Source organism: Sphingobium sp. GW821-FHT02B05, assembly GCF_059421905.1.
The window spans coordinates 1-111,883 of sequence record NZ_JBWKVW010000004.1; the positions used below are offsets into that span (position 1 = coordinate 1).

Annotated in this window: 115 protein-coding genes, 2 tRNA genes and 1 riboswitch (1 of these 118 cut by a window edge); of the genes, 49 read left to right on the plus strand and 68 right to left on the minus strand. The window is 64.0% G+C overall.

Features of this window, described 5'->3' with window-relative positions; genetic code table 11:
* The 4 genes from AC07UX_RS14115 to AC07UX_RS14130 form a co-directional block, all read right to left on the minus strand.
* Positions 1-581: BapA/Bap/LapF family prefix-like domain-containing protein (locus AC07UX_RS14115; protein WP_495192652.1), on the minus strand; the 581-nt coding region annotated here is incomplete at its 3' end.
* Positions 582-862: 281 nt separating this feature from the next.
* A complete protein-coding gene (locus tag AC07UX_RS14120) occupies positions 863-1,138 on the minus strand; it encodes an HU family DNA-binding protein (RefSeq protein WP_495192653.1) in 276 nt (91 codons plus the stop codon).
* Positions 1,139-1,527: 389 nt separating this feature from the next.
* Positions 1,528-2,211: a hypothetical protein gene (locus AC07UX_RS14125; RefSeq protein WP_495192859.1), complete on the minus strand. Its 684-nt coding sequence runs from the start codon at positions 2,209-2,211 to the stop codon at positions 1,528-1,530.
* Between the two features lie 179 nt (positions 2,212-2,390).
* Entirely contained in the window at positions 2,391-2,777 is a 387-nt protein-coding gene (locus AC07UX_RS14130; RefSeq protein WP_495192654.1) for a PH domain-containing protein, read from the minus strand.
* 144 nt (positions 2,778-2,921) lie between these two features.
* Between AC07UX_RS14130 and AC07UX_RS14135 the strand changes: the two genes are divergently transcribed.
* Positions 2,922-3,530 (plus strand): nuclease, encoded by a 609-nt coding sequence (locus AC07UX_RS14135; RefSeq protein ID WP_495192655.1) that lies wholly within the window; start codon positions 2,922-2,924, stop codon positions 3,528-3,530.
* A 34-nt stretch (positions 3,531-3,564) separates the two neighbouring features.
* Here AC07UX_RS14135 and AC07UX_RS14140 read toward each other — a convergent pair whose 3' ends face one another.
* Together AC07UX_RS14140 and lepA are read right to left on the minus strand one after the other, a co-directional pair.
* The gene (locus tag AC07UX_RS14140) at positions 3,565-3,921 is read right to left on the minus strand and encodes a hypothetical protein (RefSeq protein WP_495192656.1); all 357 of its coding nucleotides are present in this window, start codon (positions 3,919-3,921) and stop codon (positions 3,565-3,567) included.
* A gap of 128 nt (positions 3,922-4,049) precedes the next feature.
* Positions 4,050-5,858, minus strand: a complete 1,809-nt coding sequence (gene lepA / locus AC07UX_RS14145; protein WP_495192657.1) for a translation elongation factor 4 — start codon at positions 5,856-5,858, stop codon at positions 4,050-4,052.
* A gap of 176 nt (positions 5,859-6,034) precedes the next feature.
* On the opposite strand from lepA, the gene AC07UX_RS14150 reads away from it, so the two are divergent.
* Positions 6,035-6,805 carry a CsgG/HfaB family protein gene (locus AC07UX_RS14150; protein ID WP_495192658.1) on the plus strand — a complete coding sequence of 257 codons (771 nt, stop codon included), beginning with the start codon at positions 6,035-6,037 and terminating at the stop codon, positions 6,803-6,805.
* Between the two features lie 58 nt (positions 6,806-6,863).
* Here the strand turns inward: AC07UX_RS14150 and AC07UX_RS14155 are convergent, their stop codons facing one another.
* The 28 genes from AC07UX_RS14155 to rpsL form a co-directional block, all read right to left on the minus strand.
* Positions 6,864-7,898, minus strand: a complete 1,035-nt coding sequence (locus AC07UX_RS14155; protein WP_495192659.1) for an acyltransferase family protein — start codon at positions 7,896-7,898, stop codon at positions 6,864-6,866.
* Between the two features lie 247 nt (positions 7,899-8,145).
* Positions 8,146-8,802 carry an adenylate kinase gene (locus AC07UX_RS14160; RefSeq protein WP_495192660.1) on the minus strand — a complete coding sequence of 219 codons (657 nt, stop codon included), beginning with the start codon at positions 8,800-8,802 and terminating at the stop codon, positions 8,146-8,148.
* Between the two features lie 53 nt (positions 8,803-8,855).
* Positions 8,856-10,220, minus strand: coding sequence for a preprotein translocase subunit SecY (gene secY, locus AC07UX_RS14165; protein WP_056691660.1), 1,365 nt, complete (start codon positions 10,218-10,220; stop codon positions 8,856-8,858).
* 192 nt (positions 10,221-10,412) lie between these two features.
* Positions 10,413-10,946: a 50S ribosomal protein L15 gene (gene rplO / locus AC07UX_RS14170; protein WP_495192661.1), complete on the minus strand. Its 534-nt coding sequence runs from the start codon at positions 10,944-10,946 to the stop codon at positions 10,413-10,415.
* Between the two features lie 383 nt (positions 10,947-11,329).
* Positions 11,330-11,509, minus strand: coding sequence for a 50S ribosomal protein L30 (rpmD, locus tag AC07UX_RS14175; protein ID WP_056691667.1), 180 nt, complete (start codon positions 11,507-11,509; stop codon positions 11,330-11,332).
* Positions 11,510-11,514: 5 nt separating this feature from the next.
* The gene (gene rpsE / locus AC07UX_RS14180; protein WP_093020405.1) at positions 11,515-12,237 is read right to left on the minus strand and encodes a 30S ribosomal protein S5; all 723 of its coding nucleotides are present in this window, start codon (positions 12,235-12,237) and stop codon (positions 11,515-11,517) included.
* Between the two features lie 2 nt (positions 12,238-12,239).
* Complete coding sequence (rplR, locus tag AC07UX_RS14185) at positions 12,240-12,605, minus strand: 50S ribosomal protein L18 (protein WP_120250984.1); 366 nt, start codon at positions 12,603-12,605, stop codon at positions 12,240-12,242.
* 1 nt (position 12,606) lies between these two features.
* Complete coding sequence (gene rplF / locus AC07UX_RS14190; protein ID WP_495192662.1) at positions 12,607-13,140, minus strand: 50S ribosomal protein L6; 534 nt, start codon at positions 13,138-13,140, stop codon at positions 12,607-12,609.
* Positions 13,140-13,535 carry a 30S ribosomal protein S8 gene (rpsH, locus tag AC07UX_RS14195; RefSeq protein ID WP_120250986.1) on the minus strand — a complete coding sequence of 132 codons (396 nt, stop codon included), beginning with the start codon at positions 13,533-13,535 and terminating at the stop codon, positions 13,140-13,142. Before rpsH ends, rplF begins: the two co-directional genes overlap by 1 nt.
* Positions 13,536-13,547: 12 nt before the next feature.
* Positions 13,548-13,853 carry a 30S ribosomal protein S14 gene (gene rpsN / locus AC07UX_RS14200; protein WP_007707881.1) on the minus strand — a complete coding sequence of 102 codons (306 nt, stop codon included), beginning with the start codon at positions 13,851-13,853 and terminating at the stop codon, positions 13,548-13,550.
* A 52-nt stretch (positions 13,854-13,905) separates the two neighbouring features.
* Positions 13,906-14,478: a 50S ribosomal protein L5 gene (gene rplE, locus AC07UX_RS14205; RefSeq protein WP_495192663.1), complete on the minus strand. Its 573-nt coding sequence runs from the start codon at positions 14,476-14,478 to the stop codon at positions 13,906-13,908.
* On the minus strand, positions 14,478-14,789 hold the full coding sequence (rplX, locus tag AC07UX_RS14210; protein WP_120250988.1) for a 50S ribosomal protein L24: 312 nt from the start codon (positions 14,787-14,789) through the stop codon (positions 14,478-14,480). Before rplX ends, rplE begins: the two co-directional genes overlap by 1 nt.
* Positions 14,789-15,157 (minus strand): 50S ribosomal protein L14, encoded by a 369-nt coding sequence (gene rplN, locus AC07UX_RS14215; protein WP_056691686.1) that lies wholly within the window; start codon positions 15,155-15,157, stop codon positions 14,789-14,791. Before rplN ends, rplX begins: the two co-directional genes overlap by 1 nt.
* A 166-nt stretch (positions 15,158-15,323) precedes the next feature.
* The gene (rpsQ, locus tag AC07UX_RS14220; protein WP_495192664.1) at positions 15,324-15,587 is read right to left on the minus strand and encodes a 30S ribosomal protein S17; all 264 of its coding nucleotides are present in this window, start codon (positions 15,585-15,587) and stop codon (positions 15,324-15,326) included.
* 12 nt (positions 15,588-15,599) lie between these two features.
* Positions 15,600-15,803: a 50S ribosomal protein L29 gene (gene rpmC, locus AC07UX_RS14225; protein WP_056691689.1), complete on the minus strand. Its 204-nt coding sequence runs from the start codon at positions 15,801-15,803 to the stop codon at positions 15,600-15,602.
* A 2-nt stretch (positions 15,804-15,805) separates the two neighbouring features.
* Entirely contained in the window at positions 15,806-16,237 is a 432-nt protein-coding gene (gene rplP, locus AC07UX_RS14230) for a 50S ribosomal protein L16 (RefSeq protein WP_179043900.1), read from the minus strand.
* Positions 16,238-16,258: 21 nt separating this feature from the next.
* Positions 16,259-16,954 carry a 30S ribosomal protein S3 gene (gene rpsC / locus AC07UX_RS14235; RefSeq protein ID WP_495192665.1) on the minus strand — a complete coding sequence of 232 codons (696 nt, stop codon included), beginning with the start codon at positions 16,952-16,954 and terminating at the stop codon, positions 16,259-16,261.
* A 4-nt stretch (positions 16,955-16,958) separates the two neighbouring features.
* Positions 16,959-17,345 (minus strand): 50S ribosomal protein L22, encoded by a 387-nt coding sequence (gene rplV / locus AC07UX_RS14240; protein ID WP_495192666.1) that lies wholly within the window; start codon positions 17,343-17,345, stop codon positions 16,959-16,961.
* A complete protein-coding gene (rpsS, locus tag AC07UX_RS14245) occupies positions 17,345-17,620 on the minus strand; it encodes a 30S ribosomal protein S19 (RefSeq protein WP_056691701.1) in 276 nt (91 codons plus the stop codon). Before rpsS ends, rplV begins: the two co-directional genes overlap by 1 nt.
* Before the next feature lie 5 nt (positions 17,621-17,625).
* Positions 17,626-18,462 (minus strand): 50S ribosomal protein L2, encoded by an 837-nt coding sequence (gene rplB / locus AC07UX_RS14250; RefSeq protein WP_120250991.1) that lies wholly within the window; start codon positions 18,460-18,462, stop codon positions 17,626-17,628.
* A 1-nt stretch (position 18,463) separates the two neighbouring features.
* Positions 18,464-18,781 carry a 50S ribosomal protein L23 gene (locus AC07UX_RS14255; RefSeq protein ID WP_120250992.1) on the minus strand — a complete coding sequence of 106 codons (318 nt, stop codon included), beginning with the start codon at positions 18,779-18,781 and terminating at the stop codon, positions 18,464-18,466.
* Positions 18,774-19,397 (minus strand): 50S ribosomal protein L4, encoded by a 624-nt coding sequence (rplD, locus tag AC07UX_RS14260; RefSeq protein ID WP_495192667.1) that lies wholly within the window; start codon positions 19,395-19,397, stop codon positions 18,774-18,776. Before rplD ends, AC07UX_RS14255 begins: the two co-directional genes overlap by 8 nt.
* A gap of 2 nt (positions 19,398-19,399) precedes the next feature.
* Positions 19,400-20,149, minus strand: a complete 750-nt coding sequence (gene rplC, locus AC07UX_RS14265) for a 50S ribosomal protein L3 (protein WP_495192860.1) — start codon at positions 20,147-20,149, stop codon at positions 19,400-19,402.
* Between the two features lie 273 nt (positions 20,150-20,422).
* A complete protein-coding gene (gene rpsJ, locus AC07UX_RS14270) occupies positions 20,423-20,731 on the minus strand; it encodes a 30S ribosomal protein S10 (protein ID WP_007686587.1) in 309 nt (102 codons plus the stop codon).
* Between the two features lie 208 nt (positions 20,732-20,939).
* Complete coding sequence (tuf, locus tag AC07UX_RS14275; protein ID WP_120250995.1) at positions 20,940-22,130, minus strand: elongation factor Tu; 1,191 nt, start codon at positions 22,128-22,130, stop codon at positions 20,940-20,942.
* 136 nt (positions 22,131-22,266) lie between these two features.
* A complete protein-coding gene (gene fusA / locus AC07UX_RS14280; RefSeq protein WP_495192668.1) occupies positions 22,267-24,360 on the minus strand; it encodes an elongation factor G in 2,094 nt (697 codons plus the stop codon).
* 159 nt (positions 24,361-24,519) lie between these two features.
* Positions 24,520-24,990: a 30S ribosomal protein S7 gene (gene rpsG / locus AC07UX_RS14285; RefSeq protein ID WP_184269396.1), complete on the minus strand. Its 471-nt coding sequence runs from the start codon at positions 24,988-24,990 to the stop codon at positions 24,520-24,522.
* Between the two features lie 13 nt (positions 24,991-25,003).
* Positions 25,004-25,375, minus strand: coding sequence for a 30S ribosomal protein S12 (gene rpsL / locus AC07UX_RS14290; RefSeq protein ID WP_311269162.1), 372 nt, complete (start codon positions 25,373-25,375; stop codon positions 25,004-25,006).
* Positions 25,376-25,885: 510 nt separating this feature from the next.
* Here rpsL and AC07UX_RS14295 point away from each other — a divergent pair.
* Together AC07UX_RS14295 and AC07UX_RS14300 are read left to right on the plus strand one after the other, a co-directional pair.
* Complete coding sequence (locus AC07UX_RS14295) at positions 25,886-27,082, plus strand: peptidoglycan DD-metalloendopeptidase family protein (protein ID WP_495192669.1); 1,197 nt, start codon at positions 25,886-25,888, stop codon at positions 27,080-27,082.
* Positions 27,063-27,440 (plus strand): bactofilin family protein, encoded by a 378-nt coding sequence (locus tag AC07UX_RS14300; protein WP_495192670.1) that lies wholly within the window; start codon positions 27,063-27,065, stop codon positions 27,438-27,440. Before AC07UX_RS14295 ends, AC07UX_RS14300 begins: the two co-directional genes overlap by 20 nt.
* Positions 27,441-27,572: 132 nt before the next feature.
* Here the strand turns inward: AC07UX_RS14300 and AC07UX_RS14305 are convergent, their stop codons facing one another.
* The 3 genes from AC07UX_RS14305 to AC07UX_RS14315 are packed head-to-tail and all read right to left on the minus strand — an operon-like array spanning position 27,573 to position 30,904.
* Complete coding sequence (locus AC07UX_RS14305; protein ID WP_495192671.1) at positions 27,573-29,081, minus strand: YifB family Mg chelatase-like AAA ATPase; 1,509 nt, start codon at positions 29,079-29,081, stop codon at positions 27,573-27,575.
* A gap of 18 nt (positions 29,082-29,099) precedes the next feature.
* A complete protein-coding gene (locus AC07UX_RS14310) occupies positions 29,100-29,786 on the minus strand; it encodes an RlmE family RNA methyltransferase (RefSeq protein WP_495192672.1) in 687 nt (228 codons plus the stop codon).
* Positions 29,783-30,904 (minus strand): Ppx/GppA phosphatase family protein, encoded by a 1,122-nt coding sequence (locus AC07UX_RS14315; RefSeq protein WP_495192673.1) that lies wholly within the window; start codon positions 30,902-30,904, stop codon positions 29,783-29,785. Before AC07UX_RS14315 ends, AC07UX_RS14310 begins: the two co-directional genes overlap by 4 nt.
* 331 nt (positions 30,905-31,235) lie before the next feature.
* On the opposite strand from AC07UX_RS14315, the gene AC07UX_RS14320 reads away from it, so the two are divergent.
* Positions 31,236-34,733 carry an autotransporter domain-containing protein gene (locus AC07UX_RS14320; RefSeq protein WP_495192674.1) on the plus strand — a complete coding sequence of 1,166 codons (3,498 nt, stop codon included), beginning with the start codon at positions 31,236-31,238 and terminating at the stop codon, positions 34,731-34,733.
* Positions 34,734-34,894: 161 nt separating this feature from the next.
* Here the strand turns inward: AC07UX_RS14320 and AC07UX_RS14325 are convergent, their stop codons facing one another.
* From AC07UX_RS14325 to yajC, 5 genes are all read right to left on the minus strand, one after another.
* Entirely contained in the window at positions 34,895-36,319 is a 1,425-nt protein-coding gene (locus AC07UX_RS14325; protein WP_495192675.1) for a M20/M25/M40 family metallo-hydrolase, read from the minus strand.
* Between the two features lie 88 nt (positions 36,320-36,407).
* Positions 36,408-36,752, minus strand: a complete 345-nt coding sequence (locus AC07UX_RS14330; RefSeq protein WP_495192861.1) for an Mth938-like domain-containing protein — start codon at positions 36,750-36,752, stop codon at positions 36,408-36,410.
* Between the two features lie 47 nt (positions 36,753-36,799).
* Positions 36,800-37,789 (minus strand): protein translocase subunit SecF, encoded by a 990-nt coding sequence (gene secF, locus AC07UX_RS14335; RefSeq protein ID WP_495192676.1) that lies wholly within the window; start codon positions 37,787-37,789, stop codon positions 36,800-36,802.
* A 21-nt stretch (positions 37,790-37,810) separates the two neighbouring features.
* On the minus strand, positions 37,811-39,409 hold the full coding sequence (gene secD, locus AC07UX_RS14340; RefSeq protein WP_495192677.1) for a protein translocase subunit SecD: 1,599 nt from the start codon (positions 39,407-39,409) through the stop codon (positions 37,811-37,813).
* Between the two features lie 8 nt (positions 39,410-39,417).
* Positions 39,418-39,753 (minus strand): preprotein translocase subunit YajC, encoded by a 336-nt coding sequence (yajC, locus tag AC07UX_RS14345; protein ID WP_184269376.1) that lies wholly within the window; start codon positions 39,751-39,753, stop codon positions 39,418-39,420.
* A gap of 184 nt (positions 39,754-39,937) precedes the next feature.
* Between yajC and AC07UX_RS14350 the strand changes: the two genes are divergently transcribed.
* From AC07UX_RS14350 to AC07UX_RS14360, 3 genes are all read left to right on the plus strand, one after another.
* Positions 39,938-40,014: transfer RNA gene (locus AC07UX_RS14350), tRNA-Pro, on the plus strand.
* A gap of 188 nt (positions 40,015-40,202) precedes the next feature.
* Positions 40,203-40,742: a glycoside hydrolase family 108 protein gene (locus AC07UX_RS14355; RefSeq protein ID WP_495192678.1), complete on the plus strand. Its 540-nt coding sequence runs from the start codon at positions 40,203-40,205 to the stop codon at positions 40,740-40,742.
* Between the two features lie 14 nt (positions 40,743-40,756).
* Positions 40,757-41,026, plus strand: coding sequence for a 3TM-type holin (locus tag AC07UX_RS14360; RefSeq protein ID WP_495192679.1), 270 nt, complete (start codon positions 40,757-40,759; stop codon positions 41,024-41,026).
* Positions 41,027-41,033: 7 nt separating this feature from the next.
* On the opposite strand, the gene AC07UX_RS14365 is transcribed toward AC07UX_RS14360, so the two are convergent.
* The gene (locus AC07UX_RS14365) at positions 41,034-41,912 is read right to left on the minus strand and encodes a LysR family transcriptional regulator (RefSeq protein WP_495192680.1); all 879 of its coding nucleotides are present in this window, start codon (positions 41,910-41,912) and stop codon (positions 41,034-41,036) included.
* A gap of 111 nt (positions 41,913-42,023) precedes the next feature.
* On the opposite strand from AC07UX_RS14365, the gene scpC reads away from it, so the two are divergent.
* A complete protein-coding gene (scpC, locus tag AC07UX_RS14370) occupies positions 42,024-43,553 on the plus strand; it encodes a succinyl-CoA:acetate CoA-transferase ScpC (protein WP_495192681.1) in 1,530 nt (509 codons plus the stop codon).
* A gap of 488 nt (positions 43,554-44,041) precedes the next feature.
* Here scpC and AC07UX_RS14375 read toward each other — a convergent pair whose 3' ends face one another.
* Positions 44,042-44,608: a hypothetical protein gene (locus tag AC07UX_RS14375; protein WP_495192682.1), complete on the minus strand. Its 567-nt coding sequence runs from the start codon at positions 44,606-44,608 to the stop codon at positions 44,042-44,044.
* A gap of 279 nt (positions 44,609-44,887) precedes the next feature.
* Between AC07UX_RS14375 and rpsM the strand changes: the two genes are divergently transcribed.
* The 8 genes from rpsM to guaA all read left to right on the plus strand — a co-directional run bounded on the left by rpsM (position 44,888) and on the right by guaA (position 53,399).
* Complete coding sequence (rpsM, locus tag AC07UX_RS14380) at positions 44,888-45,256, plus strand: 30S ribosomal protein S13 (RefSeq protein WP_120251014.1); 369 nt, start codon at positions 44,888-44,890, stop codon at positions 45,254-45,256.
* Between the two features lie 102 nt (positions 45,257-45,358).
* Positions 45,359-45,748: a 30S ribosomal protein S11 gene (gene rpsK, locus AC07UX_RS14385; RefSeq protein WP_004208752.1), complete on the plus strand. Its 390-nt coding sequence runs from the start codon at positions 45,359-45,361 to the stop codon at positions 45,746-45,748.
* A 120-nt stretch (positions 45,749-45,868) separates the two neighbouring features.
* Complete coding sequence (locus AC07UX_RS14390; RefSeq protein ID WP_495192683.1) at positions 45,869-46,930, plus strand: DNA-directed RNA polymerase subunit alpha; 1,062 nt, start codon at positions 45,869-45,871, stop codon at positions 46,928-46,930.
* A gap of 174 nt (positions 46,931-47,104) precedes the next feature.
* Complete coding sequence (gene rplQ / locus AC07UX_RS14395; RefSeq protein WP_495192684.1) at positions 47,105-47,524, plus strand: 50S ribosomal protein L17; 420 nt, start codon at positions 47,105-47,107, stop codon at positions 47,522-47,524.
* A 103-nt stretch (positions 47,525-47,627) separates the two neighbouring features.
* Positions 47,628-49,793, plus strand: a complete 2,166-nt coding sequence (locus tag AC07UX_RS14400; protein ID WP_495192685.1) for a prolyl oligopeptidase family serine peptidase — start codon at positions 47,628-47,630, stop codon at positions 49,791-49,793.
* Positions 49,794-49,858: 65 nt separating this feature from the next.
* Complete coding sequence (locus tag AC07UX_RS14405; protein WP_495192686.1) at positions 49,859-50,497, plus strand: hypothetical protein; 639 nt, start codon at positions 49,859-49,861, stop codon at positions 50,495-50,497.
* A 48-nt stretch (positions 50,498-50,545) separates the two neighbouring features.
* Positions 50,546-51,769, plus strand: coding sequence for a TCR/Tet family MFS transporter (locus AC07UX_RS14410; RefSeq protein WP_495192687.1), 1,224 nt, complete (start codon positions 50,546-50,548; stop codon positions 51,767-51,769).
* A 70-nt stretch (positions 51,770-51,839) separates the two neighbouring features.
* Entirely contained in the window at positions 51,840-53,399 is a 1,560-nt protein-coding gene (gene guaA / locus AC07UX_RS14415; protein ID WP_495192688.1) for a glutamine-hydrolyzing GMP synthase, read from the plus strand.
* Between the two features lie 227 nt (positions 53,400-53,626).
* Here guaA and AC07UX_RS14420 read toward each other — a convergent pair whose 3' ends face one another.
* Complete coding sequence (locus AC07UX_RS14420; protein ID WP_495192689.1) at positions 53,627-53,902, minus strand: HU family DNA-binding protein; 276 nt, start codon at positions 53,900-53,902, stop codon at positions 53,627-53,629.
* Between the two features lie 327 nt (positions 53,903-54,229).
* Between AC07UX_RS14420 and AC07UX_RS14425 the strand changes: the two genes are divergently transcribed.
* Positions 54,230-55,405: an aminotransferase gene (locus AC07UX_RS14425; RefSeq protein WP_495192690.1), complete on the plus strand. Its 1,176-nt coding sequence runs from the start codon at positions 54,230-54,232 to the stop codon at positions 55,403-55,405.
* Here AC07UX_RS14425 and AC07UX_RS14430 read toward each other — a convergent pair.
* The 3 genes from AC07UX_RS14430 to AC07UX_RS14440 all read right to left on the minus strand — a co-directional run bounded on the left by AC07UX_RS14430 (position 55,360) and on the right by AC07UX_RS14440 (position 57,635).
* On the minus strand, positions 55,360-55,872 hold the full coding sequence (locus AC07UX_RS14430; protein ID WP_495192691.1) for a hypothetical protein: 513 nt from the start codon (positions 55,870-55,872) through the stop codon (positions 55,360-55,362). The two genes, AC07UX_RS14425 and AC07UX_RS14430, sit on opposite strands and share 46 nt — an antisense overlap.
* Positions 55,873-55,945: 73 nt before the next feature.
* Complete coding sequence (locus AC07UX_RS14435) at positions 55,946-56,722, minus strand: SDR family NAD(P)-dependent oxidoreductase (RefSeq protein WP_495192692.1); 777 nt, start codon at positions 56,720-56,722, stop codon at positions 55,946-55,948.
* An 82-nt stretch (positions 56,723-56,804) separates the two neighbouring features.
* Positions 56,805-57,635: an alpha/beta fold hydrolase gene (locus tag AC07UX_RS14440; RefSeq protein WP_495192693.1), complete on the minus strand. Its 831-nt coding sequence runs from the start codon at positions 57,633-57,635 to the stop codon at positions 56,805-56,807.
* Positions 57,636-57,766: 131 nt separating this feature from the next.
* Here AC07UX_RS14440 and AC07UX_RS14445 point away from each other — a divergent pair, with 131 nt between their 5' ends.
* The 8 genes from AC07UX_RS14445 to AC07UX_RS14480 all read left to right on the plus strand — a co-directional run bounded on the left by AC07UX_RS14445 (position 57,767) and on the right by AC07UX_RS14480 (position 65,274).
* Positions 57,767-58,750, plus strand: a complete 984-nt coding sequence (locus AC07UX_RS14445; RefSeq protein WP_495192694.1) for a GlxA family transcriptional regulator — start codon at positions 57,767-57,769, stop codon at positions 58,748-58,750.
* 122 nt (positions 58,751-58,872) lie between these two features.
* Complete coding sequence (locus tag AC07UX_RS14450; protein ID WP_495192695.1) at positions 58,873-60,399, plus strand: DNA recombination protein RmuC; 1,527 nt, start codon at positions 58,873-58,875, stop codon at positions 60,397-60,399.
* Positions 60,400-60,482: 83 nt separating this feature from the next.
* A complete protein-coding gene (locus tag AC07UX_RS14455; protein ID WP_495192696.1) occupies positions 60,483-60,656 on the plus strand; it encodes a hypothetical protein in 174 nt (57 codons plus the stop codon).
* A gap of 215 nt (positions 60,657-60,871) precedes the next feature.
* The gene (locus AC07UX_RS14460) at positions 60,872-61,501 is read left to right on the plus strand and encodes a nicotinate-nucleotide adenylyltransferase (RefSeq protein ID WP_495192697.1); all 630 of its coding nucleotides are present in this window, start codon (positions 60,872-60,874) and stop codon (positions 61,499-61,501) included.
* 12 nt (positions 61,502-61,513) lie between these two features.
* Positions 61,514-61,915, plus strand: coding sequence for a ribosome silencing factor (gene rsfS, locus AC07UX_RS14465; RefSeq protein ID WP_495192698.1), 402 nt, complete (start codon positions 61,514-61,516; stop codon positions 61,913-61,915).
* Between the two features lie 111 nt (positions 61,916-62,026).
* Positions 62,027-62,449 carry a 23S rRNA (pseudouridine(1915)-N(3))-methyltransferase RlmH gene (locus AC07UX_RS14470; RefSeq protein WP_495192699.1) on the plus strand — a complete coding sequence of 141 codons (423 nt, stop codon included), beginning with the start codon at positions 62,027-62,029 and terminating at the stop codon, positions 62,447-62,449.
* Positions 62,450-62,584: 135 nt separating this feature from the next.
* Positions 62,585-63,820, plus strand: a complete 1,236-nt coding sequence (locus tag AC07UX_RS14475; RefSeq protein WP_495192700.1) for a murein hydrolase activator EnvC family protein — start codon at positions 62,585-62,587, stop codon at positions 63,818-63,820.
* Between the two features lie 104 nt (positions 63,821-63,924).
* Positions 63,925-65,274, plus strand: a complete 1,350-nt coding sequence (locus AC07UX_RS14480) for a S41 family peptidase (RefSeq protein WP_495192701.1) — start codon at positions 63,925-63,927, stop codon at positions 65,272-65,274.
* A gap of 129 nt (positions 65,275-65,403) precedes the next feature.
* On the opposite strand, the gene AC07UX_RS14485 is transcribed toward AC07UX_RS14480, so the two are convergent.
* Complete coding sequence (locus AC07UX_RS14485) at positions 65,404-65,595, minus strand: hypothetical protein (protein ID WP_495192702.1); 192 nt, start codon at positions 65,593-65,595, stop codon at positions 65,404-65,406.
* A 259-nt stretch (positions 65,596-65,854) separates the two neighbouring features.
* Here AC07UX_RS14485 and AC07UX_RS14490 point away from each other — a divergent pair, with 259 nt between their 5' ends.
* The 4 genes from AC07UX_RS14490 to AC07UX_RS14505 all read left to right on the plus strand — a co-directional run bounded on the left by AC07UX_RS14490 (position 65,855) and on the right by AC07UX_RS14505 (position 67,959).
* Positions 65,855-66,349, plus strand: coding sequence for a disulfide bond formation protein B (locus AC07UX_RS14490; protein WP_495192703.1), 495 nt, complete (start codon positions 65,855-65,857; stop codon positions 66,347-66,349).
* Positions 66,346-66,900: a demethoxyubiquinone hydroxylase family protein gene (locus tag AC07UX_RS14495; protein WP_495192704.1), complete on the plus strand. Its 555-nt coding sequence runs from the start codon at positions 66,346-66,348 to the stop codon at positions 66,898-66,900. Before AC07UX_RS14490 ends, AC07UX_RS14495 begins: the two co-directional genes overlap by 4 nt.
* A gap of 31 nt (positions 66,901-66,931) precedes the next feature.
* On the plus strand, positions 66,932-67,465 hold the full coding sequence (locus tag AC07UX_RS14500) for a hypothetical protein (protein ID WP_495192705.1): 534 nt from the start codon (positions 66,932-66,934) through the stop codon (positions 67,463-67,465).
* Positions 67,466-67,557: 92 nt separating this feature from the next.
* Complete coding sequence (locus AC07UX_RS14505) at positions 67,558-67,959, plus strand: hypothetical protein (protein WP_495192706.1); 402 nt, start codon at positions 67,558-67,560, stop codon at positions 67,957-67,959.
* Positions 67,960-67,986: 27 nt separating this feature from the next.
* Here the strand turns inward: AC07UX_RS14505 and AC07UX_RS14510 are convergent, their stop codons facing one another.
* Positions 67,987-69,585 carry an amidase gene (locus AC07UX_RS14510; protein WP_495192707.1) on the minus strand — a complete coding sequence of 533 codons (1,599 nt, stop codon included), beginning with the start codon at positions 69,583-69,585 and terminating at the stop codon, positions 67,987-67,989.
* Complete coding sequence (locus AC07UX_RS14515) at positions 69,582-69,995, minus strand: DUF1801 domain-containing protein (RefSeq protein ID WP_495192708.1); 414 nt, start codon at positions 69,993-69,995, stop codon at positions 69,582-69,584. Before AC07UX_RS14515 ends, AC07UX_RS14510 begins: the two co-directional genes overlap by 4 nt.
* Positions 69,996-70,028: 33 nt before the next feature.
* A riboswitch (yybP-ykoY riboswitch) is annotated at positions 70,029-70,167 on the plus strand.
* Between the two features lie 71 nt (positions 70,168-70,238).
* On the opposite strand from AC07UX_RS14515, the gene AC07UX_RS14520 reads away from it, so the two are divergent.
* From AC07UX_RS14520 to gltB, 6 genes are all read left to right on the plus strand, one after another.
* Positions 70,239-70,817, plus strand: coding sequence for a TMEM165/GDT1 family protein (locus AC07UX_RS14520; protein WP_495192862.1), 579 nt, complete (start codon positions 70,239-70,241; stop codon positions 70,815-70,817).
* 80 nt (positions 70,818-70,897) lie between these two features.
* Positions 70,898-71,824 carry a complex I NDUFA9 subunit family protein gene (locus tag AC07UX_RS14525; protein WP_495192709.1) on the plus strand — a complete coding sequence of 309 codons (927 nt, stop codon included), beginning with the start codon at positions 70,898-70,900 and terminating at the stop codon, positions 71,822-71,824.
* 102 nt (positions 71,825-71,926) lie between these two features.
* A complete protein-coding gene (locus AC07UX_RS14530) occupies positions 71,927-72,736 on the plus strand; it encodes an undecaprenyl-diphosphate phosphatase (protein WP_495192710.1) in 810 nt (269 codons plus the stop codon).
* Positions 72,737-72,900: 164 nt separating this feature from the next.
* Positions 72,901-74,352, plus strand: coding sequence for an NAD(P)-dependent oxidoreductase (locus tag AC07UX_RS14535; RefSeq protein ID WP_495192711.1), 1,452 nt, complete (start codon positions 72,901-72,903; stop codon positions 74,350-74,352).
* Positions 74,352-75,062, plus strand: coding sequence for a DUF2059 domain-containing protein (locus AC07UX_RS14540; RefSeq protein WP_495192863.1), 711 nt, complete (start codon positions 74,352-74,354; stop codon positions 75,060-75,062). Before AC07UX_RS14535 ends, AC07UX_RS14540 begins: the two co-directional genes overlap by 1 nt.
* A gap of 85 nt (positions 75,063-75,147) precedes the next feature.
* Entirely contained in the window at positions 75,148-79,686 is a 4,539-nt protein-coding gene (gltB, locus tag AC07UX_RS14545) for a glutamate synthase large subunit (protein ID WP_495192712.1), read from the plus strand.
* Here the strand turns inward: gltB and AC07UX_RS14550 are convergent, their stop codons facing one another.
* Positions 79,687-80,175 (minus strand): hypothetical protein, encoded by a 489-nt coding sequence (locus AC07UX_RS14550; protein ID WP_495192713.1) that lies wholly within the window; start codon positions 80,173-80,175, stop codon positions 79,687-79,689. It lies immediately after the preceding gene.
* Positions 80,176-80,335: 160 nt separating this feature from the next.
* Here AC07UX_RS14550 and AC07UX_RS14555 point away from each other — a divergent pair.
* From AC07UX_RS14555 to AC07UX_RS14575, 5 genes are all read left to right on the plus strand, one after another.
* Positions 80,336-80,422: transfer RNA gene (locus tag AC07UX_RS14555), tRNA-Leu, on the plus strand.
* A gap of 91 nt (positions 80,423-80,513) precedes the next feature.
* A complete protein-coding gene (locus tag AC07UX_RS14560; RefSeq protein ID WP_495192714.1) occupies positions 80,514-83,873 on the plus strand; it encodes a transglutaminase family protein in 3,360 nt (1,119 codons plus the stop codon).
* The gene (locus AC07UX_RS14565) at positions 83,873-86,323 is read left to right on the plus strand and encodes a circularly permuted type 2 ATP-grasp protein (protein ID WP_495192715.1); all 2,451 of its coding nucleotides are present in this window, start codon (positions 83,873-83,875) and stop codon (positions 86,321-86,323) included. The genes AC07UX_RS14560 and AC07UX_RS14565 overlap by 1 nt, the downstream gene beginning before the upstream one ends.
* Complete coding sequence (locus tag AC07UX_RS14570; RefSeq protein ID WP_495192716.1) at positions 86,320-87,216, plus strand: transglutaminase family protein; 897 nt, start codon at positions 86,320-86,322, stop codon at positions 87,214-87,216. The genes AC07UX_RS14565 and AC07UX_RS14570 overlap by 4 nt, the downstream gene beginning before the upstream one ends.
* Complete coding sequence (locus AC07UX_RS14575; protein ID WP_495192717.1) at positions 87,213-87,395, plus strand: hypothetical protein; 183 nt, start codon at positions 87,213-87,215, stop codon at positions 87,393-87,395. Before AC07UX_RS14570 ends, AC07UX_RS14575 begins: the two co-directional genes overlap by 4 nt.
* Here the strand turns inward: AC07UX_RS14575 and AC07UX_RS14580 are convergent.
* Both AC07UX_RS14580 and AC07UX_RS14585 read right to left on the minus strand, forming a co-directional pair.
* Positions 87,392-88,759, minus strand: a complete 1,368-nt coding sequence (locus AC07UX_RS14580) for a cytochrome P450 (protein WP_495192718.1) — start codon at positions 88,757-88,759, stop codon at positions 87,392-87,394. The two genes, AC07UX_RS14575 and AC07UX_RS14580, sit on opposite strands and share 4 nt — an antisense overlap.
* Complete coding sequence (locus tag AC07UX_RS14585) at positions 88,756-89,889, minus strand: hypothetical protein (RefSeq protein ID WP_495192719.1); 1,134 nt, start codon at positions 89,887-89,889, stop codon at positions 88,756-88,758. The genes AC07UX_RS14580 and AC07UX_RS14585 overlap by 4 nt, the downstream gene beginning before the upstream one ends.
* Before the next feature lie 21 nt (positions 89,890-89,910).
* On the opposite strand from AC07UX_RS14585, the gene AC07UX_RS14590 reads away from it, so the two are divergent.
* Both AC07UX_RS14590 and kdsA read left to right on the plus strand, forming a co-directional pair.
* A complete protein-coding gene (locus tag AC07UX_RS14590; protein ID WP_150425904.1) occupies positions 89,911-90,204 on the plus strand; it encodes a hypothetical protein in 294 nt (97 codons plus the stop codon).
* An 8-nt stretch (positions 90,205-90,212) separates the two neighbouring features.
* Positions 90,213-91,052: a 3-deoxy-8-phosphooctulonate synthase gene (gene kdsA, locus AC07UX_RS14595; protein WP_495192720.1), complete on the plus strand. Its 840-nt coding sequence runs from the start codon at positions 90,213-90,215 to the stop codon at positions 91,050-91,052.
* 217 nt (positions 91,053-91,269) lie between these two features.
* Here kdsA and AC07UX_RS14600 read toward each other — a convergent pair whose 3' ends face one another.
* The 4 genes from AC07UX_RS14600 to AC07UX_RS14615 form a co-directional block, all read right to left on the minus strand.
* Entirely contained in the window at positions 91,270-92,535 is a 1,266-nt protein-coding gene (locus AC07UX_RS14600) for a glutamate-5-semialdehyde dehydrogenase (protein WP_495192721.1), read from the minus strand.
* 228 nt (positions 92,536-92,763) lie between these two features.
* Positions 92,764-93,864, minus strand: coding sequence for a helix-turn-helix transcriptional regulator (locus AC07UX_RS14605; RefSeq protein ID WP_495192722.1), 1,101 nt, complete (start codon positions 93,862-93,864; stop codon positions 92,764-92,766).
* A gap of 113 nt (positions 93,865-93,977) precedes the next feature.
* Positions 93,978-94,625 carry a class I SAM-dependent methyltransferase gene (locus tag AC07UX_RS14610; RefSeq protein WP_495192723.1) on the minus strand — a complete coding sequence of 216 codons (648 nt, stop codon included), beginning with the start codon at positions 94,623-94,625 and terminating at the stop codon, positions 93,978-93,980.
* Positions 94,626-94,760: 135 nt separating this feature from the next.
* Complete coding sequence (locus AC07UX_RS14615) at positions 94,761-97,055, minus strand: CDC48 family AAA ATPase (RefSeq protein WP_495192724.1); 2,295 nt, start codon at positions 97,053-97,055, stop codon at positions 94,761-94,763.
* Positions 97,056-97,407: 352 nt separating this feature from the next.
* Here AC07UX_RS14615 and AC07UX_RS14620 point away from each other — a divergent pair, with 352 nt between their 5' ends.
* Both AC07UX_RS14620 and AC07UX_RS14625 read left to right on the plus strand, forming a co-directional pair.
* On the plus strand, positions 97,408-98,289 hold the full coding sequence (locus AC07UX_RS14620) for a LysR substrate-binding domain-containing protein (protein WP_495192725.1): 882 nt from the start codon (positions 97,408-97,410) through the stop codon (positions 98,287-98,289).
* A gap of 216 nt (positions 98,290-98,505) precedes the next feature.
* Entirely contained in the window at positions 98,506-99,666 is a 1,161-nt protein-coding gene (locus AC07UX_RS14625; RefSeq protein ID WP_495192726.1) for a GGDEF domain-containing protein, read from the plus strand.
* A gap of 5 nt (positions 99,667-99,671) precedes the next feature.
* Here AC07UX_RS14625 and AC07UX_RS14630 read toward each other — a convergent pair whose 3' ends face one another.
* Positions 99,672-100,343: a glutathione S-transferase family protein gene (locus tag AC07UX_RS14630; protein ID WP_495192727.1), complete on the minus strand. Its 672-nt coding sequence runs from the start codon at positions 100,341-100,343 to the stop codon at positions 99,672-99,674.
* Between the two features lie 184 nt (positions 100,344-100,527).
* On the opposite strand from AC07UX_RS14630, the gene acs reads away from it, so the two are divergent.
* Together acs and AC07UX_RS14640 are read left to right on the plus strand one after the other, a co-directional pair.
* The gene (acs, locus tag AC07UX_RS14635; RefSeq protein WP_495192728.1) at positions 100,528-102,471 is read left to right on the plus strand and encodes an acetate--CoA ligase; all 1,944 of its coding nucleotides are present in this window, start codon (positions 100,528-100,530) and stop codon (positions 102,469-102,471) included.
* 110 nt (positions 102,472-102,581) lie between these two features.
* A complete protein-coding gene (locus AC07UX_RS14640) occupies positions 102,582-103,094 on the plus strand; it encodes a cytochrome b (protein WP_495192729.1) in 513 nt (170 codons plus the stop codon).
* 32 nt (positions 103,095-103,126) lie between these two features.
* Here the strand turns inward: AC07UX_RS14640 and AC07UX_RS14645 are convergent, their stop codons facing one another.
* Complete coding sequence (locus AC07UX_RS14645) at positions 103,127-104,335, minus strand: UbiH/UbiF/VisC/COQ6 family ubiquinone biosynthesis hydroxylase (RefSeq protein WP_495192730.1); 1,209 nt, start codon at positions 104,333-104,335, stop codon at positions 103,127-103,129.
* Positions 104,336-104,481: 146 nt separating this feature from the next.
* Positions 104,482-105,573 (minus strand): branched-chain amino acid aminotransferase, encoded by a 1,092-nt coding sequence (locus tag AC07UX_RS14650; protein WP_495192731.1) that lies wholly within the window; start codon positions 105,571-105,573, stop codon positions 104,482-104,484.
* A 160-nt stretch (positions 105,574-105,733) separates the two neighbouring features.
* Between AC07UX_RS14650 and AC07UX_RS14655 the strand changes: the two genes are divergently transcribed.
* Both AC07UX_RS14655 and AC07UX_RS14660 read left to right on the plus strand, forming a co-directional pair.
* Positions 105,734-106,753 (plus strand): threonine aldolase family protein, encoded by a 1,020-nt coding sequence (locus AC07UX_RS14655; protein ID WP_495192732.1) that lies wholly within the window; start codon positions 105,734-105,736, stop codon positions 106,751-106,753.
* A complete protein-coding gene (locus AC07UX_RS14660) occupies positions 106,746-107,657 on the plus strand; it encodes a DMT family transporter (RefSeq protein WP_495192733.1) in 912 nt (303 codons plus the stop codon). Before AC07UX_RS14655 ends, AC07UX_RS14660 begins: the two co-directional genes overlap by 8 nt.
* On the opposite strand, the gene AC07UX_RS14665 is transcribed toward AC07UX_RS14660, so the two are convergent.
* From AC07UX_RS14665 to sufC, 7 genes are all read right to left on the minus strand, one after another.
* Positions 107,654-107,806 (minus strand): hypothetical protein, encoded by a 153-nt coding sequence (locus tag AC07UX_RS14665; protein WP_495192734.1) that lies wholly within the window; start codon positions 107,804-107,806, stop codon positions 107,654-107,656. The genes AC07UX_RS14660 and AC07UX_RS14665 overlap by 4 nt on opposite strands.
* 78 nt (positions 107,807-107,884) lie before the next feature.
* Entirely contained in the window at positions 107,885-108,679 is a 795-nt protein-coding gene (locus AC07UX_RS14670) for a Rossmann-fold NAD(P)-binding domain-containing protein (RefSeq protein ID WP_495192864.1), read from the minus strand.
* A gap of 28 nt (positions 108,680-108,707) precedes the next feature.
* Positions 108,708-109,085 (minus strand): HesB/IscA family protein, encoded by a 378-nt coding sequence (locus AC07UX_RS14675; protein WP_495192735.1) that lies wholly within the window; start codon positions 109,083-109,085, stop codon positions 108,708-108,710.
* A complete protein-coding gene (locus AC07UX_RS14680) occupies positions 109,085-109,549 on the minus strand; it encodes an SUF system Fe-S cluster assembly protein (RefSeq protein WP_495192736.1) in 465 nt (154 codons plus the stop codon). Before AC07UX_RS14680 ends, AC07UX_RS14675 begins: the two co-directional genes overlap by 1 nt.
* Complete coding sequence (locus AC07UX_RS14685; protein WP_495192737.1) at positions 109,546-110,751, minus strand: aminotransferase class V-fold PLP-dependent enzyme; 1,206 nt, start codon at positions 110,749-110,751, stop codon at positions 109,546-109,548. Before AC07UX_RS14685 ends, AC07UX_RS14680 begins: the two co-directional genes overlap by 4 nt.
* Positions 110,748-111,500 carry a SufD family Fe-S cluster assembly protein gene (locus AC07UX_RS14690; RefSeq protein WP_495192738.1) on the minus strand — a complete coding sequence of 251 codons (753 nt, stop codon included), beginning with the start codon at positions 111,498-111,500 and terminating at the stop codon, positions 110,748-110,750. The genes AC07UX_RS14685 and AC07UX_RS14690 overlap by 4 nt, the downstream gene beginning before the upstream one ends.
* On the minus strand, positions 111,497-111,883 hold the 3' portion of the coding sequence (gene sufC / locus AC07UX_RS14695) for a Fe-S cluster assembly ATPase SufC (protein WP_495192739.1). It continues 375 nt past the right edge of the window; 387 of the gene's 762 nt are visible here — the last part of the coding sequence; its start codon lies beyond the right edge, outside the window — the gene reads right to left on this strand; its stop codon occupies positions 111,497-111,499. The genes AC07UX_RS14690 and sufC overlap by 4 nt, the downstream gene beginning before the upstream one ends.

The window sequence follows — 111,883 nt, forward strand, 5'->3', positions numbered from 1 at the left end:
TCAGCATCAGCATCAGCATCAGCATCAGCATCAGCATCAGCATCAGCATCAGCATCAGCATCGGCGTCCGCATCGGCATCGGCATCGGCATCCGCATCCGCATCCGCATCCGCATCCGCATCCGCATCAGCATCCGTTTCCTCGATCGAAGAGGTGTCGTCGCTGCTGCCGATCACAGAGGCGCCGGCGATGCCTACGCCGCCGATGACGGCGGGCAGGACCAGCGACGACCCTGCTGCACCTGCACCGCCGGCAGCGCCGACCAGTTCGTCCAGATCATTGAGAAGGGAAAAACGCGGGAAGCGGCTGCCCGAACGGGCCAGCCACTGGTTGCCGTCCGTATCACGCAACACCAAATCGCTATTGCCGGCATCGAAAGGCTCGTAGAAATTCGCGACCTTGATGACGTTCCCATCGGTCAAACGGATGAGCAGGTCGTTGCCATTCTGCTCCAGAGCAGACACGGCCTCTCGGTTCAATTGCAGTCGAACGACGCTGGGATCATTCAAAATGATCGCATCAGTGGGTGCCTGTACGGTTTCTCCCGTAACTTTGTCGATAACTTCGGCCGCCATCGTCATTCCCTTTCCCTCATACGCGCGCTGCAAGCGCACGCAGGACAAGCCATCAAGCGTCAGGGACGCAGGACGGCTTTACACAGAGGATCAAACGGCACCGGCACCGGTGACGCTGCAAGGATTCCGATTTCGGATGTTATTTCCATCAGGCCGAGCCGTGGAGCCGGATCCGCAATTCCTGTCGCCGCGGCACCATAGGCCAACCATCGACCGGCGCAGAAACGGACATGGCCCCGTCCCCCATTTTACGGGGGCGGGGCCATGCGATCTTCGACGAAGCGAGATCAGCCGTTCAGGCGATCCTTGATGCCCTTGGCCGGAGCAAAGGTCAGCTTGCGCGAAGCGGCAATTTCGATGGTTGCACCGGTCGAGGGGTTGCGGCCCTGGCGAGCCGGGCTGTCCTTGACCTTGAATTTGCCGAAGCCGCTGAGCGACACTTCGTCGCCTTTGGCAGCCGCGTCGGCGATGGCGCCGATCACGCCATCGACCAGCTTGCGTGCTTCGGCCTTGCTCAGATCGTTCGACGCCGCGATTGCATCGGCAAGATCATTATTGTTCATAAAACCATCTGCTCCTAATTATGGGCGGCTTCAGGTAACGCCCTCACAGCCTTACGTCCATGCCGGACACGCTAAGATTGCGCGATTCCAGCGGTTATTACGGTGCGACCCCATAATATCTGTTCCGCACGAACGCCGCCGAAGCGGGATTCGTAATCTTGTGGATGAAGGAAAAACATAGACGATGGATAATCGCAAGGCACATCCGCCCGCGATCGGTCATGGCGCTGAAAATCTCACCCGCGCCGTTTTCCCCTGAAATGCAAAGCCCTTTGCCCTTCACACCGACCAAGTCAGTCGGCCGCCATGTGGGGGCGAAAACTGAGAATGTGGCAGATGGCGGGGCTGATCGACGCGCCGGAATTTCGCCGCCGCTCCCGGCCAGCGCCTCAAAGCTCCAATCCGATCAGCGTCCCGCTGCCGATCTTGTCGACATAGCGCTTGCCGTCGATTTCCAGCCAGTCGGGCGTCACTTCCAGCCGGCGACCATTGATGGTGGTGCGCAGATGTTCCACCGCGATCCGGTTGCGGGCGACGATGCGCAACACCGCCAGGCCATCGCCCCGTGCCGCCATCATGCTGTAGCGGTCACCGCGCAGCAGGAAATGCCAGCTGCCATCGGTCGGCTTCCATTCATTGCCGTCGATGATCTGGGTCGCGACTCCATCGGGCGACCCCAGCCGCACGCTGATGCGGGTCGCCCCGTTCATCCGGCGCGGCGGCGCGAAGATCAGGATCGGTTCGCCCTCCAGGGTGATCGGGATCGGCGTATCGCGCAACAGCCGCGATCCGCCCACGATCAACTGCGGCAGTTCCGCCGAAAAGGGCAACCGGTCCCGCGCGAAATGGCGCTGGCGCACCACCGGATTGGCATGGAAGCTCTGCACCTGCGTGGCGGTCAGCCGCCCTTCCTCCACCAGCCCATGGCAGGTAGGGCACAGCAGCGTCGCACCCGGTCCATCCGGCAACCCCAGATAGCGATAGATGGTCACGCCGCAGCGAACACAGGCAAAGCCGCAAGCCTGCCTTATTTCAGCGCGCTGTTCTGCCGTCAGATCCGGCAAAGACGGCATCACTCGCAAGCCAACCATGGACGACCCCTTTTACCGCCGTTCACCCAGATGTGAACGGACGTTCCTGACATGGCGTCCTCTTGCGAATATGGGGCTCTGCGGCCCTCCCTTATTAACCCTATCGTTTAAATTAATCGGCCCAAGTCAAGGGCCTGAACGAATTTACCCATCTTTTTCCACTATCGTTGCGGCAACAGATCGACATTGCGCGCGGCAGCAATCGCGCGGATGCGGTCGGGCCGCGGCATATTCTTGATCGCGATCTCGGCGATGTCGCCCGCGCTGAACAGTTCGATATGGCCCACGCCGAAGAGGCGCTGACCCAAAGTTTGCGTGATGCGTACCGACCTTATGCTGGTCAGCGCGATCTCGGTCCGCTGCTTGGCCAGCAGCCCGCGCTCCAGCAGCACCTCTCGCTCGCTCAGCGCCAGCCGCTCGCCTTTGTGCAGCACCCACCAGATGGCAATCGCGATGATTCCCACGACAGACACCAGCAGTAGCAGGAACAGAAAAGGATGCGCCCGGAACATCGCGGGATGCTCGTCATATAGCCAGATGTCGCTCACGCCGTCTCCCTCGCTACAGCCGCTCGACTTGGACCATGGCCCGCCACATCCGTCAAGCGGCACGCACATTGATGCGCGCGCCGGCTGGTTAACGGAAATTTTCCATAACCAATGTTAAACGACATACTCCAATTGGGACGAAACATGGCACGCAACCTCTATGATGTCGGCGATCGCACCCCGGATGAAGGGGATGGCTGGCTGATCGAGAAACAGGAAAAGCGTGCGAAGTTGGTGCCCGTCGGCATGGTGGCCGCCGCAATTGCCATCGCGGTGGTCGGCATCACCGTGATGATGCAGGCCATGCCCATGTCCGGCGGACCGACCGGCACGGCCTATGCTTCAGGCATGATAGCGGACGAATTCACGCTGTGCGACGACGCCAAAGGACAAGCCTGCGTCCTGGCCGCCGATGCCTATGCCTGGCGTGGAAAGCGGTATCATCTGGCTGACATCCAGGTACCAAGCGCCATCGCGGCCCAATGCCCCCAGGAAGCCGCCCGTGCGCGCAAGGGCCGGATGGCACTGATGGCGATGATGAATGGCGGCGCGTTCGAGGCGGTTCAGGATTCCGCAGACAGCGACCCCACTGCGCGCATCCTGATGCGGGATGGCGTGTCCATCGGTCAGCTCATGATCCTCAAGGACCATGCGAAGCCCTGGTCGCGCGATCCGGTCCGCTGGTGCGCGAACCGGATATTCAACCTGTCCGCACAGAGAGCCGCACCGGCCCGATCCGTTTCTACCAGCTAAATGACATCCGGCCGTAACGATAGCGGCCGCCGCCCTAGCTATCCGATTTCGCCCGGACCGCGTTCAGCACGTCGGATGCCAGTTGCGCATAGTCTGCGCAGGCGCGCTGCATCGCCACCTCCGCGCCATCGCCCCGTAATTGCCCGAAACATTGGCGGTTCTGTGCCGCGCGCATTTGCCGCAGCCGGGACCGGCTTTCGATCGCCAATCCCAGTTGCGGGCCGGTACGCCGCCACGCCTCTGCCGCGCTGAAGACACGGCGACCGGGATGAATGCCAGGATCGCGACCGGCGGCAACGCCCAGTCGGTCGATACGAGCGGCTTCCACGATCAGGTCGGTCAGAAACAGGTCCAGTTCGCGCAAACCGTTGCCGATCAGCTTTGCCGGCATGGCATCGCGCCGTCGCCCGGCCGCCCGCTGACATTGCCCCAGCGACATGCCATTTGCCAGAAAGGCAGCGGCGCGCTGAAGATGAGCGACCTGGCCCGCCAGACTGGCGCAGCGGTCGCCCTCCCCAATCAGCTTTCGTCGCCCATGCGCAGCGCAGCGATGAAGGCCTCCTGCGGAATCTGGACGCTGCCATATTCGCGCATGCGCTTCTTGCCTTCCTTCTGCTTGTCGAGCAGCTTCTTCTTGCGGCTGATGTCGCCGCCATAGCATTTGGCGGTCACGTCCTTGCGCATCGCCGCGATCGTCTCGCGCGCGATCACCTTGCCACCGATCGCCGCCTGGATCGGGATCTTGAACAAATGGCGGGGGATCAGATCCTTCAGCCGCTCGCACATGCCGCGCCCGCGCGATTCCGCGGTGCCGCGATGGACGATCATGCTGAGCGCATCGACCGGCTCTGAATTGACCATGATGCTCATCTTGACCAGGTCACCCTCGCGATAACCGATCTGGTGATAGTCGAAGCTGGCATAGCCGCGGCTGATGCTCTTCAAGCGATCGTAGAAGTCGAACACCACTTCGTTGAGCGGCAGTTCATAGGTCACCTGCGCGCGGCCGCCGACATAGGTCAGGTTCTTCTGGATGCCGCGCCGGTCCTGACACAGCTTCAGGATCGAACCCAGATATTCGTCGGGGCAATAGATGATCGCCTCGATCCACGGCTCCTCGATCTCGTCGATCTTCGTAGGGTCGGGCATGTCGGCCGGATTGTGCAACTCGATCTCACCCGCGCCGTAGGTGAGCTGGATCTTATACACCACCGACGGCGCGGTGGTGATGAGATCCAGATCATATTCGCGCGTCAGCCGCTCCTGAATGATCTCCAGATGCAGCAGGCCAAGGAAGCCGCAACGGAAGCCAAAGCCCAGCGCTGCGCTGCTTTCCATCTCGAAGGAGAAGCTGGCGTCGTTCAGGCGCAGCTTGCTGATGGAGTCGCGCAGCTTGTCGAAATCGTTCGCATCGACCGGGAACAGGCCGCAGAACACCACCGGCTGGACTTCCTTGAAACCCGGCAGCGGCTTGGTCGCGCCGTTCTTGACCGTGGTGATGGTATCGCCGACGCGGGTCTGGGCGATTTCCTTGATCTGCGCGGTAATGAAGCCGATTTCGCCGGCGGCCAGTTCGGGCAGCGCCTCGATCTTGGGACGCATGCAGCCGACGCGGTCGATCAGATGTTCGGTGCCGCCGATCATGAACTTGACCGCCTGCCCTTTCTTGATGACGCCGTTGATGACGCGCACCAGGATGACGACGCCCAGATAGGGATCGTACCAGCTGTCGACCAGCATCGCCTCCAACGGGGCATCACGGTCGCCCTTGGGCGGCGGGATCTTGGTGACGATGGCTTCCAGGATATCGTCGATGCCGATGCCCGACTTGGCGCTGGCCAGCACCGCTTCCGACGCATCGAGGCCGATCACATCCTCGATTTCCTTGCGCACCTTTTCCGGTTCGGCAGCGGGCAGGTCGATCTTGTTGAGGACAGGCACGATCTCATGATCATGCTCGATCGACTGATAGACGTTGGCCAGCGTCTGCGCTTCCACGCCCTGCGCGGCGTCCACGACCAGCAGCGCGCCTTCGCACGCCGCCAGGCTGCGCGATACTTCATAGGCGAAATCGACATGGCCCGGCGTGTCCATGAGGTTCAGTTCATAGGTCTCGCCATTTTTGGCGGTATAATCCAGGCGCACCGTCTGCGCCTTGATCGTGATGCCGCGCTCCTTTTCGATGTCCATATTGTCAAGGACTTGCGCGCTCATCTCACGGTCGGTCAGGCCACCGGTACGCTGGATCAGGCGATCCGCCAGCGTGGATTTGCCATGGTCGATATGCGCGATAATCGAAAAATTACGGATGTGGGACAGATCGGTCATCGGCGCCCGATAGCAGCGATTTCACGCGCTGTCAGCAGGATCGCGCACAGGTACGATTCCATGACAAAGCCCGTCATTTGCATGCCGCTCTGCTTGGAAGCGATTGACCCCTGTGATAAGCATTCGCAGGAACGGGGCAACATTTTCAAACTTAAGCAACAAACGGGGTGCTCGAAATGCGTGGAATGAAGACGTTGACCGCGGCGGCTGTGTGCCTGGCCATGGTTGCACCGCAGGCTATCGCCGCCGACAAGGGCTCCTCCGGGCGTCAGGCCCAGACCAGGAAGCAGATGGAAATTCCCCGCTGCACCAAGCGCCTGGGCACCGTCGCGATCGTGGAGCCGGATAATCAGTGGTGGCGCGAACTGAATTTGGGCAGCCCCGAAGCCATCATCAAGCTGTTCGTGCAGCAGTCCGGCTGTTTCGGCATCGTCAATCGCGGCCGGTCGATGGCCAGCCGCAACATGGAACGTGCCATGGCGGATTCGGGCGAGTTGCAGGCCGGGTCCAACCTGGGCAAGGGTCAGGTGAAGGCGGCGGACTATTTCATTCAGCCCGACATCGTCACCACCAACAAGAATAGCGGCGGCAACGCCCTTGGCGGGCTGGTTGGCGGCTTCCTGGGTGGGCGCACGCTGGGCGCGCTGGCCGGCGGCATCTCGATCAAGAAGAGCGAGGCCAATGTCATGCTCTCCGTTGTCAACGCCCGCACGACCGAGGAAGAGGTGATGGCAGAAGGCTATTTCCGCAAGTCGGACCTCAGCTTCGGCGGTGGCGGCGGCCTCGGCTGGATGGGCGGCCTCGCGGCGGTCGGCGGTGGCGGCTATCAGAATACCGATATCGGCCAGGTGATCGTGCTGGCCTATCTGGACGCCTATACGAAGATGGTCACGCAGATGGGCGGCCTGCCTGAAAATGCGGCCGCTGCGGCACCGGTCGCCCAATAAAGCGATCCTGATCGGACGAGAAAGGGCGCGGCCGGTGACGGCGGCGCCCTTTCTTGTGTCAGTTCTGGCTAGCCGCCTCCGACCTTAATGGCCGCGCTTCGCGCCGGCGCCTCCACCAAGCGATGATGGCTTCGCCGGCAGGACGCTCCACCATGCGATTGATCGCGGTACCCAGCGTCAGCGCCACCAGGAAGGCAGCGACGAAGCCGATCCAGGGGCTATAGCCTGCCTTGGCGAATTCCAGCATCACGACGAAACCGACATGCTGGTGGATCAGGTAGAAACTGTAGCTGATCCCGCCCAGCCAGACGAGCGGCCGCAGGCTGAGGAAACGCAGATGGCCATGGATCAGCGCCACGAATGTCGCCACGAGTACGCAGCCGACGATGGTGACGTCCCAGGTCTCGATCGTTGCGATCGATAACAGCGCCAGCACCGCATAGGGCATTTGCTGCCGCAGCGTCCTCTGCCCCGACCAGACCCGATAGGCCAGCATGCCGATCACGAAGAAAGGCGTGTAGCGCAACACCAGCAGCATCACGATCCGTTCGGGCATGTCCGGCCAGAACCAGTAGAGCCAGCGCGCCGCCAACCACAGGACCAATATCGGTTCCAGCCGCCTGATGCCGGCGAACTTCCAAATGGCGACCATGCAGAAATAAAAGGCGATCTCCACGGTCAGAGTCCAATAGGCGCCGTCCACCTCCGGGATGAAAGCGAAGCCCTGAAGCATCGTGAAATTGGCCAATATATCGACCGGCCCGATCAATAGCTGCGTCGCATGGGCCACATATTCGATCGACAGCGTCAGCAGCATCGCCACCAGATAGGCGGGATAAAGGCGCGCGAACCGATTGACGACAAAGTCCGCGACTGTGCGGATGCGATCCAGCGTGAAGAAGATCGCGAAGCCCGAAATGGCGAAGAAGAGCAGGACGCGATAATTGCCGCCGGGGAAGCTGAAGGGCACATGGCTGGCCTGCGGGAACAGTTCGTGGAAGCGCGTGGAATAATGAAAGATCAGGACGCACAGCGCGCCGATGCCCCGCAGCGCGTCCAATTCCGTCAAGCGGCCACGGGGTGATCCAACCATGGCTCGTCATAGCAATAACGGAGCAACGAATCCGTTAAGATCGTGGTTAACGCCGCATCCAAGCCTGCTTTTCTTTTGCTGCTTTCTTTCCCGATGCGCACCAGCCTAGCTTGGGGCGGCGGCCGGCTGGACAGCCTGGCATGCCATATCGGCCGTAATAACGCATGGGCCGGCGCAGCCATCGCCGCGCCAGCCCATGTCAAAGTCCGATCATCGCCTGCCATGCCCGATGCGGGACGGGGGCCGGTCAGGCCGCGTGGCCATCCAATATGGCCGCGATCGCGACGGTCACGTCGTTCATGTCCGCCATGCCGTCCACGCGCGCCACGATGTTGCGCGCTTCGTAGATCGGCAGGATCGGCGCGGTCTTGGCACGATATTCGGCCATGCGGGTGCGCACCGTTTCCTCATTGTCGTCGGGCCGACGCTTGAACTCATGCCCGTGACATTTGTCGCACTCGCCTTCGACCTTGGGGGTCTTGAACGTGTCATGATAGCCCGCGCCGCAGGTGGCGCAGGTGAAGCGGCCGGTGATGCGCTCGACCAGCGCATCTTCATTCACTTCCAGTTCGATCACATGGTCGAGCGTGCGGTTACGGTCGCCCAATATGGTGTCGAGCGAATGGGCCTGCGCCTCCGTCCGAGGATAGCCATCGAAGATGACGCCCGTCTCCGCCGGCAGCGCATCGAGCGCTTCGCCGATGATGCCCGATACCACTTCGTCGGGCACCAGCGCGCCCGATTCCATCAGCGCCTTGGCCTGAAGCCCTACAGGCGTCCCTGCCTTCACAGCCGCGCGCAGCATGTCCCCTGTCGACAGCTGCACCATGCCGCGTTCGTCGACCAGACGGGTCGCCTGGGTGCCCTTGCCGGCCCCCGGAGGGCCAAGCAGAATGATATTCATTGCGCGCATACTCCCCTGTTCGTTGCGCTGGAATCAGAGTTTCGAAACGCCCCTCAGCGCAGTCGACCCTTGAGCTTCGCCTTCTTGATCAGATCGCCATATTGATGGGCGAGCAGATGGCTCTGAATCTGGGTCACGGTATCGACCGTAACATTGACGACGATCAACAGGCTAGTCCCACCAAGGTAGAAGGGAATGCCCGCCCGCGCGATGGCGAATTCCGGCACCAGGCAGATGAAGGCCAGATAGGCCGCGCCGATGACGGTGATTCGCGTCAACACATAGTCCAGATAATTTTCGGTGTTCTTGCCCGGACGGATACCGGGGATGAAGCCGCCGTTGCGCTTCAGATTGTCGGCCGTCTCTTCCGGATTGAACACCACGGCGGTGTAGAAGAAGCAGAAGAAGACGATGCCCAGACCATAAAGGCCCATATAGACCGGGCTGCCATGCGACAGATACTGGTTGAGCGTCAGGACGAAATCGCCCCACTTGCTTTCACCCGCAACCGTCTGACCGGCGAACTGCGAGATGGTCAGCGGCATCAGCAACAGCGAGCTGGCGAAAATCGGCGGAATGACGCCGGCCGTATTCACCTTGAGCGGCAGGTGGCTGCGGTCAGCCTGCATCAGGCCCTGGCGCGTCTGGCGCTTGGGATATTGGATCAGGACGCGGCGCTGGGCACGCTCCATGAAGCAGATCAGGAGGACGAGGCCGACGGCCATCACCATGACCAGGAAGATCAGCAGGCCCGATATCGAGCCTTCGCTGCCCGACTTGAACAGGTTGCTGAGCGTCACCGGCAGCTGGGCGACGATGCCCGCCATGATGATGAGCGACACGCCGTTGCCGATCCCGCGCGACGTGATCTGTTCGCCCAGCCACATGAGGAACATGGTGCCACCGATCAACGAGACGACGGCGGTCAGGCGGAACAGCAGGCCAGGCTCGATCACCGCCTGCATGCCCTGCTGGGCGCCAAAGCCCTCAAGACCCACGGCGATGAAATAGCCCTGCACCGCGGTCAGGCCGACGGTGCCGTAGCGCGTCCACTGATTCATCTTCTTGCGGCCGCTTTCGCCCTCCTTCTTGATCGCTGCAAGCTGCGGCGACAGGCTGGAGGCAAGCTGCACCACGATCGACGCGGTGATATAGGGCATGACGCCCAGCGCGATCAGGCTCATGCGCGACAGCGACCCACCCGAAAAGGTGTTGAAGATGTCGAGGATGCCGCCATTGGTCTGGCTATACAGCTGCGACAGGGCGGTCGGATCGACGCCGGGCAGCGGCACGAAGCTGAGGAAGCGGAACACGATCAAGGCGCCCAGCGTAAACCACAGGCGCTTCTTGAGGTCGGTCGCCTGGCTGAACTTCGCGAGGCTGAGATTGGATGCGAGCTGGTCGGCTCTCGATGCCATGGTGGCTGCCCTTCAAATCACTCTTGCCCGGATAAAGCCGGGCCGGAATCGGAAATCCCCTTAACGGGGACATGGGGCGCTGTCGAACCGGGAATTACCGTGGATGCGGTAAACAGCGTCCCCCGATGCACAAGACCCCGCCGACCCATATCGGGCAGCGGGGTCATGCTTGCAAGACTGTCAGACCTTAAATCAGGCCTTTGCAGCGGCCTTCTTGGCGGCCAGGGTCGTGCCCTTCTTCGCCTTTGCCTTCTCGGCAGCCGGAACGACTTCGATCACGTCGACCTTGCCACCGGCCTTTGCGACGGCTTCGACGGCGCTCTTCGACGCACCGGCGACCAGGAAGCTGACCTTGGCGGTCAGTTCACCCTTGGCGAGCAGACGGACGCCGTCCTTGCCACCGCGGGTCAGGTTGGCGGCGTTCAGAGCGGCCTGGTCGATGGTCGCGTTGGCGTCCAGCTTGCCCTCGTCGATCGCCTTCTGCACGGCGCCCAGGTTCACGATCGCATAGTCGCTGGCGAAGATGTTGTTGAAGCCGCGCTTCGGGATGCGCATGTGGAGCGGCATCTGGCCACCCTCGAAGCCGTTGATGCTGACGCCCGAACGCGCCTTGGCACCCTTCTGACCGCGACCGGCGGTCTTGCCCTTGCCCGAGCCGATGCCGCGTCCTACGCGCATACGGCCCTTGCGGGCGCCGGCATTGTCGTTGATTTCGTTGAGCTTCATGATGTGCACTCGCTTTCGCTTGGTTCGCGCTGAATGGAAGCGGCGCCCATAGCGGGATGCGCGGGGCTTGTCACCCCCTAAAGCGGCGGATCGACCCGGCAAGCGAAGGCACGGCGCTACCCGGCCCTGTTGGCGCCGGTTCGCTTAACTTCGCACATTTCCCGTACATTTCGACATTTCATATCCAATGTAGGAAATTATGTTTCAATGACTTGGGCTGCGCCGGCTATTCCTCGGCTTCGTTAGAGACAAACGAATACATGCGTGCAGCCTATCAGGAAGGCACGGTGTAGGACAGCGCGCCCTCCCCCAGCCCCAAATGCAGAAAGGGCCGATTCGCCTGCGCGAATCGGCCCTTTGCTGTTTTCGGCATGTCGGAAGGCTTAGCCTTCGACGACAGCGACCATGTGGGGCAGCTTCTTGATGGCACCGCGGACTTCCGCCGTGTCTTCAAGTTCCACCACGCGGTTCATCTTGCCAAGGCCCAGGCCGATCAGAATCTTCTTCTGGTCGGCGGGGCGACGGATCGGAGAACCGATCTGCTTGATCTTGATCTTCGCCATGTCAGTTACTCCGCAATCGCTTCGGCATCAGCCTGCGCGACGTCGGCCGAGGCGCCACCGCGACGCAGAAGGTCGGCGACCTTCTTGCCACGGCGCTGCGCCACCGACTTCGGGCTGGTCTGTTCGACCAGAGCCGCGAAGGTCGCACGGATCATGTTATAGGGGTTCGACGTGCCGTTCGACTTGGTCACGACGTCAGCGACGCCGAGGCTTTCGAACACGGCGCGCATCGGACCACCGGCGATGATACCCGTACCGGCCGGGGCCGAACGGACAGTCACCTTGCCGGCACCGAAGTGGCCGAGGCCGTCATGGTGCAGGGTGCGGCCTTCCTTCAGCGGAACGCGAACCATCGCCTTCTTGGCAGCGGCCGTCGCCTTGCTGATGGCTTCAGGCACTTCACGCGCCTTGCCATGGCCGAAGCCCGCACGGCCCTTGCCGTCGCCCACGACGACCAGAGCCGCGAAACCGAAGCGCTTACCGCCCTTGACGGTCTTCGAGACGCGGTTGATGTGAACCAGCTTCTCGATCAGCTCTTCGCCCTGCTCCTCGTCACGGTTGCCACCGCGACGATCATCGCGACGGCCACGGCCGCCACGCTCGCCACGGTTGCGATCGCCGCCGCCACGGTTGCCACGGCCACGGCCGGGGCCACGACCTTCGGTCGGTGCAGTCGCTTCGGCGCCCTCGACGGGTGCGACGACTTCGTTGGTGTTTTCGTCAGCCATGATCAGAACTCCAGCCCGGCTTCACGGGCCGCATCGGCCAGCGCCTTGACGCGGCCATGGAACAGGAAGCCACCACGGTCGAACACGACCTGGGTGACGCCAGCGGCGGTCGCCGCTGCGGCGACGCGCTTGCCGACATCGGCAGCCGCTTCGGCCGAGGCGCCGGTCTTGCCCAGAGCCTTGGAACCGACATCCTTGTCCAGGGTCGAAGCGGCGGCGACGGTCTTGCCGGCGACGTCGTCGATGACCTGGGCGTAGATGTGCTGGCCCGAACGGTGGACGCTCAGACGCGGGCGGGTGCCCGAAACGGCCTTGAGCGCGGTGCGAACGCGGCGACGACGCCGCGCGAAGAGGGAAAGCTTTGCCATCTTACTTCTTCTTCCCTTCCTTGCGGAAGATGAACTCGCCGGCGTACTTGATACCCTTGCCCTTATAGGGTTCGGGCTTGCGCCAGCGACGGATCTCGGCAGCGACCTGACCGACCTGCTGCTTGTCGATACCGCTGATCTCGACCGTGGTGTTATCCGGGGTCTTGATCTCGATACCTTCCGGGATCGCGAAATCGACATCGTGCGAATAGCCGAGCTTCAGGTTCAGAACCTTGCCCTTCGAATCCGCGCGATAACCGACGCCGGTGATCAGCAGCTTCTTGGTGTAACCTTCGGTCACGCCCGTCACCAGATTGGCGACCAGGGTGCGCTGCATGCCCCAGAAAGCGCGCGCGCGCTTGCTGTCATTGGCAGGCTTCACCGCGATCACACCATCTTCGATGCTGTAGGTGACTTCATCAGCCAGCGGCAGCGACAGGGTACCCTTGGGGCCCTTCACCGACAGCTGACCGTCGGCGATGGACGCGGTCACGCCCGAAGGCACGGTGACCGGCTTTTTGCCAGTGCGGCTCATCAGAACACCTCCGCCAGCACTTCGCCACCGACATTCTGCTCACGCGCTTCGGCGTCGGACAGAACGCCACGAGGCGTCGAGACAATGGTGATGCCCAGGCCGTTGCGGATTACCGGCAGTTCCTTGGAACCCGAATAAACACGGCGGCCAGGCTTGGACACGCGGGCGACATGCTTGATCGCCGGCTGACCTTCGAAATATTTCAGCTCGATGCGCAGGCCAGGGTGGTTACCCAGGGCTTCTTCGGAATAGCCACGGATGTAGCCTTCACGCTGGAGCACGTCGAGCACGCGGGCGCGCAGCTTGGAAGCGGGGGACACAACGCTGTCCTTCTTCGCCTGCTGCCCGTTGCGGATGCGGGTGAGCATATCACCCAGGGGATCGGTCAATGCCATCTCAAATGATCCTTACCAGCTCGACTTGGTGACGCCGGGGATCAGGCCCTTGTTGGCCAGATCACGCAGCTGCACGCGGCAGAGGCGGAATTTGCGGTAATAAGCGCGGGGACGCCCCGTCAGTTCGCAGCGGTTCCGAACGCGGGTCGGATTGCCGTTGCGGGGGATCTCCGCCATCTTCAGACGCGCGATCAGACGATCGCTGTCATCGGCCGCGGTATCATTCGCGATCGCCTTGAGCTTTGCATAACGGCCGGCATATTTCTTAACCAGCTTCTTGCGGCGCTCGTTCTTGTTGATCGAACTCAGTTTCGCCATGACTTAAGTTCTCTTCCTTAGCTTAAGCGTTGGGAGAGAAGCGGGGCCTGGATTAGGCCGCCTGCTTCTCTTCAATCGGGAAGGGGAAGCCGAAGAGGCGCAGCAGTTCGCGCGCTTCATCGTCCGTCTTCGCGGAGGTGGTCACGATGATGTCCATGCCGCGCACCTTGTCGACGCGGTCATAGCTGATCTCCGGGAAGATGATCTGCTCCTTGATACCGAAGGCATAGTTGCCACGGCCATCGAAGCTCTTCGGGTTGAGACCACGGAAATCGCGCACGCGGGGCAGAGCGATATTGATCAGACGATCAAGAAACTCATACATGCGTTCACGACGCAGCGTGACCTTCGCACCGATAGGCATGCCTTCACGCAGCTTGAACTGCGCGATCGACTTCTTCGCCTTGGTGATGACGGGCTTCTGACCAGCGATCAGCTCCATCTCTTCGGCGGCCGAGGTGACCTTCTTCTTGTCCTGGGTCGCTTCGCCCACGCCCATGTTGAGCGTGATCTTTTCGATCCGGGGGATTTCCATGACGTTCTTGTAACCGAACTTCTCGGTCATCGCCTTGACGATTTCGGCGTCATACTGCGCCTTCGAGCGCGGCGTAAACTTCTCGGCCATTACAGCACCTCACCGGACTTGACGGCGACGCGGACCTTCTTGCCGTCGCGATCCTCGAAACGGACGCGGGTCGGCTTGCCATCCGTATCGGCGACAGCGACGTTCGAAATGTGGAGCGGCGCAGGCTTGCGCTCGATGCCACCCTGCGGGTTCGCCTGGTCGGGCTTGCGATGCTTGGCATGCACATTGATGCCTTCCACCAGGACCTTGTCGTCCTTGGGCATCACGGCCAGAACAGCGCCGGTGCGGCCCTTGTCCTTGCCGGCCAGGATGACGACCTTGTCGCCCTTCTTGATCTTAGCAGCGCTCATTACAGCACCTCTGGAGCAAGGCTGATGATCTTCATGTGCTTCTTGGCGCGCAGTTCGCGAACGACGGGGCCAAAGATACGGGTGCCGATCGGCTCCTCGTTCTTGTTGATGAGCACAGCGGCGTTGCCATCGAAACGGATGACCGAACCGTCTGCACGGCGGATATCCTTGGCGGTACGCACGATGACGGCACGATGCACGTCACCCTTCTTCACCTTACCACGAGGCGCAGCTTCCTTGATCGAGACGACGATGATGTCGCCTACGCCAGCGAAGCGACGCTTCGAGCCGCCCAGCACCTTGATGCACTGGACGCGCTTGGCGCCGCTGTTGTCAGCGACGTCAAGATTGGATTGCATCTGGATCATAGATCCGGTTCCTTCTTATTTGGCCTACCGGGGCAATTCCCGGCGGTTCCGAATTCATCTGCCTAAAGCCCGGTGACTCTACGCGAAGCGCGGGCCTGTAACCCTTTCCAAAGGAAAAGGCCAGCCCCGCGCCGCATTTTTCACCAAAGGCTCAGCGAGCCTGCCCTTAAGCGGCCGTTTCCGGCGACTTGTGGGTATCCACGCGCTCGATGACCTTCCAGGTCTTGAGCTTGGAAATCGGAGCGGTCTCTTCGATTCGGACCGTTTCGCCTTCCTTGTAGATATTGCCCTCATCATGGGCATGGTACTTCTTGGAACGGCGGATGATCTTGCCGTAGAGCGCATGCTTTACCTTGCGCTCCACGCGAACGACCACCGTCTTGTCGGTCTTGTCGGAAACCACAGTTCCCGTCAGCACGCGCTTGGGCATCGTGTGGTTCCTTTACTTGGCAGCGGAGCTGTTACGCTCCGTCTGCAGGGTCTTGATCTGCGCGATCGACCGACGGACTTCCTTGACGCGGCTGGGCTTTTCCAGCTGGTTGGTCGCCGCCTGGAAGCGCAGATTGAACTGCTCACGCTTCAGGTTGTTGAGTTCGGTCGACAGTTCGTCGTCCGTCTTGGTCTTGAGGTCTGCGACGTTGGCCACGATTAACCCTCCAGGTGCGAGGTGTCGCCGAGGCGGGCAACGACCTTCGTCTTGATGGGCAGCTTCATCGCGGCGCGCGAGAAGGCCTCTGCTGCGAGCGGACCGGGCACGCCGTCCAGTTCGAACAGGATGCGGCCCGGCTTGACGCGAGCAGCCCAATATTCGACCGAACCCTTGCCCTTACCCTGACGGACTTCGGCAGGCTTCTTGGAAACCGGCACGTCGGGGAACACGCGGATCCACAACCGGCCCTGACGGCGGATGTGGCGGGTGATCGCGCGGCGAGCCGCCTCGATCTGGCGGGCGGTGACGCGCTCAGGTTCCAGGGCCTTAAGACCATAGGAGCCGAAATTCAAAGCCGAGCCACCCTTGGCATCGCCCTTGATCCGACCCTTGAAGGTCTTGCGGAACTTCATTTTCTTCGGTTGCAGCATGACGCTATTACCTTCTTATCTTCAGCGCGCCGGGCGCACGCCGGAGGTCTGAGCCTCCAGCATCAGCCGGTCGGTGGCCATCGGATCGTGACCAAGGATTTCGCCCTTGAAGATCCAGACCTTGATGCCGCACACGCCATAGGCGGTGTGTGCCGTGGCTTCGGCATAATCGACGTTCGCACGCAGCGTGTGCAGCGGAACGCGGCCTTCGCGATACCATTCGACGCGCGCGATCTCTGCGCCGCCCAGACGGCCGCCGCAGGTGATCTTGATGCCTTCGGCGCCCAGACGCAGGGCCGACTGCACCGCACGCTTCATCGCACGGCGGAACGCCACGCGGCGTTCCAGCTGGTCGGCGATGCCCTGTGCGACGAGCTTGCTGTCGACTTCCGGCTTACGGATTTCGACGATGTTCAGCGACACGTCGGACGAGGTCAGCGCGCCCAGCTTCTTGCGAAGCTTTTCGATGTCCGCACCCTTCTTGCCGATGATGACGCCCGGACGGGCGGCATAGATCGACACGCGGCACAGCTTGGCCGGACGCTCGATCACGACCTTGGAGATCGCGGCCTGCGGCAGGTTCTTGAAGATGAACTGGCGGATCTTGAGATCTTCCAGCAGCAGCCGACCATAGTCGGCGCCTTCAGCGAACCAGCGGCTGTCCCAGGTACGGTTGATCTGGAGACGCAGACCGATCGGATTGCTCTTGTGACCCATGTGCTTACGCCTCCGCTTCTTCGCCAGCTTCACGCACGACGATGCGCACGCGGCTGTAGGGCTTGAGGATCCGGGTCGACTTGCCGCGGCCGCGAGCGTGGAAGCGCTTCAGCGTGAACGCCTTGCCGACCGATGCTTCCGCGACGACCAGCGAGTCGACGTCGAGATTATGGTTGTTTTCCGCGTTGGCGATGGCCGAAGCCAGCACCTTGCGCACGTCCACAGCCATCGCCTTCTTCGAGAAGGCCAGGATGTTCAGCGCGTCTTCGACCTTGTGGCCGCGGATCAGCGTGGCAACCAGGTTCAGCTTCTGGGCCGAACCACGGATCTGCGTGCCGACGGCCAGAGCCTCATTGTCGGCGACGCGACGGGGAGCTTTAGGCTTGCTCATTAGCGCTTGCCCTTCTTGTCGGCGGCGTGGCCGGGGAAGAAGCGGGTCGGGGCGAATTCGCCCAGCTTGTGACCCACCATATCCTCGTTCACGGAAACCGGAACATGCTTGCGGCCGTTATAGACGCTGAACGTCAGGCCGACGAACTGCGGCAGGATGGTGGAACGACGCGACCAGGTCTTGATCGGCGCACGGCCACCCGCGTCCTGCGCGGCTTCCGCCTTCTTCAGAAGGCTGAGGTCCACGAACGGACCTTTCCAGACGGAACGAGCCATCTCGCTTACCTCTTCTTCTTCGCGTGGCGGCTACGGATGATGAACTTGTCCGTCGCCTTGTTGTGGCGGGTGCGAGCACCCTTGGTCGGCTTGCCCCACGGGGTAACCGGATGACGGCCGCCCGAAGTGCGGCCTTCACCACCACCATGCGGGTGATCGACCGGGTTCTTGGCGACACCGCGCGTCAGCGGACGGATGCCGTTCCAACGGTTGCGGCCTGCCTTGGCAAGATTGGTGTTGCCATTGTCGGGGTTCGACACGGCGCCGATGGTGCCCATGCAGTCCGAACGGATATAGCGCTGTTCGCCCGAGGACAAACGCACCATCACCATGCCGCGATCACGACCGACCAGCTGGGCATAGGTGCCCGCCGAACGGCAGAGCTGCGCGCCCTTGCCCGGCTTCATCTCGATGTTGTGGATGATCGTGCCGACCGGCATCTGACCCAGTTCCATCGCGTTGCCCGGCTTCACGTCGGTCTTCTTGCCGGCGATGACCTTGTCACCGGGGGCAAGACGCTGCGGCGCGATGATGTAGGACTGCGTACCGTCGGGATAGTTCACCAGCGCGATGAAGGCGGTGCGGTTGGGGTCATATTCCAGACGCTCGACCGTACCTTCGACATCCCACAAGCGACGCTTGAAGTCGATGATGCGATAGCGCTGCTTATGACCGCCACCGATACCACGCGAGGTCACATGACCCTTGTTGTTACGGCCGCCGGTCTTGCGCTTGCCTTCGGTCAGCGCCTTGACGGGCTTACCCTTATGCAGGCTCGACTTGTCGACCAGGATCAGGCCGCGGCGGGCCGGGCTGGTCGGGTTGTAATGCTTAAGAGCCATCTTAGCGGACTCCCTCGGTGATATCGATCGACTGGCCTTCGGCCAGGCGGACGATCGCCTTCTTCACGTCCGAGCGCGTGTAGGGCTTGCCCTTCCAGCGCTTCGTCTTGCCCTTGGTCACCAGCGTGTTCACGCTCTTGACTTCGACGCCCCAGATCGCCTCGACGGCAGCCTTGATCTCCGGCTTCGACGCATCGCCAGCGACCTTGAAGACCACGGCGTTGTTCTCGGAGAGAAGGGTCGACTTCTCGGTGATGTGCGGTGCGACAACGACGTCATAGTGACGGTTGGCGACGGCCGCGGCTTCTTTTTTAGCCATTGAAACGGGCCTCCAGCTTTTCGACCGCGGCGCGGGTGAGCACCAGCGAGTCGGCCTTCAGGATGTCATAGACATTGGCGCCAACGGCAGGGAGCAGGTCCACGCCGATGATGTTGGCCGAAGCCTTCGCGAAGCTGACGTTGACGGCGTCGCCGTCGATGAACAGCACCTTGGTTAGGTTCAGCTTGGCAAGGTTGGCGACCAGCGCCTTGGTCTTGCCTTCTGCAACGTCCAGGCTGTCGATGATCGTCAGCGTTCCTGCCTTGACCTTCGAAGACAGCGCCATCTTCAGACCCAGCGCGCGAACCTTCTTGTTCAGCGAGGGGTTGAAGTCGCGAACGCGGGCACCGTGAGCCTTACCACCGCCGATGAAGACGGGCGCGCGGCGATCGCCGTGACGAGCGGTACCGCCGCCCTTCTGGCGACCGAACTTCTTGCCGGTACGGGCGACGTCGGAACGCTCGCGGGTACCGCGGGCAGTGCCACGACGCTTTTCGAGCTGCCAGGTGACGACGCGGTGCAGAATGTCGGCGCGCGGTTCCAGACCGAACACGTCGTCATTCAGCTCCAGTTCGCCGGCGGCCTGTGCGTCGAGGGTCTGTACATTGACCTTCATGATTAGCCCTCCTGGCCTTCGGTCGCTTCGGGCGCGGCTGCTTCAGCAGGCGTTTCCGCAGCGGTGTTGCTGTTGGCGGCCGCCTTCAGGCTGGCCGGGTACGGCGCGTCGGCCGGGCGCTTCACCTTGACGGCGTCGCTCACGGTCAGCCAGGTGCCCTTGGCGCCCGGAACCGAACCCTTGACGAACAGCAGACCACGCTCGACGTCCGTGCGGACGATTTCGAGATTCTGCTGCGTGCGTTCGCGGTCACCCATGTGGCCGGCCATCTTCTTGTTCTTGAAGACGCGGCCCGGATCCTGACGGTTACCAGTCGAACCATGGGCACGGTGGCTGATCGACACGCCGTGCGTGGCGCGCATACCGCCGAAGCCCCAACGCTTCATGGCACCGGCAAAACCCTTACCCTGGGTGTGCCCTGCAACGTCGACCAGCTGGCCGGCGATGAAATGGTCAGCGGCGATTTCGACGCCGACATCGAGGAGCGCATCCTCGGCGACGCGGAATTCGACCAGGCGAGCCTTCGGCTCGACTTCGGCCTTGGCGAAATGGCCACGCTGCGGCTTGGCGACATTCTTCACCTTGGCAACGCCGGCACCGAGCTGGACGGCCACATAGCCATCGCTGTCGACATCCTTGCGTGCCACGACCTGGTTGCCCTCAAGGGCCAGAACCGTAACTGGAATGTGACGTCCGTCCTCCTGGAACAGACGGGTCATCCCGACTTTCTTAGCGATCACGCCTGTGCGCATCACTTGTTACTCCCATAGAGGCCCGCCTTAGCAGCGGGCGTATCCAACGAAAAAACCGCTCAGCATCTCTGCTTCGCGGCCCAACCCAAATTATAGATCACCCCGTCCGGGTTGGATGCCACCCCCTCTCGGGAACGGCGACGGAGGACCAGAACCACGAGCCTGTCCGGTTTACCGGAGAGGCCGTGCGGTATCCCTGTGTCGTGTGAGCTTCCGGTTTCCCGGAATACCCGATACCCTGCCCTCCAAAGGAAGGCAGGGACTTGCCGGCGCTTAGGCCAGCTTGATTTCGACGTTCACGCCGGCAGCCAGGTCCAGCTTCATCAGCGCGTCGACCGTCTGCGGCGTCGGCTGCACAATGTCAAGCATACGCTTGTAGGTGCGGACCTCGAACTGCTCGCGCGACTTCTTGTCGATGTGCGGACCACGGTTGACCGTGAACTTTTCGATGCGCGTCGGAAGGGGAATCGGACCGCGAATAAGGGCGCCGGTGCGGCGGGCGGTGTCGGCGATATCGCCGGTCGCCTGATCGAGCACGCGATGATCGAACGCCTTGAGGCGAATGCGGATGTTGCTGTCCATAGTTCCTGTACCGATGCGAAAGAGCCAAAAACGTAGAGCATTTTCAAAAATCAGCCGGAGCAGCCGATGATTTGTGGAAATGCGCCAACAAAAAATATCCGCCCCGTAAACTGCCCTTCTAGCTCTTGCGAGCCGGAGAAAGGCGATCCGGGGCGGTTAAAATCCTCAGCGGCGCGAATCAGGCGATTCGCGCCGCTGCGGTCCTATATTACTTCGAGATCGTGCCGACAACCCCTGCGCCGACGGTACGACCGCCTTCACGGATGGCGAAGCGCAGACCCGGATCCATGGCGATCGGGGCGATCAGCTTGATGCCGAGCTTCACGTTGTCGCCAGGCATGACCATTTCGGTGCCCTCGGGCAGGATCACTTCGCCGGTCACGTCGGTGGTGCGGAAGTAGAACTGCGGACGATAGTTCGCGAAGAACGGGGTGTGACGACCGCCTTCTTCCTTCGACAGCACGTACACTTCGGCGTCGAATTCGGTGTGCGGCGTGATGGTGCCGGGCTTGGCCAGAACCTGACCGCGCTCAACTTCTTCACGCTTCGTGCCACGAACCAGGGCGCCGATATTGTCGCCCGCACGACCTTCGTCGAGCAGCTTGCGGAACATTTCCACGCCGGTGACGGTGGTCTTGCTGGTGTCCTTGAGGCCGACGATTTCGACTTCTTCACCAACCTTGATGATGCCGGTTTCGACGCGGCCGGTCACAACCGTACCACGACCCGAAATCGAGAACACGTCTTCGATCGGCATCAGGAAGGGCTTGTCGACCGGACGCTCAGGCTGCGGGATGAAGCTGTCGACAGCGGCCATCAGCTTCAGAACGGCGTCATGGCCGATTTCAGGGGTCTTGTCCTGAAGGGCAGCAACAGCCGAACCCGGAATGACGGGGATGTTGTCGCCGTCGAAATCGTAGCTGCTGAGCAGTTCACGGATTTCCAGCTCGACCAGTTCGAGGATTTCGGCGTCGTCGACCAGGTCGACCTTGTTCATGAACACGACGAGCTGCGGCACGCCAACCTGACGGGCGAGCAGGATGTGCTCACGGGTCTGGGGCATCGGGCCGTCGGTGGCCGAAACAACCAGGATCGCGCCGTCCATCTGGGCGGCACCGGTGATCATGTTCTTCACATAGTCAGCGTGGCCCGGGCAATCGACGTGCGCATAGTGGCGAGCTTCGGTTTCATATTCGACGTGGGCGGTCGAAATGGTGATGCCGCGCTCGCGCTCTTCAGGCGCCTTGTCGATGTTGTCGTACGACGTGAAGGTCGCGCCGCCGGTTTCGGCCAGCACCTTGGTGATCGCTGCGGTCAGCGAGGTCTTGCCATGGTCGACGTGACCGATGGTGCCGATGTTGCAGTGCGGCTTATTCCGCTCAAACTTAGCCTTAGCCATTTTATCCTACCTTCTAATCAAAATCAGCTTGGGTCTGACCGCTCGGCCGCGCCTCGCGAAGGCGCGTCCATAGCAGCAAATTTACAGATTACCAGCCCCTAACCGAGCCGATTGCGCGGCTCGGCCAGGGAAATCATCAGGCCATCTTCGCCTTGACTTCGTCCGCAACATTCTGCGGCACTTCGTCATAGTGCGAGAAGGTCATCGAGTAGTTCGCGCGCCCCTGGGTAAAGGAACGCAGCGAGTTCACATAGCCGAACATGTTCGCCAGCGGCACCATGGCCTCGACGATCTGCGCGTTGCCGCGCGTGTCGGTACCCTGAATCTGGCCACGACGGCTGTTCATGTCACCGATGACGTCGCCCAGATATTCTTCCGGGGTGACGACCTCGACCTTCATGACCGGCTCGAGCAGGGTGATGCCCGACTTCTGCGCCGCTTCGCGCATCGCTGCGCGACCGGTGATTTCGAACGCCAACGCCGACGAGTCGACGTCATGATAGGCGCCGTCATAGAGGTTGATTTCGAAGTCGATGATCGGGAAGCCGATCAGCGAGCCGGTTGCCGCGGTTTCGCGCATGCCCTTTTCGATCGCGGGGATATATTCCTTGGGAATGTTACCGCCCTTGATCTCATCCTTGAAGATGATGCCCGCGCCGCGTTCGCCCGGCGTCAGCTTCACCTTGATGCGGCCGAACTGGCCGGTGCCGCCCGACTGCTTCTTGTGGGTGTAGTCGACGTCGACGGCCTTCTTGAGATATTCGCGATAGGCCACCTGCGGCGCACCGACATTCGCCTCGACCTTGAACTCGCGCTTCATGCGGTCGACCAGGATTTCGAGGTGAAGCTCGCCCATGCCCTTGATGATGGTCTGGCCCGATTCGTGATCGGTCGAGACGCGGAAGGACGGATCCTCGGCGGCCAGGCGGTTGAGCGCGACGCCCATCTTTTCCTGGTCGGCCTTGGTCTTGGGTTCGACCGACAGTTCGATGACCGGCTCGGGGAATTCCATCCGCTCCAGGATGATCGGCTGGCGCTCGGCGCACAGCGTATCACCGGTGGTGGTTTCCTTCATGCCGGCCAGCGCGACGATATCGCCGGCATAAGCCGCGTCGATGTCTTCACGGCTGTTCGCATGCATGAGGAGCATGCGGCCGATCTTTTCCTTCTTGTCCTTCACCGAGTTCAGATAGGTGCCCTTGGTCAGGGTGCCCGAATAAACGCGCAGGAAGGTCAGCGAACCGACGAACGGATCGTTCATGATCTTGAACGCCAGGCCCGAGAAGGGCGCGTCGTCCGCGGTCGCACGGCTGTCGGGTTCTTCGGTATCGGGATTGATGCCCTGCACGTCAGGAATGTCGAGCGGCGAAGGCAGATAGTCGACGACCGCGTCGAGCAGGGGCTGGACGCCCTTGTTCTTGAACGCGCTGCCGCACAGCACCGGCACGAACGACTGACCCAGCGTACCCTTGCGGATCAGCTTCTTGAGCGTCGCGACGTCGGGCAGATTGCCTTCCAGATAGGCTTCCATCGCCTCGTCGTCCTGCTCGACGGCGAGCTCGATCAGCTTTTCGCGATATTCGGCAGCCTTGTCAGCCAGGTCGGCCGGAATCTCTTCATAGGAGAATTCGGCGCCCAGGCTTTCATCCTTCCAGATGATCGCGCGATTTTCGACCAGGTCGACCAGGCCCTTGAAGTCCGCTTCCGCGCCGATGGGCAGGTAGAGAACGGCAGGGACAGCGCCCAGACGGTCGATGATCGTCTGTACGCAATAATAGAAATTGGCGCCGGTACGGTCGAGCTTGTTGATGAAGCACATCCGCGGAACCTTGTACTTGTCCGCCTGACGCCACACGGTTTCCGACTGCGGCTCAACGCCGGCAACGCCGTCAAACGCGGCAACCGCGCCGTCGAGCACGCGCAGCGAACGTTCGACTTCGATGGTGAAGTCAACGTGGCCGGGCGTGTCGATGATGTTCAGGCGATGCTCGGGACCCTTGCCCTCAGCCGCCTTCCAAACGCACGTCGTTGCAGCCGACGTGATGGTGATACCACGCTCCTGCTCCTGCTCCATCCAGTCCATGGTCGCGGCGCCGTCATGGACTTCGCCGATCTTGTAGGACTTGCCGGTATAGTAAAGGATACGCTCGGTCGTGGTGGTCTTGCCGGCGTCGATATGCGCCATGATACCGAAGTTACGATAATGTTCGAGCGGATGGCTGCGGGCCATGATGCTTCTCCGTTGCCGGCGCGCCGGCGGTGAGGGGATTCGTTTTTCTGCGCGTGGCCCCTAAACCAATCCGTTCGCCATGGGTAGAGACCCCCGGCGAACGGACCGATTTTGAGTGCCGAATGTCGAAACGGGCACCCAAACGGCGCCCGTCCGATATTACCAGCGGTAGTGCGAGAAGGCGCGGTTCGCTTCCGCCATGCGGTGCGTGTCTTCGCGCTTCTTCACGGCATTGCCGCGGTTGTTGGCGGCGTCCAGCAGCTCACCCGAAAGGCGCGCGGCCATCGTGGTTTCGCTGCGGTTGCGCGCGGCGGTGATCAGCCAGCGAATCGCCAGGGCCTGCGAACGTTCGGGACGAACTTCGACAGGCACCTGATAGGTCGCACCGCCGACGCGGCGGCTGCGGACTTCGATGCCGGGCTTCACATTGTTCAGCGCGTCATGGAACAGACCGATCGGATCCTTCTTGGCGCGGGTCTCGACAGTGTCGAGGGCACCATAGACGATCGATTCGGCAACGGCTTTCTTGCCGTCCTGCATGATGCTGTTCATGAACTTCGACAGCACGATATCACCGAACTTGGGATCGGGCAGGATGATGCGCTTTTCGGGGCGACGACGACGTGACATATTCTAGTCTCCCTTACTTCGGACGCTTCGCGCCGTACTTCGAACGGCTCTGCTTACGATCCTTGACGCCCTGGGTATCCAGAACGCCGCGCAGCACGTGGTAACGCACACCGGGAAGATCGCGTACGCGGCCGCCACGGATCAGCACGACGCTGTGCTCCTGAAGGTTGTGACCTTCACCCGGAATGTAGGTGATGACTTCGCGCTGGTTGACCAGACGCACCTTCGCCACCTTACGAAGAGCCGAGTTCGGCTTTTTCGGGGTCGTCGTATAGACACGGGTGCAAACGCCGCGCTTCTGCGGGTTCGCATCCATTGCAGGGACCTTGCTCTTGGCCTTCTGCAGCTCGCGGCCCTTGCGGACCAGCTGGTTGATTGTTGGCATGAAGCCCTTCACCTTTTTCAGTTACTTTACCTGGACGTCCCCGCGTTTTGCACCGTTCGGACGAGAGATTCGACCAAACGGCAAAGGCCCCGGTGGGCATAAGCCCCCTGGAGCCGCAAGAGCACCCGGCAATGTTCAGCTCTAAAAAGTGCCCGGAGGAAAGGACGGGAAGAGAGCGAGTCTCGACACGTCCGGCCGCTGGGCAGCCGCGCCTATAGCGATGCGCACCGATGCGGTCAAGCAAGGCGCCCCGATGCCACCGACCCCCCCTTTCCACGGCGACAGAACGCCATCCAGCGCTCACAAGTACGACGGACAAGTGAAAAATCCCGTCATTTGCACGGAACCGACGCGCCGGATCTTCGTTTCGTCGCGTTCGACCATCGACTCGTCACGAGTCCGCAGTGGCGGATTCGCGCGTAAGGCAAAGCTTTGCTAACGGCCGCCGCGGGCAAAAGAAGCATGATTTAGAGTCGCGGGGTCGCATTGTCGCATCAGAAGAAGACGGGAATGGCCGGTCTCCGGGACCGGATCAATGCCCTCTGCCCTGAGCGGGAGATTTTCCTGCGCTCCGGTGGCCAGGTCAAGTTCATCCGCATTTCTCGCCGCGCGCAACTTGCAGCGGCCGGCACCCTATCTGCCGCGCTGATCGGCTGGGCCGGCGTCACCGTCTCCATGCTCGCCAGCACCGCCTCGGTCGAACAGCAGCGCGCCGCATTGGCACAGCAAGGCAAGTCCGTCGCCAGCGCCGCCAGCAAGGTGGAAGGCTACCGCCAGTCGGTCGAGGATCTGGCGCAGGATTTGAAGGCCCGCCAGGACTTCATGGACATTCTCTACAAGACGCATTTCGGGGCCGAGGACGGCAATGCCGCCGGCGCCGATCTGGTCGGGGAAGAGAAGCGCGCCGACAAGGGCGACCAGGACAAGGGCGACCAGAAGGACCAGCTCAGCAGCAAGATCAGCATGGCGCCCGAAGCTGCGCCGCTGGTGAAGCTGGAGCAGCGCCAGCGCCGTTTCGCCCTGCTGCTGACCCACGCGGTCGAGCGCCGCGCCGACAAGGCCGCTGCCGCCATTCGCAGCTTCGGCCTTAACCCCGACACCCTCGCCCGCAGCGCCGCCCGCGCACAGGCCAGCTCCCAGGGTGGCCCTTTCGTCCCCTGGAAGGGCGACAAGGGCGCGATGACCGGCGAACTGGAAAATCTGGCCGACGCCATGGCGCGCATGGAATTTCTGGAGCGCAGCCTCCTTACCATCCCGTCTGGCCAGCCCACCGGTTCGCCGATGCTGACCAGCAGCTATGGCTATCGCCGCGACCCGTTCAACGGCCACGCCGCCTTCCACGCCGGACTGGATTTCCCCGGTCGCTACGGCCAGCCGATCAACGCGGCGGCCGACGGCAAGGTCAGCTATGTCGGCCAGCGCCAGGGCTATGGCAATGTGGTCGAGGTGGAGCATGGCAACGGCATCATGACCCGCTATGCCCACCTGTCCGGCTTTGCCAGCCGCGTCGGCCAGAAGATCGCGCGCGGCGACACGATCGGCCGCATGGGCTCGACCGGCCGATCGACCGGCACCCATTTGCATTTCGAGGTCCGGCTGAACGGCCAGGCCGTCAATCCCCGCTCCTTCCTGGAGGCCCGCAAAGATGTTCTCCAAGTCCAGCAAATCGCAACGGCCCGTTTCGCCGATGTCCGCGACCGGGGGTAAGTCCATCCCCTTCTCGCTGATCGGCGGCGACGTCATCATCGTGGGCAATCTGAACGCGAGTGTCGACCTGCACGTCGATGGCGTGATTGAGGGCGACATCAGCTGCGCCGCGTTGGTGCAGGGACCAGACAGCCGCATCACCGGGCATGTGACCGCCCAAAGCGCCCGGCTTGCGGGCCTTGTCGATGGGTCGATCACGGCTGGCGAACTGGTGGTGGAAAGCAGCGCCCGTATCACCGGCGACGTCGTCTATGAACGGATCACGATCGAACCGGGCAGCCGCGTCGAAGGCCGCTTCCGCCCCAAGGACAGCGCCGCCCCGGCCGCCGAATTGAAGCTGATCGCCAGCGACAGCTGAGCGGATTTGGTGATGGATTAGGGTAGTTAGGCGATATCTTCTACATCCGTCGCCCCCGGCCTTGAGCCGGGGTGATGTCATATTATTCGCCCATGTCTGAAACTGACCGCCAACCGCTGTCCAGCCCACTTCTCAATTCACCGGCGCCCTTCGCCGATAGCTCAGCGCCTCCGCCACATGCACCCGCCCGACCTGCTCGGCCCCGGCCAGATCAGCGATGGTGCGCGCGACCCGCAATACCCGCGTATAGCCGCGGGCCGATAATTTCATCGCCGCGGCCGCCTGCGCCAGCAATTGCCGCCCGGCTTCGTCCGGTCCGGCGACCTCCTCCAGCCGTTCACCATCCACCTCGGCATTGGTGCGCGTCCTGCTCCCGGCATAGCGCGCCGTCTGGACGCTGCGCGCCGCGGCGACCCGCGCCGCGACCTCGGCCGATCCTTCGGCGGGCGGGGGCAGAACCAGGTCGGCGGCCGTCACCGCCTGTACCTCCACATGCAGGTCGATCCGATCCAATAATGGCCCGGACACTTTCGCCTGATAATCCGCCGCGCAGCGCGGCGCGCGCGAACAGGCCAGCGCAGGATCGCCCAGATGCCCGCAGCGGCACGGGTTCATCGCGGCGATCAACTGCACTCGCGCCGGAAAGGTCACATGCGCATTGGCCCGCGCCACCGTCACCTCGCCCGTTTCCAGCGGCTGGCGCAGCGAATCCAGCACGGTCCGCTGAAATTCCGGCAGTTCGTCCAGGAACAGCACGCCCAGATGCGCCATGCTGACCTCGCCCGGCCGCGCCTTCAGCCCACCGCCGACCAGCGCCGCCATCGACGCGCTGTGATGCGGATTGCGGAACGGGCGCGCCCGACTGATCCTGCCGCCCTCCAGCGTGCCGGCGACGCTCGCCACCATCGAGCTTTCCAGCGCTTCGGACGGCGTCATGTCCGGCAATATGCCCGGCAGGCAACTGGCCATCAGCGACTTGCCCGCCCCCGGCGGCCCGACCATCAACAGGTTATGGCCACCGGCCGCCGCAATCTCCAGCGCGCGCTTGGCAACCTCCTGCCCCTTGACCTGTTTCAGGTCTGCGGTCCGCACCGGCGCATCGACCGCCCCTGGCTGCGGCGGCGACAGCGCCGACGTGCCCTTGAAATGGTTGAGCAGGCTGAGCAGGTCCGGCGCGGCGACCACTTCCACCTCGCCCGCCCAGGCGGCTTCCGCGCCCTGAGCCACCGGACAGACCAGCCCCTTGTCCTGTTCGCCGGCATGGAGCGCCGCCAGCAGCACGCCGGGCGACGGCGCGGTGCGCCCGTCCAGTCCCAGCTCCCCCACGACCACATAGCCCGACAGCATTTCCGCATCGATCACGCCCATCGCACCCAGCAGGGCGAGCGCAATGGGCAGATCGAAATGCGATCCTTCCTTGGGCAGGTCGGCCGGCGACAGGTTCACGGTGATGCGCTTGGGCGGCAGCGACAGGCCGATGGCGGCGATGGCGTTGCGCACCCGCTCCCGGCTTTCAGCCACTGCCTTGTCGGGCAGGCCGACGAGGATGAAGTTGGGGAGGCCGGGGACCAGCTGGCACTGCACCTCCACGGCGCGCGCCTCCAGCCCCAGATAGGCGACCGTCGAAACCGTTGCGACCAAATGCCCCCCAAATCTATCCTATTCGGTCGGATCGAGCCCTTCGTCCGGCCGCCCCTTGAACCCCTGCGCCACGACATACCATTCGACGCTGCCCTTGCGGCTGGCCGGCGGCTTGGCGTGCTTGATCGTCGTGAAATTCTTTTTCAGCAGCACCAGCAATTCGCCGTCCGTGCCGCCGGCAAACACCTTGGCGACGAAGGTGCCGCCCTTGCGCAGATTTTCCACCGCGAACCAGGCCGCTGCCTCGACCAGCCCCATGGTGCGCAGGTGATCGGTCGCGGCATGACCGACCGTATTGGCCGCCATGTCGGAAATGATCAGGTCCGGTTCCTGCCCCAGCGCCTCGCGCAGCAGGGCCGGCGCCTTGTCGTCCATGAAGTCCATTTCGAACAGGGTGACACCGGCAATCGGATCGGTCGGCAGCAGGTCGATGCCCACCACCGCAGCCTTCGGCGCCATTTTCCGCACCACCTGCGCCCAGCCGCCCGGCGCGACGCCAAGGTCGACGACCGCCTTCGATCCCTTCACGAAATGGAATTTCTCGTCCAGTTCGATGAGCTTGAAGGCCGCGCGGCTGCGCCAGCCTTCCGCCTTCGCCTTGCGGACATAGGGATCGTTCAGATGCCGCTCCAGCCAGCGCACCGACTGCGCCGTGCGGCCCTTTGCGGTCTTGACCCGCACCTTGCCGACGCCAGACCCTCTCACATCACTCTCCCGTCGCGGTCCATCAGCCCGCGTAAAATGCCTTCACGAATACCCCGATCGGCGACGCCCAGGCGCTCCGCCGGCCAGATATCGAGGATAGATTCCAAAATGGCGCAGCCCGCCACCACCAGATCGGCCCGCTCGGTGCCGATACAGGGCAGTTTCTGCCTTTCCGCCAGGTTCATGCCCGACAGGCGATCCGAAATGGCCCGCATCGATTCGCACGGCACGATCAGGCCATCGATCGCCTGCCGGTCATAGCGGGGCAGCCCCAGATGCAGGCTGGCCAGCGTCGTCACCGTGCCCGATGTGCCGAGCAGGCGAATATCCTGCGCATCCTTGGGCAGGCGCCGGGCCAGAGGAGAGAAAGCCTCAGCCACCCGCGCGCGCATCCGTTCATAGGCGGCCAGCCGGTCGGCGGCATTGCCATGATCGAACGCCTCGCTCTCGGTCAGCGACACCACGCCCCAGGGTGCGCTCACCCAGTCGACGATGCGCGGCGCGCCGGTCGTCCCGTGCGAATCGACCAGCACCAGTTCGGTCGATCCACCGCCAATGTCGAAGATGAGCGCCGGCCCTTCGCCCGGCTCCAGCAGCGCATGGCAACCCAGCACCGCCAGCCTCGCCTCTTCCTGCGCGCTGATGATGTCGAGCGCGATGCCCGTTTCCTTATAGACGCGATGGATGAACTCTGCGCCGTTGGACGCACGGCGGCAGGCCTCGGTCGCGACCGATCGCGCCAGCGTGACATGGCGGCGGCGCAGCTTGTCGGCGCAGACGGACAGCGCCGCGATGGCCCGGTCGATCGCCGCATCGCTGATCCGGCCAGTGGCGGCCAGCCCTTCGCCCAGCCGGACGATCCGCGAAAAGGCATCGACCACGATGAAACCGTCGGCGGACGGCTTGGCGATCAACAGGCGGCAATTATTGGTGCCCAGATCGATCGCGGCATAGGATCGGCGGTCGCGCGCACCATGGGGCGAAAAGCCCCGCTGCACCGGCGGGGGCGGAATGGCCGCAGCCTTGCTCCCATCGCCCTGACCGGAACGGGCACGCTTGCCCGCATAACGACCGGTCGGGCCGGAACTCTGCGGCGATGGGCGGCTCTGCTGCACCATGCCGTAACTCACTTCTGCTTATCGCCAGCCCCCAAAGCGGAGCCGGAACTTGACTCCATGCTTAGGCAGATATGCCGCGATACGCAAGCGACCCTCCGGTCGACCGGTTGACTACGACAACAGGCGGCCGATCAAGACGGCCAGATATGCACAGCAAATGTCGTTGCGATTGGGGAATGAATGACAATCATCGTTAGTAATGGATTAACATGGGATAAATCAGTCATGGTTGTGACCTTTTTGAGACAAGTCCCGACTTTCTTCATGCGACTGATTGTCTTACGCATTTCAGTTGACTAGCCTTCTCCTCGGTCTTTGGGGAGTTTATATCATGCACATTCGTAAGAATGGTGCGGGCCTGTTGGCGCGCGCCGGCCGGTCGGCCCTTCTCGCTTCCGCCGCCGTCGCGGCTCTTGGCATCGCGCCTGTCGCACAGGCCGTCGTACCGGCCGACGACAAGACTCCCTCGGACATTCTCGACAGCGGCGTAAATGGCGTCGGCATCATGTATCGCGACGACGGATTCGTGTGCACCGGCACGCTGATCAACCCGCGCACGGTCATCTTCGCAGCGCATTGCGTCAACGATCTGACCTCGGCCGATTACAGCACGGTCAATGGCGGGGTGCCGGTGGCGTTCGCCTTCGAAGCGAATGCCCGGCCCGGCCTGGTCGACTGGATTTCCAACAACTATCGCACCAACACGGCGCTGAGCGTCTATAATGTCAACAACATCGCCTATAATCCGGACTCGCTCGATCCGCCCGCGCTCAGCTTCCTCTATGGCGACGTCGCCATGGCGACGCTGGACACGCCGGCGGCCGACGTGCCGACCTGGGCGGTCCTGTTTTCCGCCCTGCCCGCCCCCTCCTCGATCAGCGAGACCAGCGGCACCGGCTATCATGTGACGATTACCGGTTATGGTCGCAGCGGCAGCGGCACCACCGGCAACAGCTTCGGCATCGACTTCCGCCGCAAGACGGCGGAGAATTTCATCGGTCTCCTAGGTGCGCTGGACGATGTCGACAGCTTCTTGTTCGGGGAAGCGGGCGGCTATACGCAGAATCTCTATCATACCGACTTCGATGATCCGACGCGCGAAAACCCCTTCGACTTCAACCTGTTCAAGGATGACGCCCTGCCCAACGAAGGCAGCACCGCCGGTGGCGATTCAGGCGGCCCGCTCATCCTGGACCAGGCCTTCGACGAAAAGACGGTGATCGGTGTCCTGTCGGGTGGCAGCCGCTATTTCCTCGAACAGCCGGCCAGCGCCTATGGCGGCTCCTCCTTCTACCAGCCGCTTTACCTCTTCTGGGACTGGATCGCGGAAAACAACCCTTATCGCTACGCCACCGCCAAGGCCGGCGACGGCAAATGGAGCGACGCCAACCACTGGATAACGGCGCTCGATCCCAATTACCGGATCATCGACAGCACCGGGCGGTTGGTGAACGGCGTGCCCACAACGGCCGGCGCCGGCGCCTTCGGCGACGATAGCGCGCAGAAATTCGGCCAGCTTTGCTACCAGCCCGACGGCATCTGCTACGATGTCGGCACCGGCACGATTTACGTCGACGGCGTGCCGGTCGAAGATGGCGGCAGCGCCGCCACCCCGGCCACCACGACGGCATCCGGCGCCACGACCGTGTCCAACAACAAGGGCAAGGTGGAGATTGCCGAACGCAGCCCCAATGGCGAAAGCGTCACGCTGGCCAGCGGTGCTATCCTGGAATCGCAGGCCGAAGCGGCGGTGACCGCCGCAGCCCTGCCCAGCGCGACACTGGCCAACGGCTTGCCCGGCGCGACCGGTTTTGTGCCGAACAATATCGATCCGGCCGCCTCGCGCGGCGTCGTCGGCCGCTATTATGACGTGACGCTGAGCGCGGCCGGCAAGACCACGCTGGACACCAGCGCCACCGTCGATCGCTTCACCATTTCGGGTACCGGATCGAGCCTGGACGTCACCGCCGCGGGATCGTTGACCAGCCTGATGGATATTTCCCATCTGGCCGGCGTGGTGAATATCGACGGTAGGGTCGAAACCGCCGGCGACTATTTCCTGCTGTCCGGCTTGCTTTCGGGCAAGGGTACGCTGCGCGCGCCCTATTTTACCAATGTTCTGGGCACGATCGCCCCCGGCGGCATCGGCACGGTCGGCACGCTGAGCGTGGAAGGCAATGCACTGCTCAGTTCGGGCAGCACGCTGCATATCGACCTGGGCGCCAATGGCGTGTCCGATGTGCTGGCGGTCAAGGCCACCCAATTTGTCGGCGCTGATGGCCAGATCGAAGTCGCAACGCCTGCCGCCACGAGCCAGAGCGGCGCTCAGCAGCAGCGTCAGGAACAGCGTGCGGCGGCGGCGATCACCGCGGCGCAGGCCGATGGCGACATCTCGCTGCTGGCGGTCGGCGATCCGATCGACGGCATCGCCGCAGTCGGCGGTCGCGTCGTGTTCGGCGCAGCGACCGGAGCCAAGGTCCGCTACGGCAACCAATATCGGTTCGTGACGGCCGAAGGCGGCATCGACGGCACCTTCACCGCCCCCGCGCAACTGTCAGCGATCCTGAAACCTGTGCTGATCTATGGCGACAACAGCGTCAGCGTTCGGATCGACGCCGGCCGCTATGCCGACGTCGTCAATCGCGCCGCGCCGAACCAGAACAGCTTCGCCCAGTTGCTCGACCAGAATCGCCCGCTCTACGCCAAATATGCCGCTCTCTATGGCGAGACCGATTTGTTGAGCGCAGCGGGCATTCAGGCGACCTTCGAAGCGATGGCGCCGCGCACCGAAACGCTCAAGACATCGATGGCCGAAGTGCTCAACGACAATATGGCGCGCTTCTATCGCGATCGCCTGACCAAGCTGGACGGCGGTTCGCTCGGCGGCACGCTGACCATGGTCGGCCAGCCGATCCAGTTGGCCGCCGCCAGCCTCAACAATATCGACCTGGGCATGGACCAGAGCGGCAATAGCGACACCACCACCCGCGAAGGCGTGTTGCCCGACGATATGAGCGCCTTCCTGGCCGGTGGCTATATCGATGGCAAGGCAGCACCGATGCGGACCGCCGTACCGCTGGGCAGTGACCAGTTTAACGGCTGGTATGGGGCGCTGGGCGTCGAAAAGGCGTTTGGCGACAACGGCGTGGTCGGCCTTGCCGCGTCCTTCAGCGAGTTGAAGGGCGACACCGGCGCCAACGACTGGGCGCGCGCGCGCCTCTATCAGGGCACCGTCTATGGCGCCTTCGACCTTGGCGGGCTGAAGCTGGATGCGGTCGGCAGCGCCGGCACGCTGGCTACCCGGTCGCGCCGTTCCTTCGCGGTCGGCGTGAACCCCTACACCCTTTATGGCAGCGATCAGGAACTGGCGCTGTCGGGTGAGCTGGGCCTCAGCAAGGCGCTGGGCAGCGACGCCTTCAGCATCGTGCCCCGCGCATCGATCCGTGGCGCCTATATCAGTTCGGGCAACCTCGCCGAAACGGGCGGCGACGCGGCACTGGTGATCAAGCGCCATGCCATCCGCAGTGCGCAGGGTCGCCTGGGCGCCACGGTCAAAGCGGACAGCGGAAGCTTCAAGCCATATCTGACCGCCAACTTCGTGCATGAATTCAACGATCAGCCGGCCTTCCTCCTGGCCAATCTGGTCGGCGGAACCGGCGGTCCGGCGCCCTTCGCGCTCGGTGGTTCGGACAAGAATTGGGGCGAAGTCGGCGGTGGCCTGACGCTCACCACCGGCACGATCGACCTGACCCTGTCAGCCGACACCACCGTCTGGCGCCAGGACGTGAAGTATCAGAGCTATCGCGCCGGCGTGAAGTTCCGCTTCTGATTTCGGCTTTCCGCCAAAGGAAAGGGCCGCCCCATCGGGCGGCCCTTTTCCGTTAGGGCGGAGAAGCAATGGAGCGTGGTGACTGCAAGCGGATTTACACCACCTCCGTTCGTTTCGAGCGAACGAACGGTTTTACGAACCACCTTGGCCCACGTCGCCGCTCACTGCGTATAGAGCTTCACCAGCCGGTAGAGGAACGCCCGCCCGTCCAGCAGCGACTTGACGCGGATGCGCTCATTGAGGCCGTGGACGCCCTGCCCGTCCGGGTCGGCGAACATGCCCGACACGCCATAGGTCGGGATGCCCGCCGCATTGGTGAAGCGCCCGTCGGTCGCCCCGGTCGCCAGACGCGGGATCACCGGCACGCCCGGCCACATCTCCTTGGTCAGCGTCTCGATCGGCCCCATGATCTGCGGCGTCAGTTCGGGCGCGGAGGATTTGGGCTGGGGCGGATCGGCCAGCGTCACCTTGACCTTCGGATCGGCAGCAACCTCGGCCAGGCGTGCCAGTACGGACTCGACGCTCTCACCGGGGATGATGCGGCAATTCACGTTCGCGGTCACCGACTGCGGCTGCGCGTTGGGCGCGTGCCCGCCATGGATCAGGGTCGGGATGCAGGTGGTGCGCAGGGTCGCATTCCAGCTGCCGCTTTCCGCCGATATGGTCGCATAATCGGCATCCGTCGCCTTACCGGCGCCGATCGCCGCCATCGCCTCCGATAGCTTGGCGGGATAGAGCGACGCCGACGCACCGAAATAGGCCTTGGCCGCCGGGGTCAGATCGACCGGGAAATCATAATCGTTGATCCGCGCCAGCGCCGCCGCCATCCATCCGATCGCGTTGACATGGGGCGTCTGGCGCGAACTGTGGCCACCCGGCGCCGTCGCGGTCAGGGTAAAGTCCTGATAGACTTTCTCGCCCGCCTGCACGCCCTGACTGACCGGCTTGCCCGCCTCGTCCAGCGAGCCGCCGCCGCCTTCGTTCAACGCCCATCCGGCCTTCATCGCATCGGGCCGGTTCTTCAACAGATATTCCACGCCGTTCAGCGCCTTCTCCGTCTCCTCCCCGCAGGTCAGGGCCAACTTGATCGTGCGCCTGGGCTTGTAGCCTTCGGTCTTGTAGCGGATCATCTGGTCGGTGAAGGCCGCCGCCATCGCCTTGTCGTCGGACGTACCGCGACCATAAAAATAGCCGCCCTCCTCGACCAGGGTGAAGGGGTCGCGCTCCCAGTCGCTGCGCTTGGCCGCGACCACGTCGATATGGGCGAGCAGCAGCACGGCCGGCAGCTTGGCGTCACTCCCGCGCAGGATTGCGGTCAGATTGCCTTCCTTGGGGTGGGCCGGGTCGGTGACGATCGCAACATCCGCATCCGCATAATCCGCCGCCTTCAACCGCGCGCCCATCCGCTCGGCCGCCACGGTGCAACTGCCGTCCGGCCAGCTCGAATCGGTTTCGACCAGTTCCTTGTACAGCGCCCTAAACGCCGGCTCATCCCCGCGCGCCTGCGCATCCGGGGTCGCGGCATGAGCGCTGGTGGTGACGAGCAGCGCAGCGATCAGCGCGGCGCCGGGACGGTGAAATGTCATGAAAAAGGCCCCTCTGGTGCAACAGGGGCGCAGAATGGCCAAAGCCAGGCGGAAGGGCAAGCCACCAACCGCCATCAACCGCCGCTGCTTACAGCGGCAGCAACGCCGCCACGATCTGCCGCTCTTCGGCGCGCAGCACGCCCCAGGCGCGGGCGGCGGCACGACTGTCCATCGCCTCCACGCCCAGCCCCAACGCCTCCACCGCGCGGACGAATGGCCGCGGCGGCTGGCGCAGTCCCGCGCCGGTCCCCAGCAGCAGAAATTCCGGCCGCGGATCGGTGCCAAACAGGTCGCCCAGCGCTTCGACCGTCAGCGCATCGATCGATCCGGGGGCATCCCGCCAGGCCAATGCGCGAACGGGGCTGAGCAGCAGGCCGTCCGGGAACACATCGTCGCGCACCCGGAAGCCACGGCCCTGAAAGCCGGTGACGATTGGCCCCTGGCCATCATCGTCCCGGCGCAGCTTGATACCGGAATCGCTCAGGGCCTGGCCCCGTCATCGCGGGGTCCGACCCGCTCGGCGGTGCCAGCATAGTCGCCCTTCTTGGCCGCCTTCTTCTCCGACGTCTGCGGGCTAAGGCCCAGAGAGATCAGCAGCGAGGACGACACATAGACCGACGAATAGGTGCCCACGATAATGCCCAGCATCATGGCTGCGGTGAAGCCGCGCAGCACATGGCCGCCCAGCAGCAACAGCGCACCCAACGCCAGCAGGATCGTCACCGACGTCATCACCGTGCGCGGCAGCGTTTCGTTGACGGACAGATCGATGAGCGATTTCATGTCCATCTTGCGATATTTACGCATATTTTCGCGGATACGATCGTCGATCACCATCTTGTCGTTGATGGAGTAACCCACGATCGTCAGCACGGCGGCGATGATGTTGAGGTCGAACTCCAGCTGCGTGATGGCGAAGAAGCCCAGCGTCATCAGTACGTCATGCACGATCGCGACGAAGGTCGACACGCCGAACTGCCATTCGTAGCGGAACCAGCTGAACACCGCGATGCCCAGGATCGCGAGCACGACCGCCAGGACGCCATTCTGGATCAGTTCGCCCGACACCTTGCCCGACACCGTGTCGTAGCGGGAGAAGGTGACGCCGGGGAATTGGGCGACCATCGCCTTGCGGGTCTTTTCCACGACAGCGTTCGCCGCGCCGGCCCCGCCCTGTTCGGGCAGGGGCAGGCGGATCTGCACGGTCTGGGGATCGCCGAACTGCTGGAGCGAGCTTTCGCCCACGCCGAGCGATCCGATGGTGGCACGCACCTTGTCGGTTTCCACCGCCTGCGGGAATTTCGCCTCGATCATCAGGCCGCCGACGAAATCGACGCCCAGGTTGAGGCCCTTGTGCGCGGTCGCGCCCACCGCGAGCACCGTCAGCAGCGCGGTCAGGGCAAAGGCCCATTTGCGGACGGCGACGAAGCCAATATTGGTGTTGTCGGGGACGAGCTTGAGAAGTTTCATGGGTGTATCCTCCCGCCCCTCTTAAATATGGATGTCGGTCGGACGGGTGCGGCGCACCCAGTTCGCGACGATCATGCGGGTGAAAGTGACAGCGGTAAACACGCTGGTCGCGATGCCGATCAGCAACACGATGGCAAAGCCCTTGACCGGCCCGGAGCCGAGCGCAAGCATGATGCCGCCGGCTATGGCGTGGGTCACGTTCGCCTCGAAAATGGTGCGGCTGGCTTCCTTGTAACCATGTTCGATCGACGCCACGACATTGCGGCCGCGTCGGCGCTCCTCACGAATACGCTCGTAGATCAGCACGTTGGCGTCCACCGCCGTACCGATGGTGAGCACGAACCCGGCGATACCGGGCAATGTCAGCGTGGCGCCCAGCATGCCCATCACGCCCAGGATCACCAGTACGTTGATGGCGACGGCCAGGTTCGCATACATGCCAAAGCGGCCGTAGCTGACGAACATGAACATAGCGACGGCCACCACGGCGACCACCGAAGCGATCAGGCCCGCCCGGATCGAGTCGGCGCCAAGGCCCGGTCCGACGGTGCGTTCTTCCACCACGACGAAGTTGACGGGCAGCTTGCCCGACCGCAGCGCGATGGCGAGCTGGTTGGCGCTTTCGACCGTGAAGCTGCCAGCAATCTGCGCGCTGCCGCCCAGGATCGGCTCATTGATATTGGGCGCGGACAGCACCTTGCCGTCCAGGATGATGGCGAAGGGGCGATTGACGTTCTGCGACGTCACCTGCCCGAATTTGCGGCCGCCCGAACTGTTGAAACGGATGTTGACGATCGCCTGGTTGCTCTGGTCGTACCCCTGCGTCGCGTCGCTCAGATCCTCGCCCGACACCATCACTTGGCGCTTGACCGCGATGAACGGCACGCCCGTCGGGTTGGCGGCATAGGGCAGCACTTCGCTGCCCACCGGCGCACGGCCCTGCGCAACCTCGGACGGATTGGCGGTCGTGTCGACCAGCTTGAATTCCAGCTTGGCCGTCTGGCCCAGCAGCGCCTTCAGCGCCTTGGGATCTTGCAAGCCCGGCACCTGCACGACGATACGATTGTCGCCCTGCTGCTGGATCGTGGGTTCGCGCGTGCCCATTTCGTCGATGCGTCGGCGGATGACTTCGGTCGAAACCTCCATCGCGCTCTTGACCGCATTCTTGATGCCGGCATCGGTGGGCGTGATGACGATGGTGGAGCTGTTGACCACCTCGACATTGAAATCGCGCTGGCCGGTCAGGCCCGCCCCCTGCGTCAACGGACGGATGCGCTCGACGGCGGCGTCCACCTGGCTCGGCTCGCGGACCATGAAGCTCAGCTTCCCGTCGCGGCTCGAAATATCGCCGATCGCGATCTTGGGATCACCCCGGCGCAGTTCGGTGCGAACCTGCTCCTCCATATTGGTCAGGCGCTGCTTGGCGACATCCTGGGTCGATGCTTCGAGCAGCAGGTGGCTGCCGCCCGACAGGTCGAGGCCAAGGTTCACGCGCGTCTGCATGAAACGGGGGAGTTGCGCGACGGTGGCGTCGGGCAGGAAGCTGGGGATGGCGCACAGGACGCCGATCGCCAATGGCAGGATGATCGCGGCGATCGCCCAGCGCGAGAAGTTCAGCATGGAGGGACTCAGTCGTTCGCAGGCTTGGCGGCGGTCGGGTCGATCACTTCGGTCAGGGTCGACTTGACCGCCTTGACCTTCATGCCCGGTGCCAGCTCGATATCGGCGTAAATCTCGTCCACGCGCACGACCTTGCCGACCAGGCCGCCGCCGGTGATGACCTGATCGCCTTTCTTCACGGCGTCGATCTTGGCCTTATGCTCCTTCATCTTCTTTTGCTGCGGACGGATCAGCAGGAAATAGAAGACGACGAAGATCAGGACCAGCGGCGCCATCTGCACCAGGATTCCGGCGCCGGAGGCTTGCCCGCCCGCGGTCTGGGCAAAGGCTGGGGTAATGAACATGGGTGGGACTGCCTTGTCTCTATCGGTCGCACACGCCCTGTCGGCATGCACGGATCAAGGGCGGGCGGCTAACATAGATGAGGGGCAAGAGGCAATATGATTAGGGATTCGGGAAAAGTGTGAAAAGAGGTGCGATTGAGCGCTTGCGCTTTTCTTTTCCGCCCCCTATTGGGCGCCCTCCGGTCGGGACGTAGCGCAGCCTGGTAGCGCATCACACTGGGGGTGTGGGGGTCGGAGGTTCGAATCCTCTCGTCCCGACCAAGATTTTCCGAAATAGCGACCGTCCGGGAGACGGACGCGGGAAAATATCCCAAGCGCAAGCACGGGACGCTGTTTTCAGCAACATCCTCTCCATCGTCATATATTTTAGGTCTTGGGCAAAAGCGCCTGTCCTACAGCGAACCATATGGGATAAATGAGTCGCCTCATTCCCGATATGGAGGCACCCCATGGACATTCACGACCTGATCGAAGAGGTCATCGCCCGCGAAGGCGGCTATAGCGACCATCCTGCCGATCGCGGCGGCCCGACCAATATGGGCATCACCCTGAACGTCGCCCGTACCAACGGCTATATGGGCGATATGAAAGTGCTGCCGCGCAGCGTCGCAGAGGCCATCTATCGCCGCCTCTACTGGGAACAGCCAGGCTACGCCTTCATCGCCGAAATGAGCTGGCCGATCGCCGCAGAACTGTTCGACACCGGCGTCAACATGGGCGTCGCGACCGCAACCGGCTTCCTTCAGCGCGCACTCAACGCGCTCAATCGCAACCAGAAGGATTATCCCGACCTGAAGGTCGATCGGCAGGCCGGCGCCCGCACCTTTGCCGCATTGACCGCCTTCCGCGCCGTGCGCGGCGCGGGTGGGGACAAGGTGCTGCTCAAGGCACTCGAAGCGTTGCAAGGCGAACGCTATGTCGCGCTGGCGGAACAGCGCCCGGCCAACGAAGCCTTTCTCTATGGCTGGCTTGCCAACCGGATCGGTTAGAAAGGGGACACGACATGCAGCAGGATAGCAATTCCGACCCCGCCGATATCTGGACGCGGCGGGCACGCCCCGCTTTTCTTTACGTCATGTACGCGCTGCTTCTCTGGTCGGTCCCCATGGGCCTGATCGCCGGCATGCGGCCTGACATGGCGGCAGCAATCACCGCTGGCATGCGCGCCTATCTCGCCGCTCTGCCCGAACCGCTCTACGCGCTCTTCGGCACCGGCTATCTGGGCTATACCGCCGCGCGCGCCTGGGGGAAGGCGAAGGGTAGCGAACGATAAGGCCCCTTCACCCCTCTGCCGGGAAATGCGCCTTGATAAAGTCCAGCACGATTCGTGCGCGCGGCGGCAGGCGGCGGCGCGAAGGGTGGACCGCGAAAATGTCGAGCGGGGCGATGGCGCTGTCGGGCAGCACCGGCACCAGTCGCCCCGCCGCCATGTCGGCCGCCACCCGGATCGCGGGCAGCAGCGCAATGCCAAGGCCGCTCAAGGCCGCACGATGCACCGCTTCGCTATTGTCCGACCGGACCAATCCCTCCACCAGCCGCTCGCGCCCGTCGATCGTCCAGCGCGCGGGCATGTTGCCATAGGCATAGGCAATGCACTGATGCGCCTTCAGCGCATCGACCGACGCCGGCATGCCATGCGCGGCCAGATAGTCCGGATGCGCGACCATTCGCCGCGCCAAACGCCCCAGCGGATGGGCGACCAGACTGTCGTCGGCGATCGGCCCGACCCGCACGGCAAGGTCCAGTCGATCCTCCACCACGTCGCGCTGCCAATCGGTCATCGCGCAGTCGATCTGCAAGCCGGGATAGCGCCGCCCCAATTCCCCCAGCCGCTCGACATAATGGAGGCCGAGTGCAGTGGTCAGCCCGATCCGCACCAACCCGTGCGGCTGGTCGCGCTCCGGCCCGAAATCCGCCTCTGCCAGATCCAGCGCGTCCAGCATCGTACGCGCATGGACCAGCAACTGGTCCGCGTCCGCCGTCGGCACCAGTCGCCGCGTGGTGCGATGGAACAGGCGAACGCCGAAATGCGCCTCCACCAGATCAAGCCGCCGGGCGATCGTCGTGTGGCTGGCATGGATTTCCTTCGCCACGCGGGAAAAGCTCGGCACTTCGACCAACCGGACAAATGTTCGCAACGCGATCAGCAGATCAGACATATGCACGCCTCACGCACAGACATTGTGCGACCAATCCTTATTGTTCCCGAAACCAAAAGGCCACACCTGCATCACCGCGCCCTTCCAAGCGGGGCGGAGGAGGATGAGAGGATGACTGCAAGCCGAATCGCCCCCAGGCGGATCAATCATGCCGGGCTGGCCGCCAAAAGCCGGACCGCCGCTGAGGCCGCCGCGCTGATCCATGACGGCATGACCGTGGGAATGAGCGGATTCACGGGATCGGGCTATCCCAAGGCCGTGCCGCTGGCGCTGGCCGATCGTATCAGCGCCGCCCATGCGGCCGGCAACCCCTTCCGCGTCAAGATCTGGACCGGCGCGTCCACCGGCCCCGAACTGGACGGCGCGCTGGCGAAGGCGGATGGCATCGAATATCGCCTGCCCTACAATAGCGACCCCATCGCCCGCGAACGCATCAACGCCGGGCAGATGCATTATTTCGACATGCACCTGAGCCAGGTCGCACCGATGGCATGGCAGGGATTTCTGGGCGAGTTGGACGTCGCCGTCGTGGAAGTGACCGGCATCACCGCCGATGGCGACCTCATCCCCTCCGCCTCGGTCGGCAACAACAAGACCTGGATCGACCGGGCCAAGGGCGTGATCCTGGAGGTCAATCGCTGGCAGAACCCCGCGCTGGAGGGTATGCACGACATTTATTACGGCACCGCCCTGCCGCCGCACCGCCAGCCCATCCCGCTGGTCCGCGCCGACCAGCGCATCGGCCAGCCCACCTTCCGCTGCGATCCCGCCAAGGTGATCGCCGTCGTCGAAACCGACGCGCCGGACCGCAACGCTCCTTTTTCCCCGCCGGACGCCACAGCCCATGCGATCGCGGGCCATCTGCTCGATTTCCTCAGCCATGAAGTGCGTCAGGGCCGCCTGCCCGCCTCGCTGCTGCCGCTGCAATCGGGCGTCGGCAATATCGCCAATGCGGTGCTGACCGGCCTGATCGAGGCGCCCTTCCACGACATGGTCGCCTATACGGAAGTGATTCAGGACGGCATGCTGGACCTGCTGGATTCGGGCAAACTGCGCATGGCGAGCGCCACCGCCTTCTCCCTGTCGCCGGAGGCCGCCACTCGGCTCAATGCCGATATGGGCCGCTATCGCGACAAGATGCTGCTGCGCCCGCAGGAAATCAGCAACCATCCCGAACTGGTCCGACGCCTGGGCTGTATCGCGATGAACGGCCTGATCGAGGCCGACATCTATGGCAACGTCAACAGCACCCACCTGATGGGATCGCGCATCCAGAACGGCATCGGCGGATCGGGCGACTTTGCGCGCAACGCCTATCTGTCGATCTTCATGACCCCATCCACCGCCAAGGATGGCAAGATTTCCGCGATCGTCCCGCATTGCAGCCATGTCGACCACATCAATCAGGACGTACAGGTGATCGTCACCGAACAGGGTCTTGCCGACCTGCGCGGCCTCGCCCCGCGCCAGCGTGCGGAACAGATCATCGCCCGTTGCGCCCATCCCGATTACCGGCCGATGCTGGCGGATTATTATGCCCGCGCCATGAAGGGCAGTTTCGGCCTGCAATCGCCGATGCTGCCGGGCGAAGCGCTCGCCTGGCACCAGCGCTATATGGAGACAGGCACGATGCGGGGGTAGAGGGCTAAGGCTGCGGCAAGACCGCTGCCCGGTTTGCTGGAACCGCATCGCGCTTTGCGGCCCTGCCAGCACGCATGAGAGGGGCCGCCGGACGCTTGCGCCCCGACGGCCCATCATTGACATGGTCAGCGGCCGGAAGCACCGCCCAAGGAAAACGGTTGGTCGCGCTATCGCTCACCCGCAGACACGGCCTGTGTGTCGGCGCTCTAGATGCTTGCAGGTGATGGATCGACGCTGAAGGCGTCGCTCAGCGGCGCGTTTCCCGAATGGACTGAACCGACCCCATTGCTGAACCATGAGACATCGGATCACCTCCTTTCGCTAGTTGAAGCCCGCGTGACCGACTTCGCTTGTAACCTCTGATCGGCCACGAGACGGACTGTGAATCAGACGGCGCGCAGGATCAAGACTTGTAATTTTCTTTTTTGGAATCATACTTGCGCGTCTTTGCGGGATAGGGGCCGGCCGGTCCGTTCAGCGCCGCTGCGTCATCCCCGGCAATCCTCTATCACGCGCGACACTTCGGCCCAGGCAGGCACGATCAGCGTCTCCTGCCCGGCCACCTCGACCGCAAACTTGCCCCGGCTGTACGCCAGCTGATCCAGAACCGTGTCGGACGCCGCACGGAAGGCGACGATCTGGGGCGCCCGACCATTTTGGGCACCCCCGACCGCGGTCGCCGGCCAGCTGGTCGCGCCATAGCTGGTGCGCACGACAATCGCGCCCTGGCCCGCGCCGGCCCGCGCCAGACTCACCCGCCGGCTCGCCCGGTCGCAGCGCAGGGTCAGGCGCGGATCGGCCGCGCTCGACCCAAAGACCGCCACGGCGCCTGCCGCCTCCGCACGATAATTCCAGTTGCCCGGCGTCGCGGGGCGATATTGCCACTCCGTCGCTACCGGCGCGGGCTGGGCCGGCGGCACCGGCGCCGGACTCGGCCGAGCGGGCGCCGGCACTGGCGCAGGGACCGGCCGCGACGAACCGGAACCGGGACCGACGCAGGACGCCAGCAGCACCAGCGAGGGAAGGAAGGCGGCAGAGCAAGGAAGGACACGCATCCCCCTTCCATGCCGGAGCCAGTGGCCCCGCTCAACCGGAAAAGGGGCGAAGCGCCAAGCCACTGCGTCCGGCCGCACGGCAATTGACAGTTTTCCGCCGAATCGCTAAAGGCCCCCTTCCCCTACATGCGGCGAGCGGCGGTGCTTTTGGCACTGGCCGTCTTTCGTGCGTCTGGGGACCTTGTAATTGGCCGCTTTTCCTTGCCAGGGAAATCCGGCTTGACGCTTTGAGATAGGGATGGCGAAAGCCGGCCCTGTGGAGCAGGAGACACTATTACCATGGCACGTATTGCGGGTGTGAACATCCCGACCAACAAGCGCGTGATCATCGCGCTCACCTACATTCACGGCATCGGTCGCAAGACGGCCGTCGATATCGCCGACAAGCTGGGCATCGACCACAGCCGTCGCGTGCAGGATCTTTCGGACGCCGAAGTGCTCCAGATCCGCGAAACGATCGACGCCGACCTGACCGTCGAAGGCGATCTGCGTCGCGACACCGCGATGAACATCAAGCGCCTGATGGATCTGGCCTGCTATCGCGGCCTGCGCCATCGCAAGGGCCTGCCGGTCCGCGGCCAGCGCACGCACACCAATGCGCGCACCCGCAAGGGCAAGGCGAAGCCGATCGCAGGCAAGAAGAAGTAAGAAACAGTCCGGGGGACTGTTTCCTCTTCTTCTCCGCCGGAGGCAGCTCTCCCCAAGCGAGACGCCTCCCGGAACACAAGATTTCAGTAGGATAAGAGCAAAATGGCACGCGAACCCCAGCGCATTAAGCGCCGCGAACGCAAGAACATCTCGGCCGGCGTCGCGCACGTCAACGCCAGCTTCAACAACACCATGGTGACCATCACCGACGCTCAGGGCAACGCGATTTCGTGGTCCTCGGCCGGCATGATGGGCTTCAAGGGCAGCCGCAAGTCGACCCCGTACGCCGCTCAGGTGTGCGCCGAAGACGCCGGCCGCAAGGCCGCCGAACATGGCGTCCGTACCCTGGAAGTCGAAGTCAAGGGTCCGGGTTCGGGCCGTGAATCGGCCCTGCGCGCCCTTCAGGCCGTCGGCTTCCACATCACCTCGATCCGCGACGTCACGCCGATCCCGCACAATGGCGTGCGTCCGTCCAAGCGTCGCCGCGTCTAAACGCAGCGCTGCATGACATGCGGGCGGCGGACGCGTCGCCCGTTTTCCCGTTTGCATCGCCGGAACGTTCCTGTCGGGTCAGGATATTCAAGCGTTTCGGCCCATCCCCAGGGGAAATACATGACTGTCAACATGAAGAACTGGCAGGAATTGAAGAAGCCCAGCAGCCTTGAGATCAAGGCGTCGGGCGACGGCAAGCGCAAGGCGACCTTCGTTGCCGAACCGCTGGAGCGCGGTTTCGGCCTGACGCTCGGCAACGCACTGCGCCGCGTTCTTCTGTCCTCGCTTCAGGGCGCGGCGGTCACCTCGATCAAGATCGAGAACGTCCTGCACGAATTCTCGTCGCTTGCCGGCGTGCGTGAAGACGTCACCGACATCGTCCTGAACATCAAGCAGGTCGCGCTGCGCATGGAAGGCGAAGGCCCCAAGCGTCTCCAGCTGTCCGCCACCGGCCCGGCCGTGGTCAAGGCCGGCGACATCAGCGTCGTCGGCGACATCGAAGTGATGAACCCGGACCTGGTGATCTGTCACCTGGACCAGGGCGCAACGCTCAACATGGAACTGACCGCTGACGTCGGCAAGGGCTATGTCCCCGCCGTCGCCAACCGTCCGGCAGACGCGCCCATCGGTCTCATCCCGATCGACGCGCTCTACTCGCCGGTCCGCCAGGTCGCCTACAAGGTGGACAACACCCGCGTCGGCCAGGAACTGGACTATGACAAGCTGTCGCTGACGCTTGAAACCGACGGCACTGTGGCGCCGGAAGATGCGGTGGCCTATGCCGCCCGCATCCTTCAGGACCAGCTCCAGCTGTTCGTCCACTTCGAAGACGCGCTGCCTGCTGCCGCACCTGCTGCGGGTCACACCGCCGCCGCCGCGTCGGAAGGCGAAAGCGACACGAACCAGATCAACCGCTATCTTCTCAAGAAGGTGGACGAACTGGAACTGTCGGTCCGCTCGGCCAACTGCCTCAAGAACGACAACATCATCTATATCGGCGACCTGGTCCAGAAGACCGAAGCCGAGATGCTGCGCACCCCCAATTTCGGCCGCAAGTCGCTGAACGAAATCAAGGAAGTGCTGTCGTCCATGGGCCTGCGCCTGGGCATGGACATCCCCGGCTGGCCGCCGGAGAATATCGAGGAAATGGCCAAGAAGCTCGAACAGGAGCTGCTGGGCTAATATCACTGAACCGTTCGTTTCGAGCGAAGCCGAGAAACGCGAAGCGCTCGCTGGACGCTTCTCGGCACGCTCGAGGCGAACGGAAGTGGTTACAGGGGCACGGGGCGGCCCCCTCAAAAAGCCGCCTGGTCTGGGGTACCTCAAACGGCCCCTTAACGAACGAAGGAAAGACACATGCGTCATAAAGTTGGTCATCGTAAGCTTCAGCGCAGCACCGGTCATCGTACCGCCCTGCTTCGCAACCTCGCCGCCTCGCTGATCAAGCATGAGCAGATCCTGACCGGCACTGCCAAGGCCAAGGAACTGCGTCCCTACGTCGAAAAGCTGATCACCCTCGCCAAGAAGGGTGGCCTGTCCAACCGTCGTCTGGCCGACGCCCGCCTGAAGGACGATACGCAGCTGACCAAGCTGTTCGACATCCTGGCCGAACGTTACAAGGACCGCAACGGCGGTTATACCCGCGTGATCAAGGCCGGTTTCCGCGCCTCGGACGCGGCGCCGATGGCGATCATCGAGCTGGTCGACCGCGACGTCGATGCCAAGGGCCAGGACTCCGGTCCGGTCTTCAGCAGCGACGAGCTGGAAGAAGCCTGATCTAAACCCTTCCTGTTCCACAGGACTGGTGCTTTACCAACAGGCCGTGGCTCTCTAGGAGCCACGGCCTGTTGTCGTTTGGAAAGAAGAGTCGAAAGAGAGGATGCGCGCCGCCGCCCTGATCCTGCCGCTGCTGCTGGCGGCTGCGCCTGCGCTTGCCGGACCGGAGGGCGCCGCCATCGACGCGGGCGACGCGACGCTACGCTACCCCGTGACGAAGCGGCTGGACCTGGTCGAGGATCATTTCGGCGTGAAGGTCGCCGACCCCTATCGCTGGCTGGAAAATGACCTGCGTGCCGATCCTGCGGTCCGCGACTGGGTCGATCGGGAAAACGGCCTCACCCGCCGCTATCTGGACGACCTGCCCGGCCGCGAAACGCTCAAGAGCCGGATACAGGCGCTGCTGTCGCATGGTCGCTTCACCGTCCCGCGCAAGGCCGGCGGCCGATATTTCTACGGCTACAACAAGGGTTTGGAAAACCAGACCCCGCTCTATGTCCGCGAAGGGCTGGCCGGGAGGCAACGCCTTCTGCTCGACCCCAATGGCTGGGCGAAGGACGGCGCCAGCGCGCTCGCCGAATGGGCGCCCTCCCCCGATGGCCGCTACCTGGCTTACGCAGTGCAGGAAGCGGGCAGCGACTGGCGCACGCTCCAATTGATCGACGTGGATAGCGGCAAGCCCTTGGACGACCGGGTCGAATGGGTGAAATTCTCGCAAATCGCCTGGGACGGCCGGGCCGAGGGTTTCTTCTACTCCCGCTTCGCCGCGCCGCAGGATGGCGAGGCCTATCAATCGGCGAACCAGAAGCAACAGCTTTATTACCACCGCGTCGGCACGGACCAGGCGCAGGACCAGCTGATCTACGACACGCCCGACCGGCCGGCGCTCAGCCACCAGGCACAGGTGACCAGCGACGGCCGCTGGCTGCTTATCAGCAGTTTCCAGGGCATAGACCCCCGCCGCGAATTGCATGTCGCCGAACTCACGGGCGGTCCTGTCAAGCCGCGCCTGCTGGTCAGGGGACCGGCCCATGACTGGCGCCTGATCGGCAGCCGGGGCACCAGCCTCTATTTCCTGACCGACGATCATGCCGTCCATATGCGCGTGGTGACGCTCGATGCCGCCAGGCCCCGCAGCCGTCCCAGAGAAGTCGTGCGCGAACGCCCCGAAACGCTGGCCGGCGGCTCGCTGGTCGGCAACCGCATGATCCTCGCTTATATGAGCGACGCGCAGACCGTTGCTGAACTGGTCGAACTGGACGGCCGCAAGGTGACGGACGTGCCGCTCCCCGGCATGGGCACGGCGGCGGGCTTTGGCGGTCGGGATGGCGATCCTGAAACCTTCTTCAGCTTCTCCGGCTTCGTCACCCCGGCCAGCATCTATCGCTTCGACACGACCAGCCTGAAAAGCGAATTGTTCGCCCAGCCCGACCTGCCCTTCAACCCCGACGATTTCGGCATCGAACAGCGCGTTTACCCCTCAAAGGACGGCACGCTGATCCCGATGACGATCATCCGGCGCAAGACGCTGGCCGACCGGGCCACCGCCGCACCGACCATCCTCTACGGCTATGGCGGCTTCAACATCAGCCTGACGCCGGGCTATTCGGCCACGCGCATGGCCTGGCTGGAACAGGGCGGTGTCTATGCCATTGCCAACCTGCGCGGCGGCGGCGAATATGGCAAGGCCTGGCATGAGGCCGGACGCGGCGCGAACAAGCAGAATGTGTTCGATGATTTCATCGCGGCGGCCGAGTATCTCAAGGCCAACGGCTTCACCCCCCAGGATGGCCTGGCGATCGAGGGGCGCTCCAATGGCGGGCTTCTGGTGGGCGCCGTGGTCAACCAGCGTCCCGACCTGTTCGCCGCCGCGTTGCCGGCTGTGGGCGTCATGGACATGCTGCGCTTCGACCGCTTCACCGCAGGCCGCTATTGGGTCGACGACTATGGATCGCCCGAAAGCCCGCAGGATTTTCCCCTGCTCTACCGTTACTCCCCCTATCACAACATATTGGGGGGCAAGGCCTATCCCGCCATCCTTGTGTCCACCGCAGACACGGACGACCGGGTGGTCCCCGCCCACAGTTTCAAATATGCCGCCGCGCTACAGGCCGTCGATCTTGGCGCCCGGCCCCGCCTGCTCCGCGTCGAAACCCGTGCCGGCCATGGCTCCGGCAAGCCGGTCGACAAGCTGATCGAGGAATATGCCGACAATTACAGCTTTGCGGCCTATTTCACGGGACTGAAGATCAAGGCAAAGCCGAACTGACGTCGTTCACCCTTGCGACAGCCTGCCTCGGCTAAGCCTCTCTTCATCGCAGGAGGCGCAGGACAATGATCGGACCCAAGACCCGCAGGATGACAGGCGCACTGGTCGCCGCAGGGCTGCTGCTGGGCAGCGCCGGCGCGGCCGAAGCCCGCCCGCGTTATGGCTATGGCGGCGGTTACGGCAATGGCTGGGGTCATGGTGGCTGGGACCGGCATCATCGCCGTGGCGACGGCTTTGGCGTGGGCGACGCGATCGGCGTGGCCGCCATCATCGGCGCGGTCGCCATCGTCGCCAATTCCATGTCGAAGGACAAGAAGGTCCGCGATCCCAACACCGGCGGCGAATATGACGCGCCCCCGCCCCGCACCGGCACCGACTATGGCGCCGACGTCCGGAACGACGCTCCGCCGCGCGACGATGCTGATTTTTCCGATGTGGCGGGCACGAGCGGCCCTGACGACGCCATGACCGACGCCTGCGCGATCGCCGCGCGCGACGAAGCGGAACAGGAGCATGGCGGCTATGCGGAGGTGCGCCACATGGAAACGCCCATCGCCACGGCGGACGGTTATAATATCGACGGCTATGTCGACAGCCGTACCAGCTATCGCGCCAATGACGGGGCCAGCCGCCGCTTTACCTGCGCCATGAAAAATGGCCGCGTGGCGAACGTCTATATCAGCCGGGACCTGGCGACGAAGTAACGCGCATCCTGCTTGGCATGGCGGCCATGGCGGTTTAGTCCAGCCGCCATGACCGCACCTGCCACCCCGCGTCGCACCGCTGCGATCATCTTCATCCTCATCACGGCGCTGCTCGACGTCATGTCGATGGGGATCGTCATCCCGGTCCTGCCGCAACTGATCGAGACCCTGTCCGGATCGGACGCGGCGGCGGGCATGTGGAACGGCCTGTTCGTCGCGCTCTGGGCGGGCATGCAATTCATCTGCTCGCCGCTGATAGGCTCCCTGTCCGACCGCTTCGGCCGCCGCCCGGTGATCCTGATCTCGGTTGCCGGCCTCGCGCTCGATTATGTGCTGATGGCGCTGGCCCCCAATCTCTGGTGGCTGGCGCTCGGCCGCATCCTGGCCGGCGTCACGTCGTCCAGCTTCACCTCCACCTTCGCCTATATGGCCGACATCACCCCGCCGGAGGGCCGGGCGAAAGGCTATGGCCTGATCGGTGCGGCGTTCAGCGCGGGGTTCGTCGCCGGGCCGCTGATCGGCGGCCTGCTCGGCGAAATCTCGCACCGCGCGCCCTTCTGGGCCGCCGCCACCCTCTCCGCCCTCGCCTTCCTATACGGCCTCATCGTGCTGCCCGAATCGCTCAGCGTGGAAAAACGCATGGCCTTCAGCTGGCGCCGCGCCAATCCGTTCGGGGCGCTCAGGCTGCTGCGATCCCACCCGGAACTCTCCAGCCTCGCGGTAGGCAATTTCCTGCTCTATTTCGCCCATCATGTCTTTTCGGCCATCTTCGTCCTCTATGCCGGCGACCGCTATGGCTGGAGCGCGTGGCAGGTCGGCAGCCTGCTGGCGCTGGTCGGCCTGCTCGACATGGGGGTGCAGGGGCTGCTGGTCGGCCCGGTGGTCAAGCGGCTGGGCGATCGCACCACCATGGTCGTGGGCCTGTGCTTCGGCGCGATCGGCATCGCGTCGATGGGCCTGGCCTCCACCGCCACCCTCTTCATCGCCGCCATCTTCCCCAATGCGCTCTGGGGCCTGGCCATGCCGACCATCCAGTCGCTGATGACGCGCCATGTATCCGAATCCGAACAGGGCCAGTTGCAGGGCGCGAACAACAGCGTCGGCGCGATCGCCGGCGTCATCTCTCCACTCTTCTTCGGCGCGGTCTATTCGCTGTCCGTCGGCCCCAGGCCGACCCTGCCCTATATCGGGAGCGCCTTCCTGATCGCGGCGGCCATCCTTGCCGGCGCGGCTTTGATCGGCTGGCGGGCGGGACGCCAGTTCAAGGCATAACTGGACATATCGGGGCTGGGCGACTAACCGGGCGCGAATCCCTTCCCACGCTCGATATAAAGGCGATTCGATGACGCTGCCCCTTCAGGATTCCATCCTCATCGTGGATTTCGGCAGTCAGGTGACCCAGCTCATCGCCCGCCGCGTCCGCGAAGCCGGCGTCTATTCCGAGATCGCCCCCTTCAACGCCGCCGCCGAAGCCTTCGAGCGCATGAAGCCCAAGGGCATCATTCTTTCTGGCGGCCCCTCCTCGGTCATGTGGGAAGACAGCCCCCGCGCGCCGCAGCATTTCTTCGACGCCGGCATCCCCATTCTGGGCATATGCTATGGCCAGCAAACGATGATGCAGCAGCTGGGCGGCAATGTCGAAGGTGGCGAGAGCGGCGAATTCGGCCGCGCCTTCATCGAGGTGAAGAAGGATTGCGCCCTGTTCGACGGCCTGTGGACCACCGGCGAAAAGCATCAGGTCTGGATGAGCCATGGCGACAAGGTGACGAGCCTGGCGCCCGGCTTCGAAGTCGTCGCGACCAGCGAGGGCGCGCCCTATGCCGTCACCGCCAACGAAGCCAAGCGCTTCTACGCCACCCAATTCCATCCCGAAGTCGTCCACACCCCCGACGGCGCGAAGCTGCTTGCCAATTTCGTCCGCCATGTCTGCGGCCTTGCCGGCGACTGGACCATGGCCGAATTCCGCGCGACCAAGATCGCCGAAATCCGCGAACAGGTGGGTGAAGGCCGGGTCATCTGCGGCCTGTCGGGCGGCGTCGACAGCGCCGTGGCCGCCGTGCTCATCCACGAAGCGATCGGCGACCAGCTGACCTGCGTCTTCGTCGACCACGGCCTGATGCGGCTGGGCGAAGCCGAACAGGTGGTCAGCCTGTTCCGCGAACATTATGGCATCAAGCTGGTCCATGTGAACGCGGAGGAGCGCTTCCTGGGTGGCCTTGCCGGCCTCACCGACCCCGAAAAGAAGCGCAAGTTCATCGGCGGCGAATTCATCGCCGTGTTCGAGGAGGAAGCCGCGAAGATCGGCGGCGCCGATTTCCTGGCGCAGGGCACCCTCTATCCCGACGTCATCGAAAGTGTCAGCTTCACCGGCGGGCCTTCGGTCACGATCAAGTCGCACCATAATGTCGGCGGCCTGCCCGAACGCATGAACATGAAGCTGGTCGAACCGCTGCGTGAACTGTTCAAGGACGAAGTGCGCGTGCTCGGCAAGGAACTGGGCCTGCCCGACATTTTCGTCGGCCGCCATCCCTTCCCCGGACCCGGCCTCGCCATCCGCATCCCCGGCGAAGTCACCAAGGAACGCTGCGACATCCTGCGCAAGGCGGACTTCATCTATCTGGAAGAAATCCGCAACGCGGGCCTCTACGATGCCATCTGGCAGGCTTTCGCGGTTCTGCTCCCGGTCCGCACCGTGGGCGTCATGGGCGACCATCGCACCTATGACAGCGTCTGCGCCGTGCGCGCCGTCACCTCAACCGACGGCATGACCGCCGACATCTACCCCTTCGACGCCGCTTTCCTCAGCCGCGTCGCGACCCGCATCATCAACGAGGTCAAGGGCATCAACCGCGTCGTGTACGACTATACCAGCAAGCCGCCCGGCACGATCGAGTGGGAATGATTCTGACACCCGTAAAGGGGACAAAATCTCTGCCAGGGCAAAAGAGGACATGAGGCGCAACGGGCAAATGCGTCCGCCGATGGGCGCATAAGAATCGCCCTCCGCCCAGGCTGTTTCGCGCCGGTCCGGATCGCGACGGCAATCCGATCCTTGGTCGAAATCCTTGCCGGCAAAGGCATAAAGGCGCTCCGCCCGGCCTGACCGGACGGAGCGCCTTTCATTCCGGCTTAGCCGTTCAGCTTGTCCTTCACGGCCTTGGCAGGCGTGAAGCTCAGCTTGCGCGAAGCCTTGATGGTCATCGCCTCGCCGGTGGCGGGGTTACGGCCCTCACGCTCCGGGCTGTCCTTGACCTTGAACTTGCCGAAACCGTTGAGCGAGATTTCCTCGCCCTTCGCTGCCGCGTCGCTGATCGCGGCAAACACCGCATCGACCAGCTTCTTCGTATCGGCCTTGGTCAGCCCGTGGTCGCCAGCCAGCTTGTCGGCGAGGTCGCTGTTATTCATCTACGGTCTTCCTTCTCGTTAAATCCTGCGCGCATGATCTAGCCACATTCGCGGCCCGCGTCACTGCATGGCTGTCCGCAAATCGACCATATTCCTGTCGGATCTCATATTCGGGCCGCCATTGCGGATTGGGACAGGCCGGCACCCGGTCCCCCAGGCCCGTTTGCCGCTCGCGCATCCATGCTGGGGACAGCTTTCTCCCACCGTCCGGGGATGGCGCACAAACGGTCTGTCGACCATCGCTCGTCGCCTCGTCAAGCCGCAACAACGCCTGTAACGGACCCTCCTGACTTGACCCCTGTCCCTTCATCAGGAACATCCCGTCGCATGACCGACGCGCCGCCCCTTGGCCATCCCGTCTATCGGGACATGCCGACCACCATTTTCGAAAAAATGTCTGCCCGTGCGCGGGAGACGGGGGCGATCAACCTGGGGCAGGGTTTCCCCGAAGGCCCCGGTCCGCGCGACGTGCTGCAAGCCGCCGCCGACGCGCTGCTGCGGCGATCCAGCCAATATCCGCCCATGCCGGGCCTTCTGGAACTGCGCATAGCGGTCGCCGATCATTATGCCCGCCACCAGCGACTGGACCTCGCCCCGACGGAGGTCATCATCACCTCCGGCGCGACAGAGGCCCTGTCCGCCAGCCTGCTCGCACTGGTCCGGCCGGGCGACGAAGTGCTGATGCTCGCACCGCTCTATGACGCCTATGTCCCATTGGTGGCGCGCGCGGGCGGCATCCCGAAGGTCGTCGCGCTCACGGCGCCTGACTGGCATATCACGCGCGCAGCGCTGGAGGCGGCCATCACGCCCCGCACCCGCATGCTGTTGATGAACAATCCGGTCAATCCGACCGGCGTCGTCATGCGGCCTGAAGAATTGGCGCTGCTTGCCGATCTGTGCGTCACGCACGACCTGATCGCCATCTGCGACGAGGTCTGGGAAGAGACCGTTTATGATGGCCAGCCCCATCGCCCGCTGATCGGACTGCCCGGCATGCGCGACCGGACGGTCAAGATCGGGTCGGCAGGCAAGATTTTCTCCGTCACCGGCTGGAAGGTCGGCTGGATGTGCGCCGCGCCTGCGCTCGCCACCTTGCTCGCCCGCGCGCATCAATTCCTGACCTTCACCACCCCGCCCAACCTGCAATGGGCGGTGGCGGAGGGCCTGGGCTGGCCCGCCAGCTGGCTGTCGGCGCAGCGCGGCACCTATCAGGCATCGCGCGACCGGCTGGCGGCTGGGCTGGAGCAGGCCGGCTATGTCGTCCTGCCCGCCGGTGCCACCTGGTTCCTGTCGATCGACCTGCCCGCCTCCGGCATCGCATTGGACGATGTCAGCTTTTGCGAACGGATCGTCGACGAAGCGGGGGTCGCGGCCATCCCCCTCTCCGCCTTCTACCCCTCGGACCCGGCCACCCATCTCGTCCGCCTCTGCTTTGCCAAGACGGACGCCACGCTGGATCAGGCGATCGAGCGGCTGGCCGCCTTCCGCGCGACGCTTGGCTGACGCAGGATCGCTGCGCCCAGGATCAGCATCGCGATCATTAGCAACCCCTGTGCCGCCAGAAAGGGCGGCTCGGTCCCCGTCGGCGCCAGCGCATTGAGCGCCGGCACTTTCAGGAAGCCCTGAACGACCAGCACGAACAGGTTCATCCATAGCGCTGCGGTGGCGCTCACCGCAAAGGCGGCCCGCGCCCGGCCGTGCAGCTTCAGACCATAGAGCGCGACAAAGGCGACCATCAGCACCAGTGTCGAGACGATGCCCACCCCGATCGCCGGCGTGAAGCCCCGGAACGGAAAGAGGAAGCCGGTCAGGCTGGTCAGCAAGGTAGTCATGAGGAAGAGCGCCTGCGTCCGGCGCAGAAAATGCCCCTTCGCCATGGCCGGCAGGGCGATCAAGCCGCTCACGATGCCGACCAGGCTGATCGCGACATGCAGCGCGATGAAGGCGGGAATGGAAAGACCAAGGATCATGATATGTCTCCTTCGATTTTAGCCTAAACTCCGTTCGCCCTGAGCCTGTCTAAGGGCCGAGCGATTGGCGGCGTCACGCCCGATAGCGGGCCGCCGCATCCTTGCGCGACAGGTTGGGCCGCAACGCCGCGCGCGCCGCGAGATAGGCGTCGAGATCGCCCCGGTCGGGCAGCGCCGGAATGGTGATCGCCTCCCCCATGTCCAGCCCGGCCAAGGCCGCATCGACCATCACCCCGACTTCCATCACCATCGCGTCGGGGATGGTGGCGATCTGTTCAGGCGTCCAGATGGCGGTGCGGGTTATGCCCGGCAGTACAGCCTGCACCTTCACGCCCCTGCTCCCCAATTCCACCTGCAATGCCTCGGTAAAAGCCAGCACATAGGCCTTGCTTGCCGGATAGACCGCCGTGAAGCCATCGGGCATCAGCGCCGTGACGGACGTGATATTGATGAGCGTGCCGGCGCCGTTCGCCGACAGCCGGGGCGCAATGGCGCGGGACAGCCGCGTCACCGCCAATATATTGAGGTCGATGAGGCTGGTCAGATAAGCGGGGTCGGTCTCGACGAAACCCTGCTCGCCCGCAATGCCGGCATTGTTGACAAGGCCGGTGATCGCGTCGTCGTCGCGCAGCCGCGCCTCGATCCGGGCAAGATCGTCTGCCTTGGACAGATCGGCGGCAACCACCTCGACGGCGACGCCGGTGCCGCGCAGCTCTGTCGCCAGCGCCTCCAGCTTTTCCGCCCGTCGGGCGACCAGGATCAGGTTGGCGCCGCGCTTTGCGAAGCGGTCGGCATAAACCGCGCCGATGCCGTCGGACGCGCCGGTGATGAGGATGGTGTCTTGGGTCATGGAAACTCTCCTTGAAGCCACCGTTCGTCGCGCGCGAAGCCGAAAAATGCGTCTCGATACGCGCGAACCGAACGGAATTGCGTCAGCCGTTGATGAAATCGAGAAGGTCGGCGTTGAACCGGTCCTGATGCGTCTGGGTCAGCCCATGGTCGGCCCCTTCATACACGATCAGCACCGCTTGCCGGACGATCTTCACCGTGGACAAAGCGGATGCGCCGATCGGGACGATCTGGTCGTCATCGCCATGCAACACCAGCGTCGGCACATCGACCTTGGCCAGGTCAGCATGGAAATCGCTCTCGGAAAAGGCGCGGATGGAGTCGAGTTGCCCTTTCAGGCCACCCATCATTCCCTGCCGCCAGAATTCTTGCGCGATCCCTTCGGATATCACCGCCCCGTCGCGGTTGTATCCGTAGAAGGGAATGGTCAGATCCTTGAAAAACTGGCTGCGATTGTCGAACGTCCCCTTGCGGATGCCATCGAACACATCGATCGGCAACCCGTCCGGATTGGCCTCGGTCTTCAGCATCAACGGCGGGACCGCGCCGACCAGCGCCAGCTTGGCGACTCGCGCCGTGCCATGGCGACCGACATACCGGGTGACTTCGCCGCCGCCGGTCGAATGGCCCACCAGCACCACGTCGTTCAGGTCCAGCGCCGCGATCAGTTCGGCCAGATCGTCGGCATATTGGTCCATATTATTGTTGGCCCAGACCTGATCCGACCGGCCATGGCTGCGACGGTCATGGGCGATCGTGCGAAAGCCGCGATCGGCAAAATAGACCATCTGCGCGTCCCACGCATCGGCGCTGAGCGGCCAACCATGGGAAAAGACGATCGGCTGGCCATCGCGCGTCCCCCAATCCTTGTAGAATATGCGGGTACCATCTGTGGTGGTGATGAAATTGCTCATGATGAAAGTCCCTTTCCGTCTCGCAGAAGAGCGTCTCTCACGCCCTGTACTTGCAGGATTAGGGAGAAAGGCAGAGGATCGGGATTGGCGGTTCCGACATTAAGCGGGCCGATTCCGACAAAGGGGCTATCATGACCGTTACGCCGCCGCCACGGGCCGAAATCGGCATCCTCCTTTATCGCGACTGCCAGCAGGCGATGGTCCATGGCATGACCGACCTGATCGCCATCGCCGGGCAATATTCGCTCCAGCATGGCGGTCCGCTGGTCCGGGTCAGCCATTGGCGGATGCAGGCCGACGGCGGCTTCGCCCGCTGCCACGACACGCATGATGGCCTGCCCGGCACACCCGACTTCTGGCTCATCCCCGGTCGCCTGGCCGGCGTGCCGGATGCGCAGGAGGCCGCCCCCTATGCCCGCTGGCTGCTCGACCGCCATGCACAGGGCGCCACGCTCGCCTCCAACTGCGGCGGCGCCTTCCTGCTTGCCGCCACCGGCCTGCTCGACGGTCGCCCCGCCACGACCCACTGGTGGTTCGCCGAAGCGTTCCGCACCCGCTTCCCTGCCGTGAAGCTGGATTGCGACCGGATCGTCATCGACGATGGCGACATCATCACCGCCGGCGGGCTGATGGCCTGGACCGACCTTGGCCTGCGGCTGGTCGACCGGCTGCTCGGCCCAACGGTAATGCTCGACACCGCCAAATTCCTGCTGATCGACACCGCCGGGCGCGAACAGAAGCATTTCGCCCGCTTCATGCCGCGCATGACCCATGGCGACGAAGTCATCCTGAAGGTGCAGCACTGGCTCGCCGCCCGTGAAGCAAAGCCGCTCAGCGTCGGCGAGATGGCGGCGCAGGCGGCGCTGGAGGAACGCACTTTCCAGCGCCGCTTCAAGGCCGCGACCGCCATGACGCCGATCGAATATGTCCAGCATCTGCGTGTGGCGAGGGCGCGCGAGCATCTGGAATTCACGAAGCGCAGCATCGACCAGATCGCCTGGAGCGTCGGCTACGAGGATGCCGCCGCCTTCCGCAAGCTGTTCCACCGTCTCGTCGGCCTGTCGCCGGGCGACTATCGCCAACGCTTCGCCGCGCCAACCGTCCAAGCGGCGTGATATTAATAGTTAGCTAACTATCTAATTTATCCTGTGCGATTCCCCTGTCTTACTCGCTGTCTCACTTGCGGCCGCCGCCCCCGCCCGCTAGGTTCCCGTTTCGTTCCAGACAAGGATATGCAATGGACAGCCTGGCCGCCCTTTTGATCGTCATCGCCCTGCTGATCGGCCTTGCCGTCGGCTGGCTGCTCCGGGGCAGGGCGCTCGCGCCGCTGGCCGTCGAAAAGGCCGATCTCGCCGGCAAGCTGGACCTCGCCACCAGCCAGCGCAACGGCGCCATCGCCGAACTGGCGGTCGAGCAGGAGCGCGTCCATCAGGCCACGACCCAGATCGCCCGGCTCGAAGCCGCGCAGCAGGCCGCCGACCAGCGGCTGGACGCGGTCCAAATCGCCGCCACGCAAAAGCATGAAGCGCTGCAAGCCGCCGCCGCCCAGCGCATCGAGTCCATCCAGGCCGACCGCGAAGCCGCGCTGCGCGAGCTGGCCGCGCTCAAATCCGACACCCAGGCCCGCACCCAGGCCTTCGAACAGCAGATCGCCGCGCTCAAGGACGCCAAGGAGCAACTGTCCGCCCAGTTCAGCGAGATTGGCGGCAAGCTGCTGGATCAGGCCCAGACCCAATTCCTGACCCGCGCAGACCAGCGCTTCGCCCAGGCGAACGAGAAGAGCGAGGCGCAGCTGAAAACCCTGCTGAACCCGGTCGAAACCACCCTCAAGCGCTATGAGGAGGGGCTTGCCCGCGTCGAGAAGGATCGCGTGGGCAGCTATGCCGAATTGCGCGAAGCGGTGCAGCAGGTGCATCTGGGCCAGGGGCAGGTGCGTGATGAAACCGCCAAGCTGGTCAATGCCCTGCGCGCCGCGCCCAAGACCCGCGGCCGCTGGGGCGAGCAGCAGTTCAAGAATCTCATCGAAACCGCCGGCCTCTCTCCCTTCGTGGATTTCAAGGAGGAAGTGTCGGTCGCGGTCGAGGCCAATGGCTCTGAAACTCGGATGCGGCCGGACTTCGTCATCAACCTGCCCGGCGACCAGCAGATGGTGGTGGACGTCAAATGCTCGCTCGTCGCCTATCTGAACGCCGTCGATCAGGTCGATCCGGCGCTGCGCGACGCGCATATGCTCGACCATGCCCGCGCCATGCGTACCCATGCCGACGCGCTGGGGCGCAAGGCCTATTGGGAACAGTTCGACAAGGCGCCGGATTTCGTCATCATGTATGTGCCGGGCGACAATTTCGTCACCGCCGCGCTGGAGGCCGACATGGACCTTTGGGAGCGTGCGGCGAAGAATCGCGTCATCATCTGCGGCCCTGCCACCTTCCTCCCCCTTGCCCGCACGCTGGCCGGCCATTGGCGCCAGGCCAAGATGCAGGAACAGGCGCAACAGGTCGGCCAGTTGGGCAAGGAGCTTTACGAGCGCCTGTCGGTCGCCGCCACCCACCTCAAGCGGCTCGGTTCCGGTCTCAACAGCGCCGTCTCCAACTATAACAGCTTCATCGGCAGCTTCGAAAGCCGCGTCCTGTCCACCGGTCGCAAGTTCCGCGACCTCGACATCGAAACCGGCGGCAAGGATATCGAGGCGATGGAGCCGCTCGACGTCCTCGCCCGCGACGCACAAGCGGACGAGGCCAAGGCGCTGCCGGCGGCCGAGTAAATAAAGCAGGAACAAGCCTCTCCGCCCCGCGTATCTTACACAGAAGCGACGCAGATCATCGCAGTCGCGGGTCGGAGAGTGTCATGTGGAAGGCTATATTGTTCCGCCGCCCGTTGCGGCGGCATGAAGACAGGACAGAGAAGATCGCGCCGGCACGCAAGGCGTCATCCGTCGCCGACGGTCCCTTCGCCGACTTGATGGAAAAGCTGGACCGCATCCCCTATCGGCGCCAGTGGAAACGTGCGCCGGGGCATTGAGCGGCACCATCCTGTCCTATTCCCCACCTCCCGTGATAACGGGATTATGGGCGCGATGCAGACATTCAGCGCGCAAGATAATATCCTACCTTACTTCTTAAATGTCGCAATCAGCGGGAAATGTGCGAAGTTAAGCGCGTCTCTTCCTATCTTTCATGCCCGACTTCTGCGGCGGCCCCATTGCCGCCTTGTCCGCACGCTGGCATGGCATGCCCATGAAAAAGATCGGCCTGCTCGGCGGCTCCTTCAATCCGGCCCATGGCGGCCATCGCGCCATCTCCCTCTTCGCCAGGGACGCCCTCGGCCTCGACGAAATCTGGTGGCTCGTCTCCCCCGGCAACCCGCTCAAGCCCGCCAAAGGCATGGCCCCGCTGCCCGCACGCCTCGCCAAAGCCCAGCATGTCGCCCGCCGTTCGCCGATTCGCGCCACCGCGATCGAGCGCTACCTGCGCACCCGCTACACCGTCGACACGCTCCGCGCGCTAACCCTGCGCTACCCCCGCAACCGCTTCATCTGGCTGATGGGCGCCGATAATCTGGCGCAATTTGGCCAATGGCGCGACTGGCGCGGCATTGCGCGGCAAATGCCCATTGCCGTTATCGCCCGTCCGGGCTATGATAGGGCTGCCCGTGGCTCTGTGGCCATGAGCTGGCTGCGGCGCTTCGTCCGGTCCGCGCGCCAGAGTGCAGACTGGACGAATTGGAGACCACCGGCGCTCGTGCTATTGCGCTTTCGCCCTGATCCAAGATCGGCGACCCTGCTGCGGCAGGCGGACCCCCTCTGGCATCGCGAATATGAAGCAACGTGTGCGCGCGATCCGCTCATGCGTCGGTACGTCATCTAGATTGGAGTTTCATTGTCTAACCTCGCCCCTGCCAACGATCCGGTCTTTGCCGCCGATTCCGTGGCCGCTCTCCATGCCCTCGTCATGCAGTCGCTCGACGACGACCAGGCACAGGAAACCATCTCCATCCCGCTGGAAGGCAAGAGCAGCATCGCCGATTATATGGTGATCGCCAGCGGCCGTTCGTCGCGTCAGGTCGCCGCGATCGCCCAGCATCTTGCCGAACGGATCAAAAAGGAAACCGGCCGGTCCGCCCGTGTCGAAGGACTTCCGGTCGCCGACTGGGTGCTGATCGACGCCGGCGACGTGATCGTCCACCTGTTCAAGCCGGAAGTGCGCAGCTTCTACAATCTGGAACGGATGTGGGGCTTCGTCGACGCGCCGGTCGCGGGCAACGGCCTAGCCGCCCACTGACCGTTCAGTTCGAGCAGCATCGAGCGCAGTCGAGATGCGCCTGTCGAGAAACCTTCTCGACTTGGGTTCTCGACAAGCTCGAACCTATGCGCGAAGCGAACGGAATTCGTCATGCTCCTCCACATCATAGCACGCGGCAAGATCGGGCGCTCGCCCGAAGCCGATCTGGTCGATCGCTACACCAGGCGATTGACCATGCCCCACAAGATCACCGAAATGCCCGATCGCGGCGGTAAGCCGCCCCCCGCCGGTCCCGGCACGGTGACGGTGATGCTGGATGAAAAGGGCAAGCAACTCGGCTCCATGGAGTTCGCCCGCCGGATCGAGGGATGGCGCGACGCGGGTACGCGCGAATGTCGCTTCCTGATCGGCGCGGCGGATGGCTTCGATGATGCGGACCGTGCGAACGCAGACCTGCTGATCGCTTTCGGCGCCATGACCTGGCCGCATATGATCGCCCGCGCGATGCTGGCCGAACAGCTCTGGCGCGCCTGCTCCATCCTGGCCAATCATCCCTATCATCGCGAAGGCTGAAACAGTCTGAAGGCGTCTGGCACAGTCACCAACTGACAGAATGCGCCCAGCAAAAGAAAGAGCGGCACATATCGTTCGCCGCTAGAAAGCCGCCCGGTTTCCGCCTAGGCAGGACCGATAGAGGCGGGGCATCGGGTGAAGCGTAGCATCCTCATTGCAAGCGGACTGATGGGCCTGTTGGCCATCGCCGCCACGCGCCTGCCCGCCGCCAATGATGCCGCGATCATCCTGTCCGGCACCGCCGGCACCACGCTGGCGCAGGAGCAGCAGGCGCTCAAAAATGCCCGCCGCCAGTCGGACGAAGCCCGCGAGCGCTCCGCCCGGCTGGATCAGCAGGCCAGCGCCGCCCGCGACGAAGCCGAACAAGCCCGCCGGCGCGCCGCCGCACTCGCCGCGCGCATCCAGCAGGCGGAGGCTGACATTCAGGCGGCGCAGGCCCGCATCGCCATCATCAATCGGCTGCAACGCGCCCAGGCCGCCCGGCTCGCCGCCAGACAGGAGCCGGTCGTTCGCCTGACCGCCGCGCTCCAGATGATGGCCCGCCGCCCGTTGACGCTGGCGCTGGTCCAACCGGGGTCCGTCGCCGACGCCGTGCATATGCGCGCCGTGCTGGGCCAGGTGCTGCCCGTCATCGAGCAGCGCACCGCCGGCCTGCGGCAGGAACTGGACAAGAGCCGCGCCCTGCGCGCCACGGCGCAACAGGCATCCGACGCCCTCACCCAGGCGCAAACCGACCGCAAGGATCGGCAAACCGCCATGGCCGCCCTCGAAGCGCAAAAGCGCGTCGCCGCCCGCGACTATCGCGCCAATGCGGGACTTGAAAGCGAACGCGCCCTTGCGCTGGGCGAACGCGCCCGCGACATCGTCGACCTGATGGACCGGCTGGAGGAAGCGGGCGACCTGCGCGAGCGGCTGGCCGCCCTGTCCGGCCCGCTGCTTCGCCCCGCCCGCCCCGACCAGGCCGGTGCCGCCGCTCCGGAACGGGAGGCGTCCGCCGGCGGTCCGCCGCCCTATCGCCTGCCGGTGATCGGCCAACTCGTCACCGGCATGGGCGAAGTGAATGACGGCGGCGTCCGATCGCGCGGCCTGACCCTAGTGACGCAACCCGGCGCGCAGGCGATCGCGCCGACAGCCGGCCGCATCGCCTTTGCCGGCCCCTATCGCGACTATGGCCAGATCCTCATCATCGACCATGGTCAGGGCTGGACCACGCTCATCACCGGCCTGCACCGCGTCACAGCCCAGGTCGGCGACACCGTACGCCAGGGCGAACCTGTCGGCATTACCGGTCCCGAACGCCCGAATATCACCGTCGAACTGCGCCGCAACGGCCGCCCGGTGGACATCGTGCCGCTGGTGGGGCTCGGTTAACCTTACGCTCATCGATCCCGCGCGACACTCCATCGAAGCGCGCTTTTGCGTTGCGGCACGAATCGGCCTATATCGGAGCATTGATGCACACTCCTAGGACAGCCATGAAATCCACTTTCCTCCAGGGCGCGGTTGCGCTCGGGGCGCTTGCGCTCATTCCGGCTACCACCGCAGCGCTCGCCGACGGGGAAGCGTCCAGCTACAAGGCGCTCGACGAATTCATGGACGTGTTCCAGAAGGTGCGCAGCGACTATGTCGAAAAGGTCGACGACGAAAAGCTGATCAAGGGCGCGATCGACGGCATGCTGGCCAGCCTCGACCCGCACAGCAGCTTCCTTGATGCGCGCGATTTCCAGAATCTGCGCACCCAGACCGAGGGCAGCTATGGCGGCCTCGGCCTCTCGGTCACGCAGGAAGATGGCGCGGTCAAGGTCATCGCGCCGACGCAGGACACCCCCGCCTGGCGCGCCGGCATCAAGGCGGGCGACTATATCACCCATATCGATGGCCAGCTCATCTATGGCGGCACGCTGGACGAGGCCGTGGACAAGATGCGCGGGGCGCCGGGCACCAGCCTGAAGCTGACGCTGGTCCGGGCCGGTCGCGACAAGCCGATCGAACTGACCCTTACGCGCGAGATCATTCAGTTGAAGCCCGTCAAATGGGAAGTGAAGAATAATATCGGCGTCATCAACATCGTCAGCTTCTCGGCCAATACCGGGGCCGACGTGCGACAGGCGATTCGCAGCATCGACAAGAGCCTGGGCCACAAGCCTACCGGCTATATCCTCGACCTGCGTTCCAACCCCGGCGGCCTGCTGGACGAAGCCGTGACCGTGAGCGACACTTTCCTGGAGCGCGGCGAGATCGTGTCGCAGCGCGGCCGTGCGAAGGGCGATGTCGAACGCTATTATGCCAAGCCGGGCGACGATGCGAAGGGCCTGCCGGTGATCGTGCTGGTCGATGCAGGCTCCGCCTCGGCCTCCGAAATCGTGGCCGGCGCCTTGCAGGACCAGCATCGCGCGCTGGTGATGGGCGAGCGCAGCTTCGGCAAGGGGAGCGTCCAGACGATGTTGCCACTGTCCAACACGACCGCGCTGAAGCTCACGACCGCGCGCTATTACACGCCGTCGGGCCGCAGCGTGCAGGAAGGCGGCATCCAGCCGGACATCCGTGTCCCGCAGCTGTCAGACCCCGATTACAAGAACCGGCCGAAATTTCGCGAAAGCGACCTGCGCCGCCACCTGATCAATGAGATCAAGACCGACGACAAGGCATTGGAAGAGGATACGAAGGACGATCCGCGCTTCGCCATGTCCGCCGAAGATCTCAAAAAGAAGGGCGTCGAGGATTTCCAGCTCGACTATGCGCTCAAGACGATCTCGCGTCTGGCCAGCACGCCCGGTGCGACCATTGCGCAGGCACAGGCTGCAAGGAAGCCCGGCGCCAAATAAGCTTTGCATTTATAAGGTGGGCTATGAGGTCTTTCCTCATAGCCCGCTACACATGCGAGCAATCATGAGTGGCAATTATGCCGGCCGACGCAAGCCAAAGGTCGCTTCACGCTTCCCTTGGTCTCACGGTCATCTGTCAGCGGCAAACCTGATGCCAGCTGCCACGCTCGTACGTGGTCCGGCAATGCTGGCCGCGCCGGTCCGCATGATCGCGTCCCCTGTCATGGCGGCGCCGATCGTCGTAACGACGCCGATCTTCATAACGGCGCGCTTCATTCCGCCTCTGCTCCCGATATCGGGGTGGCTGCCGGCGATCATCATGACGCTCTACCGAACGATAGTCTCGATCGGGATAAGCCATGGATGGGGTCGCCGACATCAATGTCGCGATCGTGGCAACACAGGCGGCCAGTCGGGTGAGCTTCATATCATCTCCATAATCTTTCCATCCTTAAACCCGCCCGCCACCATTAGGTTGCGTATGCAGACTTTCATGGAGATGCCGGCTGGCGGGCGCCCAGGCCGGTTTTGCGACAAAGTTCAGCATGACGAAAGGATGTGGAGCGTTTAAGCGGCGGATATGAACAGCCTGTCCCCTTCCCTTGCCAAGGCCCGCCTGCTGGCGCTGCTCGCGCCGCTTGTCATGCTGGCCGGTGCCTACGCCTTCCAATATCTGGGCGGGCTGCATCCCTGCGAAATGTGCTGGTGGCAACGTTACGCCCATTTCGCCGCCATTCCGTTCGCTTTGATCGCCTATGCCGCGCGCGGCCGGGCCTGCGTCAGCGGCCTGTTCGCGGGCTTGGCCGGTATCGCCGTCGGCGTCAGCGGCCTCATCGGCCTGTTCCATGCCGGCGTCGAATATGGCTGGTGGGAAGGGCTGACCACCTGCTCTACCTCTCCCGCTGGCGGAAGCGGCGCCGACATATTGAACCAGATCATGGCCAGCCCCATCACCCGCTGCGACGTCGCGCCATGGCAGATGTTCGGCATTTCGATGGCGGGCTATAACGGCCTCTTGTCCAGCGTGGCCGCGCTCGCCATCTTGGCTCTGTTGCTGAAAGCGAGGAAGGCATGAGTGCTGCCAAGGATTTCCCCCGGCCGGGCAAGCGGCTGAGCGACGCCGATCGCGCGTCCATGGTGCGGGTCGATCAAGCCGGCGAGTTCGGCGCGGTGCGGATCTATGGCGGGCAACTGGCCGTGATGGGCGATCGCCATCCCTATGGCCGGCTGATCGCCGGCATGGCAGCGCAGGAGGAGCGGCATCGCGCCGCCTTCGACGCGATGATCGCGCGGCGCGGCGTGCGGCCCACCATCCTGTCGCCCTTCTGGCATGTCGCCGGCTTCGCGCTGGGTGCGGTCACTGCCGCCATGGGTCCAAAGGCCGCCATGGCCTGCACCGCTGCGGTCGAAACGGAAATCGACAAACATTATGCGGACCAGCTGGATGCTCTGGGCGAAGAAGATTCGGAACTCTCCGCCGCCATTGCGGATTTTCAGGCGGAAGAGGTCGAACATCGCGAGGCCGCCATCGCCCATGGCGCCGAGCAGGCCCCCGCCTACCCCGTCTTGTCGGGCGCCATCCGTTTGGGATGTCGGGCCGCCATCGCCCTATCAAAAAGAATATGACGCCCACGCGCATCTGAAAAAGGACGGACTGATGATGAAGACCCCGATGATCGCAGCATTGTTGATGCTGGGCGCGTCCGTCCCCGCTCTGGCGCAACCGGCCTCCGCGCCGACCGCCGTGACCGATCCGGCGTCGGAAAAGGTCAATATCGTCATCGTCTATGGCGAAGATGCCTGCCCGCAAAGCGCTGGTGACGACATCGTCGTATGCGCCCGCAAGGGTGAAGAGGAACGCTATCGTATTCCCGAACCGCTGCGTGGCGACCCGAACAAGCCCAGTACCCAGGCCTGGGGCGAGCGCGTGCGGTCGATGGAATATGTGGGCCGGTCCGGCACCGAAAGCTGCTCGCCGGTGGGCGGCGGCGGCGCGACCGGCTGTTTCGCGCAGCTTTCGCGCCTGGCCAAGGCCGAGCGGCAGGCGCTGGACAATGCCAGCTGGAAGGATCTGGTCGCGGCCGAACGAGCCAAGCGCCTGTCGACCATCGATTCCGACAGCGATGCGATCGAAGCACGTGTGAAGGCGGAGGAAAAGGCGGCGGCTCAGCCGACACCGCCGCAGAAATAACGGTTCCGGGGCGCCGGCGGCGTCCCATCCGATACCATCGGGCCATGGGCAAGCCCGCTGGTTATGCAACAGGGGTGTGAAGGATTTTATCGATGCGCCACCCTGTCCTGCTTCCCCTCATTGGCTTGCTGCTGGTCCCGATGCTACCCGCAACGGCTGCCGCGCAGGCGGAGCCGCCGCCTGAGCGGATCATCAACCTGCTGGTCTATGGCGACGATCCCTGCCCCCAGAGCAAGGGCGACGAAATCGTCGTATGTGCGCGCAAGCCCGAATCGGAACGGTATCGCATTCCCAAGAAGCTGCGTGAAAAGCCTGCGGTCGCGGGTGGCCCCGGCTGGGGCAGTCAGGTCGCGAACATGGAACAGGTGCAGCGTCAGACCCTGCCCAACAGCTGCTCGGTGATCGGCAGCAACGGCTTCACCGGCTGCACCGCGCAGATGCTGCAACAATGGTTCGCCGAACGGCGCATGCAGCAAAGTGCGGGCGAACCCTGACACAGGTTTCGGAGCAAACGGGATGTTTCACGGCCGGGAAACTCGCGGCATGAACTGCCTTTTGCCCTCCAATTCCGGGCCGGTGTCCACGGTCGGCCGAAAGTCGGGCCGCAATTTCAGACCCGCCGCCTGCTCATAGGCATAGCCGGCATCAAGCAATCTCTGCTCGGCATAGGCCGTGCCGATGAAACTCAGCCCCACCGGCAAGCCGCGCAGCTGGCCCATAGGCACGGTCAAATGGGGATAGCCCGCGATCGCCGCCGGCCCGGTCGAACCGCCCGGCCCCTCATATTGATCGCCCCAGACGGTGTCGGACGGCCAGGCCGGGCCATAGCTGATCGCCACCAGCAAATCGACGCGATTGTCCGCCAGCATCGCGTCGATCCCCTCCTTCCCTGCAAGCCGCAGCGACTTTGCTCGCGCCGCGCGATAGTCCGGATCGTCCAAGCTCGCTTTCGCCTGCGACAAAGCGAATATGTCCTGCCCGAACAGCGGCATTTCTTCCGCCTTATGGGCGTTATCGAACATCATCAGCGCGGCCAGCGTTCGGCTTTCCACCTGATCGGGGCGCGTCGATGCAAGATAGGCATTGAGGTCGGCTTTGAATTCATATTGCAGCACGTCGTAACTGGCGGCAGACATGCCTTCCATGGCTGGCTTCTTCACCTCCACCAGTGTCGCGCCCAATCCTTCCAGCACTGCCAGCGCCCCGTCATAGCGGGCCAGCAGGTCGGGCTGCGAGCCACCACGCAGCACGCCAATGCGCATGCCCCGCACCTTTGCCGGGTCAAGCCCCGCAGCATAATCATGTGCATGAGCCATGGCGTCGGCCGTCGCCGGATCCCCGCCATCGCTTGCGATGAGCGCAGAGAGCAGGATCGCGACGTCACGCACGCTGCGCGCCATCGGGCCAGCGGTATCCTGACTATGGCTTATCGGCACGATATGGGTCCGGGGAATCAAGCCGATGGTAGGCTTAAATCCCACCAGTCCCATCATGGAGGCAGGGCAGATGATCGAGCCGTTGGTTTCGCTGCCGATCGCGGCGGGCGCGAAGCCGGCCGCCACCGCCGCGCCCGATCCGCTGGACGATCCGCAGGTCGTACGATCGAGCGCATAGGGGTTGCGGGTCAGGCCGCCGATCGCACTCCATCCGCTCATCGACCGTTCGGACCGGAAATTGGCCCATTCGCTCAGGTTCGTCTTGCCCAGGATGATCGCCCCCTTCGCCTTCAGCGCGGCGGCTACCGGCGAATCGCGGCCAGGATCATTGCGGGCCAACGCCAGCGACCCGGCAGTGGTGGGCATCCCCGCCGCCTCGATATTATCCTTGAGCAGGATCGGTATGCCATGGAGCAGCCCGCGCACCCTCCCCGCGCGCCGTTCGGCATCCAGCGCCCGCGCCTGCACCACCGCCTGTGGGTTGAGGGCGATGATGGCGTTCAGCCTTGGCCCCTTGCGATCCAGAGCGGCGATCCGCTTCAGATAGGCGCGCACCGCCTTCTCGCTGCTCGTGCGGCCGGCAGCCAGATCGGCTGAGAGAGAAGCGATGCCGCTATCCTCTATCTGCGCATGCGCCGCGGGCGCGGCAAGCACCAGGGCGAGACAGAGCGGCCATGGCGTCATCGAGGATATTTCCTGTCCATATGGTCGAGACTCTTGACGATCAGCCGCTCCAGCACCGCCATGTCGATCTGCGTCAGGCGCTTTATGTAGAGACAGCCTTTACCGCGCCGATGCTTGCCGAGCGGCGCAAAATCCGCTTCGTCCAGTCCCGCAAGGTAGAAAACCAGCTCCGCCTTGCGCGGCGAAAAGCCGATCCGGCACATGTCGCCTTCCCGCCCGCTATCATAGCGATAATGGTAGCGGCCAAAGCCGATGATGCTCGGCCCCCATAAATGCGCCGGTTCACCCGAAAGGCGCGCCATCAGGGCCGCGACCCTGCGCCCATCCGCCTGCCGTTCGGGTGGATCGACCTGCGCAAGGAAATCCTCGACCGCTGCATCGGTTTCGACCGTCTTGTTTGGCTGCGCCATAGCTTGCCTTCTCCGCCCGCTTTCAGTAGGGGTTAGCGCGTCATCTGGGGAGTAGCCAGCCGTTCCGCGTCAAGCGAGCGGGCCATGCGTCAACATATTTGGTCGAGAGGCCATGGCGTATGGGAAGCGGATCATATCCGCATCGGGCGAGACCAATGGCATCGACGCTTTCCTGTCCGGCCGGGCGGAAAGCGACGATGGCATTGTGTCTGCTTAAGCTACGCCCGGCCCGGAAACATGACGATGGAAGCTTTCCTTACCTCCGCCGCGCTGGTTGCGCTCGCCGAAATGGGCGACAAGACGCAGTTGCTCGGCATGCTGCTCGCCACCCGCTTCAGAAAGCCGGTGCCGATCATCCTGGGTATCTTCGCGGCCACGGTGGCCAATCATTTCCTCGCCGCGCTGGTCGGCCATTCGATCGCCGGCGTGCTGACCCAAAACTGGTTCCGCTATGCCGTCGCCGCCTCCTTCATCGCCATGGCCGCCTGGACGCTGGTGCCCGACAAGATCGACGAGGACGCGCCACTCAAGGCCCCGTCCAGGGCCGGCGTGTTCGTTACCACGCTGGTCGCCTTCTTCCTGGTCGAGATGGGCGACAAGACGCAGGTCGCCACCGTGGCGCTAGGCGCCCGATTCGACAATCTTATGGCCGTCACCATGGGCACGACCCTGGGCATGATGGTCGCCAATGTCCCTGCCGTCCTGTTCGGCGAAGCACTGGCCAAGAAGGTGCCGATGCGCGCCTTGCAGATCGGCGCGGCGCTGCTGTTCCTGGGCCTGGGCCTGTGGATGCTGGCCGATTTGCAGGGCTGGCTTGGCTAAAGTCAGTTGTCAGCGCGCGGTGGCTGTTGCAAGGGGAATGGCAGAGTCATTCCCCTAAACATGGACATGGGACGCGCGTGATGAAGGACAGTCTGGTAACGATCTTCGGCGGCGGCGGCTTTCTGGGCCGGCAGGTCGCGCAGGCGCTGATGGCGCGCGGCGCGCGCGTGCGGATTGCGCAGCGCGACCTGGCTAGCGCGGTCAAGATAAAGGCGCTGGGCAATCTGGGCCAGTCCCAGTTCGTCGCGGCCGACATCCGCAAGCGCGCGACGGTCGATCGCGCCATCCATGGCAGCGACATCGTCATCAACCTGGTCGGCATCCTGTCGGGTGATTTCGACGCCTTCCATAGGGAGGGCGCGGCCAATGTCGCGCAGGCCGCAGCGGCAGCGGGCGTCACTGCGCTGGTCCATATCTCCGCCATCGGCGCGGATGCTGGCAGCCCCAGTGCCTATGGCCGATCGAAGGCTGCGGGCGAAGAAGCGGTCAAGGCCGCCTTCCCGACCGCGACCATCATCCGTCCCTCTATCGTCTTCGGCGCAGAGGACCAGTTCCTCAACCGCTTCGCCCAGATCATCGGCTCCGCGCCGGTCGTCCCGGTGATCGGCGGCGCCACGAAATTTCAGCCCGTCTATGTCGCGGACGTCGCGCACGCGATCGCCAACGCAGCCGATCAGCCTGGCGTCTTCGGTGGCAAGACGTTCGAGGTCGCCGGTCCGCAGGTGATGAGCATGAAGGAAATCAACGCCTGGATCGCCAAGGCGATCGGGCGCGACAAGGCTCTGGTGGACGTTCCCAATGGCTTCGCGTCGCTGCTGGCGCTGCTGCCCGGCGGGCCGATCACCCGCGACCAGCTCGCCATGCTGGGCCGCGACAATGTCGCCGCTCCGGATAGCGAAGGGCTGGCCGCGCTGGGTATCGACGCCACGCCGCTGGCCGCCGTCGCTGGCAAGTGGATGGTGCGCTATCGCCGCCATGGCCGCTTCGCCGGCCGGGTCAGCGCCTGAACGCAGAGAAGGCGGCGGGGCGATCGTTTAGATAGCCTCGCCAACAAGGCTCCTCCCCGCAACCGGGGAGGATTTTTTATGCCAAGCACATAGGGCTTTGCCATGGACCTCCATTATCTAACCGTCATCCTGCTGGGTATTGTCGAGGGGTTGACCGAATTCCTGCCCGTTTCCTCCACCGGCCACCTGATCCTGGCGAGCGAATTGCTGGGCTATGATTCATCCGCCTGGGCGATGTTCAACGTCATTATCCAGCTCGGTGCGATCCTGGCGGTGGTCGTGCTCTACTGGCGCACCTTCTGGGCGGTGGGCATGGGCCTGCTGCGGCGTGAACCGGTCAGCTGGCGGTTCCTGCGCAACCTCATCATCGCCTTCATCCCTGCCGCCCTTATCGGCCTGGCCGTTCACGACTATGTCGAAATGCTGCTTGGCGCGCCCAAGGTCGTCGCCTGGGCCCTGATCGCGGGCGGCATCGCCATATTGCTGATCGAACGGGCAGTGAAGGACCATCGCTTCCACGGCATCGCCGACATTCCGGTCGTCCGCGTGATCGGCATCGGCCTGATCCAATGTATCGCGATGATACCCGGCGTCAGCCGTTCGGGTGCGACGATCATGGGCGCGCTGACGCTGGGCGTCGAACGGCGCACGGCCGCCGAGTTCAGTTTCTTCCTGGCCATCCCCACCATGTTAGGCGCCACTACGCTCGAACTGCTCAAAAAGGGCGATCAGATCACCAGCGCTTCGGTGGGATGGGACAGCATTGCGCTGGGCTTCATCGTGTCCTTCATCGTCGCATTGCTGGTCATCAAATGGTTCGTCGGGCTGGTGTCGAAACATGGATTCGCCCCCTTTGCCTGGTACCGAATCATCGCCGGCGCGGCTGCTCTCATCTGGCTCGCCGCCAGATAGGTCCGGATCGGTATAAAATTAACGCCAGTATTTGCGATTTATTCTCAAAAATGGCAAAATTGCCTGAATAACAGGTAAGCTATACTGTCTTAAATGCCAAAATCCACGTGACTCCGTCGGTTTTCCTGCTATGCGCACTTCAGCAACATAGTAGGGACTAGGGTATGGCCGACAATCCGATGCTGAAATTCGTGGGCAAGGTGCAATCCTACCCGGAAAAACGCGCGGCGGATGATCGTGCCGACGACTTTCTGGAAATCAGCAAGTCGTTCATCCTGGACAAGGCCGAGGAACAGGCGTCGCGCTGCTCGCAATGCGGCGTGCCTTATTGCTCGACCCATTGCCCGCTCCACAATCATATCCCGGACTGGCTGCGCCTGACCGCCGAAGGGCGTCTGCGCGAAGCCTATGAACTGTCGAACCTGACCAGTACCATGCCGGAAATCTGCGGTCGCATCTGCCCGCAGGATCGCCTGTGCGAAGGCAATTGCGTCATCGAATTTTCCGGTCATGGCGCGGTGACCATCGGCAGCGTCGAAAAATACATCACCGATACCGCCTGGAAGGAAGGCTGGGTCGAAGCGCTCGTTCCCGGTCAGCCGCGCGGCCAGTCGATCGGCGTGATCGGCGCGGGGCCTGCGGGCCTTACCACCGCCGAATATCTGCGCGTGGCAGGCTATGACGTGCATGTCTATGACCGGCATGACCGCGCCGGCGGCCTGCTGACCTATGGCATCCCCGGCTTCAAGCTGGAAAAGGACGTGGTCATGCGCCGCATCCAGCGCCTGAAGGATGGCGGCATCGTCTTCCACGAAGGGTTCGAGATCGGCCGCGACGCTACGCTGGAGCAATTGCGCCAGAAGCATGACGCAATCCTGATCGCCACCGGCGTCTATAAACCGCGCGACATCAAGGCGCCGGGCGTCGGCGCCGCCGGCGTGGTGAAGGCGCTCGACTATCTGACCGCCTCCAACAAGGCCGGTTTCGGCGATGCGGTGCCGCAACATCAGGATGGCACGCTGCTGGCGACGGGCAAGAATGTCGTCGTCATCGGTGGCGGCGACACGGCGATGGACTGCGTCCGCACTGCCATCCGCCAGGGGGCCAAATCGGTGAAGTGCCTGTACCGCCGCGACCGGGAGAATATGCCCGGATCGCAGCGCGAAGTCGCCAATGCCGAGGAAGAGGGCGTCGAGTTCGTCTGGCTCACCGCACCGATTGCCTTTGAAGGCACAGAGCATGTGACCGGCGTCAAGGTGACGAAGATGCGTCTGGGCCAACCCGACGCCTCCGGCCGTCGCGCGCCCGAAGCCGATCCGGGCAGCGAACATACGCTGGAGGCCGATCTGGTCATCAAGGCGTTGGGCTACGATCCTGAAGACCTGCCCCGCCTGTTCGGCAGCGAAGAGCTGTCGGTCACCCGCTGGGGCACGTTGCGCGTCGATCACAAGACGATGATGACCAGCATGGACGGCGTATTTGCCGCTGGCGACATCGTACGCGGCGCATCCTTGGTCGTCTGGGCGATCCGCGACGGCCGCGACGTCACTGACCATATGCACCGCTATTTGAAGGCGAAGGCCAAGGCAGCGGCGGGCGAAAGGGTCGCGGCGTGATGCGCGCCGCCATCCTGTCCCTGTTCCTGCTGGCGGCGCCGGTCGCCGCCCACGCGCAGGCCCCGGCGGCTACCGTCCAGCCGGTCGATCCCGCGTTGCTGGCCAAGGCTCAGCCGATCGCCTCCATCATCCTGCCCGACGGTACCATGGAAAAGATGATGGGGCCGATGATGCAGAAGATGATGGGACCGATGATGGACGGCATGACCAAGATGCCGATCCGCGAGTTCCTGAAAGTCGGAGGGATCGATCCTGAGCGGGCGGACAGTTTGGGCGAGGGCACCATCGAGGAGATGATGGCGATCATCGACCCCAATTTCCGCAAGCGAATGGACGTGATCGTCAACAGCATGATGCCGGCTATGGGGCGTTTCATGGGACGCTATGAACCGGACATGCGTGACGGCATGGCAGAGGCCTTCGCCTATCGTTACACTGCGGCTGAACTGGATCAGATCAGCGCGTTTCTTAAAACGCCGGTCGGGGCCAAATTCGGCGCCGGCTTCATGGAGCTGGCCACCGACCCGCATTATATTGGCAGACTGCAAAAGGTCATGCCCGAAATGATGCAGGCCATGCCGGAGATCATGAAATCATCCGCCGCCGAACTCGCCAAGCTGCCCAAGCCGCGGACCTATAACGACCTGACAAAGGCCGAACGCGACCGTCTCACCGCATTGCTCGGCACGGACACGAAAAAAGCCAACTGACAATCGCGCCGGTCATGCCGGCACCATATGGAATGACAGCGGCCGTGCCCGAAAAACGGACGGCCACATGCAAGGGTAAGTCCTCATGACCGACACCAATTTCATGGCCAGCCCGCAAGAGCGCGCACGCATCGCTGCCGAGGGCATGTATCATCCCGATCTGGAAGGCGATGCCTGCGGCGTTGGCCTGGTCGCTGCGACGGACGGCCGGCCCAGCCGCCGCGTGGTCGCCAGCGCGATCGATGCTCTCAAAGCCGTGTGGCATCGTGGCGCGGTCGATGCTGATGGCAAGACGGGCGACGGCGCTGGCATCCATGTCGATCTGCCGGTGCGCTTCTTCGATGACGCCATCGCCGATTCCGGCCACAAGCCGCTGCCCAATCGCCTGGCCGTCGGCATGATCTTCCTGCCGCGCACGGACCTAGGCGCGCAGGAAGCGTGCCGCACCATCGTCGAGAGCGAAATCATCGAGGCGGGCTACACCATATATGGCTGGCGTCAGGTGCCGGTGGACGTTTCCGTCATCGGCCAGAAGGCGCAGGCGACCCGTCCCGAAATCGAGCAGATCATGATCGCCGGCCCGATGCCGGAAGAACGCGATCAGGCCGAGTTCGAAAAGGATCTCTACCTCATCCGTCGCCGGATCGAGAAGAAGGTCATCGCCGCGCAGATTCAGGATTTCTACATCTGTTCGCTGTCCTGCCGGTCGATCATCTACAAGGGCCTGTTCCTGGCGGAATCGCTGTCGGTCTTCTTCCCAGACTTGCAGGACGAACGGTTCGAAAGCCGCGTCGCCATCTTCCACCAGCGCTATTCGACCAACACCTTCCCGCAATGGTGGCTGGCCCAGCCGTTCCGCACCCTCGCCCATAATGGTGAGATCAACACGATCCGCGGCAACAAGAACTGGATGAAGAGCCACGAGATCAAGATGGCTTCCCTCGCCTTTGGCGAGCAGTCGGAGGATATCAAGCCGGTGATCCCGGCCGGCGCGTCGGACACCGCCGCGCTCGACGCCGTGTTCGAAGCGATCTGCCGCTCAGGCCGCGACGCGCCCACCGCCAAGCTGATGCTTGTGCCCGAAGCATGGCAGGCCGACAGCGCCGATCTGCCCAAGCCGCATGCGGACATGTACGAATATCTCGCTTCCGTGATGGAACCGTGGGACGGCCCCGCCGCACTGGCGATGACCGATGGCCGCTGGGTCGTGGCCGGCGTCGATCGCAACGCGCTGCGGCCGCTGCGTTACACGCTGACCGGCGACAATCTGCTGATCGTCGGCTCCGAAACCGGCATGGTCGTCGTGCCCGAAACCACCATCGTCAAGAAGGGCCGCATGGGTCCGGGCCAGATGATCGCCGTCGATCTTCAGGAAGGCGAAATCTATGACGACCGCGCCATCAAGGACCAGATCGCCGGTGAGCGTCCCTATGGCGACCTCATCAAGGACTTTTTGACCGTCGATGATCTGGCCGAGGCGCCAAGTGCCCTGCCGACCTGGGACAAGGCGGAACTGACCCGCCGCCAGGTAGCGGCCAACCTGACGCTGGAAGATATGGAGCTGATCCTCAGCCCCATGGTCGAAGATGCGAAGGAAGCGATCGGGTCGATGGGCGACGACACGCCGCTCGCCGTCATTTCCGACAAGCCGCGCACGATCAGCCATTTCTTCCGCCAGAATTTCAGCCAGGTCACCAACCCGCCGATCGATCCGTTGCGCGAACGGCACGTCATGAGCCTGAAGACGCGCTTCTCCAACCTCCACAACATCCTGGAGGAAGGCGCGCAGAACAGCCATGTGCTGGTGCTGGAATCGCCGGTGGTGACGAGCGGCGAATGGTCTCGGCTCAAGGCCTATTTCGGCCCGGCCGTGGCGGAAATCGACTGCACCTTCCCGGCTTCGGGTGGGCAGGAGCAATTGCGCGCCGCCATCGCCCGCATCCGCGAGGAAGCCGAGCAGGCTGTGCGTGAAGGCCGCACCGAAATCTTCCTGACCGACGAAGGCGTCAGCGCCGATCGCGCGGCCATCGCCGGCGTGCTGGCGGCGGCGGCGGTGCATACGCATCTCGTCCGCAAGGGGCTGCGCAGCTATGCCTCGATCAACGTCCGCTCCTCCGAAGCGCTCGACACCCATTATTTCGCAGTGCTGATCGGCGTCGGCGCAACCACGGTGAACGCCTATCTGGCCGAAGCCAGCATCGCAGACCGCCACAGCCGCGGCCTGTTCGGCGACCTGTCGCTGGACGCCTGCATCGAACGTTATCGCACGGCCATCAACGAAGGCCTGCTGAAGATCATGTCCAAAATGGGCATCGCGGTCGTCAGCTCCTATCGCGGCGGCTATAATTTCGAAGCCGTCGGCCTGTCACGCGCGCTGGTCAATGATCTCTTCCCCGGCATGCCGGCCAAGATTTCTGGCGAGGGCTATGCCTCGCTCCATTACAGCGCGATGCTGCGCCATGAGAAGGCATTCGACGCGGCGGCCGTGCGCCTGCCGATCGGCGGTTTCTATCGCCAGCGCCAGGGTGGCGAGAGCCATGCCTATTCCGCGCAACTCATGCACCTGTTGCAGACCGCCGTCGCGACCGACAGCTATTCGACCTATCTGCAATTTTCGCGCGGCGTGCGCGATTTGCCGCCAGTCTATCTGCGCGACCTGATGGAGTTCAACTTCGCCCGCGAAGCCGTGCCGATCGACGAGGTGGAAGCCACCACCGAAATCCGCAAGCGCTTCGTGACGCCAGGCATGTCGCTTGGCGCGCTCAGCCCCGAAGCGCATGAGACGCTGGCGATCGCCATGAACCGCATCGGCGCCAAGGCCGTGTCGGGCGAAGGCGGCGAGGACGCGAACCGCTTCAAACCCTATGAAAATGGTGACAACGCCAACAGCGTTATCAAGCAGATCGCGTCGGGTCGCTTTGGTGTCCATGCCGAATATCTGGCGTCGGCCGAAGAAATAGAGATCAAGGTCGCGCAGGGCGCCAAGCCCGGCGAAGGCGGGCAGCTGCCCGGCTTCAAGGTGACCGAATTCATCGCCAAGCTGCGCCATTCGACGCCGGGCGTGACGCTCATCTCGCCGCCGCCGCATCATGACATCTATTCGATCGAGGATCTGGCGCAGCTCATCTACGACTGCAAGATGATCAACCCGCGTGCCCGCGTGTGCGTGAAGCTGGTCAGCCAGGCCGGCATCGGCACGGTGGCGGCAGGCGTGGCCAAAGCTCACGCAGACGTCATCCTGATCGCCGGCCATGTCGGCGGCACCGGCGCGTCGCCCCAGACCTCGATCAAACATGCCGGCACGCCATGGGAAATGGGCCTGTCCGAAGCCAATCAGGTGCTGACCCTCAATGGCCTGCGCCATCGCGTCAAGCTGCGCACCGACGGCGGCCTCAAGACCGGACGCGACATCGTGATCGCCGCAATTCTGGGCGCGGAAGAATATGGCATCGGCACATTGTCGCTGGTCGCCATGGGCTGCATCATGGTGCGTCAGTGCCACAGCAACACCTGCCCGGTGGGCGTGTGCGTGCAGGATGAGAAGCTGCGAGCCAAGTTCACCGGCACGCCGGAAAAGGTCATCAACCTGATGACCTTCATCGCCGAGGAAGTGCGCGAAGTCCTCGCCCGCCTTGGCTTCCGCAGCCTGGATGAGGTGATCGGGCGGACCGAACTGCTCAAGCAGGTCAATCGCGGCGCCGAGCATCTGGACGATCTCGACCTGAACCCGATCCTGGCCAAGGTGGATGCGCCCGACGATCAGCGCCGCTTCAGCCTGACCGCATGGCGCAACGAAGTGCCCGACAGCCTGGACGCGCAGATGATGCGCGATGCCAAGGCCGTGTTCGAGCGTGGCGAGAAGATGCAGCTGACCTACACGGTGCGCAACACGCACAGGGCGGTCGGCACTCGCCTGTCATCCGCGGTGACCGACCGGTTCGGCATGTCGACGCTGGCCGACGGCCACCTCACCGTGCGCCTGCGCGGTTCCGCCGGCCAGTCGCTGGGGGCGTTCCTTTGCAAGGGCATCACCCTTGAGGTCTTCGGCGACGCCAACGACTATGTCGGCAAGGGCCTGTCGGGCGGCATCATCAAGGTGCGCACGACCGTCTCCAGCCCGCTCTCGTCGAAGGACAACACCATCCTGGGCAACACCGTCCTCTACGGCGCGACCAGCGGCAAGCTGTTCGCGGCAGGTCAGGCCGGTGAGCGCTTCGCGGTGCGCAATTCGGGCGCGCAGGTGGTGGTCGAAGGCTGCGGCGCGAACGGCTGCGAATATATGACCGGCGGCACGGCGGTGATCCTGGGCAAGACCGGCGCCAATTTCGGTGCAGGCATGACCGGCGGCATGGCCTTCATCCTGGACGAGGATGGCAGCTTCCCGACGCAGGCCAACCCGGAAGGCATCGTGTGGCAGCGGCTGGACAGCGCCTATTGGGAAACGCAGGTCAAGGCGCTGATCGCCGAACATGCGGTGGCCACAGACAGCAAATGGTCCAACACCATCCTGGACGATTGGGACCGCTGGCGTCGGTATATCTGGCAGGTCTGTCCGAAGGAAATGCTGGGTCGCCTTGCCCATCCGCTGAGCGACGCAGCGGCGGAAACGGTCGCAGCCGAATAATTATTGGGGCAGGATGCTCTCCGCCGCCGCTGGTACCAAAACCGGTGGCGGCAAAGCGGCGTCCTGCCTTTCGCGCGTCATCGCCACGGCAGGGGGCGGCGTATCGCCCGACGCGAATCGCGTAATCTTCGGTGGCAACGGGTGAACCGGCGCAGGCGGTTCCACGACTGTCTCCATCGCATAATCGTCCGACGGCACATCATAGCCAGTGTCGATCGGGTCCGCCGCATCCAGCCCCGCCATGTCCGCCTTCCAGCGTCGCTCGGTCAGCGTCGGCCCGCATCCGGTACAATGGATGGTGCCCGGCCCCTCGTCGGACGTGAAGCGCGCTTCCTCCATAGCGCCACCATCGATCGCGGTATCGATCGTAGCACTGGCAGCACGCGCCGGTGCCTGCGGGCTGGTCACATAGCTGCCAAGGCCAAGGCCCATGACCGCTGCCACGCCCAGCGTTACGCCGGTACCCATCCAGAAATGTGCCGAGAGCATGTGGCTTCTCCCTTACCGCCGGCGTCGCTGCGCCGGGCTGGCTTCAGCTTCTCCAATCAATCACAACGCGAAGCACGATCACTTGTTGCATGACCCAAAAGCCTTTGCTAAGGGCCGCCTCCTACCAAGGCACCGGCCCCGCCGGTTTCCTGTTTGATGTGCGGTCATGGCGGAATTGGTAGACGCGCAACGTTGAGGTCGTTGTGGCCGAAAGGCCGTGGAAGTTCGAGTCTTCTTGACCGCACCATCACCCCGCCGGGCCAGTGGCCCGGCAGATAACTCCCCCTTCGGAACGATTGCCTGTTGCATTGCAACAAGGGCTGGCGTTTGATCGCGCCATGCTCAAGGCCGCCCTGCACCACCTCACCGCCTATCGTTACAACCGCCCGATCCGGCTTGGTCCGCAGGTGGTCCGATTACGCCCTGCACCGCATAGCCGGACGAAGGTGCCAAACTATGCGCTGAAGATCGAACCGGCGAACCACTTCCTCAATTGGCAGCAAGATCCCCATGGCAACTGGCTGGCGCGGATCGTCTTTCCCGATCCCGTCGATCATTTTTCGATCGAGGTCGACCTGCTTGCCGACCTCGACATCATCAACCCGTTCGACTTCTTCGTGGAACCTTATGCGGAGAATTATCCCTTCGCCTATGACGATCAGCTGAAGACCGACCTTGCCGCCTATTTCGACATCGAGGATCAAGGGCCGAAGTTCGAGGCGATGGTCGCCCAATATGATGGCCATCAAAGCCGGACGGTCGATTTCCTGGTCGAGGTAAACCGCCGACTGCAGCAGCAGGTCGGCTATGTCATCCGCATGGAGGCAGGCGTTCAGGCGCCGGAAGAAACGCTGGACATCGGCACCGGCTCCTGCCGCGATTCAGCCTGGCTGCTGGTGCAATTGCTACGCCGCCTCGGCTTTGCCGCGCGTTTCGTGTCGGGCTATTCGATCCAGCTGGTCGCCGATGTCGAACCGATCGAAGGGCCAAAGGGCGTTACCCAGGATGTGGTCGATCTCCATGCCTGGGCGGAGGCCTATGTGCCAGGCGCCGGATGGGTCGCACTGGACGCGACCAGCGGCATGTTCGCGGGCGAAGGCCATATCCCGCTCTGCGCCACGCCCCATTATCGCTCCGCAGCCCCCATCAGCGGCATGGCCGAACCGGCCGAGGTTGATTTCAATTTCGAAATGAGCGTCAGCCGCATCGCCGAGGCGGTACGGATCACCAAGCCCTTCACCGACACCCGCTGGGACGCGGTGATGGCACTGGGCGCGCAGGTGGACGCAGACCTTGCCGCACAGGATGTGCGCCTGACCACCGGCGGCGAACCGACCTTCGTGGCGGAAGATGGCGGCGACGCGGGCGAATGGAACGGCGATGCGGTCGGCCCGACCAAGGCCGCCTATGCCGACCGGTTGATCCGCAAGCTGCGTGCCGAATTCGCGCCCGGCGGCCTGCTGCATCATGGGCAGGGAAAATGGTATCCGGGCGAAAGCCTGCCGCGATGGGCCTATGCGGTCTATTGGCGCAAGGATGGCGTGCCGTTGTGGCGCGACGAGAGCCTGATCGCGCCGGACGACGCCCCCGAAGGCGCGGCGACGGTGACGGCGGCGGATGCGCAGGCCTTTCTGGCGCATATGGCCAACAATATGGGCTTTTCGGCGGACTATACCCATCCGGTCTATGAAGACCCGGCGGTCTGGGCCGTCAAGGAAGCCGACCTGCCGCTCAACGCCAGTCCCGAAGATCCCAAGATCAGCGACCCCGAAGCGCGCGCCCGCATGGTCAAGACGTTCGAGCGCGGTCTTGACCAGCCGGTCGGCTATGTCCTGCCCGTGCAGCGCTGGCAGACGCAGGCCAAGACGCCGCGGTGGCAAAGCGAAATCTGGCAGTTGCGGCGCGGCAAGCTGTTCGCCGTCCCCGGCGATTCGGCGCTGGGCTATCGCCTCCCGCTCGGATCGCTGCCCTATGTGCCGCCGTCCGACTTTCCCTATATCCATCCCCGCGACACCAGCGAACCACGCGAGCCGCTTGCGGATTTCCGGGCACAGGTAACGCAGCAGGCCAGCGTGGAGGAAGTGCGCGCCCAGCAGTCGCAGCGTGTCGCCGGGCCAGATGGCGGCGTCGCCGCGCAGGACCGGGTGGAACAGGTCTTTATCGAGGGTGCTGTCCGTACCGCCGTCACCGTCGAGCCGCGCGGCCATTATCTGTCCGTCTTCCTGCCGCCGGTACAGGCGCTGGAAGATTATCTGGAACTGATCGCAGAGGTCGAAGCCGCCGCCGAAGCGCTGCGCATCCCCGTGCGGATCGAAGGCTATGCCCCGCCGCCGGACCCGCGGATCGACGTGCTCAAGGCCACGCCGGACCCCGGCGTCATCGAAGTGAACGTCCAGCCCGCCGCCAGCTGGGACGAGACGGTGGCCATCACCGAACGCCTCTATGCGCTCGCCCGCGAATGTCAGCTGACGGCCGACAAATTCATGGTCGACGGCCGATCGGTCGGCACCGGCGGCGGCAATCATATCGTGCTGGGCGGCGCAACACTGAACGATTCCCCGTTCATCCGGCGCCCCGATCTGCTGAAGAGCTTCGTCCTCTACTGGCAACGGCACCCGTCGCTATCCTACCTCTTCTCAGGGCTTTGCATCGGCCCGACGAGCCAGGCCCCGCGCATCGACGAGGCCCGGCACGACGGCCTCTACGAGCTGGAAATCGCGCTGGCGCAAGTCCCCAACCCGTTCGCGGACGATGGTGCCGCGCCGCCGCCATGGCTGGTCGACCGGCTGTTCCGCAACCTGCTGGTCGATGTGACCGGCAACACCCACCGCACCGAAATCTGCATCGACAAGATGTTCTCGCCCGACAGACCGACCGGGCGCCTGGGCCTGCTGGAATTTCGCGGTTTCGAAATGCCGCCCGAAGCACGCATGAGCCTGGCCCAGCAATTGCTGATCAGGGCACTGGCAGCATGGTTCTGGCGCCAGCCGCAACAGGGCAATCTGGTACGCTGGGGCACGACGCTGCACGACCGTTTCATGCTGCCCCATTTCGTCTGGGCCGATTTTCTGGAGGTTCTGGGCGACCTAAAAGGTGCCGGCTATGATTTCGACCCCAACTGGTTCGAGGCGCAGCGCCAGTTCCGCTTCCCGATCCACGGCACGGTCGATGCGGGCGGCGTGGGCCTTGAAATCACCCATGCGCTCGAACCCTGGAACGTGCTGGGGGAAACCGGGGCGATCGGCGGCACGGTGCGTTATGTCGATTCGTCCACCGAACGCTTGCAGGTGCGCGCCACCGGTCTGGTTGCCGGGCGCCACATCATCGCCTGCAACGGCCGGCAGGTGCCGATGACCGCAACCGGCGTGCCGGGCGAGGGCGTGGGCGGCGTCCGCTACAAGGCGTGGGCACCGGCCAACTGCCTGCATCCTAATCTGCCGGTCAATGCGCCGCTGACCTTCGACGTTCTGGACAGCTGGAGCGGTCGCTCACTGGGCGGCTGCGTCTATCATGTCGCGCATCCGGGTGGGCGTAATTATGATACGCTGCCCGTCAATGGCTATGAGGCCGAAGCGCGGCGCAAGGCGCGGTTCCAGGATTATGGCCACACGCCCGGCCAGGTCGATATGCCCACCGCCGAACCGGCCGCCGAATTCCCGATGACGCTCGACCTGCGTTTCCAGCATCACGGATTGTGATGGCTGCCGATGCCCTAGCCCCGCCGCGCAGCGGTGATGCCTGGGCCGACGCCTATCTGGCGCAGGCCCCTGCGGGCGATCTGTTCGCCGGGGCCACGCCGACGATGGCGGCGCGCTGGCGCGCCATGTTCGACCGGCTCTCCACGCAGGCGCAAGGCGATCCCGCCATATTGGCCGACCATGTCGCGCGGCAAGCCATCGACCTGGGCATGGCCTTCCGCCACGCCGGCGATGAGGAAGAGCGGTCCTGGCCGCTCGGCCCGGTACCGCTGCTGGTCGAGGCGGCGGAATGGGCGCATATCGAACGTGGGCTGATCCAGCGCGCTGACCTGCTGGAGCGCGTCGTCAGCGACGTCTATTCCACGCAATCCCTGGTGCGCGACGGCAAGCTGCCAGCCAGCATAATCACCGGCAGTCCCCATTATTGGCGCGTGATGACCGGCACGCCCCCCCCGCGCGGCCATCATCTTCATTTCTACGCTGCCGATATCGGCCGGGGTCCGACCGGCGAGTGGCGGGTGCTGGCCGATCGGGTGCGCACGCCCGTGGGCGTCGGCTATGCGCTCGAAAACCGGCTCGCCCTGTCGCGCGCGACCGGCGACCTGCTGGGCGCGATGAACACGCGCCGGCTTGCGCCCTTCTTCGACGAATTGCGCCGGGGCCTGGCCGCCGACTGCGCCCGCGCCGATCCGCGCATCGGCCTGCTGACACCCGGCCGCTTTAACCAGAGCTACGCCGAACAGGCGCATCTCGCCCGTTATTTGGGGCTGCTGCTGGTAGAGGGCGACGACCTGATCGTGTCGGACGGACGCCTGTTCGTCCGCACCATTCAGGGGTTGAAGCGCATCGACGGCCTGTGGCGCTGGATGGACAGTCGCTTCCTCGATCCGCTGGCGTTCGACGGGCAGTCGCGCATCGGCGTGCCCGACCTCTACGATGCCTGCGCGCGCGGCGGCCTGATGGTCAGCAACTGGCCGGGCGCCGGTGTGATCGAATCCCGCGCCTTCGCCGCATTCCTGCCGCAACTGGCTCAGGCGATGCTGGGCACCGACCTGATCCTGCCGAATATCGCAACCTGGTGGTGCGGCCAGCCCCGCGAGTGCGATCATGTGCGGGCACGGATCGACGATCTGGTCGTAGGCTCCGCCTTCATGGCCGACGCGCCCTTCACCCCCGGCTCGGCGCTCGGTCGGGATCAGCGTGCTGCCCTGTTCGACGCCATGGCACGCCGGCCGATGGACTATGTCGGGCAGGAAGTGGTGAAACTGTCCACGACCCCCGCGATCATCGACGGACAGCTCACCCCCCTGCCCTTCACCCTGCGCATCTTCGTGGCGCGCGATGCGAACGGGCGCTGGCGAGTCATGCCCGGCGGTTTTGCGCGGCTGGCAGGCCATGGCGACATTCGCGCCGCGCTGATGGGACAGGGCGACATGTCGGCCGACCTGTGCGTGGTCGACAGTAGCCCGGTGCCGCCCGACAGTCTCTTGGGCGGCGCCCCCGCCATCCGCCGGATCGGCGGCATGCTGCCGGCCAAGGCGGCGGACAACCTCTTTTGGTTCGGTCGCTATATCGAGCGGACGGAAATGACGTTGCGCCTGATCCGCGCCATCGTCGGCGGATCGATCGAGGCCGACCTTGGCCCGTCGCTCGCGTCCCCCACTATGGCGCGGCTGGTCGATCAGCTGGCGCTATGGGGCGCCGTGCCCGGCCGGGGTGGCGCGGTCGGCCAGCTGTGCGCCACGGCGCTGGGCGATGCGCGCCAATCGGGCAGCGTCCGCGCGTTGATGGCGACGGTCGGCAATATCGGCGAAGGGCTGCGCGACCGCTTGTCCAGCGACCTGTGGCGTCTCGTTCGCCTGCCCCTGCCCGGATTCGACCCCGCCGTCACGGAAACCCTGCTCGACGCCTCCTCTCGCATGATCGAGCGGATGTCGGCCCTGTCGGGCCTCGCAGCGGAAAATATGGGCCGGACCGAGGGTTGGCGTTTTCACGATATGGGTCGCCGCATGGAACGGGCGATCAATGGTTGCCGCCTGATCGGACTGTTCGGCGGGGATCATGCGTCAGCCGACGACCTGATGCTGTTGCTCGACCTGATGGACAGCCAGATCAGCTATCGCACACGGTATCTCACCGGCCCGGCCCTGCCGCCGGTGCGCGATCTGGTTGCGTTGGAGCCGCATAATCCGCGCGCCATCGCCTGGCAGGCGTTGCGGCTGGCCGACCATGTCGCCGCGCTCCCAACCCTGCGCGCCGACGGCATGCCGGAAGAACCCCGGCGTCTGGCCGATGCACTGGCCGCCCGGCTGGCCCCGCTGACGGGCGACACGCTCACCATGGCCGACATCGCCGATGTCGAAAACCGCCTGCTGCGCCTGTCCGAAGCGATCGGCCAGCGCTACTTCCTGCAACTGCACAAGACGCAGGATGCCGATATATTGTCATGATCTACCATGTCCGCCACCGCACGATCCTGCGCTATGCCAGCCCGATGCGACTGGCCCGCTTCAACCTGCGGCTGCGCCCGGCGCCGTGGATGGGGCAGTGGACGTCCGACTATGTGCTCCGCGTCGATCCCGCTCCCTCCATCATTGAATCGCGCCCCGCAGCCTGGCCGGTCCATGTCGCCCGGCTGGTGATCGAAAGCCCGATCCGCCAACTCACCATCGAAAGCCGCTTTCGCGCGGGCGTACAGCATGGCGCGCCGATCATGCCCGATGCCGGCGACCCGACCCTCGCTGTTGTCGCGCAGGCGGCGCTGCGCGATCGCGACATGGGGCCATCCGCCCCTGCCCATTATCTCTTCGCCTCGCCCCGCGCACCGCTGCTCACGGCCATCGGCGAATGGGTGGGCGACACGCTGGCGCCGGACCGGCCGGTCGTTGCGGCCGCACTCGATCTGGCGCGGCGCATCAAGGCGGAGTTCGCCTATCAGCCCGGCGCCACCACCGCCGCCACGCCGGTCGCCGACGCCTTCGCCGCGCGTCATGGCGTGTGTCAGGATTTCGCCCATGTCATGGTGGTGGCGCTGCGCCTTGCCGGCTTGCCCGCCGCCTATGTCAGCGGCTATCTGCGCACCCTGCCGCCGCCCGGCATGCCGCGTCTCGTCGGTGCGGATGCCATGCACGCCTGGATCATGCTGTGGTGCGGGCCGACGCGCGGCTGGATCGGCTTCGATCCGACCAATGGCGTCATCACCGGCGACGATCATCTGTTCGTCGCCATGGGTCGCGACTATGCCGATGTCGCACCGATGGACGGCCTGTTCGTCGGCGGCGCAGGGCAAAGCCTGTCGGTGATGGTCGATGTCGCGCCGGAAGACGAGAAGGAACCTGCATGACCGCCATCATCATCGTTTTGGCCGGCCTCTATTGCCTGGCGCGCGGCGTGACGGATTTGCGCGCGAAACGCTGGGTATGGGGCGTGCTGGGCCTCATCAGCGGGATCGCCGTCATGGCCGCGCCAGTCCCGACCCAAGTACAGGTCACGCTGCCCGCACCCAATGACACCCCGCGCTAAGCCCGCTCGAACATCAAGGGCATGCCCGTTCGCGGGCGAATGGTCAGGCGGCTGATCGGTTCGGGCTTGAACCCCGCCGGTACCGTCAGCCGATAGCGGCGGACGACCGAGGCGATCACCGTCATCACTTCCTGCTGCGCAAAGCCCGCGCCGACGCACACGCGCGGCCCACGGCCGAACGGGAACCAGGCCTGCTTGGCCATGTCGGCATTGGCCGGATCGTCGAACCGGTCGGGGTCGAAGCTGTGCGGACAGGCCCAATTATCCTTGTTCCGCTGCGTCAGCCAGGGCGCGACCACCAGCATCGCGCCAGCCTCCAGCTGCTTGTCGCGCATCGGCATCGGGCAGGTGACTTCGCGCGGCAGGAAGGAGACCGGGGGATAGAGGCGCAGCGTTTCCTTGAAGATATTGCGGACCTGCCCCATCTCCTTGAGCATCGCACCGGTCAGCGCGTCGCCGCCCGCAAGGCCCGCCACTTCGGCGCGGACACGATCCTGAATATGGGCACATTCGGCCAGCATGTAGAGCGCCCAGGTCATTGTGCTGGCAGACGTCTCATGCCCCGCCAGAAAGATCGTCGATACCTGCTCCATCACCTGATCACAGGTGAAATGCACACCGGTTTCTGGATGCTTCACCTCGATCAGCGACTGGAGAATATCGCGCTGCTGCGTCTCTCCGCGCGCATGAAAACCCTCATAACGGGCCTCCACGATCGGGCGGAACACATCATGGATGGCGCGGGCCGGCGTCTTCGACCGCTTCTCGAACCAACCCGCCGGAATACCATAAAGGCGCAACATCGACGCGCTGTGGGCCAGCCGCTGGAATTTGCCGAAGGCGGTATGGATGATGTTCGACCGCTGCTCATCCAGCGTCTGGCTGAACAATGTGCGAAAGATGATGTCGGCCGCGACATGGGTCATCATCGGGTCGATATCGACGGGCCTCGTCCGATCCGCCGCATCCAGTCGCGCCAGCAGATCGTCCGCCGCCGCCACCATCAGCGGCATGGAGCGGCCGAGCGCAGTATGGGCGAAGGCCGGATTCACCATCGCCCGCTGGCTTTCCCAATCTGCCCCATTGGCGGAAAAGACCGAATTGCCGATCAACGGGTCGAGGTTGCGCACCAGTTCGCTATGCTTGGGATAGGCGGTGCCGCCCTTCAATATCTGGTCGACCAGGCTCAGTTCGTTGGCGATGTACATGGTACGACTGGGCAGGCGGATTTCGCCCATCTTCATCGTATAGCTCTTGTCGAAGAGCACATGAATCCAGCTGTGCCACCCGCTGAGGAAGCGCTTGAGCAGGCCGCGCTTGGTCTTTGGCGGCTGGGGATAAGGCGGCGTAAAAAGATCGGTCACGGGATCGTCCTGAAGGCGGCGACGGCGTCGTCCACGGGGCTGCGGCCTGCGGTCAGGCTGATGAAATCGAGCGGGGACAGGCGGTCGCCCACGCGCAGATAATCGAAATGCGCCTCATATTTATTGGACCAGCCGCCATGATAATTGTCGGGCTCGTAGAAGAGGTGGAAGCGGGGCGATAGCATATCGACCCGCGCGGCATATTGATCCGCGACAAGTCGAAGCGGATTGACGTTGTAATAGGCCGCGCCATCGGGCGGGGAGCTGATGTCGACATAGCGGAAATGCGTATCGGCCAGCGCGCGCAGATCGTCATGATACCAGGCCGCGTCGCGCCGCAGGGCGATGACCGGCACCACCTGCCCCATGCCGACCATCACGAAATGATCCGGCAACCGTCCCCCGCGCAGTGCGATCAGCCGGCGCATGACCCGCATGCCCAGGATCGTCCCGGCGCTGTGGGTGACGAACTGCACCTCGTCCCAATCGCCATCGAGATCCTGCGCGATCCGCGCGGCGAACTGGTCGAGCCGTTCGTCCAGCGCGTCGCCCGGTCCCTGTGCCGCCAGTGCGCCATGATAGGTCATGAACCGCAGCAGCCAGGGGACGACCAGCTTGGCGAGGATCCGGCCGGACAGAAAAGCGCTGATCGCTATGCCGATGATCGCGCCCGCCCAGAAAGGCAGCAGCAGCGACAGGAGCAACGCCGGCACCAGCGCCAGCAGCAGCGGGATCCATATCGCCAGCACCGGCGGATAGAGGATGGTGATCACCGGCCCCTTGCGCAGGCGGCGCATGCGCAGGAAATCCATCTGGCGGAGATGGCCGGCATAGGCGCGGGCGGATCGCAGGGCGAGGCTCAGTGGATTGCGAATCCACACCTTCCCGATCAGATCTTCCCAACGGCAATATTCATAGTCGGTTTCGACCCCGACCTGCGGGTTGTCCACGGTCCAGCGCGCCGACACGATCGACCCGGCCTCGCCGCTTTGGCGCCCGCCAACGACCAGCGGCTCCCCCGTCAGCGCGGCGTGGCGCGCCGCCTGCTCACGATAGAGCTGGTGGTAGAAACGCACGCCGCGAGGATCGAAACCGCCGAGGTAGAAGACTTTACGCTTGAACTTTTCCAACAGCATCGCCCTAATCGCGGCATGAACATGCCCGAACGCGACTACTGCTATTTCATCGACCACCGCAAATACAACCGCAATGTCGGCTGTCGAAAACATGACAATATGTATGGCATCAATGGCGGTGGCAGCGAGCGCGACCGGTGGCGCGCCGACATGATCTTCTACCGCCATATGAAGGGCAATGGCGACCCGATGGCGCTGCCGTCGCTGATCGCCTGCCTGGCCTTCGGCTGGTTCTGCTGGAACTATCATCCGGGCAAGGGGCTGTGGCGTGGTCAGCTGTTGCGCCGCTTCGCCAAAGCGCCCAAATGAGCGCCCTTATGAGCAACAGCATCCCCCAGCCCAAGCATGTCACCGTCGGCCCGATCCGCTTCGGCAACGACCTGCCCTTCGTCCTTATCTCCGGCCCATGCCAGATCGAAAGCCGCGACCATGCGCTGTTCATGGCCGATGCGCTGGCCAGGGCAGCGGGCAAGGCCGGCGTCCCCTTCATCTTCAAGAGCAGCTTCGACAAGGCCAATCGCACGTCGATATCGGGCCGCCGTGGCGTTGGCATCGACGCGGGGCTGGCGATCCTGGCGGATGTGAAGGCGACGCTGGGCTGCCCGGTGCTGACCGACATCCACGGCCCGGAGCAGGTGGTCGCGGCGGCCCAGGCCGTCGATATCCTCCAGATCCCCGCCTTCCTATGTCGCCAGACCGACCTGTTGATCGCGGCGGGCCAGACCGGCGCGGTCATCAACGTCAAGAAAGGGCAGTTCCTTGCCCCGTGGGACATGGCGGCCGTAGCGCAGAAGGTCGCTTCCACCGGTAATGAGCGCATTTTGCTCACCGAACGGGGCGCGAGTTTCGGCTACAACACTTTGGTCAGCGACATGCGAGCGCTCCCGACGATGGCTGAAACGGGCTATCCGGTGGTGTTCGACGCCACCCATTCGGTGCAGCAACCCGGCGGCCTGGGTTCGGCATCGGGCGGCCAGCGCGCGTTTGCGCCCCTGCTGGCCCGCAGCGCAGTGGCGGCCGGCGTGGCGGCGGTCTTCGCCGAAGCGCATGAAGACCCCGACAATGCGCCGTCCGATGGGCCGGTCATGCTGCCGCTCGACTGGGTCGGGCCGATGCTGGAAAAGCTGGTGGCGATCGACGCGGTGGTGAAGGGATAATAGCGGGAGCGGTTCGATCCGGTGATCGTTCCCCGAAATTTCAATCAGCACCACTGACTGCTGGATGGCGAGGGTCCACCTTCCCGTCCCACGCTTAACTTCGCACTTTTCCCGCAGATCGTGATATTTCGTTGCGCGGGCCTATTCCTATCGGAACGTCAGGCCTGCAAACGAACGGCCGGATAATCGCACGGTCCGGCCGAATAGGACAGGCCGGTCAGGGCCGCGTCTGGCCCCGGCCCCGCACGATCCATTTGTACGTCGTCAGCCCTTCCAGCGCCACCGGCCCACGCGCATGCAGTCGCCCGGTCGAAATGCCGATTTCCGCGCCCAGCCCGAATTCGCCGCCATCGGCGAACTGGGTAGAGGCGTTCCACATCACGATCGCGCTATCGACGGCGTTGAGAAAATGTTCGGCCCGCTCTGCGTCCTCGGTGATGATCGCATCGGTATGATGGCTGGCATGGGCGGCGATATGGGCGATCGCATCGTCCAGTCCATCGACCAGCCGGACCGAAACGATGGCGTCCAGATATTCCGTATCCCAATCCTCGTCCGCGGCCGCCGCGACGCGGGCGTCCATCGCCTGCACCGCCGCGTCGCCGCGCACTGCGCATTGGGCGTCGAGCAGCGCCGCGACCAGTGCGGGGGCATCGCCAAAGGCCCGGTCGATCAGCACCGTCTCGGTGGCGCCGCACACGCCGGTGCGGCGCATCTTGGCATTGACGACCAGCGCCTGCGCCATGGCAGGATCGGCGGCGCCATCGACATAGCTGTGGTTGATGCCGTCCAGATGGGCGAGCACCGGCACCCGCGCTTCTTCCTGCACGCGCGCGACCAGGCTCTTGCCCCCGCGCGGTACGATCAGGTCGACAAATTCCGCGGCTTTCAATAGCGCACCGACCGCCGCGCGATCAGTGGTAGGGACCAGTTGCACCACCTCGGCAGGCAGGCCGGCGGCGACGATGCCTTCGACGATGGCGGCATGAATGGCGCGGTTGCTTTCCTTCGCCTCGCTGCCGCCGCGTAAAATCACCGCATTGCCGGCGCGCAGGCACAGCGCGGCGGCATCGGCCGTCACATTGGGGCGGCTTTCATAGATGATGCCGATCACGCCCAGCGGCACGCGCACGCGACTCAGCTTAAGCCCATTGGGCCGCACCGACGTATCGACGACGCTGCCCAGCGGATTGGCAAGCGCGGCGACCTGGGCCACGCCGTCGGCCGTTGCGGCGATGCGATCCGCGTTCAGCTTCAGCCGGTCGAGCAAGGCCGGCGACAGGCCGTTGGAAACCGCATTGTCCATGTCGCGCGCATTGGCGGCGATGATGGCCGGCGCCTGATCCCGCAGCGCCTGCGCGGCGCGGCGCAGCGCATCCGCCTTTTGCGCGTCGCTGGCCTGCGCGATCGCGGCGGCGGCGTTCCGCGCACGCGCGCCCATCGTCGCAATCAGCATTTCGGGGGTCTGGGTCAGGTCGTTCATGGACACTCTCGGCCGAATTTGGCCGCGCCTTAGCATGAAAGCGCGCCGTAACGAAAGGCATGGACATTCAAGAGCCGACGGAAGGGAGCGAGGGTGCCGACGGCCGGATCATGGGTCGCAATATGATCCGGCCGTCTGCGGGCAGAGCAAGTCCGCCCTCCCCCATATGTACCGATTCGGCATCGCCGCCACATACCCCGGCGGGGGTAGAGCATCACAAAATTCCTGTCAGTGGCTGATCAGGCCGACGATCCGCACCAGTTGCGATTCCCGGTTGCAGCCGGTCTTGTCATAGATGCTGCGCAGCTGGACCTTGAGCGTTTCCACCGACACGCCACGCGCTGCGGCAATATCCTTCCGCGACTGGCCCGCCGCCAGGCGGACGGCGATGTCCGCCTCCGCCGGGGTCAGACGAAATGTACGGGACAGCAACTGCACATGCCGCTCGGTCGGCTCCCCCACCCGCGCAACGACGATCGCGCGCGGCGCGAAGGGCAGCGCCCAGGGCCGAGCAGGCAGCGGATGAAATTCCAGCATGATCGCGACGCCACCGGCCTCTTCCGCCAGCGCGACCGGATCGGCGGTGCGGCCGGGCGGTTCGATGACGGTGCGGATCGCCCGCAATATGGCGCGCGTTTCATCCGCGCGATCGCTCGCCAGCCAGCCTTCGCTGATATGGATGCGGCTGGTGGACAGCAGCGCTTCGGCACGCGGCGTCATGCCACCAACCCGCCCGGTCGCATCGAGCAGCCAGCAGGCGCGCTCCATTGATTCGAACGTGCCGGACAGCAGCGCGAAGCCCTGTGCCTCGATCGCCTGCTGCAACGCTACGGCGGACCGGGCATGGCCTGCAATCCGGGCGAACAGGTTGCGTTGTTCAGGGCTGGTTCGGCCATCCTTCGCGTTGCGAAGCAGCGCCAGTCCGACCATCTGGTCCGCATTGCCGACCAGCCGGGTCTGGCAACCGTCGAAAATGTCGAAATCCGAACAAAGGTCCAGATAATCGTCCGACCGCAGCGTCGGCCGGGCCACGTCATAATGGGCTTCATGCACCACGGCCGGGCGGTCGGGCAGGCGGTCGGCGGCTACGCGGAAATTGAGGTCGGGCATCGCCTGGTCGATCGCCGACCCCTTGGGCACGATGCTGGCATCGATATCGCTGATCCAGTTGAAGGCCCAGGCGCCCGGCCCGAAGCCGATCAACTGGCCATGGCCAGACCCCGTCGCCTGAGCCATTGCCTGAATGGCTGCCCCCCATTTTTCCGGCTCCAGCGCAGCGGACAGGAACAAGTCCGCCCACGCATCGTCATCCTTGGCGCGAGTCGCCATAGAAATCCCCCCAATGCCCCTGATTCGCGTGACTCAAAGCACAGACGAAGTCAAATGGGTCGGAAGGTCAAACGCCCGCAAATGGGGCGTTATTGATCCAGATCAGCATGTGGTCAGGCGGCCTGGGCCAGTTCTTCTTCGCGCACCGCCCGGATCATGCGGCAGGGCGGAATATTGCGCCATTCCAGTGCTTCGCTCACATCGCCGAAAACGGGATTGAGGAAACGCAGCACATAGCGCGAATATTGATAGATGAGAAAGGCGCCACCGGGCCGCAGCGCCCGCCGCGTTTCGGCGCAGATCGCCGCACCCACGCCGTCGGGCAGGGTGGAAAAAGGGATGCCCGACAGGACATAGTCGGCCTGATAATGACCCGCTTCCTTGATGAAACGTCGCACGTCGGCAGCGGAGCCGTGCACGACACGCAGGCGCGGATCGTCGATCTCGGCCTCCAGATAGGCGACGAAATCCAGGTTGAGGTCAATCGCCAGCAGAATCGCATCGGCAGGCAGCCGGTCCAGAATGGGCCGGGTAAAGGTGCCAACCCCCGGACCATATTCCACGAACAGGCGCGTATTGCGCCAGTCCACCTGATCCAGCATCCGCTCCACCAGCGTCGCGGAGGAGGGGATGACCGATCCGATCATGCCGGGATGTTTGATGAACTGGCGAAAGAACATGCCCCACTGGCTTAAAAAAGATCCGGACTTTCCCTTACCGGCCTTGGCCTTCTTGGTCTTCTTCAATGGAATGGAGGCCATCAACTTCCGCCTGTGTGAATCGTTCAGAACGCCTTGCAAATCCGGGCCTTTCTGGCAAGCGGCTTTGCAACATGCCTGTCATGAACGCAGGGGCGGCGGATGGGTTCAATGCGCCGCCGCCCCCATAAGCCAGCGTCAATCGCTACTATCGCGCGACCGCACCATGCCGGGCGCGACGAAGCCGATCGGATCGACCTGCATCGCCCGCTGCTTCAGCTGCGCCTGGATCTGCTCATATTCGCGCTCCATTTCGGGCGTGACGGAGGCGCGGGTGTCGTCCAGCGCGCTTTCGAAATGCGCCTGCGTCACCTTGTCCACCGATAGCGACTGGCGCAATGCGGACAGGCCGGCGCGGCGGACGAGATCTTCCAGATCGGCGCCGGTAAAGCGCTCGGTCTGCGCCGCCAGCCGATCCAGATCGACATCGTCGGCCAGCGGCATCTTCCCCGTATGGATACCCAATATGCGCCGACGCCCTGCTTCGTCGGGTACGGGCACATAGATAAGCTCGTCGAAACGCCCCGGCCGCAGCAGCGCAGGGTCGATCAGGGTCGGCCGGTTGGTGGCGCCGATGACGACCACCGACTGCAATTCCTCCAGCCCGTCCATTTCAGCCAGGATGGTGTTCACCACCCGCTCCGTCACCGCCGGCTCGCCCAAACCACCGCCGCGTGCAGGGACCAGGCTGTCCAGTTCGTCGATGAAGATGACCGTGGGGGCCACCTGTCGCGCGCGGGCGAAGAGGCGAGCGATCTGCTGCTCGCTCTCTCCATACCATTTGGACAGGAGGTCGCTGGATTTGGTCGCGATGAAATTGGCCTGCGCTTCGCGCGCGACCGCCTTGGCCAGCAGGGTCTTGCCGGTGCCGGGCGGACCATAGAGCAGGAAGCCCTTGGCCGGGCGGATGCCGATGCGACGGAAGGCGTCGGGGTCTTTGAGCGGCAGTTCCACCCCTTCCTTCAGGCGCATCTGCGCATCGTCGAGACCCCCGATGTCGGACCAGCCGATATTGGGCGCCTGCACCATCACCTCACGCATGGCGGACGGCTGGACGCGCTTGATCGCCGAAAGGAAATCCTCCCGCGTGACCGACAATTCCTCCAGCACGTCGGGCGGGATCGTGCCGTCTTCCAGATTGAGGCGCGGCATGAAGCGGCGCACCGTTTCGATCGCGGCCTCGCGAGTCAGTGCGGCAAGGTCCGCACCGACGAAGCCATAGGTCATGCGCGCCAGTTCGGCCAGATCGACCCGGTCGCCCAGCGGCATGCCGCGCGTATGGATGCCCAATATCTCGCGCCGGCCGCGTTCGTCGGGCACGCCGACGATGATCTCGCGATCGAAACGGCCGGGCCGCCGCAGCGCTTCGTCGATCGCTTCGGGCCGGTTGGTGGCGGCGATGACGACCAGGTTTGTGCGCGGCTCCAGCCCGTCCATCAGCGTGAGCAACTGGGCGACGAGACGCTTTTCCGTCTCGCCGGTCACCTGGCCACGCTTGGGCGCGATGGAATCGATCTCGTCGATGAACAGGATGGACGGGGCGGACTTGGCCGCGGCTTCGAATATCTCGCGCAGCTGCTTTTCCGATTCGCCATAGGCCGATCCCATGATTTCAGGACCGTTGATCAGGAAAAATTCCGCGTCCGATTCATTGGCGACCGCGCGGGCGAGGCGCGTCTTGCCCGTGCCCGGCGGGCCATGCAGCAACACGCCCTTGGGCGGATCGACGCCCAGTCGCGTGAACAATTCGGGATAGCGCAGCGGCAGTTCCACCATTTCGCGCAGCTGATCGATCGCATCGGCCATGCCGCCGACATCGTCATAGGTGACATCGGCACGGCGCGATTCGCGCGGCTCCTCATATTCGGCGCGCAGTTCCACTTCCGTTTCCGCGTCGATATGGACGATGCCCTTGGGCACGGTGGACACCACCACGAGCCGGATTTCCTGCAAGGCATAGGCCGGCGCGGCCAGCATCTGGCGCAGCTGCGGCGGCATATCGTTGGGGGGCACCTGCTGCTGCCCGGCCGTCGCGACGACATCGCCTGACGTCAGCGGACGCTGGTAGAAGACGCGCTTCAACGCATCGGGATTACCCTGTAGTCGTAGATTATTTTGTGCAGGTGCGAACACGACCCGCTGAGCAGGGCGGGGTTCGGCTTTCATGATCTGGACGAAATCGCCCGATCCCACACCGGCGTTGGCGCGTTGCAAACCGTCGAGGCGGAGCACGTCCAGCCCCTCATCTTCCTTATATGGCCGCACCACGCGCGCGGGCGTTGCGCGCTTTCCGACGATCTCGACCACATCGCCTTCGGCCAGTTGCAATTGCGCCATCACGGTCAGCGGCAAGCGCGCCAGACCGCGACCCGCATCCTCCGGCCGCGCATTGGCGACCTGAATCCGGCGTCCTTCCTGTTCCTGATCAGCCACGCGGCATCCCCGTCTTTGTCGTTCCGTAACGATGTAGGAAACACAGTGGCCGGGAAAAAGGGGCCAGCGATCCGCCCTGGCCGTCAAAAAAAGCGGTGCGACCAAAAAAAGGGCCGATCGCAAGACCAGCCCTGAAAGTTTTAGGAGAGGATGCCTGAAAGGCACCTCCTATGTGCAGTGCGGCATGATATATTGCAAGTGCGAAAAGAATCGTCGAGTTGCAAAAATTGCATCTTGCCATTTGATCCAATTTCCTGCTCAGTAGGGAGAGGATGCTTGAACCCCGGTTCGCGCGGCGCACGACAACAAGCCATGACGCGGCGCAGCGCACCGGCCTAAACATTGACGAGATATGCGCAGATTGCCGCCCCTTACGGCCCTGGAGGCCTTTGTTCAGGTTGCACGCCTGGGGTCCGTCAAGGCGGCAGCGGAGGAACTCGCCCTGTCGACTCCGGCGCTCAGCCGCCGCGTTCAGGCGCTGGAACGCTTCATCGGCCGCCCCTTGTTCGACCGCAAGCACCAGGCGCTGGAAATCAACGCAGAAGGGCAGCGGCTGCTTGACGATATCGCGCCCGCGCTGGATTCGCTGAGCCAGGCGCTGGAAAATATCCAGAGCGGCGGCAACCAGTTGCGCCTTCGCCTGGCAGTGATGCCGCTTTTCGCGACGCAGCGCCTCTTCCCGCATCTGGGCAATTTGCGCAAACAGCATCCGCAATTGCACATCGACATCGAAACCACGCCCCACGCCGTCGCGCGCCTGGGCGAAGGGCTGGATGCCGCGATCGTGCTGATGGCCAAGGATATCGACCCTGCGCTCTACGCCCATGAACTGGACCATGAGCAGGTCTATCTGATCGGCCGGCGCGAATTGCTGGACGGGCCGCATGCCCTGACATCGCCGGAAGAACTGGCGCAGCAGACCGTGTTGCTCCATCGCGACATGGCGCAATCCTTCGACGCTTGGAAAGAGGCGGCGGGCCTGCCCGAGCTCCAGCCACTGGCGATCGACAATTATGATTCTGGCCAATTGATGCTGGAGGCCGCCGCGCAGGGGCTGGGCGTCGCCGTGATGCACGCCAGCCATTATGAACAGTCCAATGATCCGCGCCTGGTGCGACTGTTCCCGATCCATGTCGACAGCCCCTATCGCTATTTCTTCGTCTGTCGTCCGCGCGCGCTCCAGACCCGCGCCGTGCGCATCTTCCGCGACTGGCTGGTCAGCGCGGACATCTGAGCGTTTTTTTTGAGAATGCGCCATCCGGCGCATTCCGGCACCAGCCCGCTCCCCCACCCGGCCACCCATAGAATACTGCCGTTGGGTGGCCGGGTGGGGGAGCGGGTTGGTGCCGTATCAGAAATCGCTCTTTCGCGATTTCTCAAACAGTCTCTGACTCCGATTATTTCGCTGCCGATCCCTTAACCTTGTTCCGGCTCGGCCGTTATGAAGGGCATGAACGGGGCACAACCATCTTCCGCCAGCCCGCAACATGGGCTGACCGACCGCCTGGCACGCTGGGCCAGGGGGTTTTCCGGCAAATCCGAGGAGGATAGCGTCGAAGACGAAGATCAGCGCCCACGCAGCGGCACCGCCCTGAACCGCGAGATCAACCGCCGCAAACAGCTCTACAGCGACATCGGCGATTTTCTCTTCGCCCATGATCTTGACCTGACACCCATCAACTTCAGTGTCGCGCTGGACTATCTGACCGGCGCGAATATCGGCGTTGAAAAGGCGATCAAGGCCGTGATGATGGAACGCGGAAAGATCACCAACGGTTGGATCGAGACGATCGCGGCGGAACAACGCGCCGACGAAGTGACGCCCGAATCGCTGGCCTCCATGCTGGACAAGGTGGAGGAAAACCTCACCCAGTTCACCGGCCTGATGCACGAATCGCGCAACAGCGCGAAGGATTATGGCGCTGCGTTGCAGGAACAGGCCAAGGATCTGGGCGAAGGCCGGGACAATGAACCGGTGCTGGCCCGTCTGGTCGGCCTGACCCGGTCGATGGTGGAAAAGACCCGCCAGGTCGAAAGCCAGCTGCGCGAAAATCAGAAGCAGACCCAGGCGCTCAAATCGAGCCTGGAAAATGCCCGCCGTGCCGCAGAACATGACCATCTGACCGGCCTGCCCAACCGCCGCGCCTTCGAAAGCGTATTGCGGGAGGAAATGCAACAGGCGCAGGACAATGGCGAAACCCTGTCGGTCGCCTTCTGCGACATCGACCATTTCAAACATATCAACGACACCCATGGCCATGATACCGGCGATCGGGTGTTGAAATTCGTCGCCGGGCTGCTGGCCAAGGCGTCCAACGACCGTTGCCATGTGGCACGGCATGGCGGCGAGGAATTCGTGATGCTGTTCCGCGGCAAGACCGCCGCCGAAGCGTGCGAAGCGGTGGACAGCGTGCGCGAGGATCTGGCCAATCGCAGCCTCGTCAACCGCACCAATGGCGAACGGATGGACCGGGTCAGCTTTTCCGCCGGCGTGGCCAATGTGCTGGCCTATGACGATCCGCGCGGCGCCTTGAAAGCGGCCGACCGCGCCCTTTATCTAGCCAAGGAACATGGTCGCAACCGCGTCTATCTGGCCGCGGAAATAGACTAAAGGCCTTAGAAGTCCGGCTTTTCATAATGGGCCGGCGGGGTGATGACCTCCATCCGCTCGGACAATAATGGGCGGAAGGAGGGGCGCGATTTGAAGCCGGCATACCAGCGCTTCACCGGCTCATGCCCCGCCCAGTCGATCCCACCCAGATAATCCGCCACGGACAGGTGCGCCGCTGCCGCGATATCGGCCAGGCTGAGCGTCGCGCCCGCCATCCAGCTGCGATGGTCGAGCAGATAGTCCATATAATCCATATGGACATTGGCGCGCTTCATCGCTTCACGCAGGACGCGAGCGTCGGGCGATGCCCGTTCCACCAGCCGCTTCTTCATCCGCTCGTGCAACAACGGGCCGACCACGTCGCCATAGAAATTCTGATCGAAAAAGGCCGTCAGCCGTCGCACTTCGGCCCGCCCGGCGGCGGTACCGGAAATCAGTGGGACTTTCTCCACCGTCTCCTCGAAATATTCGCAGATCGCCTGGCTGTCGATCAGGGTCACGCCCTTTTCTGCGTCCGCCATGACCGGCGTAGTGCCGGCCGGGTTCAGGTCCAGAAATTCGTCGCGCATCGCCCAGGGCGATTCACGCACCAGATCATAGCCGATCCCCTTCTCACCCAGGAGGAGCCGGACCTTGCGGGAAAAGGGGCAGAGCGGGAATTGATAAAGCAACCACATAAGTGATCCCTGTTAGGCGCGGGCGGGCTGCGGGGAAAGCGGCAAAATGTCGTCACCATATTCCTTCGACACGACGATATTGGCCAAAAGTAGGGCAAGAAACGGCATGGTCCGGCCTTTCGATCCCCCGCATCGGGCGATAGAAGAGAGGGCAATAATGGTTTCGCGATGGAAAGGATGCCCGATGTCTGACGATTTCTTCCCCGTGCCGGAGGAATGGGCCACCGGATCGCTGATGGACCGGACGGCGCGCGACGCCGATTATGCGCGCTCGATCGGGGACAGTCACGCCTACTGGCTGGAACGGGCGCAGCGGCTGGACTGGATCGCGCCGCCGACCCTGACCAACGAAAGCAGCTTTGCCGAAGCGGATTTCGGCGTCAAATGGTTCGCCGACGGCGTGCTGAACGTCAGCGCCAATTGCGTCGATCGCCATCTGGCGCAGCGAGCCGACCAGACCGCGATCCTGTGGGAACCCGATTCGCCCGACGCAGAGCCGCGCCGCTACAGCTATGCGCAGCTGCATGAGGAAGTCTGCCGCTTCGCCAATGTGCTGAAGGCCGCCGGCGCGAAGAAGGGCGACCGCATCACCATCTATATGCCGATGATAGCGGAAGCCGCCTTCGCCCTGCTCGCCTGCGCGCGGATCGGCGCGGTCCACAGCGTCGTGTTCGGCGGCTTTTCACCCGACGCGCTCGCCGGCCGTATCCAGGATTGCGATTCGAACATCGTCATCACCGCCGACGAAGGCCGGCGCGGTGGCAAGGCGGTGCCGCTCAAGGTCAATGTCGACGCGGCCCTTGCCCATTGCCCCAGCGTGAAGAAGGTAGTCGTGGTCAAGGCCACCGGCGGCGCAGTAACGATGCAGGACGGGCGCGACCTGTGGCTGCATGAGGAAGCGGCGAAGGTATCGGCCGATTGCCCGCCCGAACCGATGAATGCCGAAGACCCGCTCTTCATCCTCTATACCTCCGGCTCTACCGGCAAGCCCAAGGGCGTGCTGCACACGACCGGCGGCTATCTCCTCTGGGCGGCGCTGACGCACGAACTCTGCTTCGATTATCGGCCCGGCGACATTTATTGGTGCGCGGCCGATATCGGCTGGGTCACGGGCCACAGCTATATCGTCTATGGCCCGCTGGCGAACGGCGCGACGACCCTGATGTATGAAGGCGTCCCCAATTATCCCACCGCCAGCCGGATATGGGACGTGGTCGATCGGCATCGGGTCCAGACCCTCTTCACCGCCCCCACGGCGCTACGCGCGCTGATGAAGGAAGGCGACGATTTCGTGACCCGCACCAGTCGCAAATCGCTGCGCCTGCTCGGCACGGTGGGCGAACCGATCAATCCGGAGGCGTGGCGCTGGTATCATGGCGTGGTGGGCGAAGGGCGCTGCCCGATCATCGATACCTGGTGGCAGACCGAAACCGGCGGCGCGATGATCGCACCGACGCCAGGCGCCACGGACCTGAAGCCCGGTTCCGCTACCTTCCCCATGCCGGGCGTCGTGCCGCAGATCGTCGATGGCGAAGGCAAGGTGCTGGATGGCGCGACCGAGGGCAATCTGGTCATCGCGCAAAGCTGGCCGGGCCAGATGCGCACCGTATGGGGCGATCATGATCGCTTCTTCCAGACCTATTTCACCACCTTCCCCGGCAAATATACCACGGGCGACGGCGCGCGGCGCGATGCGGACGGCTATTATTGGATCACGGGCCGGGTGGACGACGTCATCAACGTGTCGGGCCATCGCATGGGCACGGCCGAAGTCGAAAGCGCGCTGGTGCTGCATGAAAGCGTGGCGGAAGCCGCGGTCGTCGGCTTCCCGCATGATATCAAGGGTCAGGGTATCTACGCCTATGTGACGCTCAACAGCGGTAAGGAAGCGACCGACGATCTGCGCGCGACGCTGGTGAAATGGGTGCGGACCGAGATCGGCCCGATCGCCACGCCCGACATGATCCAGTTCGCGCCCGGCCTGCCCAAGACCCGGTCCGGCAAGATCATGCGCCGCATCCTGCGCAAGATCGCGGAGGGCGACGTATCGGCTCAGGCGCTGGGCGACACCAGCACATTGGCCGATCCGTCCGTAGTGGATAATCTGGTCGCCAACCGTCAGAACTAGTGCAACGCAATGACGGATCGTGCCGCAGCGCGGTCCGTTGGACATAGGGCCATGGTCGTCGGGTAGGACGGCCATGGCTGTTTCAGGGACATATCCGAAAAGGAGAACCCATGGCCCGTTACACGACCGTCGCCCGCACCCTGCACTGGATCATCGCGATCCTGATTTTGGGGAACCTCTTCTTCGGCTTCGCCCATGACGCCCTGCCAAAGGACTGGCCGGTGATGCCGGTGCATAAATCGATCGGCCTGACCGTACTGGCATTGACGCTGGTGCGGATCATCTGGCGTCTCACGCACCCGGCCCCGCCGCTGCCTGCCGCCATGCCCGCATGGGAAAAGGGCGCGGCGCATCTTACCCACTTCGTCTTCTATGCGCTGATGTTGATCCTGCCGCTGTCGGGCTGGATCATGTCTTCGGCCGGGCCTCGGCCCCTAAATTGGTTCTTCCTGTTCGACGTGCCCAAATTCGCGGTGGGCAAGGGGGACGCGATCGTCGGCCTGTCACGCGGCGCTCACGAACTTCTGCCCTGGCTGTGGGTCGGGCTGATCCTGCTGCATGTCGGCGCCGCGCTGCGCCATCATTTCGCGCTGAAGGACGATGTGTTGCGGCGGATGCTGTGAGATGATCAACCGGCGGTTGAAGCCCTGACCGCTTAAACCATCTCGCCCGACAGCAATTTCGGCAGCGCGCCCGACTGGCCGCGCGCTTCGGCCATGAAGCGCCCCTTGAGCGCCCCGCTGCGCTGCACCGCCGCCAGCCCCGCGCGGCGCACCAGCGACGGGATCTTGCCCGGTATGTCGAACAAGCGCACCAGCCCGTCCATGGCCACGCTGGTCATCATGGAATCGAGCCCGCGCCAGCGCTGATAGCGTGCCAGCAATTGCGCATCGCCTGGATCGAGGCCAAGGCGCATGCCGTCGACCAATACCTCCACCAGCGCGGCGACGTCGCGGAAGCCAAGATTCACCCCCTGCCCCGCAATCGGGTGGATGGCGTGCGCGCTGTCGCCCACCAGCGCCAACCGCGTGTCGGTGATCCGGGCGGCATGGTGGAAACCCAGCGGATAGGAGGATCGCGGTCCCGCCAGCCTGATATCGCCCAGAAAACCGCCGATCCGCTTCTGCGCCTCGGCCAGCCAGGCGCGTTCGGACAGCTTCATCATCGCGGGCGCCTGCTCCGTCGGCACCGTCCACACCACGGCGGAACGGGTGCCCGGCAGCATCGGCAACAGCGCGAAGGGACCGCCGACATAGAAAATCTCGTACGCCGTATTGGCGTGCGGCACCTCATGGTCGATCGCCGTGACCATGGCGGTATGCTTATATTGCCAGCGGGTCGTGTTGATCCCCGCCGCGTCGCGCGTCGGGCTGTTGCGCCCCTCTGCCGCGACCAGCAGCGCGCCCTGGATGCTGGCCCCGCTCGCCAGCGTCAGCGTGACGCCATCGGCGTTGCGATCGACATAGGTGGCGCGATCGGGCTGGTAACGGGTGAGGTTGACAGCTTCGTCCGCCGTCTTTGCCAGCGCGACGCGCAGGTCGCGATTGGGGACCATCGTCCCCATCACGCCATCGTCCGCATCCGGCGCGAAATCCAGCGCGCCCGGCTCCAGCCCGTCGCTGACCCAGATGCGGTCGATCGGGCAACCCTTGCCCTCCAGATGCCGTCCTACGCCAATGGCGTTCATCATCGCATAGCTGGTGGAACTGATCGCCGACACGCGGCCATCAAAGCCGGCGGCGGTCACGCCCACCGGATCGGCCGGGTCGATCACGGCGGTCTTCACGCCATGGCCCGAAAGAGCGATGCCAAGGGTGAGGCCGACCAGCCCGCCACCCAGAATAACGACGTCGAAGCGTTCCATGGATCTGTATCTAGGCGCTTGGGACGGGATTGGGAAGCAAGAGGTTGACCCGCATCTTTATCCCACCGTCATTGCGAGCGAAGCGAAGCAATCCACGGGCACAGCGGTGGATCGCTTCGCTCGCGACGACGAAGGAAAATGCAGCCTTAAAGCGTGCGCACCCAATCGGCCGGGTCGGCCACGACGCCGCGCTGGATGCCGGTCAGTTCGGCGCGCAGCGTTTCGGTCACCAGCCCGCCATCGCCATTGCCGACGGTGAAGTCGCCCGTGCTGCTCTTGACCGTTCCGATCGCGGTGACGACCGCCGCCGTACCGCAGGCGAAGGCTTCGCGCAGCTTGCCGCTGGCGGCATCTTCGCGCCATTGGGCAAAGCTGTAGGGCTCTTCACGCACCACATGCCCCTTGGCGCGGGCCAGGTCGATGATCGAATTGCGGGTGATGCCGGGCAGGATGGTGCCGGTCAGCGGCGGGGTCACGATCGACCCGTCGTCCATCACGAAGAAGACGTTCATGCCGCCCAGTTCCTCGACCCACTTATTTTCGGCGGCGTCCAGGAAGACGACCTGGTCGCAGCCATGGCCGATCGCTTCCTTCTGCGCGACCAGCGATGCGGCATAATTGCCGCCGCACTTGGCCGCGCCCGTGCCGCCGCGCGCGGCGCGGGTATAATGTTCCGACACCCACAGGGTCACGGCCTTCTTGCCGCCCTTGAAATAGGCGCCGGCGGGCGAGGCGATGACGCAGAAGATATATTCGTTCGACGGCCGCACGCCCAGAAAGGCTTCGCTGGCGAACAGGAAGGGGCGCAGATAGAGGCTGCCTTCCCCGGTCGGAATCCAGTCGGCATCGATCTTCACCAGTTCCTCGACCGCTTCCAGGAACAGATCCTGCGGAATGGCGGGCATCGCCATGCGTTCGGCCGATTCGGCGAAGCGACGGGCATTTTCTTCCGGGCGGAACATGGCGACGCTGCCATCTTCCAGCCGATAGGCCTTCATCCCTTCGAAGATTTCCTGCGCATAATGCAGCACGGCGCAGGCGGGATCGAGCATGAAGGGCGCGCGCGCCTCCACCTTATGGCTGTGCCAGCCCTGCCCCTCGGTATAGCGGATCGTCACCATATGGTCGGTGAAGAGCCGGCCGAAGCCCGGATCTTCGAGCAATACAGCGCGCTTGTCCGCCGGCACAGCCTGGCTGTTGCGGGTGACGGTGAAACGCGACGTCTGCTCGGCGGCCATGGTGAGTCTCCTTGTTCTGGCTCGGACGAGGCCGCCTATGTCACAGAGCGACGGATGAAACAATGTGTCATACATGCTGACATATTTCATGATCGGAAAAAGGCCAGCCGACCACCGCCGGCCTCTTCCCGCCCGGCCGCCGTCCGGTTATCGCTGCGCCATGCATTTTTTCTCCGACAACGCCACGCCGATCGCCCCGCAGATCATGGCCGCCATCGCCGGTGCCGACCGGGCCGATCATGGCTATGACGGCGATGGCTGGAGCGCGCGTCTGGACGGTGCCTTTTCCGACCTGTTCGACACGCCGGTCAGCGCACTATGGGTATCGACCGGCACGGCGGCCAACTGCATCGCGCTGGCGACCCTCTGCCCGCCCTATGGCGGCGTGATCTGCCATGAGGAAGCGCATATCGCCGTCGACGAATGTGGTGCGCCGGGCTTCTTCACCCATGGCGCCACGCTGATGCCGCTGCCGGGCGACGGCGCGAAGCTGACGCCGGACGCCGTGACCGACCGGCTGAAGGCGATCCGCCCCGACGTGCATCAGGTGCCGGCCCGCGCCATCAGCATCACCAACGCCACCGAATATGGCCTGGCCTACAGCCCGGACGAAGTCGCCGCGCTGGGCGATCTCGCCAAGGCCAACGGCCTTGGCTTCCACATGGACGGCGCCCGCTTCGCCAATGCCGTCGCGCATCTGGGCTGCGCGCCTGCGGACGTCACCTGGCGCGCGGGCGTGGACGCCCTCTCCTTTGGCTGCGTCAAGAATGGCGGCATGGTGGGCGAAGCCCTGCTCTACTTCGGCGAAGCGGCACCTGCGCGCGCAGCCGAAGCCAAACGCTGGCGCAAGCGTTCGGGCCATCTCTTTTCCAAGGGCCGTTATCTCGCCGCGCAGATATTGGCGATGATCGAGGACGATCTGTGGCTGGCCAACGCCCGCGCCGCCAACGGCGCGGCACAGGCACTGGCACAGGGCGCCCCCGGCCGGCTGATGCACCCGGTTCAGGCGAACGAATTGTTCATCCGCCTTACCGCCGATGAAGCCGCCAGCCTGCGCGCGCAGGGCTTCGACTTTTACGACTGGGGCGAAGGTGCGGCGCGGCTCGTCACCAACTGGTCCCAGGATGCGCACGGAGTCGCGCCGCTGGCGGATGCGCTGCGGGCACTCGATCGTGAATGACCGGGCGAAGGGGGGGATCATCATCCCCTTCATTCTGGTCGTCCTGATCTGGAGTTCGACCTGGATCGTCATTCGCGACCAGATCGGGTCGGTGCCGGCCAGCTGGTCGGTCTGCTATCGGTTCGCGCTGGCGGGCGTCGCCATGGTCGCCTTTGCGCGGTGGCGCGGCGTGCCGCTGGCCATCGGGCGCAGCGGGCTTCTCTACGCCGCGCTGCTGGGCGTCGCGCAATTCGTGCTGAATTTCAACTTCGTCTATCGCGCCGAACATTATCTGACGTCGGGGTTGGTCGCCGTCGTCTATGCGATGCTGCTGATTCCCAATTCGATCCTGTCCTTCCTCATCTTTCGCGCGTCCGTCAGTCGCGCCTTCATCGGCGGATCGGTGGTGGCGGTGACGGGCATCATCCTCATGCTGCTGCACGAATATCGAGCGGCGCTATCGGAAACCGGCGGGGTCAATCCCGACATGGTGCTGCTGGGCGCGGCCTTTGCCTTCGCCGGCCTGATGAGCGCATCGGCCGCCAATGTGATGCAAGGGATGGAGATCGCCCGTCGCCTGCCCATGGTGGCGGTGCTGGCCTGGGCCATGCTGATCGGTGCGGGAGTGGATGCGCTCTATGCCTGGGCGACGGTCGGCCCGCCGACCTTCGACATGCGGCCAGGCTATATATTGGGCGTGGGCTGGCTGGGCATTGCCGGGTCCGTCGTGACCTTCCCACTCTATTTCACCCTGATCCAGCGCATGGGCGCGGGCCGCGCCGCCTATACCAGCGTCCTCATCCCGGTCATCGCAATGCTGATCTCTACGATCGTGGAGGGCTATCGCTGGAGCGCTTTGTCCATCACCGGCGCGCTGCTGGCGATCGCCGGCATGGGCATCGCCCTGCGATCGAAAACGGCTTAGCGCGCGCCCGGCTGATAGCGCAGCTTGGCAGCGTTGACCCTGTCGAGCAGGCTGGCGATCGACGGCGCCGCCGCGCCCGACGGGACGGGCATGGACAGATCGCCCATGCGCTGGCTGAGTTTGGAAAAAGTCTTGTCGATGCGGGTCATGGGGGCGTCCCTTATGAAGTGCTGCCCCGCTTGTCGATCGCCTGGGTTAACAAGGCGTAAACCAAGCGATGGATCGACCTACAGGCAGGCACGCAGCCCTTCCCTGTAGGTCGGATAGAGCGGCGACCAGCCCAGCAGCCGTTTCGCCCGGCCATTGGCCACCCGGCGATTTTCCGCATAAAAGGCCCGCGCCATGGGCGAGAGTTGCGCTTCCTCCAATGTCAGGAGCGGCGGCACCGGCCGGCCCAGAAACGCACAAGCCGCCTCTATCACGGCATTTTGCGCGCAGGGCAGATCGTCGGCCAGATTATAGATGCCCGCAGGCCCATCGAACGACGCGATGACGCCCGCCACGATATCGTCCACATGGATGCGGCTGAACACCTGATCGGGCAGGGCGATGCGATGGGCCTTGCCCTCCCGCACCCGATCCAGCGCGGACCGGCCGGGACCATAGATGCCGGGCAGGCGAAAGCGGCGCATGTCGGGGCGCAATGCGCCCCATGCCATGTCCGCAACCGCCCGCGCGGTCCGGCGCCCCTGTCCGACCGGGCTGGCTTCATCCACCCAGGCGCCGGCCGCATCGCCATAGACGCCGGTAGAGGAGAGATAGCCGGTCCAGATGGCGGGCGCGGCCGCGATGGCATCGCCATAGCGGGCCACCACCGGATCGGCATCGCCCTCCGGCGGGACGGAGGAGAGGATATGGCTTGCCTGCGCTATCGCGGCGCGGACGGCATTGTCGTCATCGAAGGCAAGGCTGTCGCCATCGGCGCTGCGGCGAACGCCGGTGACGGCCCAGCCACCGCGGCGCAGACGGGCAGCCAGACCGGCGGCGGTATAGCCCATGCCGATTATGAGCATATGCGCCATCATTCCCCCGTTCGGAGCAGAAATGCGCCTAAACCGTAAAGCTCTCGCCGCAGCCGCAGCTGCCCTTGGCATTGGGATTGTTGAAGACGAAGCCGGCGGTGAAATCATCCTCCACCCAGTTCATCGTCGATCCGATCAGATAGAGGACCGACGCGCCGTCGATATAGAGGACACCACCAGGCGTTTCGATCTTCTCGTCGAACTTGGCTTCCGTCGTCACATAGTCGACCGAATAGGCCAGCCCCGAACAGCCGCGCTTGGGCGTGGACAGCTTGACGCCGATCGTGCCTTCGGGCGCCTGGCCCATCAGGTCGGCGATGCGCTGCTCTGCGCTTGGCGTCAGGAGGACGGCAGCGGGGCGGGCGCGGGTCTTGGTCTGCGGGGTGTTGGTCTGTACTTCGGTCATTACAGCATCCCCAGTTCGAGCTTCGCTTCGTCGCTCATCTTCTGCGGATCCCATGGCGGATCCCAGACCAGGTTGACCTGCGCATCGCCCACGCCCGGCACCGCGCCGACGCGCAATTCGACCTCGCCCGGCATGGATTCGGCGACCGGGCAATGCGGCGTGGTCAGCGTCATGGTGACGATGGCATGGCCATCTTCGGTCACATCCACGCCGTAGATCAGGCCAAGGTCGTAGATATTCACCGGAATTTCCGGATCGTAGATTTCCTTGAGCGCGTCGATGATCCCGTCATACAGGTCGCCGCCCGGCTCGCCTGCAGGCGTTTCGACCGGCTTTTGCGACAGGAACCCGTCCAGATAGTCGCGCTGGCGCGGCGTGGCTTCGGCCACATCCTCGACGCGCGCCTTGGGCGGGGTTTCCACCGCATCCACTTCTTCCACCACGATCTTGCGTTCCTGCGTCATCCGAAAATCTTTCTCACGCGCTCGATGCCCTTCACCAGCGCATCCACATCGCTGTCGTCGCTATAGATGCCGAAGCTGGCCCGTGCGGTCGCCTCGACGCCCAGATGGCGCATCAGCGGCTGTGCGCAATGATGGCCGGCCCGGATCGCGACGCCCGTTTCGTCCAATATGGTGCCGACATCGTGCGGATGCACCCCCTTCACCTCGAAAGAAAGGATGCCCGCGCTGTCGTCCGGCCCGAAGACGCGCACGCTGTTGATCTGCTCCAGCGCGGTTCGCGCCTTGGCGACCAGCGCACATTCATGGGCGTGGATCGCGTCCAGCCCGATGCCATGCACATAATCGATCGCGGCGGAAAGCCCGACGACGCCGGTGATATGCGGCGTCCCCGCCTCGAACCGGGTCGGCGCGGGGGCGTAGGTCGTCTTTTCGAACGTCACCTTGTCGATCATCGACCCGCCACCCTGATAGGGTGGCATGGCGTCGAGCAATTCGGCACGCCCCCACAATATGCCGATGCCGGTCGGCCCATAGAGTTTGTGCGCGGAAAAGACGTAGAAATCGCAATCGAGCGCAGCCACGTCCACCGCCAGGCGCGGCACGGCCTGACATCCGTCGATCAATATCTTGGCGCCGACCATATGGGCGATATCGGCGGCGCGGCGGCAATCCAGCACGCTGCCCAGCACGTTGGACACATGGGCCAGCGCGACCATGCGATGGCGCGGCGTGATCATCGCGCGCATCGCATCCAGATCGATCCGGCCATCCTGCGTCAGCGGCACAACGTCGATCGACGCGCCGACCTTCTCCGCCACGATCTGCCATGGCACGATATTGCTGTGATGCTCCAGCGTGGACAGCAGGATGCGGTCGCCCGCCTGCAACTGCGTGCCCGCCCAGCATTGCGCGACGAGGTTGATGCCCTCGGTCGCGCCGCGGACATAGACGATCTCGCTGTCCGACTTGGCTCCGATGAAGCCCGCGACCTTGCGCCGCGCGGCCTCATAGGCCAGCGTCATATTGGCCGAGCGTTCATAGACGCCGCGATGCACCGTCGCATAATCGGGGCCATAGGCGCGTGCGATCGCATCGATGACGGCATTGGGCTTCTGCGCGGTGGCGGCGCTGTCCAGATAATGCCAGTCGCCCACACCGGGGAAATCGTCCCGCAAGCGCAATCCCTGTGCGACGTCGGTCATACCAGCGACTCCAGCTTGGCGATCGCGGCGGCTTCCAGGGCGTCCTTGACCGCTTCGTCCTCCACATCGTCGAACACGCCCGCGACGAAAGAGCGCAGCAGCAGCGTCTTGGCCGTCGCCGGGTCCATGCCGCGCGACGCCATGTAGAAAAGCGCCGCCTTGTCCAGTTCGCCCACCGTCGCGCCATGGGCGCACTTCACGTCGTCGGCGAAGATTTCCAGCTCCGGCTTGGCGTTCGCCGTGGCGGTCCGATCCAGCAGCATCGCCTTGATCGACTGGAACGCATCGGTGCGCTGTGCGTCGCGCGCGACGTTGATGCTGCCCAGATAACTGCCCGTGGCGCGCTGGCCCAGGATCGACCGGATCGTCTGTCCGCTGGTCGAATCCGGCTTGGCATGGGTGACGCTGGTGATGATTTCCAGCGTCTGGTCGCCGCCGCCCAATATCGCGCCATTCAGCTCGAAATGCGCGTTGCTGCCGATCGTGACGGTGAAGGTCACGCGCCCCAGCTTTCCGCCCACATTGAGCACATGGAAATCGCAGCGCGCCCCGTCGGCGATGGTGATGACATAGTCATGCACCGCTGCGGCGCCTGTCGCAGCATCCTGCAACAGATGATGGCGCACGCTCTCGCCTGCCGCCACGTCGATGCGGGTCGGCGCGGGCACGGGCCACACGGTCGCCAGCGCCTCAAGGTCGCTATAGCGCCATTCTTCCGCCTTGCGGGTCGGCAGGGTGAGAGCGTTCACGCGGATGCCACCTCGGCCCCCAGGACCTCGGCATAGCCTTCGCGTTCCAGTTCCAGCGCCAGTTCGGGACCGCCCGACTTGACGATCCGGCCGGCGGCCAGGACATGGACGAAGTCCGGCTTCACATAATCGAGCAGGCGCTGATAATGGGTGATGAGCAGCACCGCCTTGTCGGGCTTGCGCATGATCGCGTTGATGCCGGCGCCCACGATCTTCAATGCGTCGATGTCGAGGCCGCTGTCGGTCTCGTCCAGGATCGCCAGCTTCGGGTCGAGAATGCCCATCTGCACCATTTCGGCGCGCTTCTTTTCGCCACCCGAAAAGCCGACATTGACCGGACGCTTGAGCATTTCCATGTCAAGGCCGAGCAGACCGGCCTTTTC

What these genes read in the sequence shown, in the direction of transcription:
- tuf (WP_120250995.1), bottom strand. Translation starts at nt 22,130, where the DNA reads ATGGCTAAGGCTAAGTTTGAGCGGAATAAGCCGCACTGCAACATCGGC.
- AC07UX_RS14410 (WP_495192687.1), top strand. Translation starts at nt 50,546, where the DNA reads ATGACCGCACCTGCCACCCCGCGTCGCACCGCTGCGATCATCTTCATC.
- rpsC (WP_495192665.1), bottom strand. Translation starts at nt 16,954, where the DNA reads ATGGGTCACAAGAGCAATCCGATCGGTCTGCGTCTCCAGATCAACCGT.
- AC07UX_RS14535 (WP_495192711.1), top strand. Translation starts at nt 72,901, where the DNA reads ATGGCCGACAATCCGATGCTGAAATTCGTGGGCAAGGTGCAATCCTAC.
- scpC (WP_495192681.1), top strand. Translation starts at nt 42,024, where the DNA reads ATGACTGCAAGCCGAATCGCCCCCAGGCGGATCAATCATGCCGGGCTG.
- AC07UX_RS14430 (WP_495192691.1), bottom strand. Translation starts at nt 55,872, where the DNA reads ATGATCCTTGGTCTTTCCATTCCCGCCTTCATCGCGCTGCATGTCGCG.
- guaA (WP_495192688.1), top strand. Translation starts at nt 51,840, where the DNA reads ATGACGCTGCCCCTTCAGGATTCCATCCTCATCGTGGATTTCGGCAGT.
- AC07UX_RS14560 (WP_495192714.1), top strand. Translation starts at nt 80,514, where the DNA reads ATGCTCAAGGCCGCCCTGCACCACCTCACCGCCTATCGTTACAACCGC.
- AC07UX_RS14610 (WP_495192723.1), bottom strand. Translation starts at nt 94,625, where the DNA reads ATGGCCTCCATTCCATTGAAGAAGACCAAGAAGGCCAAGGCCGGTAAG.
- rpsG (WP_184269396.1), bottom strand. Translation starts at nt 24,990, where the DNA reads ATGTCACGTCGTCGTCGCCCCGAAAAGCGCATCATCCTGCCCGATCCC.
- AC07UX_RS14155 (WP_495192659.1), bottom strand. Translation starts at nt 7,898, where the DNA reads ATGGTTGGATCACCCCGTGGCCGCTTGACGGAATTGGACGCGCTGCGG.
- AC07UX_RS14665 (WP_495192734.1), bottom strand. Translation starts at nt 107,806, where the DNA reads ATGACCCGCATCGACAAGACTTTTTCCAAACTCAGCCAGCGCATGGGC.
- rpsN (WP_007707881.1), bottom strand. Translation starts at nt 13,853, where the DNA reads ATGGCGAAACTGAGTTCGATCAACAAGAACGAGCGCCGCAAGAAGCTG.
- AC07UX_RS14420 (WP_495192689.1), bottom strand. Translation starts at nt 53,902, where the DNA reads ATGAATAACAGCGACCTCGCCGACAAGCTGGCTGGCGACCACGGGCTG.
- AC07UX_RS14320 (WP_495192674.1), top strand. Translation starts at nt 31,236, where the DNA reads ATGCACATTCGTAAGAATGGTGCGGGCCTGTTGGCGCGCGCCGGCCGG.
- rplV (WP_495192666.1), bottom strand. Translation starts at nt 17,345, where the DNA reads ATGAGCAAGCCTAAAGCTCCCCGTCGCGTCGCCGACAATGAGGCTCTG.
- AC07UX_RS14255 (WP_120250992.1), bottom strand. Translation starts at nt 18,781, where the DNA reads ATGGCTAAAAAAGAAGCCGCGGCCGTCGCCAACCGTCACTATGACGTC.
- AC07UX_RS14520 (WP_495192862.1), top strand. Translation starts at nt 70,239, where the DNA reads ATGGAAGCTTTCCTTACCTCCGCCGCGCTGGTTGCGCTCGCCGAAATG.
- AC07UX_RS14295 (WP_495192669.1), top strand. Translation starts at nt 25,886, where the DNA reads ATGGCCGGTCTCCGGGACCGGATCAATGCCCTCTGCCCTGAGCGGGAG.
- AC07UX_RS14515 (WP_495192708.1), bottom strand. Translation starts at nt 69,995, where the DNA reads ATGGCGCAGCCAAACAAGACGGTCGAAACCGATGCAGCGGTCGAGGAT.
- AC07UX_RS14675 (WP_495192735.1), bottom strand. Translation starts at nt 109,085, where the DNA reads ATGACCGAAGTACAGACCAACACCCCGCAGACCAAGACCCGCGCCCGC.
- rpmD (WP_056691667.1), bottom strand. Translation starts at nt 11,509, where the DNA reads ATGGCGAAGATCAAGATCAAGCAGATCGGTTCTCCGATCCGTCGCCCC.
- AC07UX_RS14405 (WP_495192686.1), top strand. Translation starts at nt 49,859, where the DNA reads ATGATCGGACCCAAGACCCGCAGGATGACAGGCGCACTGGTCGCCGCA.
- AC07UX_RS14325 (WP_495192675.1), bottom strand. Translation starts at nt 36,319, where the DNA reads ATGACATTTCACCGTCCCGGCGCCGCGCTGATCGCTGCGCTGCTCGTC.
- AC07UX_RS14510 (WP_495192707.1), bottom strand. Translation starts at nt 69,585, where the DNA reads ATGACGCCATGGCCGCTCTGTCTCGCCCTGGTGCTTGCCGCGCCCGCG.
- AC07UX_RS14570 (WP_495192716.1), top strand. Translation starts at nt 86,320, where the DNA reads ATGATCTACCATGTCCGCCACCGCACGATCCTGCGCTATGCCAGCCCG.
- AC07UX_RS14625 (WP_495192726.1), top strand. Translation starts at nt 98,506, where the DNA reads ATGAACGGGGCACAACCATCTTCCGCCAGCCCGCAACATGGGCTGACC.
- AC07UX_RS14550 (WP_495192713.1), bottom strand. Translation starts at nt 80,175, where the DNA reads ATGCTCTCGGCACATTTCTGGATGGGTACCGGCGTAACGCTGGGCGTG.
- AC07UX_RS14125 (WP_495192859.1), bottom strand. Translation starts at nt 2,211, where the DNA reads ATGCCGTCTTTGCCGGATCTGACGGCAGAACAGCGCGCTGAAATAAGG.
- AC07UX_RS14495 (WP_495192704.1), top strand. Translation starts at nt 66,346, where the DNA reads ATGAGTGCTGCCAAGGATTTCCCCCGGCCGGGCAAGCGGCTGAGCGAC.
- rpsQ (WP_495192664.1), bottom strand. Translation starts at nt 15,587, where the DNA reads ATGCCCAAGCGCGTGCTGACGGGAACTGTGGTTTCCGACAAGACCGAC.
- rplN (WP_056691686.1), bottom strand. Translation starts at nt 15,157, where the DNA reads ATGATCCAGATGCAATCCAATCTTGACGTCGCTGACAACAGCGGCGCC.
- rplX (WP_120250988.1), bottom strand. Translation starts at nt 14,789, where the DNA reads ATGAGCGCTGCTAAGATCAAGAAGGGCGACAAGGTCGTCATCCTGGCC.
- fusA (WP_495192668.1), bottom strand. Translation starts at nt 24,360, where the DNA reads ATGGCCCGCAGCCATCCGCTCGAACATTATCGTAACTTCGGTATCATG.
- AC07UX_RS14150 (WP_495192658.1), top strand. Translation starts at nt 6,035, where the DNA reads ATGCGTGGAATGAAGACGTTGACCGCGGCGGCTGTGTGCCTGGCCATG.
- AC07UX_RS14530 (WP_495192710.1), top strand. Translation starts at nt 71,927, where the DNA reads ATGGACCTCCATTATCTAACCGTCATCCTGCTGGGTATTGTCGAGGGG.
- AC07UX_RS14540 (WP_495192863.1), top strand. Translation starts at nt 74,352, where the DNA reads ATGCGCGCCGCCATCCTGTCCCTGTTCCTGCTGGCGGCGCCGGTCGCC.
- rplR (WP_120250984.1), bottom strand. Translation starts at nt 12,605, where the DNA reads ATGGCAAAGCTTTCCCTCTTCGCGCGGCGTCGTCGCCGCGTTCGCACC.
- AC07UX_RS14425 (WP_495192690.1), top strand. Translation starts at nt 54,230, where the DNA reads ATGACCGACGCGCCGCCCCTTGGCCATCCCGTCTATCGGGACATGCCG.
- AC07UX_RS14485 (WP_495192702.1), bottom strand. Translation starts at nt 65,595, where the DNA reads ATGATGATCGCCGGCAGCCACCCCGATATCGGGAGCAGAGGCGGAATG.
- rplC (WP_495192860.1), bottom strand. Translation starts at nt 20,149, where the DNA reads ATGCGCACAGGCGTGATCGCTAAGAAAGTCGGGATGACCCGTCTGTTC.
- secY (WP_056691660.1), bottom strand. Translation starts at nt 10,220, where the DNA reads ATGGCATCGAGAGCCGACCAGCTCGCATCCAATCTCAGCCTCGCGAAG.
- AC07UX_RS14565 (WP_495192715.1), top strand. Translation starts at nt 83,873, where the DNA reads ATGGCTGCCGATGCCCTAGCCCCGCCGCGCAGCGGTGATGCCTGGGCC.
- AC07UX_RS14620 (WP_495192725.1), top strand. Translation starts at nt 97,408, where the DNA reads ATGCGCAGATTGCCGCCCCTTACGGCCCTGGAGGCCTTTGTTCAGGTT.
- rplP (WP_179043900.1), bottom strand. Translation starts at nt 16,237, where the DNA reads ATGCTGCAACCGAAGAAAATGAAGTTCCGCAAGACCTTCAAGGGTCGG.
- AC07UX_RS14630 (WP_495192727.1), bottom strand. Translation starts at nt 100,343, where the DNA reads ATGTGGTTGCTTTATCAATTCCCGCTCTGCCCCTTTTCCCGCAAGGTC.
- AC07UX_RS14670 (WP_495192864.1), bottom strand. Translation starts at nt 108,679, where the DNA reads ATGGCGCATATGCTCATAATCGGCATGGGCTATACCGCCGCCGGTCTG.
- rplD (WP_495192667.1), bottom strand. Translation starts at nt 19,397, where the DNA reads ATGAAGGTCAATGTACAGACCCTCGACGCACAGGCCGCCGGCGAACTG.
- AC07UX_RS14480 (WP_495192701.1), top strand. Translation starts at nt 63,925, where the DNA reads ATGAAATCCACTTTCCTCCAGGGCGCGGTTGCGCTCGGGGCGCTTGCG.
- rpsJ (WP_007686587.1), bottom strand. Translation starts at nt 20,731, where the DNA reads ATGGACAGCAACATCCGCATTCGCCTCAAGGCGTTCGATCATCGCGTG.
- AC07UX_RS14360 (WP_495192679.1), top strand. Translation starts at nt 40,757, where the DNA reads ATGCAGCAGGATAGCAATTCCGACCCCGCCGATATCTGGACGCGGCGG.
- AC07UX_RS14120 (WP_495192653.1), bottom strand. Translation starts at nt 1,138, where the DNA reads ATGAACAATAATGATCTTGCCGATGCAATCGCGGCGTCGAACGATCTG.
- AC07UX_RS14605 (WP_495192722.1), bottom strand. Translation starts at nt 93,864, where the DNA reads ATGGCGACTCGCGCCAAGGATGACGATGCGTGGGCGGACTTGTTCCTG.
- AC07UX_RS14435 (WP_495192692.1), bottom strand. Translation starts at nt 56,722, where the DNA reads ATGACCCAAGACACCATCCTCATCACCGGCGCGTCCGACGGCATCGGC.
- AC07UX_RS14455 (WP_495192696.1), top strand. Translation starts at nt 60,483, where the DNA reads ATGTGGAAGGCTATATTGTTCCGCCGCCCGTTGCGGCGGCATGAAGAC.
- AC07UX_RS14440 (WP_495192693.1), bottom strand. Translation starts at nt 57,635, where the DNA reads ATGAGCAATTTCATCACCACCACAGATGGTACCCGCATATTCTACAAG.
- AC07UX_RS14525 (WP_495192709.1), top strand. Translation starts at nt 70,898, where the DNA reads ATGAAGGACAGTCTGGTAACGATCTTCGGCGGCGGCGGCTTTCTGGGC.
- AC07UX_RS14140 (WP_495192656.1), bottom strand. Translation starts at nt 3,921, where the DNA reads ATGCCGGCAAAGCTGATCGGCAACGGTTTGCGCGAACTGGACCTGTTT.
- AC07UX_RS14470 (WP_495192699.1), top strand. Translation starts at nt 62,027, where the DNA reads ATGCTCCTCCACATCATAGCACGCGGCAAGATCGGGCGCTCGCCCGAA.
- gltB (WP_495192712.1), top strand. Translation starts at nt 75,148, where the DNA reads ATGACCGACACCAATTTCATGGCCAGCCCGCAAGAGCGCGCACGCATC.
- AC07UX_RS14460 (WP_495192697.1), top strand. Translation starts at nt 60,872, where the DNA reads ATGAAAAAGATCGGCCTGCTCGGCGGCTCCTTCAATCCGGCCCATGGC.
- rplF (WP_495192662.1), bottom strand. Translation starts at nt 13,140, where the DNA reads ATGAGCCGCACTGGCAAAAAGCCGGTCACCGTGCCTTCGGGCGTGACC.
- AC07UX_RS14355 (WP_495192678.1), top strand. Translation starts at nt 40,203, where the DNA reads ATGGACATTCACGACCTGATCGAAGAGGTCATCGCCCGCGAAGGCGGC.
- AC07UX_RS14685 (WP_495192737.1), bottom strand. Translation starts at nt 110,751, where the DNA reads ATGACCGACGTCGCACAGGGATTGCGCTTGCGGGACGATTTCCCCGGT.
- AC07UX_RS14655 (WP_495192732.1), top strand. Translation starts at nt 105,734, where the DNA reads ATGCATTTTTTCTCCGACAACGCCACGCCGATCGCCCCGCAGATCATG.
- secD (WP_495192677.1), bottom strand. Translation starts at nt 39,409, where the DNA reads ATGCTGAACTTCTCGCGCTGGGCGATCGCCGCGATCATCCTGCCATTG.
- AC07UX_RS14505 (WP_495192706.1), top strand. Translation starts at nt 67,558, where the DNA reads ATGCGCCACCCTGTCCTGCTTCCCCTCATTGGCTTGCTGCTGGTCCCG.
- AC07UX_RS14575 (WP_495192717.1), top strand. Translation starts at nt 87,213, where the DNA reads ATGACCGCCATCATCATCGTTTTGGCCGGCCTCTATTGCCTGGCGCGC.
- AC07UX_RS14315 (WP_495192673.1), bottom strand. Translation starts at nt 30,904, where the DNA reads ATGGTGCAGCAGAGCCGCCCATCGCCGCAGAGTTCCGGCCCGACCGGT.
- AC07UX_RS14600 (WP_495192721.1), bottom strand. Translation starts at nt 92,535, where the DNA reads ATGAACGACCTGACCCAGACCCCCGAAATGCTGATTGCGACGATGGGC.
- acs (WP_495192728.1), top strand. Translation starts at nt 100,528, where the DNA reads ATGTCTGACGATTTCTTCCCCGTGCCGGAGGAATGGGCCACCGGATCG.
- rpsM (WP_120251014.1), top strand. Translation starts at nt 44,888, where the DNA reads ATGGCACGTATTGCGGGTGTGAACATCCCGACCAACAAGCGCGTGATC.
- rplQ (WP_495192684.1), top strand. Translation starts at nt 47,105, where the DNA reads ATGCGTCATAAAGTTGGTCATCGTAAGCTTCAGCGCAGCACCGGTCAT.
- AC07UX_RS14300 (WP_495192670.1), top strand. Translation starts at nt 27,063, where the DNA reads ATGTCCGCGACCGGGGGTAAGTCCATCCCCTTCTCGCTGATCGGCGGC.
- secF (WP_495192676.1), bottom strand. Translation starts at nt 37,789, where the DNA reads ATGAAACTTCTCAAGCTCGTCCCCGACAACACCAATATTGGCTTCGTC.
- AC07UX_RS14375 (WP_495192682.1), bottom strand. Translation starts at nt 44,608, where the DNA reads ATGCGTGTCCTTCCTTGCTCTGCCGCCTTCCTTCCCTCGCTGGTGCTG.
- AC07UX_RS14365 (WP_495192680.1), bottom strand. Translation starts at nt 41,912, where the DNA reads ATGTCTGATCTGCTGATCGCGTTGCGAACATTTGTCCGGTTGGTCGAA.
- rpsH (WP_120250986.1), bottom strand. Translation starts at nt 13,535, where the DNA reads ATGGCATTGACCGATCCCCTGGGTGATATGCTCACCCGCATCCGCAAC.
- rpsE (WP_093020405.1), bottom strand. Translation starts at nt 12,237, where the DNA reads ATGGCTGACGAAAACACCAACGAAGTCGTCGCACCCGTCGAGGGCGCC.
- AC07UX_RS14160 (WP_495192660.1), bottom strand. Translation starts at nt 8,802, where the DNA reads ATGAATATCATTCTGCTTGGCCCTCCGGGGGCCGGCAAGGGCACCCAG.
- yajC (WP_184269376.1), bottom strand. Translation starts at nt 39,753, where the DNA reads ATGTTCATTACCCCAGCCTTTGCCCAGACCGCGGGCGGGCAAGCCTCC.
- rpsS (WP_056691701.1), bottom strand. Translation starts at nt 17,620, where the DNA reads ATGGCTCGTTCCGTCTGGAAAGGTCCGTTCGTGGACCTCAGCCTTCTG.
- AC07UX_RS14400 (WP_495192685.1), top strand. Translation starts at nt 47,628, where the DNA reads ATGCGCGCCGCCGCCCTGATCCTGCCGCTGCTGCTGGCGGCTGCGCCT.
- AC07UX_RS14645 (WP_495192730.1), bottom strand. Translation starts at nt 104,335, where the DNA reads ATGGAACGCTTCGACGTCGTTATTCTGGGTGGCGGGCTGGTCGGCCTC.
- AC07UX_RS14135 (WP_495192655.1), top strand. Translation starts at nt 2,922, where the DNA reads ATGGCACGCAACCTCTATGATGTCGGCGATCGCACCCCGGATGAAGGG.
- AC07UX_RS14390 (WP_495192683.1), top strand. Translation starts at nt 45,869, where the DNA reads ATGACTGTCAACATGAAGAACTGGCAGGAATTGAAGAAGCCCAGCAGC.
- rpsL (WP_311269162.1), bottom strand. Translation starts at nt 25,375, where the DNA reads ATGCCAACAATCAACCAGCTGGTCCGCAAGGGCCGCGAGCTGCAGAAG.
- AC07UX_RS14590 (WP_150425904.1), top strand. Translation starts at nt 89,911, where the DNA reads ATGAACATGCCCGAACGCGACTACTGCTATTTCATCGACCACCGCAAA.
- AC07UX_RS14445 (WP_495192694.1), top strand. Translation starts at nt 57,767, where the DNA reads ATGACCGTTACGCCGCCGCCACGGGCCGAAATCGGCATCCTCCTTTAT.
- AC07UX_RS14650 (WP_495192731.1), bottom strand. Translation starts at nt 105,573, where the DNA reads ATGGCCGCCGAGCAGACGTCGCGTTTCACCGTCACCCGCAACAGCCAG.
- AC07UX_RS14640 (WP_495192729.1), top strand. Translation starts at nt 102,582, where the DNA reads ATGGCCCGTTACACGACCGTCGCCCGCACCCTGCACTGGATCATCGCG.
- AC07UX_RS14450 (WP_495192695.1), top strand. Translation starts at nt 58,873, where the DNA reads ATGGACAGCCTGGCCGCCCTTTTGATCGTCATCGCCCTGCTGATCGGC.
- kdsA (WP_495192720.1), top strand. Translation starts at nt 90,213, where the DNA reads ATGAGCAACAGCATCCCCCAGCCCAAGCATGTCACCGTCGGCCCGATC.
- rplE (WP_495192663.1), bottom strand. Translation starts at nt 14,478, where the DNA reads ATGGCCGAGAAGTTTACGCCGCGCTCGAAGGCGCAGTATGACGCCGAA.
- rpsK (WP_004208752.1), top strand. Translation starts at nt 45,359, where the DNA reads ATGGCACGCGAACCCCAGCGCATTAAGCGCCGCGAACGCAAGAACATC.
- AC07UX_RS14490 (WP_495192703.1), top strand. Translation starts at nt 65,855, where the DNA reads ATGAACAGCCTGTCCCCTTCCCTTGCCAAGGCCCGCCTGCTGGCGCTG.
- rplB (WP_120250991.1), bottom strand. Translation starts at nt 18,462, where the DNA reads ATGGCTCTTAAGCATTACAACCCGACCAGCCCGGCCCGCCGCGGCCTG.
- lepA (WP_495192657.1), bottom strand. Translation starts at nt 5,858, where the DNA reads ATGACCGATCTGTCCCACATCCGTAATTTTTCGATTATCGCGCATATC.
- AC07UX_RS14500 (WP_495192705.1), top strand. Translation starts at nt 66,932, where the DNA reads ATGATGAAGACCCCGATGATCGCAGCATTGTTGATGCTGGGCGCGTCC.
- AC07UX_RS14680 (WP_495192736.1), bottom strand. Translation starts at nt 109,549, where the DNA reads ATGACGCAGGAACGCAAGATCGTGGTGGAAGAAGTGGATGCGGTGGAA.
- rplO (WP_495192661.1), bottom strand. Translation starts at nt 10,946, where the DNA reads ATGAAGCTCAACGAAATCAACGACAATGCCGGCGCCCGCAAGGGCCGT.